This window comes from Streptomyces sp. WI03-4A, from assembly GCF_033792105.1.
In the GTDB taxonomy this organism is placed as follows: Bacteria; Actinomycetota; Actinomycetes; order Streptomycetales; family Streptomycetaceae; genus Streptomyces; species Streptomyces collinus_A.
In genome coordinates this window covers 1-115343 of the sequence record NZ_JARAUO010000003.1, presented here as the reverse complement: position 1 = coordinate 115343, position 115343 = coordinate 1, and the positions used below count along the sequence as shown (strand labels likewise).

At 72.2% G+C, this 115343-nt stretch carries 94 protein-coding genes, 1 tRNA gene and 1 pseudogene (1 of these 96 running past the window's edge); 53 read left to right on the top strand and 43 right to left on the bottom strand.

Annotated features, from left to right (window positions below; translation table 11 throughout):
- Together PV343_RS05435 and PV343_RS05430 are read right to left on the bottom strand one after the other, a co-directional pair.
- On the bottom strand, positions 1–192 hold the 5' end (the start) of the coding sequence (locus PV343_RS05435; protein ID WP_319145611.1) for a PaaX family transcriptional regulator C-terminal domain-containing protein. It extends 636 nt beyond the left edge of the window; only the first 192 of its 828 coding nucleotides appear in the window; the start codon lies at positions 190–192; its stop codon lies beyond the left edge, outside the window.
- A 15-nt stretch (positions 193–207) separates the two neighbouring features.
- Positions 208–1887 carry an AMP-binding protein gene (locus PV343_RS05430; RefSeq protein WP_319145795.1) on the bottom strand — a complete coding sequence of 560 codons (1680 nt, stop codon included), beginning with the start codon at positions 1885–1887 and terminating at the stop codon, positions 208–210.
- A 72-nt stretch (positions 1888–1959) separates the two neighbouring features.
- Between PV343_RS05430 and PV343_RS05425 the strand changes: the two genes are divergently transcribed.
- Positions 1960–3093: an acyl-CoA dehydrogenase family protein gene (locus PV343_RS05425; RefSeq protein ID WP_319145610.1), complete on the top strand. Its 1134-nt coding sequence runs from the start codon at positions 1960–1962 to the stop codon at positions 3091–3093.
- The gene (locus PV343_RS05420; protein ID WP_319145609.1) at positions 3090–3488 is read left to right on the top strand and encodes a RidA family protein; all 399 of its coding nucleotides are present in this window, start codon (positions 3090–3092) and stop codon (positions 3486–3488) included. Before PV343_RS05425 ends, PV343_RS05420 begins: the two co-directional genes overlap by 4 nt.
- Positions 3489–3492: 4 nt before the next feature.
- On the opposite strand, the gene PV343_RS05415 is transcribed toward PV343_RS05420, so the two are convergent.
- Positions 3493–3687, bottom strand: a complete 195-nt coding sequence (locus PV343_RS05415) for a DUF5999 family protein (protein ID WP_319145608.1) — start codon at positions 3685–3687, stop codon at positions 3493–3495.
- Between the two features lie 235 nt (positions 3688–3922).
- Between PV343_RS05415 and PV343_RS05410 the strand changes: the two genes are divergently transcribed.
- On the top strand, positions 3923–4348 hold the full coding sequence (locus PV343_RS05410; RefSeq protein WP_319145607.1) for a DUF6299 family protein: 426 nt from the start codon (positions 3923–3925) through the stop codon (positions 4346–4348).
- A 63-nt stretch (positions 4349–4411) separates the two neighbouring features.
- On the opposite strand, the gene PV343_RS05405 is transcribed toward PV343_RS05410, so the two are convergent.
- The 5 genes from PV343_RS05405 to PV343_RS05385 all read right to left on the bottom strand — a co-directional run bounded on the left by PV343_RS05405 (position 4412) and on the right by PV343_RS05385 (position 7921).
- A complete protein-coding gene (locus PV343_RS05405; protein WP_319145606.1) occupies positions 4412–4642 on the bottom strand; it encodes an acyl-CoA carboxylase subunit epsilon in 231 nt (76 codons plus the stop codon).
- An 11-nt stretch (positions 4643–4653) separates the two neighbouring features.
- The gene (locus tag PV343_RS05400) at positions 4654–6198 is read right to left on the bottom strand and encodes an acyl-CoA carboxylase subunit beta (protein WP_319145605.1); all 1545 of its coding nucleotides are present in this window, start codon (positions 6196–6198) and stop codon (positions 4654–4656) included.
- Between the two features lie 29 nt (positions 6199–6227).
- Positions 6228–6665: a hypothetical protein gene (locus PV343_RS05395; protein ID WP_319145604.1), complete on the bottom strand. Its 438-nt coding sequence runs from the start codon at positions 6663–6665 to the stop codon at positions 6228–6230.
- A 122-nt stretch (positions 6666–6787) separates the two neighbouring features.
- The gene (locus PV343_RS05390; protein WP_319145603.1) at positions 6788–7573 is read right to left on the bottom strand and encodes an AfsR/SARP family transcriptional regulator; all 786 of its coding nucleotides are present in this window, start codon (positions 7571–7573) and stop codon (positions 6788–6790) included.
- A gap of 251 nt (positions 7574–7824) precedes the next feature.
- Positions 7825–7921: transfer RNA gene (locus tag PV343_RS05385), tRNA-OTHER, on the bottom strand.
- Positions 7922–8095: 174 nt separating this feature from the next.
- Between PV343_RS05385 and PV343_RS05380 the strand changes: the two genes are divergently transcribed.
- From PV343_RS05380 to fabI, 6 genes are all read left to right on the top strand, one after another.
- The gene (locus tag PV343_RS05380) at positions 8096–9103 is read left to right on the top strand and encodes a DUF2156 domain-containing protein (protein ID WP_319145602.1); all 1008 of its coding nucleotides are present in this window, start codon (positions 8096–8098) and stop codon (positions 9101–9103) included.
- Between the two features lie 110 nt (positions 9104–9213).
- Positions 9214–9363 carry a hypothetical protein gene (locus tag PV343_RS05375; protein ID WP_319145601.1) on the top strand — a complete coding sequence of 50 codons (150 nt, stop codon included), beginning with the start codon at positions 9214–9216 and terminating at the stop codon, positions 9361–9363.
- 259 nt (positions 9364–9622) lie between these two features.
- The gene (locus PV343_RS05370) at positions 9623–10738 is read left to right on the top strand and encodes a fatty acid desaturase family protein (protein WP_319145600.1); all 1116 of its coding nucleotides are present in this window, start codon (positions 9623–9625) and stop codon (positions 10736–10738) included.
- A 212-nt stretch (positions 10739–10950) separates the two neighbouring features.
- Positions 10951–12321, top strand: a complete 1371-nt coding sequence (locus PV343_RS05365; RefSeq protein ID WP_319145599.1) for an MFS transporter — start codon at positions 10951–10953, stop codon at positions 12319–12321.
- 37 nt (positions 12322–12358) lie between these two features.
- Positions 12359–12688, top strand: coding sequence for a ferredoxin (fdxA, locus tag PV343_RS05360; protein ID WP_319145598.1), 330 nt, complete (start codon positions 12359–12361; stop codon positions 12686–12688).
- Positions 12685–13452 carry an enoyl-ACP reductase FabI gene (fabI, locus tag PV343_RS05355; RefSeq protein WP_319145597.1) on the top strand — a complete coding sequence of 256 codons (768 nt, stop codon included), beginning with the start codon at positions 12685–12687 and terminating at the stop codon, positions 13450–13452. Before fdxA ends, fabI begins: the two co-directional genes overlap by 4 nt.
- 74 nt (positions 13453–13526) lie before the next feature.
- Here the strand turns inward: fabI and serS are convergent, their stop codons facing one another.
- The 12 genes from serS to PV343_RS05295 form a co-directional block, all read right to left on the bottom strand.
- Positions 13527–14804, bottom strand: coding sequence for a serine--tRNA ligase (gene serS, locus PV343_RS05350; protein WP_319145596.1), 1278 nt, complete (start codon positions 14802–14804; stop codon positions 13527–13529).
- A complete protein-coding gene (locus tag PV343_RS05345) occupies positions 14797–16281 on the bottom strand; it encodes an APC family permease (RefSeq protein ID WP_319145595.1) in 1485 nt (494 codons plus the stop codon). Before PV343_RS05345 ends, serS begins: the two co-directional genes overlap by 8 nt.
- Positions 16282–16388: 107 nt before the next feature.
- On the bottom strand, positions 16389–17609 hold the full coding sequence (locus PV343_RS05340) for a beta-ketoacyl-[acyl-carrier-protein] synthase family protein (RefSeq protein WP_319145594.1): 1221 nt from the start codon (positions 17607–17609) through the stop codon (positions 16389–16391).
- Positions 17609–17839 (bottom strand): phosphopantetheine-binding protein, encoded by a 231-nt coding sequence (locus PV343_RS05335; protein ID WP_020942802.1) that lies wholly within the window; start codon positions 17837–17839, stop codon positions 17609–17611. Before PV343_RS05335 ends, PV343_RS05340 begins: the two co-directional genes overlap by 1 nt.
- Positions 17840–17906: 67 nt before the next feature.
- Complete coding sequence (locus tag PV343_RS05330; protein ID WP_020942803.1) at positions 17907–18914, bottom strand: beta-ketoacyl-ACP synthase III; 1008 nt, start codon at positions 18912–18914, stop codon at positions 17907–17909.
- A complete protein-coding gene (locus PV343_RS05325) occupies positions 18911–19891 on the bottom strand; it encodes a VlmB-like protein (RefSeq protein ID WP_319145592.1) in 981 nt (326 codons plus the stop codon). Before PV343_RS05325 ends, PV343_RS05330 begins: the two co-directional genes overlap by 4 nt.
- Complete coding sequence (locus PV343_RS05320; RefSeq protein WP_319145591.1) at positions 19888–20433, bottom strand: flavin reductase family protein; 546 nt, start codon at positions 20431–20433, stop codon at positions 19888–19890. Before PV343_RS05320 ends, PV343_RS05325 begins: the two co-directional genes overlap by 4 nt.
- Positions 20430–20963, bottom strand: a complete 534-nt coding sequence (locus PV343_RS05315) for a hypothetical protein (protein WP_319145590.1) — start codon at positions 20961–20963, stop codon at positions 20430–20432. The genes PV343_RS05320 and PV343_RS05315 overlap by 4 nt, the downstream gene beginning before the upstream one ends.
- A gap of 20 nt (positions 20964–20983) precedes the next feature.
- Positions 20984–21466, bottom strand: coding sequence for a type II toxin-antitoxin system RatA family toxin (locus PV343_RS05310; protein WP_020942807.1), 483 nt, complete (start codon positions 21464–21466; stop codon positions 20984–20986).
- Positions 21467–21468: 2 nt separating this feature from the next.
- Positions 21469–22767, bottom strand: a complete 1299-nt coding sequence (locus PV343_RS05305; protein WP_319145589.1) for an aspartate aminotransferase family protein — start codon at positions 22765–22767, stop codon at positions 21469–21471.
- Between the two features lie 116 nt (positions 22768–22883).
- A complete protein-coding gene (locus tag PV343_RS05300; protein ID WP_319145588.1) occupies positions 22884–24026 on the bottom strand; it encodes an acyl-CoA dehydrogenase family protein in 1143 nt (380 codons plus the stop codon).
- Between the two features lie 32 nt (positions 24027–24058).
- On the bottom strand, positions 24059–25690 hold the full coding sequence (locus PV343_RS05295; RefSeq protein WP_043476557.1) for an aldehyde dehydrogenase family protein: 1632 nt from the start codon (positions 25688–25690) through the stop codon (positions 24059–24061).
- 160 nt (positions 25691–25850) lie between these two features.
- Between PV343_RS05295 and PV343_RS05290 the strand changes: the two genes are divergently transcribed.
- The 13 genes from PV343_RS05290 to PV343_RS05230 all read left to right on the top strand — a co-directional run bounded on the left by PV343_RS05290 (position 25851) and on the right by PV343_RS05230 (position 46000).
- Positions 25851–26150, top strand: coding sequence for an acyl carrier protein (locus PV343_RS05290; RefSeq protein ID WP_319145587.1), 300 nt, complete (start codon positions 25851–25853; stop codon positions 26148–26150).
- A gap of 11 nt (positions 26151–26161) precedes the next feature.
- A complete protein-coding gene (locus tag PV343_RS05285; protein ID WP_319145586.1) occupies positions 26162–31870 on the top strand; it encodes an SDR family oxidoreductase in 5709 nt (1902 codons plus the stop codon).
- A gap of 41 nt (positions 31871–31911) precedes the next feature.
- Complete coding sequence (locus tag PV343_RS05280) at positions 31912–33513, top strand: fatty acid--CoA ligase (protein WP_319145585.1); 1602 nt, start codon at positions 31912–31914, stop codon at positions 33511–33513.
- Positions 33514–33550: 37 nt separating this feature from the next.
- Positions 33551–34549 (top strand): LLM class flavin-dependent oxidoreductase, encoded by a 999-nt coding sequence (locus PV343_RS05275; protein ID WP_319145584.1) that lies wholly within the window; start codon positions 33551–33553, stop codon positions 34547–34549.
- A 29-nt stretch (positions 34550–34578) separates the two neighbouring features.
- Positions 34579–35346, top strand: coding sequence for a thioesterase II family protein (locus PV343_RS05270; protein ID WP_319145794.1), 768 nt, complete (start codon positions 34579–34581; stop codon positions 35344–35346).
- Positions 35347–35494: 148 nt separating this feature from the next.
- Complete coding sequence (locus PV343_RS05265; protein ID WP_319145583.1) at positions 35495–36997, top strand: MFS transporter; 1503 nt, start codon at positions 35495–35497, stop codon at positions 36995–36997.
- A 297-nt stretch (positions 36998–37294) separates the two neighbouring features.
- Positions 37295–38488 (top strand): cytochrome P450, encoded by a 1194-nt coding sequence (locus PV343_RS05260; RefSeq protein WP_319145582.1) that lies wholly within the window; start codon positions 37295–37297, stop codon positions 38486–38488.
- Positions 38489–39129: 641 nt separating this feature from the next.
- Positions 39130–40338 (top strand): cytochrome P450, encoded by a 1209-nt coding sequence (locus tag PV343_RS05255; RefSeq protein ID WP_319145581.1) that lies wholly within the window; start codon positions 39130–39132, stop codon positions 40336–40338.
- A gap of 60 nt (positions 40339–40398) precedes the next feature.
- Complete coding sequence (locus PV343_RS05250; RefSeq protein WP_319145580.1) at positions 40399–41871, top strand: MFS transporter; 1473 nt, start codon at positions 40399–40401, stop codon at positions 41869–41871.
- Positions 41872–41910: 39 nt separating this feature from the next.
- Complete coding sequence (locus PV343_RS05245; RefSeq protein WP_319145579.1) at positions 41911–42744, top strand: alpha/beta fold hydrolase; 834 nt, start codon at positions 41911–41913, stop codon at positions 42742–42744.
- Between the two features lie 196 nt (positions 42745–42940).
- Entirely contained in the window at positions 42941–43891 is a 951-nt protein-coding gene (locus PV343_RS05240) for a diacylglycerol/lipid kinase family protein (RefSeq protein ID WP_319145578.1), read from the top strand.
- Between the two features lie 62 nt (positions 43892–43953).
- The gene (locus PV343_RS05235; protein WP_020942822.1) at positions 43954–44322 is read left to right on the top strand and encodes a nuclear transport factor 2 family protein; all 369 of its coding nucleotides are present in this window, start codon (positions 43954–43956) and stop codon (positions 44320–44322) included.
- A gap of 109 nt (positions 44323–44431) precedes the next feature.
- Complete coding sequence (locus PV343_RS05230; RefSeq protein ID WP_319145577.1) at positions 44432–46000, top strand: MmgE/PrpD family protein; 1569 nt, start codon at positions 44432–44434, stop codon at positions 45998–46000.
- 70 nt (positions 46001–46070) lie between these two features.
- Here the strand turns inward: PV343_RS05230 and PV343_RS05225 are convergent, their stop codons facing one another.
- The 3 genes from PV343_RS05225 to PV343_RS05215 form a co-directional block, all read right to left on the bottom strand.
- Positions 46071–46484, bottom strand: coding sequence for a DUF4279 domain-containing protein (locus tag PV343_RS05225; protein WP_319145576.1), 414 nt, complete (start codon positions 46482–46484; stop codon positions 46071–46073).
- 105 nt (positions 46485–46589) lie between these two features.
- Entirely contained in the window at positions 46590–47912 is a 1323-nt protein-coding gene (locus tag PV343_RS05220) for an NB-ARC domain-containing protein (protein WP_319145575.1), read from the bottom strand.
- Positions 47909–48706: a GntR family transcriptional regulator gene (locus PV343_RS05215; RefSeq protein ID WP_319145574.1), complete on the bottom strand. Its 798-nt coding sequence runs from the start codon at positions 48704–48706 to the stop codon at positions 47909–47911. The genes PV343_RS05220 and PV343_RS05215 overlap by 4 nt, the downstream gene beginning before the upstream one ends.
- Before the next feature lie 316 nt (positions 48707–49022).
- On the opposite strand from PV343_RS05215, the gene PV343_RS05210 reads away from it, so the two are divergent.
- The 12 genes from PV343_RS05210 (at position 49023) to PV343_RS05155 (ending at position 62061) form a co-directional block, all read left to right on the top strand.
- A complete protein-coding gene (locus PV343_RS05210; protein ID WP_319145573.1) occupies positions 49023–50303 on the top strand; it encodes an extracellular solute-binding protein in 1281 nt (426 codons plus the stop codon).
- A 103-nt stretch (positions 50304–50406) separates the two neighbouring features.
- Complete coding sequence (locus tag PV343_RS05205) at positions 50407–51405, top strand: carbohydrate ABC transporter permease (protein WP_319145572.1); 999 nt, start codon at positions 50407–50409, stop codon at positions 51403–51405.
- The gene (locus PV343_RS05200) at positions 51402–52232 is read left to right on the top strand and encodes a carbohydrate ABC transporter permease (RefSeq protein ID WP_319145571.1); all 831 of its coding nucleotides are present in this window, start codon (positions 51402–51404) and stop codon (positions 52230–52232) included. The genes PV343_RS05205 and PV343_RS05200 overlap by 4 nt, the downstream gene beginning before the upstream one ends.
- Positions 52233–52240: 8 nt before the next feature.
- Positions 52241–53752, top strand: a complete 1512-nt coding sequence (locus PV343_RS05195; protein WP_319145570.1) for a glycoside hydrolase family 3 protein — start codon at positions 52241–52243, stop codon at positions 53750–53752.
- A gap of 205 nt (positions 53753–53957) precedes the next feature.
- A complete protein-coding gene (locus PV343_RS05190; protein ID WP_319145569.1) occupies positions 53958–54989 on the top strand; it encodes a phytanoyl-CoA dioxygenase family protein in 1032 nt (343 codons plus the stop codon).
- Complete coding sequence (locus tag PV343_RS05185; protein WP_319145568.1) at positions 54986–56299, top strand: DUF6271 family protein; 1314 nt, start codon at positions 54986–54988, stop codon at positions 56297–56299. Before PV343_RS05190 ends, PV343_RS05185 begins: the two co-directional genes overlap by 4 nt.
- Positions 56296–57492 (top strand): type III PLP-dependent enzyme, encoded by a 1197-nt coding sequence (locus tag PV343_RS05180; RefSeq protein WP_319145567.1) that lies wholly within the window; start codon positions 56296–56298, stop codon positions 57490–57492. Before PV343_RS05185 ends, PV343_RS05180 begins: the two co-directional genes overlap by 4 nt.
- Before the next feature lies 1 nt (position 57493).
- Complete coding sequence (locus PV343_RS05175; RefSeq protein WP_319145566.1) at positions 57494–58000, top strand: GNAT family N-acetyltransferase; 507 nt, start codon at positions 57494–57496, stop codon at positions 57998–58000.
- Positions 58000–59256: an MFS transporter gene (locus PV343_RS05170; RefSeq protein ID WP_319145565.1), complete on the top strand. Its 1257-nt coding sequence runs from the start codon at positions 58000–58002 to the stop codon at positions 59254–59256. Before PV343_RS05175 ends, PV343_RS05170 begins: the two co-directional genes overlap by 1 nt.
- Positions 59257–59431: 175 nt before the next feature.
- Entirely contained in the window at positions 59432–60799 is a 1368-nt protein-coding gene (locus PV343_RS05165) for an MBL fold metallo-hydrolase (protein WP_319145564.1), read from the top strand.
- 81 nt (positions 60800–60880) lie between these two features.
- The gene (locus PV343_RS05160; protein WP_319145563.1) at positions 60881–61318 is read left to right on the top strand and encodes a rhodanese-like domain-containing protein; all 438 of its coding nucleotides are present in this window, start codon (positions 60881–60883) and stop codon (positions 61316–61318) included.
- Positions 61315–62061 (top strand): sulfite exporter TauE/SafE family protein, encoded by a 747-nt coding sequence (locus tag PV343_RS05155; protein WP_133919377.1) that lies wholly within the window; start codon positions 61315–61317, stop codon positions 62059–62061. Before PV343_RS05160 ends, PV343_RS05155 begins: the two co-directional genes overlap by 4 nt.
- 79 nt (positions 62062–62140) lie before the next feature.
- Here PV343_RS05155 and PV343_RS05150 read toward each other — a convergent pair whose 3' ends face one another.
- Positions 62141–62428 (bottom strand): metal-sensitive transcriptional regulator, encoded by a 288-nt coding sequence (locus PV343_RS05150; protein WP_319145793.1) that lies wholly within the window; start codon positions 62426–62428, stop codon positions 62141–62143.
- 79 nt (positions 62429–62507) lie between these two features.
- Here PV343_RS05150 and PV343_RS05145 point away from each other — a divergent pair, with 79 nt between their 5' ends.
- Positions 62508–63095 carry a rhodanese-like domain-containing protein gene (locus PV343_RS05145; protein WP_319145562.1) on the top strand — a complete coding sequence of 196 codons (588 nt, stop codon included), beginning with the start codon at positions 62508–62510 and terminating at the stop codon, positions 63093–63095.
- Between the two features lie 48 nt (positions 63096–63143).
- Here the strand turns inward: PV343_RS05145 and PV343_RS05140 are convergent, their stop codons facing one another.
- The 7 genes and pseudogenes from PV343_RS05140 to PV343_RS05110 all read right to left on the bottom strand — a co-directional run bounded on the left by PV343_RS05140 (position 63144) and on the right by PV343_RS05110 (position 69658).
- Positions 63144–64844, bottom strand: coding sequence for an aminotransferase class V-fold PLP-dependent enzyme (locus PV343_RS05140; RefSeq protein ID WP_319145561.1), 1701 nt, complete (start codon positions 64842–64844; stop codon positions 63144–63146).
- A 336-nt stretch (positions 64845–65180) separates the two neighbouring features.
- Positions 65181–65318: pseudogene (locus PV343_RS05135) on the bottom strand (restriction endonuclease); the annotation flags it as partial.
- Between the two features lie 145 nt (positions 65319–65463).
- Entirely contained in the window at positions 65464–65814 is a 351-nt protein-coding gene (locus tag PV343_RS05130; RefSeq protein ID WP_319145560.1) for a hypothetical protein, read from the bottom strand.
- A complete protein-coding gene (locus PV343_RS05125; protein ID WP_319145559.1) occupies positions 65811–67148 on the bottom strand; it encodes a hypothetical protein in 1338 nt (445 codons plus the stop codon). Before PV343_RS05125 ends, PV343_RS05130 begins: the two co-directional genes overlap by 4 nt.
- 6 nt (positions 67149–67154) lie before the next feature.
- Positions 67155–67469: a hypothetical protein gene (locus PV343_RS05120; protein WP_319145558.1), complete on the bottom strand. Its 315-nt coding sequence runs from the start codon at positions 67467–67469 to the stop codon at positions 67155–67157.
- Positions 67470–67866: 397 nt separating this feature from the next.
- Positions 67867–69396 (bottom strand): helix-turn-helix domain-containing protein, encoded by a 1530-nt coding sequence (locus tag PV343_RS05115; protein ID WP_319145557.1) that lies wholly within the window; start codon positions 69394–69396, stop codon positions 67867–67869.
- A 64-nt stretch (positions 69397–69460) separates the two neighbouring features.
- Positions 69461–69658, bottom strand: a complete 198-nt coding sequence (locus tag PV343_RS05110) for a DUF4236 domain-containing protein (protein WP_020942851.1) — start codon at positions 69656–69658, stop codon at positions 69461–69463.
- A 364-nt stretch (positions 69659–70022) separates the two neighbouring features.
- On the opposite strand from PV343_RS05110, the gene acnA reads away from it, so the two are divergent.
- Positions 70023–72740 carry an aconitate hydratase AcnA gene (gene acnA, locus PV343_RS05105; RefSeq protein WP_319145556.1) on the top strand — a complete coding sequence of 906 codons (2718 nt, stop codon included), beginning with the start codon at positions 70023–70025 and terminating at the stop codon, positions 72738–72740.
- Between the two features lie 110 nt (positions 72741–72850).
- Here the strand turns inward: acnA and PV343_RS05100 are convergent, their stop codons facing one another.
- Entirely contained in the window at positions 72851–75532 is a 2682-nt protein-coding gene (locus tag PV343_RS05100) for a SpoIIE family protein phosphatase (protein ID WP_319145792.1), read from the bottom strand.
- Positions 75533–76063: 531 nt separating this feature from the next.
- Between PV343_RS05100 and PV343_RS05095 the strand changes: the two genes are divergently transcribed.
- Positions 76064–79345 (top strand): GH92 family glycosyl hydrolase, encoded by a 3282-nt coding sequence (locus tag PV343_RS05095; protein WP_319145555.1) that lies wholly within the window; start codon positions 76064–76066, stop codon positions 79343–79345.
- 68 nt (positions 79346–79413) lie between these two features.
- On the opposite strand, the gene PV343_RS05090 is transcribed toward PV343_RS05095, so the two are convergent.
- On the bottom strand, positions 79414–83217 hold the full coding sequence (locus PV343_RS05090) for a GH92 family glycosyl hydrolase (protein WP_319145554.1): 3804 nt from the start codon (positions 83215–83217) through the stop codon (positions 79414–79416).
- A 342-nt stretch (positions 83218–83559) separates the two neighbouring features.
- On the opposite strand from PV343_RS05090, the gene ngcE reads away from it, so the two are divergent.
- From ngcE to PV343_RS05040, 10 genes are all read left to right on the top strand, one after another.
- Entirely contained in the window at positions 83560–85005 is a 1446-nt protein-coding gene (gene ngcE / locus PV343_RS05085; protein ID WP_319145553.1) for an N-acetylglucosamine/diacetylchitobiose ABC transporter substrate-binding protein, read from the top strand.
- Positions 85006–85033: 28 nt separating this feature from the next.
- Positions 85034–85960, top strand: a complete 927-nt coding sequence (locus tag PV343_RS05080) for a carbohydrate ABC transporter permease (RefSeq protein WP_319145791.1) — start codon at positions 85034–85036, stop codon at positions 85958–85960.
- A 4-nt stretch (positions 85961–85964) separates the two neighbouring features.
- A complete protein-coding gene (locus PV343_RS05075; RefSeq protein ID WP_319145552.1) occupies positions 85965–86891 on the top strand; it encodes a carbohydrate ABC transporter permease in 927 nt (308 codons plus the stop codon).
- A gap of 696 nt (positions 86892–87587) precedes the next feature.
- Positions 87588–88799: an ROK family transcriptional regulator gene (locus PV343_RS05070; protein ID WP_319145551.1), complete on the top strand. Its 1212-nt coding sequence runs from the start codon at positions 87588–87590 to the stop codon at positions 88797–88799.
- A 133-nt stretch (positions 88800–88932) separates the two neighbouring features.
- On the top strand, positions 88933–90036 hold the full coding sequence (locus tag PV343_RS05065) for a sugar ABC transporter substrate-binding protein (RefSeq protein WP_319145790.1): 1104 nt from the start codon (positions 88933–88935) through the stop codon (positions 90034–90036).
- Between the two features lie 199 nt (positions 90037–90235).
- Positions 90236–91027, top strand: a complete 792-nt coding sequence (locus tag PV343_RS05060) for an ATP-binding cassette domain-containing protein (RefSeq protein ID WP_166662671.1) — start codon at positions 90236–90238, stop codon at positions 91025–91027.
- Positions 91024–92325 (top strand): sugar ABC transporter permease, encoded by a 1302-nt coding sequence (locus PV343_RS05055; protein WP_319145550.1) that lies wholly within the window; start codon positions 91024–91026, stop codon positions 92323–92325. The genes PV343_RS05060 and PV343_RS05055 overlap by 4 nt, the downstream gene beginning before the upstream one ends.
- Positions 92326–92453: 128 nt before the next feature.
- The gene (gene dxs / locus PV343_RS05050; protein WP_319145549.1) at positions 92454–94382 is read left to right on the top strand and encodes a 1-deoxy-D-xylulose-5-phosphate synthase; all 1929 of its coding nucleotides are present in this window, start codon (positions 92454–92456) and stop codon (positions 94380–94382) included.
- A gap of 143 nt (positions 94383–94525) precedes the next feature.
- Complete coding sequence (locus PV343_RS05045; protein ID WP_319145548.1) at positions 94526–96046, top strand: amino acid permease; 1521 nt, start codon at positions 94526–94528, stop codon at positions 96044–96046.
- Between the two features lie 72 nt (positions 96047–96118).
- A complete protein-coding gene (locus PV343_RS05040) occupies positions 96119–97564 on the top strand; it encodes an ArnT family glycosyltransferase (RefSeq protein WP_319145547.1) in 1446 nt (481 codons plus the stop codon).
- Positions 97565–97826: 262 nt separating this feature from the next.
- Here PV343_RS05040 and PV343_RS05035 read toward each other — a convergent pair whose 3' ends face one another.
- Positions 97827–98219 (bottom strand): NTP pyrophosphohydrolase, encoded by a 393-nt coding sequence (locus PV343_RS05035; protein WP_319145546.1) that lies wholly within the window; start codon positions 98217–98219, stop codon positions 97827–97829.
- Between the two features lie 89 nt (positions 98220–98308).
- On the opposite strand from PV343_RS05035, the gene PV343_RS05030 reads away from it, so the two are divergent.
- Entirely contained in the window at positions 98309–99325 is a 1017-nt protein-coding gene (locus PV343_RS05030) for a hypothetical protein (protein ID WP_319145545.1), read from the top strand.
- Positions 99326–99343: 18 nt separating this feature from the next.
- Positions 99344–99727 (top strand): hypothetical protein, encoded by a 384-nt coding sequence (locus PV343_RS05025; protein WP_319145544.1) that lies wholly within the window; start codon positions 99344–99346, stop codon positions 99725–99727.
- A 59-nt stretch (positions 99728–99786) separates the two neighbouring features.
- On the opposite strand, the gene PV343_RS05020 is transcribed toward PV343_RS05025, so the two are convergent.
- From PV343_RS05020 to PV343_RS05000, 5 genes are all read right to left on the bottom strand, one after another.
- Positions 99787–101916 (bottom strand): 3-hydroxyacyl-CoA dehydrogenase NAD-binding domain-containing protein, encoded by a 2130-nt coding sequence (locus tag PV343_RS05020; protein ID WP_319145543.1) that lies wholly within the window; start codon positions 101914–101916, stop codon positions 99787–99789.
- On the bottom strand, positions 101913–103133 hold the full coding sequence (locus tag PV343_RS05015) for a thiolase family protein (protein WP_319145542.1): 1221 nt from the start codon (positions 103131–103133) through the stop codon (positions 101913–101915). The genes PV343_RS05020 and PV343_RS05015 overlap by 4 nt, the downstream gene beginning before the upstream one ends.
- A 221-nt stretch (positions 103134–103354) precedes the next feature.
- Entirely contained in the window at positions 103355–104635 is a 1281-nt protein-coding gene (locus PV343_RS05010) for a ribonuclease D (RefSeq protein WP_319145541.1), read from the bottom strand.
- Between the two features lie 239 nt (positions 104636–104874).
- On the bottom strand, positions 104875–105534 hold the full coding sequence (locus tag PV343_RS05005) for a helix-turn-helix transcriptional regulator (RefSeq protein WP_319145540.1): 660 nt from the start codon (positions 105532–105534) through the stop codon (positions 104875–104877).
- Between the two features lie 282 nt (positions 105535–105816).
- Positions 105817–106494, bottom strand: a complete 678-nt coding sequence (locus tag PV343_RS05000; protein WP_319145539.1) for a DUF3000 domain-containing protein — start codon at positions 106492–106494, stop codon at positions 105817–105819.
- 115 nt (positions 106495–106609) lie between these two features.
- Between PV343_RS05000 and hemE the strand changes: the two genes are divergently transcribed.
- Positions 106610–107677 (top strand): uroporphyrinogen decarboxylase, encoded by a 1068-nt coding sequence (gene hemE / locus PV343_RS04995; protein ID WP_319145538.1) that lies wholly within the window; start codon positions 106610–106612, stop codon positions 107675–107677.
- Positions 107678–107687: 10 nt separating this feature from the next.
- On the opposite strand, the gene PV343_RS04990 is transcribed toward hemE, so the two are convergent.
- The gene (locus PV343_RS04990) at positions 107688–108512 is read right to left on the bottom strand and encodes a rhomboid family intramembrane serine protease (protein WP_319145537.1); all 825 of its coding nucleotides are present in this window, start codon (positions 108510–108512) and stop codon (positions 107688–107690) included.
- A gap of 92 nt (positions 108513–108604) precedes the next feature.
- On the opposite strand from PV343_RS04990, the gene PV343_RS04985 reads away from it, so the two are divergent.
- A complete protein-coding gene (locus tag PV343_RS04985; protein WP_319145536.1) occupies positions 108605–108916 on the top strand; it encodes a hypothetical protein in 312 nt (103 codons plus the stop codon).
- Between the two features lie 63 nt (positions 108917–108979).
- Here PV343_RS04985 and PV343_RS04980 read toward each other — a convergent pair whose 3' ends face one another.
- Both PV343_RS04980 and PV343_RS04975 read right to left on the bottom strand, forming a co-directional pair.
- The gene (locus tag PV343_RS04980; RefSeq protein ID WP_319145535.1) at positions 108980–110380 is read right to left on the bottom strand and encodes an FAD-dependent oxidoreductase; all 1401 of its coding nucleotides are present in this window, start codon (positions 110378–110380) and stop codon (positions 108980–108982) included.
- A 27-nt stretch (positions 110381–110407) separates the two neighbouring features.
- The gene (locus PV343_RS04975) at positions 110408–111412 is read right to left on the bottom strand and encodes a DUF4349 domain-containing protein (protein WP_319145534.1); all 1005 of its coding nucleotides are present in this window, start codon (positions 111410–111412) and stop codon (positions 110408–110410) included.
- A gap of 160 nt (positions 111413–111572) precedes the next feature.
- Here PV343_RS04975 and hemG point away from each other — a divergent pair, with 160 nt between their 5' ends.
- Both hemG and hemQ read left to right on the top strand, forming a co-directional pair.
- Positions 111573–113027 (top strand): protoporphyrinogen oxidase, encoded by a 1455-nt coding sequence (hemG, locus tag PV343_RS04970; RefSeq protein WP_319145533.1) that lies wholly within the window; start codon positions 111573–111575, stop codon positions 113025–113027.
- 5 nt (positions 113028–113032) lie between these two features.
- A complete protein-coding gene (gene hemQ, locus PV343_RS04965) occupies positions 113033–113764 on the top strand; it encodes a hydrogen peroxide-dependent heme synthase (protein ID WP_319145532.1) in 732 nt (243 codons plus the stop codon).
- A gap of 46 nt (positions 113765–113810) precedes the next feature.
- Here hemQ and PV343_RS04960 read toward each other — a convergent pair.
- A partial coding sequence (locus PV343_RS04960) for an alpha/beta hydrolase (protein WP_319145531.1) occupies positions 113811–115343 on the bottom strand: 1533 nt, incomplete at its 5' end.

Here is a 115343-nt window from a genome sequence, read left to right as displayed (position 1 = left end):
CGCGGGCAGCAGCAGGCCGCGGCGTTTGAGCCGGGACACCGAGGAGCGGACGGACGGCGCGTCCACGCCGACCGCGGCCAGGAGCCGGATCAGCTCGGCGACGGGCACCGGACCGGGTGCGAAGCGGCCGTACGCGCCGTAGAGCGTGACGATGAGGGACCTGGGGGCGTGCTGCTCGGACACGTTGATCATTTTAGGTCGTCGATATCACTGCCGGTCACCTCCGGTCCGCAACCGGAACCTCTGGAGCTTGCCGGTGGCCGTGCGGGGCAGCGCGTCCAGGAAGACGAACTCACGCGGGCACTTGTACGGGGTCAGCTCGCGGGTGAGGAAGGCACGCAGCGCCTCCGTGTCACGTGGCGCGCCCTCCCGCAGGACGGTGTACGCCACCGCCACCTGGCCGCGGGCCTCGTCGGGCCGGCCGACGACGGCCGTCTCGACCACGTCGGGGTGGCGCAGCAGGGCGTCCTCCACCTCCGGTCCGGCGATGTTGTACCCGGCGGAGACGATCATGTCGTCGGCGCGGGCCACGTAGCGGAAGTAGCCGTCGCTCTCCCGGACGTAGGTGTCACCGGTGACGTTCCAGCCGCCGCGCACGTACTCCCGCTGCCGCGGGTCGGCCAGGTAGCGGCAGCCCACCGGGCCGCGGACCGCGAGCAGGCCGGGCTCGCCGTCGGGCACCGGGTCGCCGTGCGCGTCCTGCACGCGCGCCTGCCAGCCCGGCACCGGGACGCCCGTCGTGCCGGGCCTGATCCGCTCGTCGGCCGCCGAGATGAAGATGTGCAGCAGCTCGGTGGCGCCGATGCCGTTGATGACGCGCAGCCCGGTCTTCTCCCGCCAGGCCCGCCAGGTGGCCGCGGGCAGGTTCTCGCCCGCGGACACGCAGCGGCGCAGGGACGAGATGTCGTGGCCGTCCAGCTCGTCGAGCATCGCCCGGTAGGCGGTCGGCGCGGTGAACAGCACCGAGACCCGGTGCTCGGCGATCGCGGGCAGCAGCTGCCGGGGGCCGGCCTGTTCGAGGAGCAGGGCGCTGGCTCCGGCCCGCAGCGGGAAGACCACGAGGCCGCCGAGGCCGAAGGTGAAGCCGAGCGGTGGGCTGCCGGCGAACACGTCGTCCTGGTGGGGGCGCAGCACATGTCGGGAGAAGGTGTCGGCTATCGCCAGCACGTCCCGGTGGAAGTGCATGCACCCCTTGGGCCGGCCGGTGGTGCCGGAGGTGAAGGCGATGAGGGCCACGTCGTCGGCGGCCGTCTCCACCGCCGGGTACGGGGTGCCGGGCGCCGGGCGGCGCAGCAGGTCGTCGGGCGCGTCGCCGCCGTACGTCGTGATGCCGAGGCCCGGGATCTCGGCCTTCGCCAGGTCGTCCACGGCCCGCACGTCGCACAGGGCGTGCCGGACCCGGGCGATCTCGCACATCGTGGCCAGCTCGTGCGGACGCTGCTGGGCCAGCACGGTGACCGCGACCGCGCCCGCCTTCAGCACCGCAAGCCAGCAGGCGGCGAGCCAGGGTCCGGTGGGGCCGCGCAGCAGCACCCGGTTGCCGGGCACCACCCCCAGCTCGCCGGTGAGGACGTGCGCGATGCGGTCCACCCGGGCGCGCAGGTCGCCGTACGTCCAGGTGGGGCCGGCCGGGGTGTGGAAGGCCGGCCGGGCGGGGTCGGTGCCGCCGAGCAGCTCGACCGCGCAGTTGAGCCGCTCCGGGTAGTGCAGCTCCGGCAGGTCGAAGCACAGCTCGGGCCACTCGTCCGGCGGCGGGAGATGGTCGCGCGCGAAGGTGTCGACGTGGGCCGAGACGTGCATGGCGGTTCGCCCCCTATGCCGTGACAGGCGTCGAGACGGGCGTCCTGGTGCGCTCGCGGATCGAGCGTATCGTGTTGGTGACGGCAGTCAACTGTGCGCGATAACCTCGTTCGGAGACGGGGAGGGCCGACGGGACCCGTCCCGGAGGGAGGACCGGCAGTGCCCGCATTCTCACTCGAACCGGAACAGACCGCCTGGTGCGCCGAGCTGCGCGCCCTGGCGGCCGAACGGCTGCGCCCGCTCGCCGACAAGGGCGAACCGGGCCGGGTCAACCGGCCGCTCCTGACCGAACTGGGCCGGCTCGGGCTCCTCGCGCGGCTGTTCGCGTCCGGCGCGCTCGACCTGTGCCTGATGCGGGAGTCGCTGGCCCAGTCCTGCACGGAGGCCGAGACCGCGCTGGCCCTCCAGGGACTCGGCGCCCACCCGGTGCACGCCCACGGCAGCGCCGCCCAGCGCGAGCGCTGGCTGCCCCGGGTGACCGACGGCAGCGCGGTGGCCGCGTTCGCGCTCAGCGAGCCGGGCGCCGGCTCGGACGCGGCGGCCCTCGCCCTCGCGGCCGAGCCCGACGGCGCCTCCGGCTGGCGGCTCACCGGCGCCAAGTGCTGGATCTCCAACGCCCCCGAGGCCGACTTCTACACCGTCTTCGCCCGCACCACCCCCGGCGCCGGAGCCCGCGGGGTGACCGCCTTCCTGGTCCCCGCCGACCGGCCGGGCCTCACCGGCTCCGCACTGGAGATGATCTCACCGCACCCCATCGGAGCCCTCGACTTCGACGCCGTGCCCGTCACCGCCGAGGACGTGCTCGGCGAGCCCGGCCGCGGCTTCGCCGTCGCCATGGGCACCCTCAACCTGTTCCGGCCGAGCGTCGGCGCCTTCGCGGTCGGCATGGCCCAGGCCGCGCTCGAGGCCACCCTGCGCCACACCGCCGAACGGGAGGCGTTCGGCGGGCCGTTGATGCGCATGCAGGCCGTGTCCCACCAGGTCGCCGAGATGGCCCTGCGCACGGAGGCGGCCCGGCTGATGGTGTACGCGGCGGCGAGCGCCCACGACGCCGGCGCACCGGACGTCCCCGGGCGCGCCGCCATGGCGAAGCTGCTCGCCACCGAGACCGCGCAGTACGTCGTCGACACCGCTGTCCAGCTGCACGGCGCGCGGGCCCTGCGCCGCGGCCACCTCCTCGAACACCTCTACCGCGAGGTGCGCGCCCCGCGGATCTACGAGGGCGCGAGCGAGGTGCAGCGGGGCATCATCGCCAAGGAGCTCTACACCACACGGACCCGGGAGGCCCGGTGACGACCGAGCGCGTCAACCCGCCCGAACTGTCCCCGCCCGCGGGCTTCTCGCACGCCGTCGTCGCCACCGGCTCCCGCGTGGTGTTCCTCGCGGGCCAGACGGCCCTCGACGGCGACGGCGAGGTCACCGGCGCCACCCTGCCCGAGCAGTTCGAGAAGGCGCTCACCAACCTCCTCACCGCCCTGACCGCGGCCGGCGGCACCCCCGCCGACCTCGCCCGCGTCACCGTCTACGCCACCGACGTCGCCGACTACCGCACCCACGCCCGGCGACTGGGCCGCATCTGGCGGGAGCGGGCGGGCCGGGACTACCCGGCGATGGCGGTCGTGCAGGTCGTACGGCTGTGGGACGAGCGGGCGCTGGTGGAACTGGACGGGTTCGCGGTGCTGCCCTGAACCCTCAGGCCGCCACCGCGAGCCGCTCGGCCGGGACCCGGCGGGGCGGGACCACGCTGCCGTCCGGGTGCAGTTCGCCCGAGTCGTCGAAGACGATCGAACCGTCGCACAGCAGGGCCCAGCCCTGCTCCGGACGGGCGGCAACGAGGTGCGGGACATCGGCGCGGACGGCCGTGGACGAGATGGGGCAGGAGCACATGGCGCACCTCCACAGCAGGTGGAAAGGGGCCGGCGGGATCGGCCGCGGCCCGGCATGCACCGACCATGCCCCCGTCGTGGCCGCGGGGGAACCGTCCGCCGGGAAGCGTGACAACACGCGGACAACTTCCGGACGGTCCGAAGACGCGCCACCGATGGGGTGACGGTCACGGCGGGCGGCCCGGCCGACCGGTACCAGTGGGAACCCCCCACCCCACGGAACCGGGAGGCATCCCATGCCTGTACGCCACGCCCTCGCCACCACCCTGGGAGCAGCGGCGCTGCTGTGTGCCGCCGTAGGCCCGGCCGCCGCCGACACCGGCGAGCGCATCACCGTCGACCCCACCGGCACCGTCGCCGCCGACGGCACCGTCACCCTCTCCGGCACCTACCGCTGCACCGCCGGCACCGGACCGGTCCTCGTCGGCTCCTCGGTCGGCCAGTCGGACCCCCGGGTCCAGCAGGGCGTCGGCGGCGGCGTCGCGCTGTGCGACGGCGCCGAGCACCGCTGGGAGAACTCCGGCAAGGTCGTGCCCGGTTCGGTCGAGGCGGGGCCGGCCCATGTCCAGGCCGCCCTGGTCGAGCTGCGTCCGTCGGGCATCGTGCCGCTGCCCCACTTCCACGCGGTGGCGGAACGGGACATCACCCTCGTCAAGGACTGACGCGCCCGCCCGGCGGCCCCGCACCCCGAGGGGCGCGGGGCCGCCGGGCGCGGGCCGCGGTCGTCAGGAGCGCTGCCAGCTGTGCGGGGCGTGGAAGGCGTGGGGGCGCCAGGAGGTGGTGCCGGGCGAGGAGGGCTCGGCGCCCTGCCCGGCCAGCGCGCTCCGGCTGAGCAGCAGCACCGTCAGGGCGGCCAGCTCCTCGTCGGTGGCCTCGCCCCGTTCGACCCGGATCGGGGGAGTGGGGGACGTCGAGGACACGGGGGACGCGGGGGTTGTGGGGGACACCAGGGACATGCTGACCTCCGTCACTGAGGGGGATTGCCGTGCTTGCGCACGGGACGCTCGGCGTGCTTGGTGCGCAGCATCGCCAGCGCGCCGATGAGGACGCGGCGGGTCTCGGCGGGGTCGATGACGTCGTCCACGAGGCCGCGCTCGGCCGCGTAGTAGGGGTGCATCAGCTCGGCCTTGTACTCCTTGACCATCTTCTGCCGCATCGCCTCGGGGTCCTCGGCCTCGGCGATCTGACGGCGGAAGATGACGTTGGCCGCGCCCTCGGCGCCCATCACGGCGATCTCGTTGGTGGGCCAGGCGTAGGTGAGGTCGGCCCCGATCGACTGGGAGTCCATGACGATGTAGGCACCTCCGTACGCCTTGCGCAGGATCAGCGAGATCCTCGGCACGGTCGCGTCGCAGTAGGCGTAGAGGAGCTTGGCGCCGTGGCGGATGATGCCGCCGTGCTCCTGGCCCACGCCCGGCAGGAAGCCGGGCACGTCCAGCAGGGTGACGATCGGGATGCTGAACGCGTCGCACATCTGCACGAAGCGGGCCGCTTTCTCGGAGGCCTCGATGTCCAGCACGCCCGCCAGGGTCTGCGGCTGGTTGGCGACGATCCCGACGACCTGGCCGTCCAGCCGGGCCAGGGCGCAGATGACGTTGCGTGCCCAGCGCTGGTGGACCTCCAGGTACTCGCCGTCGTCGACGATCTCCTCGATCACCCGGGTCATGTCGTACGGCCGGTTCCCGTCGGCCGGCACCAGGTCGGCCAGCGTCTCGCAGCGCCGGTCCGCGGGGTCGTCGCAGGGCACCGAGGGCGGGTTCTCGCGGTTGTTGCGGGGCAGCAGCGACAGGAGGTACCGCACCTCCTCCAGGCAGGTCTCCTCGTCGTCGTAGGCGAAGTGGCACACGCCGGAGGTCTCGGCGTGGACGTCGGCGCCGCCCAGGCCGTTCTGGGTGATCTCCTCGCCGGTGACCGCCTTGACCACGTCCGGGCCCGTGATGAACATCTGCGACGTCTCGCGGACCATGAACACGAAGTCGGTGAGCGCCGGGCTGTAGGCGGCACCGCCGGCGCACGGACCCAGCATCACCGAGATCTGCGGGATGACACCGGAGGCCGCCGTGTTGCGCCGGAAGATGCCGCCGTACCCCGCGAGGGCGGTGACGCCCTCCTGGATCCGTGCGCCCGCGCCGTCGTTCAGGGAGACCAGGGGCGCCCCGGCCGCGATGGCCATGTCCATGATCTTGTGGATCTTGGCGGCATGGGCCTCGCCCAGCGCGCCGCCGAAGATCCGGAAGTCATGGGCGTACACGAAGACGGTGCGGCCCTCGACCGTGCCCCAGCCGGTGACCACACCGTCGGTGTACGGCTTCTTCGCCTCCAGGCCGAACCCGGTCGCCCGGTGCCGGCGCAGCGACTCGACCTCCTGGAAGGAGCCCTCGTCGAGGAGCAGGCCGATCCGTTCGCGCACGGTGAGCTTGCCCTTGGCCTTCTGGGCGGCGGTCGCCTTCTCGCTCGGGCCGGCGAGCACCCGCTCGCGTATGCCGGCCAGTTCCTCGACCTGGGACCTCATGTCTCCCCCTGCTTCCCTGAAGTGACGGATTACCGGTCGCCGAGCCGGCGCAGCGCGCTCGCCTGGAGTGCGGCGAACGCCGCCACGACGGCCGCCTGGAGCACGGTCCACACCGTGCCGACGGTGTTCGGGCCGAACCACCCGAAGACGGCGGTGGCGACCGAGGCGAGTGCCCACAGCGCGTTGGCCTCGATCACCGCCTTGGTCGCGGTCCTGCCCGGCACCGGCCGGCTCGCCAGCAGGGCCACGAGGGCGCCGTACACGGTGAGGAACGCCCCGATGCCGCGCAGGAGTCCGGAGCCGAGGCCGAGCAGGTCGCCCACCGGTCCGGCGGCGAGCAGGTAGATCAGGCCGTTGGCGGCGGTGACGGCCGCGTCCAGCGCGAGGAAAGTCCGTAACGGGCGGGCCGCGGCGGAGCGGGTGAGCGTATGCCGCGCCGCGTGCGCCGGGGTCTGGCTCGTGGTCATGGGGCCTCCGAAAGTAGGGAAGTCTGATTCCACTTGCCCGAAGAGCGTGCCAAGGCGGGCTGACCGGCGGCTGACGGAGCGCTTACGCGGACCGGCCGCTCAGACCGCCCGGACCCGGGCCGTCAGACCGGCTGCAGGCGCATGTCGCCGGTCAGGGCCGGATCGTGGGAGAGGATCGCGTGCTCGACCCGGCGCAGCGCGGGGGAGGGCTGTATTCCCAGCTCGTCGTCGAGGTGGCGGCGCATCCGGCGGAAGACGTCGAGGGCGTCGGCCTGCCGGCCCGAGCCGTACAGGGCGATCATCAACTGCTCGCAGAACCGTTCCCGCAACGGGTGGTTGGTGTGCGCCTCGGTCAGTTCGGCGAGCAGCGCGGCATGGCGGCCCAGCCGCAGTTCGGCGTCGAAGCGCAGCTCCATGGCGCGCATCCGGTACTCCTCGTAGCGGGCGGCCGCGAGCTGGCACAGCGTCCCGGCGGTGAACCCGCCGAAGACCGGACCGCGCCACATGCCCAGCGCGTCGCCCAGCAGCCGCGCGGTGCGGGCCGCGTCGTCCGGCGTCGCGGCCTCGGCCAGCCGCACCGCCCTGATGAACTCGGCCGCGTCCAGCTCGCCCTCGCCGACACCGAGCCGGTAGCCGGAGGGGTGCATGGTCACCCGGGAGGCCGGCCGGTCCGGCTCCAGGTCACGGAGCCTGCGGCGCAGCCGGCTGACATGGGCCTGGAGCGCGTTGGCCTGGTTGTCGGGGACGGAGTCCCCCCACATCTCCTCCGCCAGGCTCTCCCCGGACACCGGCTGCCCCTCGCTGACCAGCAGCGTCTGCACCAGAGTGCGCTGCAGGTCGCCGGAGACGTCCGCCGGGCCGTGGACGGTGAGTATCTGCAGCGCCCCGAGTACGGAGAACCTCAGCATGCCTTCTCCCCCTTGAACGACAATTCCTGGCGAAGATGTTTCTTTCCGTGCTCTTTCCGGGCCCGTGCCACGGTGAAATGCAGGGGCCGAACACGCCGCGCCCCGGCGGGCGCCTGATTTCTCATCGGCCCGCCGGGGCGGTTGCTCCGCCGGGACGGGGGCGGCCGGCGGCTCCTGGGGCATCCGGCCCCGCGGCGTCTTCGGCGCGGCACCGGACGGAAAGAATTCTTGCTCGACTGTACTTCCGACCGTGGCGGAGAGGGCAGGATTCGAACCTGCGCAGGCCGTCGCCGGCCCGACCTAGAGGCGTGCTCAAGGTCCCCGATCAGCCACTCCGGGCACCTCTCCTTGCTTCCGGCCCGGTTTCCCGCGCCGTTCACGGAAACAACAGTCGCAGCACCCGCTGACGGAATGCTGACACGCTTCTGACGCAGGCAATGAATTCCTTGTGGCCCTTTTCTCGGGCAACCTCTCGGTGTTGTACTCCCTTCGATGGAAAACGCTCCTGAAAGGGGTAAGGGAATGACCGCGACCACCACCGAAACCGTCACCGGCAACTTGGTTCTCGACGCCATACGCAGCCACACGGACGCCGAGAACCCGAGTTCTTTCCTGGCGCTCAACAGCGGAAACAGTACGTTCACCGTCCCGGGCGTGGACGGTGTCGTCGTCTACCGCCGCACCGGCCGCTGGGCCGTGCAGTTCGGCGGCCCCTTCGCCGCCGGACAGGACTACGCCACCCTCCTGGAGGGCTTCCGGCAGTACGTCCGCGACGAGGGCCTGAGCCTCGTCGGCGTCCAGCTCCAGCGCTCCGACGCCGAGCGCTACGCCGCGGCCGGCTTCACCGTCAACCAGGTCGGCGCCTCCTGGGCGGTGGGCCTGCCCGAGTTCACCCTGCGCGGCACCAAGTTCATGCAGCTGCGCAACAAGATCTCCCGCGCCCACCGCAACGGCCTCACGATCAAGGAGGTCGACGCGGCCGACGTCCAGGACGCCATCGCCACCATCGACCAGGCCTGGCTCGGCTCCAAGGGCGGCGCCCAGCAACTGGAGTTCCTGGTCGGCCAGATCGGCGGCCCGGTCCAGGAGCACCGCCGCCTGTTCGTCGGCACCATCGACGGCGCCCCGGTCGCGTACATCTCGTACTCGCCGGTCTACGGCAGCCGGGCCGGCTGGATGCACGACCTGAGCCGGCGCATCCCGGAGGGCTCCCCGGGCCTCATGGAGGCCATCAACGCGCACGCCATCGAGGTGTTCCGGGCCGAGGGCGTCCAGTGGCTGCACTTCGGGTTCACGCCCTTCACCGGGCTGGACGCGAGCCACGAACTCGACGGCCACAGCCCCGCGTTCCAGTGGCTCATGCACGCCCTGTGGGCCGAGGGCGCGGCGCTGTACCCGGCGCAGACGCAGCTGTCGTACAAGCAGAAGTGGGCTCCCGACGTGCTGATCCCGGAGTACGTCGCCGTCGACGGCCCGCAGGCCTCGCTGCCCGGCTTCGCGCACGTCTTCCGCGCCTGCAACGCCTTCTGACGGCACCGGCAACGGCAAGGCACCGGCCCCGCCCGGGGCCACCGCGCACGCACACTCCCGCACCACCCCATCACCGCACCGCACACACGCACCGGAAGGAGCGAGCAGACATGAGCCAGTCCACCGAGGAACTCCAGCACGCCATGGTCGAGCAGTTGATGGCGGTCATCGGCGCCCCCGACGACGAGGCGGTGGCCGAGGCCGCCGACTCGGCCGTCCGCGCCCTCGACGAGCGGCTGCGCGCCGGGGCGGCCGGCTGAGCCCCGCGCCGCACACCCGGTCAGACCGGTATCAGTGCCACATCAGCGCTCCACGGAACGCTGGACACACGTTCGCCCGGCGGTCCGGGCCCGGGAGCACCGCACTGTGCTCCCGTCGCCCGGGTCCGCCGGACGGACTCCAGGCCCTGTCCCGCGGCGGTGACCGCGCGGGAGCTGAAGTCGACTCGCGGCGCCCGCAGCTCCGTGGGGCAGCGGTGCCGCCGCCCGATCCGGGCACTTCTCCCAAGGAGAGCAACGCATGCAGCGTCCGCACACACAAGAGGCCGGGGCCGCAGTGGCCGCCGGTGGAGGCGCCGGCGCCGGGCAGCGCACCGGTGCCTCGGCGACCTTCTCCGAACTACTCAAACGGGTCAAGGCCGAGGGCCTGCTCGACCTCGACCCCCGGTACTACGTGGGCAAACTCGCCCTCAACACCGCCCTGCTGCTGATCGGGTTCGCCGCCTTCTTCGAGCTGGGCGACTCCTGGTGGCAGCTGCTGACGGCCCTGTGGATGGGGCTGTGCGGCGGCCAGTCGGCGTTCATGTGGCACGACGCCGGACACAAGGCGATGTTCCGCAGCAAGAAGGCCGCCTCGGCGGTCGGCTACGTCCACGCCAACCTGGTCAACGGGGTCAGCTACGGCTGGTGGGTCAACCACCACAACCGCCACCACAGCAACCCCAACCACCTGGACATGGACCCGGACATCGGCCGGCGCACCGCCATCTTCGACATCAAGCAGTACCCGACCCGCAAGGGCACCCAGAAGTTCGTCGTGCGCTACCAGAGCGTGCTGTTCTTCGTGCTGCTGGTGCTCGAGGGCTTCAAGATGCTGAAGACCGCGGTCCTGTCGATCGTCCAGGGCAAGACGAAGCGGCCCGTGCTGGAGACCTTCCTCATCGTGCTGCGTGCCGCCGTCTACCTCGGCCTGGTCTTCACCGTGCTCTCCCCGGTCCTGGCCGTCGCCTTCATCCTGGTCCAGCACGCCGCCCTGGGCGTGTACTTCGGGATGATCTTCGCCCCGAACCACAAGGGCATGGACGTCCGCGACGGTGACGAGGAGACCCTGGACTGGCTGGAGCGCCAGGTCCTCACCTCCCGCAACATCCGGCCCAGCCGGCTGATCGACTTCCTCTACGGCGGCCTCAACTACCAGGTGGAGCACCACCTGTTCCCGGCCATGCCGCAGAAGAGCCTGCCGCGCGCCCGGGAGCTGACCCGCGAGTACTGCGCCGAGCGCGGGGTGCCGTACCACGAGGTCGGGTTCTGGGCCTCGTACCGCGAGGTCGCCTCCTTCCTGCACGAGGTCAGCGCGCCGGTGCGGCGCGGCGACGTGGACGAGCAGATCCGGCGCCAGGCCATGGAAGCCGCCTGAGGCCGGGCCGCCGCCCCCGCACCACCCTCCCCACACCCCCCCCACAGCAGGCACCCGCCCCCCACACCCGACACCCCCACACCCGGCCCCCGGGCCGCACGCCCGGGCCACCGCGGGCCCGGGCCGCGCGCCCGGCCCCGCGGTGGCCCGGGCGGTTCCTTCCCGGGAGCGACGCAAGAGTTCGCAGGTAAGTCCCCAAAGGAGCCAGCCCCATGTCCCAGACCACCGCGGCGGCGGGCGGAGTCACCGCCCCCGCCTCGATCGGGGTCCGCCTGGACCGCATGCCGATCACCCCGCTGCACCGAAGACTCACCGCCGTCATCGGCGTCGGCCTGTTCTTCGACACCTTCGAGAACAACCTGTCGGGCACCATCGGCAAGGTGCTGCAGAGCGACTTCGGCTTCGGCGCCACCTCGCTCAAGCTCGTCCTGGCCTCCGTGTTCGTCGGCCAGTTCATCGGTTCCCTGACGCTCGGCCGGATCGCCGACCGGTTCGGCCGGCGCCGGGCCTTCCTGATCAACCTCGCCATCTACTCGGTGTTCTCGCTGCTCGGCGCGTTCTCCCCGAACGCCGGCTGGCTGATCGTCACCCGCTTCCTCGCCGGTGTCGGCATCGGCGCCGAACAGGCCCTGTCCGACTGCTACCTGGCCGACGTGCTGCCCGCCCGCAAGCGCGGCCGGTTCATCGCCTGGGCCTACACCCTCGCCTTCTGCGGGGTCCCCGCCGTCGGCTTCGCCGCCCTGTGGCTGGTGCCGCTGACCCCGCTCGGCGTGGCCGGCTGGCGCTGGCTGTTCGTGCTCGGCGCGCTCGGCTCGGCCGTGGTGTGGGTCCTGCGCCGGCAGCTCATCGAGTCCCCGCGCTGGCTGGCCGCCGCGGGCCGCACCGCGGAGGCCGAGCACCTGGTGGCCCGGATGGAGGCGGAGGCGGCGGGCCGCGGCCTGCCCCTGGAGACCCCCGCACCGGCCGCGCCCGAAGCGGCCGGCCCGCCGGCCCGGCTGCGGGACGTCCTGCGCCCCGGCATGCTCCGCCGCACGCTCGTCCTGTGGCTGTTCTGCGTGCTCTCCGTCGTCGGCTACTACGGCTTCGGCACCCTCGCCCCGCAGATCGTCGCCGCCAAGGGCTACGGCATCGTCGCCGGCCTCGGCTTCACCGCGCTGTCCTTCCTGGGCTACCCGGTGGGCTCCGCCCTCGCCCTGCCCGTCGTCGACCGCGTCGAACGGCGCACCCTGGTCGCCCTCTCGGCGGCCGCGATGATGCTCGCCGGACTCGGCTTCGGGTACGCGGACTCCGCCGCGACGATCGTCGTCTGCGGCTTCGCCTACACGCTGTTCAGCAACGTCTTCTCCAGCGTCTCGCACGTGTACCTGTCCGAGCAGTACCCGACCGCGATCCGCGCCACCGCCTCCGGCGCCGCCTACTCGCTGTCCAAACTCAGCGCCGCCGCACTGCCGTTCGTGCTGCTGCCCGTGCTGGACACGCACGGCACCGGCGCCCTGTTCGGTGTCATCGCCGCCGCCATGGCCGTCCTCGCCGTCACCGTGCTGACCCTGGGCGAGCGCACCACCGGCACCCCACTGAAGTGAAACCGGCCGTCACGACCGTCATAACGAGGAGTTGAGCATGGCCTACGTCATCGGACTGCCCTGCGTCGACGTCAAGGACCGCTCCTGCATCGAGGAGTGCCCCGTGGACTGCATCTACGAGGGCCGCCGCGCCCTCTACATCCATCCGGAGGAATGCGTGGACTGCGGCGCCTGCGAACCGGTGTGCCCGGTCGACGCCATCTACTTCGAGGACGACCTGCCCGAGGAGTGGGGCGCCGACCACGCGGCCTCCAACGCCGCCTTCTTCGACGGCCTGGGCTCGCCCGGCGGCGGCAGCGCCCTCGGCCCCCAGGACCACGACTCCCCGCTGGTGGGCGCCCTGCCCCAGGAGGTGACGGTGGCATGAGCGGCATCCTCGCCGGCAAGCGCATCCTGGTGACCGGGGTCGTCACGGACGCCTCCATCGCCTTCCACGTGGCCCGGATCGCCCAGGAGGAGGGCGCCGAGGTCCTGTTGACCGGCTTCGGCCGGCTCAGCCTCATCGAGCGCATCGCGGCCCGCCTGCCCAAGCCCGCCCCGGTGATCGAGCTGGACGTCACCGACAAGGACCAGCTCGCCTCCCTGGCCGGGCGGATCGGCGAGCACGTCGACTCCCTCGACGGCGTCGTGCACTCCATCGCCTACGGCCCCCAGGGCGCCTTCTCGTTCCTGGACGGCACCTGGGACGACGTCTCCACGGCCGTGCACGTCTCGGCGTACTCGCTGAAGTCCCTCACCACGGCCTGCCTGCCGCTGCTGGAGCGGCGCGGCGGCTCGGTCGTCGGCCTCACCTTCGACGCGGCCGTCGCCTGGCCGCACTACGACTGGATGGGCGTCGCCAAGGCCGCCCTGGAGGCCACCAGCCGCTACCTCGCCCGCGACCTCGGCGGCCGCGGCATCCGCTGCAACCTCGTCGCTGCCGGCCCGCTGCGCTCCATGGCCGCCAAGTCCATCCCGGGCTTCTCGCAGCTCGCCGACGTCTGGGAGACCGAGCGGGCCCCGGCCGGCTGGGACCTCGCCGACCCGGACCCGGCCGCCCGCGGGGTCGTCGCCCTGCTGTCGGACTTCTTCCCGCGCACCACCGGCGAGATCGTCCACGTGGACGGCGGGGTGCACATGATGGGCGCGTGAGGCACCGCGAAGGGGCGGGAGCCGAGGTCCGGACCTCGGCTCCCGCCCCTTTCGCGTCCCGGTCCCGGCCCCGGCTACTCGGTCCCACCGCCCGGCAGGATCCGCCGGAACCCGGTGTACGGCACCAGGGCGTCCGGCAGCACCACGGACCCGTCGTCCCGCACCCCCTGCTCCAGCAGCGCGGCCACCGTGCGGCCGATCGGCAGGGCCGAGCCGTTGAGCGTGGCCGCCGGCGTCTTGCGGCCGTCGGCCCGCTTGACCCGGATGTCGGCACGGCGGGCCTGGAAGGACCCGCAGTCGGACACCGAGGAGATCTCCCGGTAGGCGCCGCCGCCGGGCAGCCACACCTCGATGTCGTACGTCATCCGCGCCGAGAAGCCCATGTCGCCCGCGGGCAGCAGCACCGTGCGGAAGGACAGTTCGAGCCGGCGCAGGCACTCCTCGGCGTGCGCGACCATCAGCGCCAGCTGCTCCTGCGCCACCTCCGGCGCGCAGATCCGCACCAGCTCCACCTTCTCGAACTGGTGCAGCCGCAGCACGCCCCGGGTGTCCCGGCCGTACGCCCCCGCCTCCGCGCGGAAGCAGGGCGTACGGGCGGTGAACGCGTACGGCAGCTTCCGCGCGTCCAGGAGCTGCCCGGCCACCAGGTTGGTCAGCGGCACCTCGGCGGTCGGGATCAGGAACAGCTCCCGGTCGCCGACCTGGGTGCGGAACAGGTCCTCCTCGAACTTGGGCAGCTGCCCGGTCCCCGTCATCGTGTCGCGGCCCACCAGGAACGGCACCGACTGCTCGGTGTAGCCGTGCTCGCGGGTGTGCAGGTCGAGGAAGAAGTCGCCGAGGGCCCGCTCCAGCCGGGCCCCGGCCCCGTGCGACACGCTGAACCGGGCGCCGGACAGTTTGGCCGCCGCGGGGGAGTCGAGGATGCCGAGCGCCTCCCCGATCTCCGCGTGGTGACGGGCGCCGTCCGCCGCGCGCGGGGCGGGTCCGCCGCGCCTGACCTCCACCGCCTCCTTCTCCGAGTCGCCGTCCGGCACGGCGTCCAGCGGCAGGTTGGGGATGCCCAGCAGCAGCTCGGTCAGCGCGCCGGCCGCCGTGCGGGCGGCGCCCTCCGCCTGCTGCACCTCGGCGCGCAGCGCCCGGGCCGCCTCCTTCTCCGCCTCGGTCGGCGGCCCCGAGCGGCGGGCCTTGGCGGTGCGGTTCAGTTCGGTGCGCAGCCGGGTCACCTCGGCCTGCGAGGCCGAGCGGTCCCGCAGCGCGCCGCTCACGGCGTCCAGGTCGAGGTCGTAGCGGCGGCGGGCCAGGCGGCGGACCGCCTCGGGACCGGCCTCGATCAGCTCGTTCGGGTCATGCATGGCGGTCTCCTGACAGAGCGGGGGCGGCCGGGCCGGGGTCCGGCGCCGCGGGCGTGGTGTGCCGGGTGCCGAGCAGGGCGTAGCGGGCCGGCCGGGCGGCGCGCAGCCGGGCGGCGTACAGCAGGCCGCCCGCCGCGACCAGCGGCAGCAGCCAGGGCAGGGCGGCGATGACCTCGGACGGGGAGCCGGTCAGCATGTCGAAGTTGCCGACCACCAGCCACACCGAGGCGGCCAGGCCCAGGAAGCCCAGCAGCGGGGCGACGACCTCCCGCCACCAGTGGCCGCCGCCCTCGCGCCGCCGCAGCCGCAGCCCGAGCACCGACAGCGCGGCCAGCGCCTGGAGGGCGACGATGCCCAGGGTGCCCAGGCCCAGCATGCTGGTGGTCAGGTCGGCGTACGGGTCGAGACCGGCCACCGCGAAACCGCCCACGACCACCGCGGTCAGGGCGCTCTGCGCGAGGCTCGCCCGGTGCGGGGAGCGGTGCCTGGGGTGTTCGGCGGCCAGGCCGCCCGGCAGCAGGCCGTCCTCGGCGAGGACCTGGGCGTACCGGTTGGCCGCGCTGTGCAGGGCCAGCGTCGCCGCGAACAGGCTGGTGCAGAGGAGGATCTGCAGCCCGGTGCTGCCCGCCTTGCCCAGGAAGTCGTCGCCGAGGACGAAGAACAGGTCGCCCATCTGCTTGCCCGCGACCTCGCGCACCCGGTCGCTGCCGACCGCGCCGACCGCCAGCCAGCTCGTCAGGGCGTAGAAGCCGGCGATCAGGGTGACGGCCGCGTAGGTGGCGCGGGGCACGCTGCGCCGCGGGTCTTTGGCCTCCTTGCCGTACAGGGCGGCCGACTCGAAGCCGATGAAGGAGACGAAGGCGAACATCAGCGAGACGCCGGCCCCGTGCCCGGCCGCGGTGTGCGGGGAGAAGGACGTGGCGGGCAAGGCGTGCAGGCCGTGCCGGGCGAGGATCGCCACGTCCAGGGCGGCCAGGACGCCGATCTCGCCGAGCATCAGCAGGGCCAGCACCCGGGCGCTGAGCGCGATCTCCCGGTAGCCGAGCACGGCGGTCAGCAGCAGGCCGACGGCCGCGCACCACTCCCAGGACACCGTCAGGCCGTGCGCGGCCAGCACCAGGTGGGTGAAGTAGCCGAGCGCGCCCGCCAGGCCGATGGTCGCGCAGTTGTAGGAGAGCAGCGCGACGTAGCCGGCGGCCACCGCGGGCGGCCGGCCGAGGCCGTCGGCGACGGAGGCGTAGAACCCGCCGGAACCCCCGGTGCGGCGGGCGCTGACCGCGTAGCCGACCGAGAAGCACAGCAGGGTGACGCCGGCGAACAGGAAGGCCGCGGGGACGCCGGCGCCGTCGCCGAAGGCGAAGGCGAGGGGGACGGTGCCGACCATGGCGGAGAGCGGGGCCGCGGCCGCGACGATCAGGAACAGGATGTGCCCGGTACCGAGCCGTCCGGACTGAGGTGGGGGACCACTGGTGGACATGGGGAACTCCAGAGCGAGCAGGGCGGACAGGGGGAGCGGGACGGAGAACAGCCGCCCGCGGAGGTTCCTCAGCGGACGGCTGTCGAGGCGCCCCGCAGGGGCGCGGACTAGGCGGGCGCGATCGCGAGCGACGTGTTCTGCCCACCGAAACCCAGCGAGTTGCTCAGGGCCAGGTCGATCGGCATGTCGGTGGCGGTCTGGGCCAGCTTGACCTCGATCCGGGGATCGGGCATGACCAGGTTGGCGGTGGGCGGGATCAGTTCGTGCTCCACGCTGAGCACGGCGAACGCGGCCTCGACCGCGCCGGCGGCGCCCAGCAGATGACCGGTGACTCCCTTCGTGGAGGTGACCAGCGGGTCCCCGCGCAGGGTCCGCTGGATCATGCGGCCCTCCGACAGGTCGTTCAACGGGGTCGACGTCCCATGGGCGTTGACGTGCTGCACGTCGTCCGGATCGGCTCCCGCGTCGGCGAGGGCCGCCCGTACGGCGGCTTCGATGCCGGTACCGTCCGGGTGCGGCGACGTCATGTGGTGCGCGTCGGCGGTCGCCCCGTACCCGATGATCCGGCCGTGGACGTGCGCGCCCCGGGCGCGGGCGTCCGCGACGCGTTCCATCACGAGGATTCCGGCGCCCTCCCCGGCGACGAATCCGTCCCGGTCCACGTCGAACGGACGGGAGGCCGAGGCCGGGTCGTCGTGCCGTTTGGACAGGGCGCCCATCTGCGCGAACCCGGCCATCACCAGCGGAGTGATCATGGCCTCGCTGCCGCCCGCCAGGACGATGTCGCAACGACCGAGCACGAGCAGGTCACGGGCCGTGCCGATGGCGGTCGCGCCCGAGGCGCAGGCGGTGGCCACCACCAGGTTGGGCCCGGTCGCCCCGAACTCGATGGCCGTCTGACCGGCCAGCATGTTCGGCAGCTGCATGGGCAGCAGCAGCGGCGACACCCGGTCGGCGCCCTGCTCGCGCAGCACATGGTGCTGTTCCTCGACCGTGCCCGGCCCGCCGTCGGCGCAGCCCAGCACCACGCCCACCCGCGCGCCGTCCCAGGTCTGCGGGTCCAGGCCCGCGTCGGCCACCGCCTCGTGCGCGGCGACCAGCGCGAACTGGACGAACCGGTCCAGGCGGTGCGCGCGTCGCGCGCTCAGCAGACTCTCGGGGTCGAAGCCGGGCACCCGGCAGGAGATCTGTACAGGGTTGTCCGCCAGTACCGGATCCAGGGCGGCGGCCGGCCTGCCGTCGCAGACCGCCGCCCAGCTCGGCCCGACCCCGATACCGCCCGGGGTGACCAGGCCGAGCCCGGTGACGGCGATGTCCATCCCGGCCATCAGACCTTCGCGCTCCGCTCCTCCATCAGCCGGACCATGTCGCCCACGGTCTCGGCCTCCAGGAGATCGTCGTCGCTGATGTCGAGGTCCAGTTCGGACTTCAGCAGCAGCGACAGTTCCACCACGGCCAGCGAGTCGAGCTCGATGTCCTCCCTGGTGGCCTCCGGAGTGATGGACTCGGGCGACACCTTGAGCTTGTTGGACAGGATTTCCTTGAGCTGCTCCAGCATGTCGGTTCCTTTCGAGGGTGTACGCGCCGCGCGCACCGCTGAATCGATATGAGTGACTGACGGTCGGTCAGGTTGTCTGCAGCTCCGGCCAGACGACGGTCGTGGCGCCCCAGGACAGGCCGCCGCCGAACGCGGTCAGCAGCACCCGGTGGCCCGCCGCGAGCCGGCCCTCGGCGGTGGCCTCGGCGAGCAGCAGCGGGATCGAGGCGGCGCCGGTGTTGCCGACCCGCGCGATGTTGCTCAACTGCCGCTCGGCGGGGATGCCGAGCCGGTCCGAGACGGCCTCCAGAATCCGGGCGTTGGCCTGGTGGGCGACGAACCGGTCGACGTCGTCGAGACGCCATCCGGCCCGCTCGGCGGCCTCGGTGGACGCGGCGGTCATGCGCTCCACCGCGTGCCGGTAGGTGTCCCGGCCGAGCATCCGGAAGTAGTGGTCCTCCGGGTCGACCGGGCGGTCGCTCGACCGCTGCCGGGAGCCGCCGGCCGGCACCTCGATCAGGTGGCTCAGCTCGCCGTCGCTGCCGAGCACCAGCGGGCCGATCGCCCCGGGCTCATCGGCGTCGCCGGCCCGCAGCACCACCGCGCCCGCGCCGTCCGCGAAGATCACCGCGGTGGTGCGGTCCGCGGGGTTGATGATCGTGGTGAAGGCGTCCGCGGCGATCAGCAGCACCCGGTCGGTGATGCCGGCCGCGATGAGCCCCGCGGCCGACGCCAGGCCGTAGGGGAACCCGGAGCAGACGGCCGCCACGTCGAAGGCGGGCACCTGCCCGAGCCCCAGCCGCGCGGCCACCTGCGGCGCGGTCGCCGGGCAGGGCTGGTCGGGGGTGGTGGTGGCCAGCACCACCGCCCCGACCCGCTCGTCGCCCGCCGACTTCAGCGCCCTCAGGCCGGCCTCCACCGCGAGGTCGCCGGTGGAGGTGCCCGGGGTGATGAAGTTGCGCTCGGCGATCCCGGTGCGCGACCTGATCCAGGCGTCGGAGGTGTCGAGCCGTTCGGCCAGGTCGTCGTTGGTCACCACGTTGGGCGGGACGTACGACCCGATGCCGGTGACGACCGCGGCCCGGCCGGTGCTCATGCGCCGGCCTCCGAGGAGAGCACCTCGACCGGCAGGCCCATGTACTCCATGCGGACCTCGGCCATCTCGTCGGTCCACCGCTCGGCCATGTCGTAGCGCTGCTCGGGGGTGGTGTCCAGGAGCCGCACGCCCGGCCAGACCTCGTAGTCGCCGATCTTGTCGGCGTGCTCGGCCATGCCCTGCTGGAACAGCTCCTCGCGGTGGATGACGAACTCCCGGTCCGGGATCTCGTCCCACAGCTTCACGCCCGAGCGCAGGATCTCCAGCAGCCGCGGCGTGTACTCGGGGTGCCGGGCCACGTGGTCGCGCAGGATGGTGCTGGCCACGGTGAGGTGGCGGATCTCGTCGATCGCGGTGCCCCGCGAGATCTCGCCGGTCGCCGGGGACAGCGGGGTCCACTTGCGTTCGCTCAGCTCGGCCGCCGGGGCGAGCACGCCCTCGATGATGATGGCGAACACGGCGACCCCGCCGGGGAAGTCGGCCCGGTCGCGGACGATGTCGAGGGTGAAGTCCACCACCGGGTCCAGGACCCGCTTGCGGTAGTCCCGCGCCATGTCCTCGATGTCCCTGAGCAGGGTGCTCGCCGGGATGCCCAGCTCCACCAGGTGCTGGCGGAACACCCGGGCGTGCCGGGCCTCGTCGATGAGCTGGGTGGCGTAGAACTCCATCTCGGGGATGCCGGGCGCGATCGACACGTAGTGGCCGAGCAGCCGGGTGGCCAGCTCCTCCGCCAGCGCCCGGAAGCCGAACTCCAGCACCAGCGCCTCGCGCAGCGGGCCGGGCGCCTTCAGGAAGCCGGGCGTGACCGCGTTCTCGTGGTGGCCGGTGACCCCGCGGTCGCGCAGCGTGCCCTGGGCCACCGAGGTGATCCAGTACGCGAGGTCGCACTCCTCGGGGCCGAGGGTGAGTTCCTTGGCGCCGTCCAGCAGACCGGGCGCCTTGTCCCAGTCCGCCTCCGGAGCTACGGGTGCGGTCATGATGCGGCGGCCTCCTTAGCCGGACGCAGGGAGCCGGCGTACAGCCCGCCGGCGTAACTGAACAGGGGGAGCCCGTCGTCCGCGGTGGCCCGCACCACGTGCCCGAGCAGCAGTTCGCTGTCCCCGGCCGCGTGCGCGGAGTGGAACCGGCAGACGTAGTGGGCGAGCGCGCCCGCGATCAGCGGGGCGTGCGCGTACCGGTCCGCCGTCCAGGCCAGGCCCGCGAAGGCCTCGTCGCCGTCCGGCCGGCCGCTGTCGGCGAACCGCCGGGCCACGTCGGCCTGGTCGCCGCCGAGCACGTTGATCGCGAACCGGCCCTCGGCGGCGGCCAGCCGGGCGAAGGACGACCCCGCCCGCAGGACGACCCCGACCAGCAGGGGCGAGCGCGAGACCAGGGTCACCGTGCTCGCGGTGGTGCCGTGCGTCCGGTCCTCGGGGCCGGTGGTGAGCACCGACACCGGCGACGCCAGGTGGTACAGCGCCCGGCGGCGTTCGGCCGGGTCCTGCCGGACCGGACGGCGTACGTCCGTGGCGGTGGTCATCGCACGGCCTCCTTCTCCCGTACGACCGTCCGCGCCGGGACGTGCCCGACCGGCACCGGGTCCATCGCGTGGCCCACCGGCTTGGGGTGGGGCAGACCCAGGTCGTCCAGCAGCCGCAGGTAGCCCTCCTGGCGCACCGGCTCGAAGGGCAGTGCGAAGGACTTCATGAAGTTGCCGAACAGGCCGCGGTCGCCGAACAGGTGGAACGGCAGCACCAGCAGCGCCCACTCCGGCTTGACCAGCCAGCACCACAGCGCGGCCACCGCGCCTTGCGTGATGAGGCTGTGCATGACGTTGTACAGGACGTAGTACGCCTTGTGGATCGGCCGGCCGCCGCTCTTCTTGAACGCGATGGCACCGGGGATGTAGCCGATCAGGTCGATGTAGAGGAACAGTCCGAGCGCCGGCAGCCAGCGGATGTCGCCGAAGTGGTAGACGATCATGCCGGTGGTGACGGCGAGGCCCACCAGGTACTCGGCGCGGTGCAGCGAGTACGTGCGGGGTGTCTCGAAGGGGTTCGCCTGGTCCATGGTCAGCTCCTCGGCGATCCCTAGGCGCCGACGGCGGCGGGCTCGGTGAGTTCGATCCCGCCCTGGATGCGCACGGCCGGGTACAGGCCGGTCAGCGCCCAGGCGACCGTCTCCTTGATGACCCGCTCGGCGATCGGGTCGAGGATCCCCTCCAGGCTCGGGATCCCGAAGTCGAAGTCGGCGTCGAAGCGGACGGCGACGTCCTGTCCGGACTGCCGGAAGGTCCAGGTCCCGGTGAAGGAGTCGAAGTCGCCGTCGGACTGCTCGAAGCGGATCTCCCCGCTCTCCGGCAGCACGGTGTCGTCCTCGGTCCAGCGCAGCAGGCCGCTGCGGAAGTGCAGCTCCCAGCTGGAGGAGGGGTTCGGGTCGGGGTAGGAGGAGTGCACGGTGGTCGCGTTGACGTGGGGTGCGAGGTCTGGGTACCTCTCCCAGCGCCGTACGGCGTGCAGGACCGTTTCAGCCTGCTCCGCGGGTATCAGGGCATCGAGTTCGACGTGCCGCACGATCAGTTACCGCCTTCCGGCATCTTGGCCGCGCCCTTGATGAGGTCGCGAGTGGCCAGGTCGAAGGAGTTGACGAGGAAGTCCACGTCGGTGTCGTCCAGCACGGCGGGCGGCGTGAACCGCACCACCGAGCTGCCGTTCATGGAGTGGTTGGCGACCACGCCGTGGTTGAACAGTTCGATCAGCAGCTCGCCGGCGAGGCCCGCCTCGACCAGCTCCACGCCGATGAGCAGCCCCTGGCCGCGCACGTCCACCACCAGCTCGGGGATGTTGCGGTGGGCGACCTCCGCGATCCGCGGCAGCAGCCGGGCGCCGAGGTCCATGGCCCGGGTCACCAGGCGCTCCTCCTTGACGGCCCGGATCGCGCCCTGCACCGCCGCCATCAGCACCGGCTGACCGGAGAAGGTGGCGGTGTGGACGTAGGGGTCCTTGTCGAAGGGGCGGAACGCCTTGCGGGTGGCGACGGCCGCCGACACCGGCATGACACCGCCGCCGAGCGCCTTGCCGGTGAGCAGGACGTCCGGGACGACGCCCTCGACGTCGGCGCCCCACCACTCGCCGAGCCGTCCGAAGCCGGACTGCACCTCGTCGAGGATCAGGAAGCCCTCGTACTCGCGGACCAGCTCCTCGACCCGCTTGAGGTAGCCGCGGGGCGGGATGATCACGCCGCCCTCGCCCTGGACCGGCTCCAGGATCACGCACAGCTCGCCCGGGTGGGCGCGCAGTTCGGCCTCCAGGGCGTCGGCGTCACCGAACGGCAGGTGCTGGAAGTCGGGGATGAGCGGGCGGAACGGCGCCTGGTAGACGTCCTTCGCGGTCGCCGACAGCGCGCCCAGGGTCTTGCCGTGGTAACCGCCCCGCATCGAGACGGTCCGCTTGAAGCCGCCCGCGCGGGCCAGCTTCAGACCGGTCTCCACCGCCTCGGCGCCGGACAACGCGAAGTGCACACGGTCCAGGCCGGCCGGCAGCACGGACACCAGCGCCTCGGCGGCGCGCGCCACCGTCGGCTCCAGCAGGATGCGGGTCGCGGTGGGGTGGGTGCGCAGCTGGCGCTCCACCTCCTCCATCACGATCGGGTGGCGGGCACCCATGATGAAGACGCCGTAGCCGCCCGCGTTCAGGAAGCGCTCACCGTCGCTGGTGGTGAGCCAGGCGCCCTCGGACGCCACCTCCATGTGGCTGCCGAACAGCTCGGCGAGCGTGGCCCGGCCCTTGCTCAGGTGGGCCCGGTACAGGTTGAGGATCTCCGCCTCGTCGACGACGGCGGTCGCCGGCGCCGGCGAATCCTGAATGACGGTCACGTGTCGCTCACTCCAAAGGTTCGGGTGGGGGGAAGCGCCCCGGAGGGGGGCGCGGGGAACCGCGCGATCAACCAGAACGGACCCGCAGTCGCCCACTCAGCTCTGCTTGCCGAGCTCTAAGCCAGGACCAGTGGCCCCCCGCCGAAGTAGGCGAGCAACGGCTCCGAGGCGGCGATACGGGACGGCGGGTGGAAGGCCAGGGCACGCGTCGCGGCAGCGACCTGCGCACTGGCCGGGTTGTTGATGAACTCCAGCCCGCCCAGCAGCTCCAGCGCCCGTCCGACGATGTCCGGCAGCGCGTTCTGCACCGCGTACCGGGCGACCAGCACCCGGGCCACCGACTCCTCGTCGCCGGGCTCGGCACCGGTGCCGCGGGCCACGCCCTCCAGCAGGGCGAGCGCGGCCTCCATGTCGACGGCGAGCGCGGCCCGCTCCTCGACACTGCCGCGCTTGCGCTCCACCACCTGCTCCACGAGAGCGGCGGCGCTGCCCGCGTAGCCGGCCGAGATCAGCATCTCGAACCAGACGAACCCGGCCGACTGGAGGTCGTCGAGGCGCGTCGGGTCGTCGGCACCGGCCCGGACGACCATGTCGGCGGGGACGAACACGTCCTCCAGGCGCACCTCTTCGCTCTCGGCGCCGGCCAGCAGGTCGTTGCCCCAGAAGTCGTGCACCGACATGCCCGGCGCGTCGGCGGGCACCAGCGCGAGCGCCAGCTCGGGCTCGCCGCCCTCCTCGCCGTGGATGGCGATCGACGCCGTCAGCAGGCTCATGGAACGGGACAGGCTGCAGGGCTTCTTCGAACCGGACAGCAGGAACCCGCCCTCGACCGGACGCGCGGTCACGGCCGGCTTCAGGATGTTCTGCGCGGTCCGGCCCTCGGCCCAGCCGGAGGCCATCACCTGCTGCTCCGGCACGATCCGGTGCAGCAGCTCGGTCTGCGCGCCGGTGAGCCGGCCCGACTTGACCGCCAGCGAGTACAGCATGGCGGCGGTGAAGTGGTGCATGGACACGGCCGCGACCAGCGACGGCGACACGGCACCCAGGGCCAGCTGGACCCGCAGCGCCTCGAGGGGGGCGGCGCCGTGGCCGCCGTAGGCCTCGGGTATGAGCAGACCGACCCCGCCGTGGATGCGGAACAGGTCGATCACCGGGCTGCCGGGCCGCTCCCGCTCGGTGTAGGGGATCTGCTCCAGCTCCTTGAGCAGTCCGGGGTGGAACCGCTCGCAGACGGTCCGGGCAGCATCGAGGGAACGCACGGGAAACCTCCGGGAGACTTCGGGACGGGCGGTCAGGCGCCGAAGACCGCGTCGTACGGGCTCACGTCGCGGGCGATGCTGACTCCCTGGACGTGGGAGGTCTTGAGCATCGGGTAGTTGGCCTCGCCGAACGCGCCGCCGGTGCGGCCGGTGCCGCCGTGGCTCGGCAGGTACGGCAGGAAGCCGATGTGGGAGTCGTTGACCTTCAGCAGGCCGCCGTTGACGACCCGGCGCACGAACGTCTCGATGACGTGGTCCGAGCGCGACCACAGCGAGTTGCGCAGCCCGTAGTCGTTGCTGTTGACGAACTGGAGGAACGCCTCCAGGAGCGCGTCGTCGTTGTCGCGGTCGGGGACCACGATCGGGATCAGCGGGAAGAAGGTCTCCTCCCGGACCACGTCGTAGGTCCGCGCCCGGTCCAGGCCGTCCACCCGCACCACCGTCGGCTGCAGGAAGACACCGGTCTCGGACACCGTGCCGTCGACCTCGGTGCGGTTGCCGCCGGTGACCAGCTCGGCGCCGTTGTCCAGCGCCTGGCGCAGCAGCCGGAAGAACCGCTCGCTGCGCCTGACCGGCGACAGCAGCACGTCCTCCTCCTCGGGCAGGCCCGGCCTGATGCCCTTGACCTGCTCCTTCACCTCGGCGATCAGCGCCTCGGCGACCTCCGGGTGCACCAGCACGTAGTTGGGCACCATGCAGATCTGCCCCGAGCCGTAGAACGACTCCGTGATGGCCTCGGCCGCCCACTTCACGTCGGCGTCCTTCCAGACCACGATGCCGTCGTTGCCGGCGAGTTCGAGGATCGGCTTCTTGCCGTGCGCCACGCACTGCTGCTCGAAGCGCAGGCCCTCCTGGCTGCCGCCGATGTAGAAGATGTCGTTGATCAGCGGGTCCGCGATCCAGCGGTCCATGGTCTGCTTCGGGTTGGAGCACACCGCGTTGAGCACGCCGGCCGGCGCGTCGATCTCCTCCAGCAGCGGGGCGACGATGTCGCGCAGCAGCCACATGGTGGACAGCGCGATGCTGCGGGGCGCCCGCACGACGACGGCGTTGCCGGCCATCAGCGCCAGCACGCACAGGGCGGCGCTCGGCAGCGGGGCGTTCTGCGGCGGGTTGAAGGCGACCACACCGTCCGGCTGGCGGTGCAGGATCAGCTTGCGGCCGTTGTACTCCTTCTCGACCCGCATCTGCTTCATGTACCAGCGCAGGGAGCCCGGGGCGTAGATCTGCAGCAGGCAGCTCAGCTCCCAGCGGGCCAGCTTCACGGGGTGGGACTCGGCGACCAGCATGCGCAGGAACTCGTCCTGGTGCTTGATCAGTTCCTCGCGGAACCGGGTGCCCAGCCGCATCCGCCGCTCCAGCGGCACGGCGCGCCAGTCGGGGGCGGCCGCGGCGGCCGCCTGGGTGGCCAGGTCGATGGCGGAGTCGTCGGCGATCGCGCACCGCCCGACGACGTAGGGGTGCTGGGCCGCCTCGGACTCGGGGTCCTGTTCGAGGGTGCGCTTCAGGCTGACGCTCGTGAAAACGTCTTCCAGCAGGGAACGTCCGCTGACGGTGTAGACCCACCCGTCTCCGGCGACGTCCTTGCCCGCGATGTAGAGGTCGTAACTCTTCAATCCGGAAGGTGCCTCAGCACTCTCCTCCTGCGCGGCTTCGCGAAGCATCTTCAGCCTTTCGGATATGGCGTGTGGATTTCTTGAAGCAATGCGAGCCTGACAGCGGAATCTGACCCCGCGCTGACACGTGACTGACCGGGCCGATCCGGCCACGGGAGCGCTCTCGGGCTGTCAGTGGGGCGTCAGGCGGCGCTGCTTGCATGGCCGCATGCCACCTGTCGACAGCACGATCGAGCGGTTGCGCGACCTGCCGCGCAGTGAACTCGCCGAAGAGATCGAGTCAATCGTCCTGGAGAAGTTCCGGGCCGTCCTGCTCATGGACGACGCCGAGGACCTTCCCCTCGACGTCAGCTATTTCGATCTCGGCCTCACCTCGCTGCGGCTGACCGAGATACGGCAGAGCCTGGAACAGCTCCTGGATCTGTCGATCAACGTCAACGTGCTCTTCAACGAGCCGACGATCGCCCATCTCGTGGACCACCTGACCCAGGCCATTCAGGAAGCTTGAGGAGTCGTTCCATGCCGCGTAAGGAATCAGAGCAGGCGCCCGAGCCGGTCGCGATCGTCGGAATCGGTCTGCGGTTCCCCGGCGGCAGCGGCTCGCCCGACGAGTTCGACGCCTTCCTGAAGGAGGGCCGCAGCGGGATCCGGCCGATCCCCCGGGACCGCTGGGACGTCGACGCGTTCACCCCCGAGGGCCCCGACGACAAGGGCAAGATCCGCGCCTCGGCCGGCGGGTTCCTGGACCGCATCGACACGTTCGACGCCGCCTTCTTCAACATCTCCCCGAAGGAGGCCCGCTACATGGACCCCCAGCAGCGGCTGCTGCTGGAGACCGCCTGGCAGGCGCTGGAGCACGCCGGCATCGACCCCGCGCCGCTGCGCCGCGGCAACGGCGGCGTGTACATCGGCGCCAGCTCCATCGACTACGCGCTCGAACTGGACTCACTGCCGTACGAGGAACTCGACGGCCACCTCGCCTCCGGCATCACCATGTTCCCGCTGTCCGGGCGCCTGTCCTACTTCCTCGGCTGGCGCGGTCCCAGCATGAGCGTCGACACCGCCTGCTCGTCCTCCCTGGTCGCGCTGCACCTGGCGGCCAACGCCCTGCGCGCCGGCGAGACCGACATCGCGCTGTGCGGCGGCGTCAACGCCCTGCACCACCCCCGCATCCCTGTGATGTTCTCCAACGCCCAGATGCTGTCCCCGGACGGGCAGTGCAAGACCTTCGACGAGGCCGCCGACGGCTACGCACGCGCCGAGGGCTGCGGCATCGTCGTTCTCAAGCGGCTCTCCGACGCCGAGCGCGACGGCGACCGCATCCTCGCCCTGGTGCGCGGCACCGCCGTCGGCCAGGACGGCGACAGCGCCGGTCTGACCGTGCCCAACGGCCCCGCCCAGGAGAAGGTCATCCGCAGCGCCCTGGCCGCCGCCCACCTCGCGCCCGAGGACATCCAGTACGTCGAGGCGCACGGCACCGGCACCCCGCTCGGCGACCCCATCGAGTTCGGCGCCATCGGCGACGTGTTCGTCGACTCCCACACCAAGGACCGGCCGGTGCTGGTCGGTTCGGTGAAGACCAACCTCGGCCACATGGAGCCCGCCTCCGGCATCGTCGGCGTCATCAAGACCGTGCTCCAGCTGCGCGCCGGCACCATCTACCCGCACATCAACCTCAACACCCCCTCCGGCCGCATCCCCTGGGACCTGTACCCGGTGCGGATCCCCACCGCCTGCGAGCCCTGGGACGCCGAGGTCAGGCGCGCGGTCGTCAACAGCTTCGGGTTCGCCGGGACCATCGGCGCCGTGGTGCTGGAGCAGGCCCCCGAGCCGGCCGCCCGCCCGGCCGACGAGGACGGCGCCGCACCGCTGTTCACCCTGTCCGCGAAGAACGCCACCGCGCTGCGCGAACTCGCCGCCGACTACCGGCGGCTGCTGGACGAGCGGCCGGACCTTCCGGTGCCCGCGCTGTGCCACAGCGCCAACACCACCCGTACCCACCACCCCTACCGCGTCGCCGCCCCCGTCGCCGACCGCGCGGCCCTCGTCCGGCTGCTGGACAAGGCCGCCGAGACCGAGCACGAGGGCCCCACCGGCATCCGCAAGACCGCGTTCATGTTCACCGGCCAGGGCTCCCAGTACGCCGGCATGGGCGCCGCCCTCTACGCGGCCCTGCCCGTCTTCCGCGCCCAGGTGGACGCCTGCGACGAACTGTTCGCCCAGCACCTCGACGGCTCGGTGCGCGACCTGCTGCTCGGCACCGCCGACGACCCCGAGGCGATCGACCGCACCGAGTACACCCAGCCCGCGCTGTTCACCCTGGAGTACGCGCTCGCCCTGCAGTGGATGGCCTGGGGCGTGCGCCCCAACGTGCTCATCGGGCACAGCATCGGCGAGGTCGTCGCCGCCGCCGTGGCCGGCCTGTTCAGCCTCCCCGACGCGGTCCGGCTGGTCGCCGCCCGCGGCCGGCTGATGCAGGCGGTGCGCGCCGAGGGCGGCATGGCCGCCGTCGCCGCGCCCGTCGAGGAGGTCGCCCCGCTGCTGGAGGGCCGGCCCGACCTGGCCCTGGCCGGGATCAACGCCCCCGACCAGACGGTCGTCTCCGGTGCCACGGCCGCCCTCGACGAGGTCGTCGCCGTCCTGGAGGGCCGGGGCGTGCGCGTCGACCGCCTCAAGGTCTCGCACGCCTTCCACTCCCCGCTGATGGCCGAGGTCTACGACGACTTCCGGGCCGCCCTCGACGGCATCACCTTCCACGAGCCGAAGATCAGCATCATCTCCAACGTCACCGGACGCCTGGCCCGCTTCCGCGAGATCGGCGACCCCGACTACTGGGTGCGGCACATCGGCGAACCGGTGCGCTTCCTCGACGGCATCCGCGCCGTCGCCAAGCGCGGCCGGCACGCCCTGGTCGAGATCGGCCCGCAGGCCGGGCTCACCGCCCTCGCCCGGCGCTCCGTCACGGTCGAGGACCACCTGTGGCTGGCCAGCCTGCGCCGCCGGGACACCACCACCGCGACCACCCTCACCGCGCTCGCCGACTACTACGCGGCCGGACTGGGCGTCTCCTGGGCCGACTACCACGCCGGCCGCCCCGCGCCCGCCCGTGTGGACCTGCCCACCTACGCCTTCCAGCGCAAGCGCTACTGGCTGCCCTCCGTCACCCCCCGCAAGTCCGCCGCGAACGGCACCGCACGGCACCTGCTGCTCGGCGTCGAGGAGCGGTTCGCCAGCGGAGTGCGCGAGTTCAACGCCGAGTTCACCACCGAGGAACTGGGCGCGCTCGCCGACCTCGCCGACGGCGGCCGCACCGTGCTGCCCGCCGGCGCCTACGTCGACCTGCTGCTCGCCGCGCAGGACGCGGTCCAGGGCCACGCCCGCTCCGCCGTCCGCGACCTCAGGCTGCTCGCCCCGCTGGAGCTGCCCGCCGAGACCGTGACCGCGCTCACCACCCGCTGGCGGCCGCGGCCCGGCGGCGGCGCCGAGGTGGAGGTGTTCACGGTCGTCGGCGGCGAGGAGAACCTGCACGCCACCGCCGTGGTCTGCGCCGACCCCGAACCCATGGTGCCGGTCTCCGAACTGGCCGAGCTGGACGCCGGCCTCGCCCCGGGCGGCCAGCTCATCGACGACGAGGACATCTACACCGACCTCGCCTCCGTCGGCCGCCCCCAGGGCCCCCGCATGCGGCTGCTGCTGGGCGCCGCCCGGCACGGGGACGGCCTGGTCACCGGCGAGCTCACCGGCCGCGACGCCACCGCCGTCGAGCACGTCCCGGCCGAACTGCTGGAGGCCGCCGTCCAGGCGCTGGTCGTCCTCGACCCCGAGGGCCCGGTCTTCGTGCCCCGCGAGATCGCCTCCGTACGGCACTTCCGTAAGCCGCGCGGCGAGAACCTGCGCGTCCTCGCCCGCGTCCGCGGCGAGCAGGACCGGCGACTGGCCGACGTGCTGCTGCTGGAGAACGGCGAACCGGTCGCCGAACTGCTCGGCGTGCGCATGGCCCGGCCCGAGGGCCGGGGCGGCCGCCGCCAGTTCCTGCACCGCCCCGACTGGGTGCGCCGCGCGCTGCCCGACGCGGAGCACGCGCCCGCCCGGCACGTGGTCCTGCTCGACCCGTCCGCGGTCCGGGCCGCCGAACTCGCCGCCGAGCCCGGCCTGAAGGTCACCTGGCTGCCCGACCTCACCGACCTCAAGGCGGCCCTTGAGGACCCCACGGTCACCGACGTCTGCCGGGTCTGGCGGCAGCTGCCGTCCCCGATGTCCGACGGCCGGCTGCGTGCCGAGTGCGAGGACAACTACCGCGAACTCCTCGCGCTCGTCGGCGCGCTGGACGCCTCCGGCGCGGCCCGGCCGCCCCGGCTCTGGCTGGTCACCGAGGGCGCCCAGTGGCTGCCCGGCGACCCGGCAGGCGACGGCGGCCACCTCGGCGCGGCCACCCTGTGGGGCTTCGGCCGGGTGCTGCTCACCGAGTACCCGCAGTACCGGGCCACCCTCGTGGACCTCGCCCCGGGCAGCGGCCTCGCCCCGCTCGCCGAGGAGTGGCGCTCCGAGCCGGCCGGCGAGTACCAGGTCGCCCACCGCCCCGGCCGCCGCTACGTGCGCCGGCTGCTCGCCGGTGACTCCACCCTCACCTGGACCGGCGGCTTCGAACTGCGCGCCCCGGACTCCGGCGACCTGTCCGACCTGGCGCTCGCCGCGGCCGCCGACCGTGCGCCCGGGGACGAGGAGGTCCAGGTCAAGGTGCGCGCCGTCGGCCTGACCGCCGAGGACGCCCGCACCGCCCTGGACACCGGGCGCGCCGAACGCGCGGAGGAGGAGGGCACCGAGGCGACCGAGGAGGAGCCCCCGCCGCTGCTCGGCCGGCTGGCCCGCGGCACGGTCCTCGCCGCCCCCGGCGGCACCGGATTCGCGGCCGGCGACGAGGTCCTCGTCCGCCACGACGGCACGTTCCGCTCCACCCTCACCGTCCCCGCCGTGGCCGTCGTGCACGCCACCGGCTCCGACGACACCGCGCCCGCCTTCCGGCTGGACGAGACCGGCGAGGCCCTGCGCACCGCCCTGGCCGACCCCGCCGGACGCGCCTGGGTGACGCTCCCGGAGGACCCGGCCGAGGAGCGCACCGACCCCGCCGACGAGGGCCCCACCGGCCTGCGGTCCGACCGCACCTACCTGGTCACCGGCGGGCTCGGCGGGCTCGGCCTGGTCACCGCCCGCAAGCTGGTCGCCCTCGGCGCCCGGCACCTGACCCTGGTCAGCCGCAGCGGCCGGGCCACCGAGGAGGCCTCCGAGGTCCTCGCCGACCTCGCCGCCGACGCCGAGATCGACGTCGTACGCGCCGACATCTCGCGCTCCCAGGACGTCCAGCGCCTGGTCCGGCACGTCACGGCCGGCCCGTACCCGCTCGGCGGGATCGTGCACGCCGCCGGTTCCTACGACAAGAAGCTGGTCTCCGAGCTGACCTGGGAGTCGATCGACGCCCAGCTCGCGGCGAAGGCGTACGGCGGCTGGCTGCTGCACGAGGCCGCCGAGGAGTCCTTCCCCGACCTGGAGTTCTTCGTCACCTACTCCTCCATCGCCTCCGTCCTCGGCGGCGCAACCCAGGGCCACTACGCCGCCGCGAGCGCCGGTCTCGACGCCCTCGCCGAGTGGCGCAGCCGGCGCGGGGTGCCGGGCCTCTCGGTGAACTGGGGCGCCTGGGCCCGGGTCGGCATGTCGGCCCGCCTGGAGGAGCACCTCAGCCAGGAGATCGAACGCAGCGGCGTCCGCTTCTTCTCCCCGACCCGGGCCCTGGACACCCTCGCCCGGCTGTGGGGACGGCCGCGCACCCAGCGGATCGTCGGCGAGTTCGACTGGGACCGCTACGTCTCCGGCAGCGTCACCGGCGACCTGTTCTTCGACCGGCTGGCCCGGCAGGCACCCGACGACGACGGCACCGGCCTCGACCTGAAGGCGCTGGCCGCGCTGCCCGCCGCCGAACGCCTGGCCGCCGTCACCGGCGTGGTCCGCGAGAAGGTCGCCGCCGTCCTGCACCTGGAGGAGGGCGACGAGCTGGACGTCTCCACCGAGTTCGTGTCGCTGGGCCTGGACTCCCTGATGGCCCAGCAGGTCAAGGCCGCCCTGGAGCAGACCTTCCGGCTGCCCCTGCCGGCCTCCCTCACCCACGACCACCCCACGGTCCGCGCGCTGGCCCAGTTCGTCGACGGGCAGCTCGGCCCGGTGCCGGCGGCCTGACAGCCCCAAGGCCCGACAGCCCCAAGGGACGGGAAACCACGATGACTGAGACACCGAGGGAGCGCTGGACGCTCCACCACGCCGCCCGCGCCCACGCCGGGAGCCGCCCCGACCACCCCGCGATCGTCTGCGAGGGCCGGGTCACCACCTACGAGAAGCTGCACCGCGACAGCAACCGGGCCGCGCACGCCCTGCGCACCAGCGGGGTCGGGCGCGGCGACCGGGTCGCGTACCTGGGCCGCGAGTCGGCGAACTACTACCTGGTGATGATCGCCTGCGCCAAGGCGGGTGCCGTCCTGGTGCCGGTCAACTGGCGGCTCACGCCGAGCGAGGTCGACCACATCCTGCGCGACTCCGGCGCCGCGCTGATCTTCGTCGACGACGAGTTCTGGGACACCGTCGCCACCGTCCGGCACCAGCTGCGCGGGCTGCGCCGGGTGATCCGGGTCGACGGGACCGACGCGGACGGCGAACCCGCCCGCGGCGCGGGCCTGCTGGCCTGGGCCGCCGACCAGCCCGACACCGACCCGGCGCCGGGCACCGGACCGGACGACGCGGTCATCCAGATCTACACCAGCGGCACCACCGGCCTGCCCAAGGGCGCGGTCCTCGCCCACCGCAGCTTCTTCACGCTGCCGCACGCCAGCCGCGAGCGGGGCGTGGACTGGATCGACTGGCTGCCCGAGGACGTGGCGCTGATCTCCCTGCCGGGCTTCGGCGTGGCCGGCATCGGCTGGTTCCTGCACACCTTCAACGCCGGCGGCACCAACGTGATCATGCCGCAGTTCGACCCGCAGGAGGCCGTGCGCCTCATCCGCGCCCACGGCGTCACCACCACCTTCGCCGCGCCGGCCATGCTCCAGGCGATGGCGGCCGAACGCGGCGCGGGACCCGAGGCGTTCGCCTCCCTGCGCAAGATCGCCTACGGCGCGGCACCCATGTCCGAGACGCTGCTCAAGCAGTGCCTGGAGACCTACCGCTGCGAGTTCGCGCAGATCTACGCGAGCACCGAGACCGGCAGCGTGGCGGTGTGCCTGCCGCCCGAGGCGCACCACCCGGGCAGCACGGTGCTCACCTCCGTCGGCAAGCCCTGCCCCGGCAACGAGGTGAAGGTGGTCGGCCCCGACGGCGAGACGCTGCCGCCCGGCGCCATCGGTCAGATCTGCGTCCGCGCCCCCTCCCGGATGCTCGGCTACTGGAACCTGCCCGAGGCCACCGCCCGCACGCTGGTGGGGGAGTGGCTGCACATGGGCGACGCCGGCTACCTCGACGAGGACGGCTACCTCCACCTGTGCGACCGCATCAACGACACGATCATCGTCGCGGGCCAGAACATCTACCCGGCCGAGGTGGAGAAGGCGCTGGCGGCCCACCCGGCCGTCGCGGACGCCGCCGTCGTCGGGCTCCCCGACGACCGCTGGGGCGAGAGCGTGCACGCCGTGGTGGTGCTCAGGCCCGGCGCGAGCGCCACCCCGCGCGAGCTGCTGCTGTCCCTGCGGGGCCGGATAGCCGACTACAAGATCCCCGGCACCTACCACTTCGCCGAGTCGCTGCCCCGCAACCCCTCGGGCAAGATCCTGCGCCGCGCGGTGCGGGAGCGGCTGACGGCGCCGGCCCGGGACCCGCTGGCGAGCACCGTATGACGTCACCCTCCAAGCCCCTCGTCGAGAAGGACTGTCCATGAGCACCGAGCCCCTGCGGATCGGCATCCTGCTGCCCACCCGGGAGCAGGCCATCAACGGCAGCTACGCGGCGGCCCCCCTGCTGGACTTCGCCCGCCGGGCCGAGGACCTCGGGTTCGACTCCCTGTGGGCCGGTGACTCGCTCACCGCGCGCCCCCGCCTCGATCCCCTCGTCGTCCTCTCGGCCGCCGCGGCGGCGACCCGGCGGATCACCGTCGGCACCGCCGCCCTCACCCCGGCCCTGCGCCACCCGCTCATCGGCGCCAACATGATCGCGAGCCTCAGCCACGTCGCCGCCGACCGGCTGATCCTGGGCCTCGGTTCGGGCTTCCCGATGGCCGAGACGGAGGAGGAGTTCGCCTCCGTCGGCGCCTCCTTCCAGGGCCGGGTCGGCCGCCTGGACGAGATCACCGCGCTGTGGCGCACGGCGTGGCGCTCCGGTGAGGAGGGCGAACCCGCCGATTTCCAGGGCAAGTACTGGCAGTCGGAGCACCTGGACCGGCTCCCGTCGCCCGCGGTCGCCGGCGGCCCGCCGCTGTGGCTGGCCGGCAGCGACACCCCCAAGGTGCTCGCCCGCGCGGCCACCCGCTACGACGGCTGGCTGCCCTTCCTGCCCGACGTCGACGCCTACGGCCGGGCCAGCCGCCGTATCGCCGAGCTCGCCGAGGAGGCGGGCCGCACGGTCACCCCGGCGCTGTACGCCACGGTGACGGTGAACAGCGACGAGCGCGCGGCCCGGGCCGAACTGGAGCACTACATCAGCCACTACTACGGCCGCTCGCTGGAGCAGATGAGCAGCATCCAGGCGTACGCCTGGGGCAGCGCCGAGAAGTGCGCCGAATGGCTCGGGGAGTACGTCCGCGCCGGTGCCCGGCACCTGGTCGTGCGGATCGGTTCCCTCGATCCCGAGCCGCAGTTGAAGGAGATCGCCGAGGTGCTGCTGCCCGCGGTACGCGCCCTCGGTTCGTCCATTACCGTTGGGAGTACGCAGTCGTGACCTCCGCCATCGGCACCATCGGCAGTCAGATGTCCAGCGAGGGGAACTGGTTCCACCCCGTGGAGCCCTCGCCCGACGCCTCGATCCGGCTGTTCCTGCTGCCCCACGCGGGCAGTGGCGCCATCATCTACCGCGACTGGGAGCGGCTGCTGCCGCCGGACATCTCCCCGCAGGCCGTCACCCTGCCCGGCCGCCACAACCGCCGGGAGGAGCCGACCTACGAGGAGTTCTGGCCGCTGCTCGAAGCCCTGCACGAGGCGGTCCTCAACGACCTCGACGAGCGTCCGTTCGCGTTCTTCGGCCACTGCCTCGGCGCCCAGCTGGCGTTCCGGCTGGCGATCCGGATGCAGGAGGAGGGCGGCCGGACCCCGGTGATGGTCGGGATGTCCGGCTGGTCGCCGGTGGGCTTCTTCAAGCCGACCGAGGAGCAGAGCCGGATGCCGGAACCCGAGCTGGTCGAGTGGATCAAGAAGCTGGGCTCCTTCCCGGCCGAGGTCTACGACAACCCCGAGATGCTCGCGCTCGTCGTGCCCGCACTCCGCTCCGACCTCAGGGTCGCCGGGGACTACGACGACGACGGTGCCGGCGTCACCTGCCCGCTCGCCTCGTACGGCGGCCGCAGCGACCCGCTCCAGGAGGCCCCGGACGCCATGACCCACTGGGCCGGCCGCACCCCCGCCTACCTGGGCCACAACGAGTACGAGGGCGGCCACTTCTACATCGACACCCACGCGCAGGCCGTCACCGCGCACTTCGCGCACCGCCTGCAGCGAGCCGTGGCCACCAGCGTGAGCTGAGCCGAAGAGGCCGTGTCAGCGCCGTGTCAGCAGGGCGCGGGACAGTGACCCGATGACCGTAACGGGTGCCGTCCCGTGCCCTGCCGTGCGTCACGGACACCTTCGGCCGTCCATCCCACCAGCACGAAACGACCTAGGAGGGTCGTCCATGACCACCGAAGCGGAACTGACCGGCAGCGCGGCCTCGGCCGCACCGCCACCGGACATCGAGGAGGCGGCCGGCGCACCCGCCTGGGGCGCGCTCCTGGTCGTGCTGGCCGGCCTGTTCATCACCAACCTCGACTTCTTCATCGTCAACGTGGCCATCCCCTCGCTGCAGCGCGGGATGCACGCCACCAGCGCCGAGATCCAGCTCGTCGCCGCGACCTTCAACATCGGCCTGTCCGCCATGCTGATCACCGGCGGCCGGCTCGGCGACCTCTACGGCCGGCGGCGGGTCTTCTCCATCGGCCTCGCGCTGTTCACGCTCGCCTCGCTGGCGTGCGGCATCGCGCCGAACATGGGCGAGCTGATCGCGGCGCGCGCGGTGCAGGGCGCCGCGGCCGCCCTGGTCATCCCGCAGGTCCTCGGCATCCTGACCACGACCTACGCGGGCAAGGCCCGGGTCGCGGCGTTCAACGCCTACGGCCTGACCCTGGGCGCCTCGGCCGTCTTCGGCCAGCTCATCGGCGGTCTGCTGATCAAGGCGGACGTGTTCGGCTGGGACTGGCGGACGATCTTCCTGATCAACGTGCCGATCGGCGCCGTCGTCCTGCTGCTGACCCCGAAGCTGGTGCCCGAGTCCCGCGCCGACGGGCACACCGGACTCGACCTGACCGGTGTCGTCCTGGTGACCGCCGGGCTCACCGCCGTGGTGCTGCCGCTGGTCGAGGGCCGCGAGCAGGGCTGGCCCACCTGGACCTGGGAGTGCCTGGCCGCCGCCGTGCCGCTGCTCGGAGCGTTCTGGTACACCCAGCGCCGCAAGGCCGCCCGCGGCCGGTCGCCGCTGGTCAACCCGAGCCTGTTCGAGGACCGCGCGTTCGGCGTGGGCGTGGTCTCCCTGCTGGTCTTCTTCGCCGCGATGGCCTCCTTCTTCCTGGTCCTCGCGCTGTACCTGCAGGAGGGCCGCGGCCAGTCCGCGCTGCGCTCCGGGCTGCTGTTCATCCCGCTCGGCCTCGGCTTCTTCATCGGCTCGGTGCAGGCGCCCAAGGTCGCGGCCAAGCTGGGCAAGCAGGTCCTGGCCCTGGGCGCGCTGCTGCTCGCGGCGGGCGACGTGGCGCTGGCCGAGACCGTGTGGCACCTGGACACCAGCGGCTCCGTCGGCTGGTGCATCCCGGCCATGGTGCTCGGCGGGGTCGGCATGGGCTTCGTCGTCGCCCCGCTCACCTCCCTGGTCCTGGAGGGCGTCGCCCCGCACCACGCGGCCGCCGCGTCCGGTGTCTTCTCCACCGCCCAGGAGATGGGCAACGCCATCGGCATCGCGGTGATCGGCGTCGTCTTCTTCAGCGTCGCCGGGCACGGGACGGGCGCCCACTCCTACGCCCACGCGTTCGGCACCAGCCTGTTCGTCCAGGCCGCGATCTGCGTCCTCGTGGCCGCTCTGGTGCAACTGCTGCCGCGGGCGAAGGCGTCCGGGCCGGCCGGCGCCGCGGCCGCGCCCGAGGCCGTCTGACGGACGTCCGGTACGAGGGCCCGACGGGGGCCGGCGGAACACGCCGGCCCCCGTTCCGTTGTCCGCGCACGCCTTCTCGGCACATGCCCGAAGCCCGAACGGGCTCGAAGTCCCGAACGCGCGACGGGGTTCCGGTCGCGGCGAAGAAAGTCGGTCGACCGCCTTTACCAAGGGAAAACCAGCCATTTACTGGCTGAAAACCTGTCAGTCATCCATCAGAAACCCGTCAGCGGCGCTCATCAGGATGTCTCCAACGCTGGGAACCGGCCAAGGCGACCAGCCAACGGAGGGAACACCATGTCCGAATGCGAGCAGCAGCTGCCCGAGTGGCCGATGCCACGTTCCTGCCCCTACGCGCCTCCGGACGCGTACGAGGGCCTGCGCAAGGAGGCCCCGCTGAAGGTGCGGATACGCGGCGGCGAGGCCTGGCTGGTCACCCGGCACGCCGACGTCCGCCAGGTGCTCAACGACAACCGCTTCAGCGCCGACGACCAGAAGCCCGGTTTCCCGATCCGGATCCAGCTCCCGCCCGAGCCCGGCGTGATGTCGTTCAACCGCATGGACGGCTCCGAACACGGCCGGCTGCGCCGCATGGCCATGACCGAGTTCACCGCCCGCCGCACCCGCGCCCTGCGACCCGAGGTCGAACTCCTCGTCGAACGGCTGCTGGACGAGCTGGCACGGGGCCCCCGCCCGGTCGACCTGGTGGAGCACTTCGCGGTCCGGCTGCCCTCCCTGGTCATCGCCCGGATGCTCGGCGTCCCGGAGGAGGACGAGGCGACCTTCACCGAGCAGAGCCGGGTCATCCTCTCCCAGGACGCGACCCCCGAGGAGACGTACGGCGCGTTCGTCGAGATGACCGGGTATCTCGACCGGCTCGCCGCCCGGCGCACCGCCGAGCCCCAGGACGACCTGATCAGCCGGCTGGTCACCCGCTACGTGGCGAGCGGCGAGCTGACCCACCAGGAACTCGTCGCCATGACCCGGTTCTTCCTCGTCGCCGGGCACGAGACCTCCGCCCACCAGATCAGCCTCAGCGTGCTCAGCCTGCTGCGCGACCCCGCCCTGCTCGCCGAACTGCGCGCCGATCCGGGCCTGTACAAGCCGGCCGTCGAGGAACTCCTGCGCTACTGGTCCATCTCGCAGGACAACCAGGTGCGGGCCGCGGTCGCCGACGTGGAACTGGGCGGGGCGCGCATCCGCGCGGGCGAGGGCGTGATCGTGGCGATCCCCGGCGCCAACCACGACGAGTCGGTCTACCCCGACGCGGGCCGCCTGGACATCCACCGCAACGCCTCAGGCCACCTCGCCTTCGGCTTCGGCGCGCACCTGTGCCCCGGCGCCTCGCTGGCCCGCATGGAGCTGGAGGTGTGCCTGAGCATGCTCTTCACCCGCTTCCCCACGCTCCGCCTCGCCGTGCCGGCCGAGGACGTGCGCTTCCGTGAGAACACCCTCGTCTACGGCCTCGAGGAGCTGCCCGTCACCTGGTGACAGCCGGTCCCCCTCCGGGTGTCAGGAGGGCCGTGCCCCACCACGGCCCCGCCCCCGAACCGCACCGCCCCAGCACCCCCCATCACCGCGCGGCTGGAACACACCGTTCCCGCGCGGCTTTCCCACGTCAGCCCCTGGTCAGCCCCGGGTCAGTTCTTCTTGGCAAAGTCATTACCACCACACGCGCCCGCCGTCGCACCGGTTCGCCGCCGGTGCGACCGACGTGAGGAGAACGCCCGTCATGGCCCCCACCCCCGCATCGGGCCCGCACCACGGCCTACCCGGCCGCAGAACCGCGCAGCTCCCCCCTCGTGAACCGGGTCGGGGAACCGCGTCAGCACAGCCGCGCCACTCCCGCTCGCCCCGGCGGGCCCCGGCCACCGCCCACCGGCGGACCGCCGCCCCCGCCACGCGCTAGCAGCCTCCCCCCACCGACTCGCACGGGCCCGCCAGGGACCCGTGTCAGCGCTGCGTCAGCGCGGTGTCAGGGAGGTGCGCGACAGTGGCGTCCGACGTCCGCGCGTGCCCCGGAGGGAGTCATTCCTCTTCGTGGCCCGCCCGGACCCCCTTCACCGTGCCCCCACGCAGAAAGAGAGTCGGTGCCGAGGACCACCTTTGCCCCCCGAACATGGAGGACGAACATGTCACTCGCGGACCACACCGACATCCTGGACTGGCCCTTCGCCCGGACCGAGGACGGCGCCCCACCGCCCCTCCTTGCCGAGCTGCGCAAGGCGCCCCCGTGCGTGGTACGGATTCCCGCGGGCGCCGCGGAATCCCGCCTGGCCTGGCTGGTCACCCGCTACGCCGACGTACGGCAGGCGCTGGCGGACCCCCGCCTGAGCGCCGACGAGACCTTACCCGGCGCTCCCGTGCGCATCCAGGTGCCGCCCGGGGGCAACCCCAGTTCGTTCCTCCGCCTGGACGACCCCGAGCACGCGCGACTGCGCGGCATGATCCAGACCGAGTTCACCGCCCGCCGCGTCAAGCGGCTGCGCGAGCCGGTCCAGCGGCTGGTCGACGAGCTGCTGGACGAACTGGCCGCCCAGCCCCAGCCCGCCGACCTGCACGCCGTCTTCTCCCGGGCGCTGCCCACCCTCGTCATCGCGCGATTACTGGGCGTCCCCGAGGAGGACTCGCCCTTCTTCATCGAGAAGACCCGCGTCACCATCTCCCAGGAGGACCCGGCCGTCTCCCAGGCCGCCTTCGTCGAGATGTCGGAGTACCTGGCCAAGCTGGCGCTGCGCAAGCTCGCCGACCCCGGCGACGACCTGATCAGCCGGCTCGCCGTCAACCACCACGCCACCGGCGCCCTCAGCCTCGACGAACTCGTCGGCATCGCCCGCCTGGTGCTGGTCGCCGGCCACGAGACCACCACCAACCAGATCGCCCTCAACGTCCTCGCCCTGCTGCGCGACGACGAACTGCGCGACCGGGTCGCCGCCGACGACGGCGCGCTGATCCCCGCGTTCATCGAGGAGTCCATGCGCTACTGGTCGATCTCGCAGGACGCCATGGTCCGCCTCGCCGTCGAGGACGTCGAAGTGGGCGGCGTGACCTTCGAGAAGGGCGACGCCGTCGTCATCTCGGTCCCGGCCGGCAACCACGACGAGTCCGTCTTCGCCTGCCCCCACCGCATCGACCCCGACCGCGACACCAGCGGCCACCTGCAGTGGGGCTTCGGCCCGCACTACTGCCAGGGCGCACCCCTGGCACGGCTGGAGATGGAGCTGGCCCTGCGCTCCCTCCTGCGCCGCTTCCCGAACCTCCGCCTCGCGGCAGACCCCCGCACGCTCTTCCGGCGCGGGACCGTCTTCCACGGGGTGACCGGCCTTCCCGTGACCTGGTGACCGGAGGAATCCGATGCACCGGACAACCGACAGCGAAAGAAACAAGGAAACGGAGTCGTCATGACTTCTGAAGCAAGCCCGGACGTCGCGGTGGAGGGGCGCGAGCGGACCGCAACGGCCGGCGCCCCGGCCGCCGCCCCCTCGGCCGGAGCCCTGCTGGTGGTGCTCGTCGGGACGTTCATCACGGTGCTGGACTTCTTCATCGCCAACGTGGCCGTCCCCGCCATCAAGGCGGACCTGCACGCCACCGCCGCGCAGGCCCAGATGATCGTCGTCGGCTACGGCGTCGCCTTCACCTCCGGCCTGATCACCGGCGGCCGGCTCGGCGACCTCTACGGGCGCCGGCGGATGTTCGCCCTCGGCATGGCGCTGTTCATGGTGGCCTCGGCCGCGTGCAGCTTCGCGCCCACGGTGACCGTCCTCGTCGTGGCCCGCATCGCCCAGGGCGCCTCGGCGGCGCTGATGGTGCCCCAGGTGCTGGGCATCATCGGCACCGTCTACACCGGCGAGGCCCGCGACCGCGCCTTCAACGTCTACGGCCTGGTCATCGGACTCGCGGGCGTCTTCGGCCAGTTCATCGGTGGCGCGCTGATCTCCGTCGACGTGGCCGGCCTGAGCTGGCGCACGATCTTCCTGATCAACGTCCCGTTGTGCCTGCTGTCCCTCGCCTACACCCGCCGCACCATCCCGGAGTCCCGCGGCCAGGGCGGCACCCGGCTCGACCTGGCCGGTGCCCTCCTGATCACGGTGACCCTGGGCCTGGTGGTCTTCGCGCTGCTCGAAGGCCAGGAGAGGGACTGGCCGGTGTGGGTGTGGGAGTCGCTGGCCGGCGCGGTCGTCCTGCTGGCGGTGACCGTGTGGCACCTGCGCCGCAAGGCGGCCGCCGGCCGTGGCCCGTTGATCGAGCCGGGCATGTTCCGCTCCCGGATGTTCTCGGTGGGCCTCGTCGCCACGGTCGTCTACTTCCTCGCCATGGGCTCGTTCTTCTTCACCCTCGCCCTCTACCTCCAGCTCGGCCGGGGCCTGAGCCCGCTGGAGTCCGGACTGGTCTTCCTGGCGCTCGGCGCGGGCTACTTCGGTGCCTCCGTCGTCTCCGCCCGGTTCGCCGCCTCCGTCAACGCCCGCCGGGTGGCCGCCGGTCCGCTCATCCTCGCCGTCGGCTACACCGCGATCGCCCTGACCGCGCAGGACCTCGGCATGAGCGGCCATGTGCTGTGGCTGCTGCCGGCCCTGCTGGTCGCCGGGCTCGGCATGGGCCTGACCACGGGTCCGCTGACCAACCTGGTGCTGGGCGGCGCGGTCCCCGAGCACGCGGCGGCCGCCTCCGGGCTGCTGAACACCGCGCAGGAGGGCGGGGCCGCCGTCGGCGTCGCCGTCGCCGGCACGGTCTTCTTCCCCGTGCTCGCGGACCACGGCGGCCGGGCCGGCGCCTACCCGCACGCGTTCGCCGTCACCCTGATCCCGCTCATCTGCCTGGGCGTCCTCGCCTCCCTGCTGGTGCTGGCCGCCCCCGGCCGTACCGCCCGGAAGTGAGCCCCGGCACCCCGACCCTCGCGAAGGAGGAGAGCAGGCATGCCCCACCTCACCACCCGGGACGGGACCCGGCTGCACTACAGCGACTGGGGCGACGGACGGCCCGTGGTGCTCCTCGGCGCGGCCATGGCCGACTCACGCATGTGGGAGTTCCAGGCACCGTTCCTCGCCGGCCACGGTCTGCGCTGCGTCACCTACGACCGGCGCGGCAGCGGCCGCTCGGACGTCCCCTGGAACGGCTACGACTACGACACCCTCGCCGGTGACCTCGCCGACCTGCTCGACCACCTCGACCTCAGGGACGCGGTACTGGTCGGCTACGCGGTGGGCGGCGGCGAGTGCGTCCGCTACCTGTCCCGGTACGGCACCGGCCGGGTGGCGAAGCTGGCCCTGGTCGCCTCGACCACCCCGTTCCTGATGCGCGCCCCGGACCACCCCGACGGACTGGAGCCCGAGCTGTTCGACCAGGTCGAGGAGGCGATCCGCACCGACCGGGCCGCCTGGCTCGCCGCCCTCACCTGGCCGTTCTTCACCGGCCGCCCGGACCCCGACCCGGACGACCTGCCGATCTCACGCGAGCTCGCCGACTGGCTCATCGGCATGTGCCGCAACACCTCGCCCCGAGCCGGAACGGAGATCTACCGCACCCTGTTCAGCACCGACCAGCGCGCCGAGACGGCCGCGGTCACGGTGCCCACCCTGGTGATCCACGGAACCGCCGACCTCGCGGCGCCGTACCCGCTGTGCGGACCGCGGACCGCGGAACTCATACCCGACAGCACCTTCCTCACCTACGAAGGAGCCGCCCACGGGCTGTTCGCCACCCACGCGGAGCGGCTCAACGCCGACCTGCTGGCGTTCGTCAAGGAGTGACGTACACCCACCGGCCCACGGACGTCCGGCCCCCTTCCCCGGGGGCCGGACGTCCGCGCGTGCGCCCCCGCCGGCCGCGTCAGCCGCACGTCAGCCCCGTGACAGCGCCCCCCGGCACAGTGGAGACCGCCGCGACGCCGGGGCGCTGAACGCCGCCCGGTCCACCGGTGCCGTCCGACGAAGGAGTACGCCCGACATGGCAGACACCGCAGCCCCGGCTCCCACCCGGGCACTCGTCCTCGGAAACCCCGCATCCGGCAGCCACTCGCCCGAACTGGTCGAAGAGGTACGCCAGCTGTGCGCCTCCTACCTGGAGCGCGCCGAGGTGCACCTCACCACCGGCCCGGGCGACGCCACCGTCGCCGTACGCCGGGCCCTGCAGCGGCCGGCCGGGGCACCCGACCTGGTCGTCGTCATCGGCGGCGACGGGACCGTCCGGGAAGCCGTCCAGGGCCTCGTGCCCGTCACCGGCAACGCCACCCTCGCGGTGGTGCCCGGCGGCACCGGCAACTCGGGCTACAAGATGCTGTGGGGCGAACGCCCCTGGAGCGAGTCCCTGAAGGCGATCCTCACCGACAGCGGCATCGGCGGCAGCGCCCGGCTGCGCCGCCTCGACCTGGCCCGCCTCACGGAGACCCGCAACTACGTCTACCTGGGCGCCTGTTCGGGTGTGATCGCCGACGCGCTGATCACCGCCCGCGACCTGCCGCTGTCCGGACGCGAGCGCTACGCCCGCGCCTTCGCCGACACCGCCGCCGGCTACGCGCCCTACCCGGGCCGGGTCACGGTGGACGGCAGGGTCGTGCACGAGGGCCCCACGGTCCTCGCCAACGTCGGCGGCGGCCGCTACCGCGGCGGCCGGTTCCAGGTGCTGCCGGACTCGCTGCTCGACGACGGACTGCTCGACGTCTGCGTCATCGGCGACGGCATCGCCGCGGCCGACGTCCCCGGACTCACCCTGAACGCCGCGCACATGGACCACCGGGCGACCGTGTACGCGCGCGGCCGGAGCATCACCGTCGAGCGGACCGACGGCCGGCGGCTGCCGCTGGAGCACGACGGCGAGTACCAGCACGGCATCGGCGCGACGGCCACCTTCGAGGTGCTGCCCGGCGCCCTGCCGGTCTGGGCGCCGGCCACCCCCTGAAAGCCCGGTCCGAGCCACCTGTCCGAAGAACCAGCAAGCACGTCACAGAGGAGAACGCCCGCATGAGCGACCTGACCACCACCGTCTCCCGCTACCTCGACATCTGGAACGAGGCGGACGCCGACAAGCGCGCCGCGGCCATCGCCGAGCTGTTCACCGCCGACGCCCCGTACATCGACCCGCTCGCCGCGGTCGAGGGCCACGAGGGCTTCGGGGCCGTGGTGGCCGGTGCCCGCGACCAGTTCAAGGGCCTCGCCTTCGAGCTGCACGGCACCGTCGACGCCCACCACGACCAGGCCCGCTTCCAGTGGGGCCTGGTGACCGAGCCGGGCGCCGAGCCGATCGCCATCGGCTTCGACGTCCTCGTCACCGACGCCGAGGGCAAGATCAAGGCCGTCTACGGCTTCCTGGACAAGGTCCCGGCCGCCTGAACACGCACCTGACCGCGGGAGCACCGGCTCGCCGGTGCTCCCGCCGTCGTGTTCCCCGCAGCCGTACCCCCGACCCCGACGCACGCACGGCAAGGAAGGTACCCGCCTCATGACCGCTGTCCTCGGGGAGAGCGTCGCCCGGGCCCTGTGCGACGACTGGGCCGGGCAGGCACCCGCCCTGTCCCGGGCCGGCCGCGGCCGCACCCCCGCCGACACCCCGCTGCGCGAGCTCTCGCACTGGGCGGCAACCCTGCGCCCCCAGCACATCCCGTGCCGGGTGCTGAAGCTCGCGGCCAGCCAGGTGCTGTCGCAGATCGCCTCCATCCGGGCCGGTCTCCAGCACCCGCTGGGCCGCAAGCTGGTGGCCGCCTTTGGACACCCCATGCAGCGCGACCCACGGCAGGCCGCGGGCGTCTTCGCCGCCCTCGGCTCCTGGCTCAACCTGGACGACACCGCGTACGCCGGGCACCTGTCCAACTCCACGGTCGCCGTCCCGCTCGCGTTCGCCTACGCCCGGCAGCTCGACGGGCTCTCGCTGCTCACCGCCGTGGTCGCGGCCAACGAGTGCGCGGCCCGCATCACCGCCTCGGCGACCCTGGGGCCGCTGCGCGGACAGAGCGCCGTGCACACCCACCTGGCCGGCGCCGTCGCGGGCCGCCTGCACTGCGACCGGGCCTCCGCCGGCCTCTTCGAGAACGCCTTCGGGCTGGCCTTCGCCATGCCCAACTGGCCGCTCATGCGCGCCTTCCTGGCCAGCGACGCCCGGCTGTTCAACACCTTCACCCCGGTGCGCACCGCGATGGACGCCTGCGACGCGGCCCACGCCGGGCTGCGCGGAGCGCCGGACATCATGGAGCACAGCGACGGCTTCCTGGCCCGGTTCGCGACCGTGCCGCTGCCGCAGGCGGTGGCGAAGGGGCTGGGCCGCCGCTGGCACACCGACACCCTGTCATTCAAGATGCACCCCGGCGGCCCCGGCATCGACGCCGCCGTGGACTGCGCCGCCGAGATCCACCGCGAACTCGGCGCCGTACGGCCCAGGGACGTGGCCGAGGTGGTCGTCGAGGCGTCCCTGTACACGCTGTTCGCGGGGGAGCGGGCCGCCCAGTACGTCACCGGTCCCGGCTCGCCGCTGGGCGCGCTGGTGCTCGACGTGCCCTACCCGGTCGCCACCACCCTGCTCACCGGCGAGTTCTCGGTGGACGACTTCTCCTCGCCGCACCTGGACGACCCCGACCGCTGGGCGCTGGCCAAGCGGATCCGCCTGGAGCACGACACCGACATGACCCGCGAACTCTTCCTGTCCGACGCGCCGTTCGGCGAGGCGGTGCGCGAGGCGGGGGACCTGGCCGTGCCCTGGCTGCGCGGCTTCGGCGGGGACGAACTGGTGGACCTGGTCGGCGCCGCGCGGGCCGACGAGCGGGACTTCTCCCGGTCCACCAAGGCCACCGGCGCCCGGGTCACCGTACGGCTGACGGACGGCCGTACGGTCTCCCGCACCCGGTTGATCCCGGTGGGCGCCGCCGGCCCGGAGACCCGGGCGGGCCACGCCGACCTGGTGCGGGAGAAGTTCCTGTCGGTCGGCGGCTCGCAGCAGGTGGCCGACACCGTCGGCCGGCTGCACCGGATGCGCCCGCGCGCGGTCCGCCGCTGGATCGAGACGGCCTTCCTGGACTAGGGCCTGCCGGCAGGCCGTCAGGGGCGACCGGGCGTGGAGGATCAGCCGAGCCAGGCGAGCGGGGCGTTGCTCAGCGCTCGTTCATATTCGCCGCGACCCGGAGCGGGAAACCCAGAAGCGCGATACGCCTGAGTTCCTCCGGGTGGAGGGTCAGGCCGCAGACGTTCCCGGCAAACCCGTAGACGTCGAGGATCACGGCGTAGCCCCGCTCGGCCAGGTGCGCGAGCTCGGCCCGCTTGCTCTCCGCCGTGGAGAGGATGGTGTCCAGCCGCTCGTGGAAGTCCCGGCTGACGTGGGAGTCGCAGTCGATGCCCCACTCCCCGTCGGTCTCGTCCGGGCGACCCCACTGGCCGGGTCCTGGCTCGCGCACACCGGTGGGCTCGATACCGAGGAAGGACGTGATCTCCGCGGGCCGGAGATCGGCTCCCTTGACGACGAGCGACACGTCCGTCAGCACCCAGTCGCGCTTCTCTGCCACAGTCATGCACGGCTCCCAGTAGTGCGGGGTTCCTGTACTTCCTTGCCGACGATCGAGGCATTCTCACGCTCGCCCTCGTCGCACCGGCGCGTCGGCACGGACAACGCCGTTCTACGAGGCCTCGGTTACCCGTCCGCGCCCGCCCGCGTCCCGGGCCCGGCGTCCGGGCCGGCAGGGACCGGCCGGGACGGTGCCGTGCGCCACGTACAGACGGACGGCGTCGTACAGCCGGTAGCGGACCCGCCCGGCCCGGTCCGGCTCGCCCGCCCGGACCAGCTGCCGGTGCAGCAGGTCCTCCAGCAGGTCCATGGCCTGCCGCCGGGACGGGGACAGCCGGCAGACCACGTCCTCGAACCCGAACTCCGCCCCCAACGAGCTCAATTCATGGAGGGCGGCGCGTGACGCCGGGGGCAGCGGGCGGTAGTAGGCGGCCACGCTCGCGTCCAGGGCCAGGTCGCCGACCCGCAGCGCACCCAGCCGCTCGCCCTCCTCGGCCAGCCGGTCCGCGAGGTCGGCGAGGCCGCGGTGCGGGCGCGCGGTGAGCCACAGGCCGGCGATGTGCAGCGCCAGCGGCAGCCCGGCGCAGGACCGCACGATGCGCAGCGCCGCCGGCCGCTGCGCCGCGGTGCGCCGGGCGCCGGCCAGGTCGGCCAGCATGCGATAGGCGTCGCCGGACTCCAGCGGGCCGACGGGGACGCGGAACTGCTCGGGCAGCGCCGACAGTTCGCGGCGGGCGGCCACCAGCACGGCGCTGCGCCCGCCGTCCACGAGCAGGGGTCTGACCTGCGCCTCGGAGACGGCGTTGTCCAGGACCACGAGCACCCGGCGGCCGCTGAGCGCGTCCCGCAGCCGGGCGCGTGCCTCCTCCGGGTCGCGCGCGGCGACGGCGTCGCCCAGCGAGCGCAGGATGCGGCGGACCAGCAGGTCCGGGGTGAAGGGCCGGCAGGACGCGGGGTGCAGGTCGACGTAGACCTGGCCGCCCGGGAAGCGGTCGCGCACCGCGTGGGCGGTGTGCAGCACCAGCCCGGTCTTCCCGGCGCCCGGTGGCCCGACGACCACGGCGGGTCCGCCGGGCCCGGGGAGGCGGGCCGCCAGCGCCTCGACCAGCCGCTCCCGGCCCACGAGACGACGGCGGGGCGCCGCGGGCAGTTCGGCAGGGCCGGCCCCGGGCGCCCGCGCGGGCGGCTGCTCACCCCGGGGCAGCCGTAACAGCCGCCGGGTCTCGCCGGGCGCCAGTTCCAAAGCCTCGGCCAGCAGGACGAGGGACTGTCTGCGGGGCCGGGCGGTGTGCCCGGTCTCCAGGTTGCGTATGGCCCGCACGCTCAGTCCCGACCGCACCGCGAGCTCGTCCTGGGTGAGGCAGGCCGCCTCCCGGGCCCGCACCAGCGCGACGGCGAGCGTCGGCTCGGGCCCGGTGGGGTGCGGGTCGCTCACCCGTTCTCCCGGGCGCGGCGGGCGGACGGTCCGGCCACGGGGCGGCGCAGCGCGGCGACGAACTTGTAGCGGGAGCCCCGGTACACCGAGCGCACCCACTCCACCGGTGTGCCGTCGGCGTCCCGCGAGTGCCGTGACAGCAGCAGCATCGGCAGGCCCACGTCGGTGGCGAGCAGATGGGCCTCGCGCGGGGTGGACAGCGAGGTCTCGATCGTCTCGTCCGCCTCCACGAGATGGACGCCGTACACCTCGGCCAGGGCCGTGTACAGCGACGGGTAGGTGGTCAGCCACTGCCGCAGCCCGGGGAAGCGGCGCCCGGACAGGTGGGTGGTCTCGATCGCCATGGGGTCGCCGCTGGCCAGCCGCAGCCGCTCGATACGCAGGACGCGGTCGCCGACCTCGATGCCGAGCAGGTCCGCGAGCCCCGCGTCCGCCGCGATCTCGCCGATGTCCAGCACCTGGGAGGCCGGCTCCAGGCCCTGGGCGCGCATGTCCTCGGTGTGCGAGGTGAGTTGCAGGGTCCGGTACAGCTTGGGCTGGGCCACGAAGGTGCCCTTGCCCTGGATGCGGTCGAGCCGGCCCTCGCCGACCAGTTCCTGCAGCGCCTGCCGGATGGTGGTGCGGGAGGTGCCGAACCGGACGGCCAGCAGCCGCTCCGCCGGCATCGCCGAGCCCGGCTGGAGTGCCTGGGTGATCTCCAGGACCTGCTGTTTGATCCGGTAGTACTTCGGCACGCGCGCGGCGCGGCGGGGCGCCCCCCTGGGGTGCTGGGCGCTGCTGACGTCGGTGGCCATGCCTGCCTTCCCGGCCGAGTGTGTGGGGGCTCCCGTTATAGCGACCAACTGCCCTATGGTCTAGTCCAACTTGGTGGACAGGTCTAGTCCAGTAGGCGCGCCGGGCAGAAGGGGACGGACGCGCTCCGGTGACTTTCTCGTAACGGCCCGGATCGTCTTCCGAACCACCCTTGACACCTCAAAAGGTCTAGGCCAAGCTCCAGCGTACTGGTCTACACCATTAGTGGCCAGGTCCCGAGCCCTACGTGCAACAGCGTCGTACGCAGGTCACCGCCGAGGGCGTGGGGGGATAAGTGACATCCCTGAGGAGGGTGGCGTGAAGCGCAAGCTTGCTGCCGCGATCGTGATCGCGGGCATGATGGTCTCCGTCTCGGCGTGCGGCGGCGACGACGGTGACGACACGGGCAAGAACGCGGGACCGGACAGCTTCAAGGGCCAGACCCTGACGGTCTGGACGATGGACGGCTCGGCGCCGCCCGCCTGGTCCAAGGACGTGCAGGCCGCCTTCGAGAAGAAGACCGGCGCGAAGCTGAAGTTCGAGATCCAGAAGTGGGACGGGATCCAGCAGAAGATCACCACCGCCCTCTCGGAGTCCAACCCGCCGGACGTCCTCGAGGTCGGCAACACCCAGACCCCCGCGTACGCGGCAACCGGCGGTCTCGCCGAGCTGGGCGACCTCAAGCAGCAGATCGGCTCGGACTGGACCCCGTCGGTCTCCCAGTCCTCCGTGTACGAGGGCAAGCAGTACGCCGCCCCGTGGTACTTCGCCAACCGCGTCGTGATCTACAACAAGAAGATCTGGGCCAAGGCCGGCATCAAGGACACCCCGAAGACCCGCGCGGACTTCTACAAGGACCTGGACACGATCGGCAAGAAGACCGACGCCGAGCCGCTCTACCTGCCGGGCCAGAACTGGTACTTCTTCGACGGCCTGACCATCGGCCAGGGTGCCGACCTGGTGAAGAAGGAGGGCGACAAGTACGTCTCCAACCTCGGGGACCCCAAGGTCACCGCGGCCATGGAGATCTACAAGAAGTACGCCTCCTACTCCAAGGCTCCCAAGGACAAGGACGAGGCCACCCCGCAGCAGGCCACGATCTTCGCCAAGGGCAAGACCGGTGCCTTCATCGGCATGGGCTGGGAGGCCGGCACGGCGATCCAGGCCAACAAGGCCATCGAGAAGGACCTCGGCTACTTCACCATCCCGGGCGAGACGGCCGACAAGCCCGAGGGCGTCTTCCTCGGCGGCTCCAACCTGGCGGTCGCCCAGGGCAGCAAGAAGCAGGCCCTGGCCAAGGAGTTCCTGAAGATCGCCCTGTCCGACCAGTTCGAGGGCCAGCTGGCCAAGCTCAACGGCGTCATCCCGAACAAGGAGTCCCTGGAGAGCAACCTCAAGGGAAACGGCGCCGCCGAGGCCGCCGCTCCCGGCGCGGCCGCCGGTGGCACGACCCCGCTGATCCCCGCGTGGGCCGCGGTGGAGAACACCCCCAACCCGATCAAGTCCTACATGACCGCGGTGCTGAACGGTAAGGCCCCGGCGGACGCGGCCAAGCAGGTCGAGGGCGAGATCAACAAGCGCCTGGCCCAGCAGAACTGATGACCCGCGCCGGGGGGCGTCGGCGGACGCCCCCCGGCTCAGTCGTTCGTCACGGCCGGTACGACGGGTACGGCCGGTACCGCCACGGAAGAGATGGCAACTCATGTCAGTGCAGACCGAAGGCACGGACACGGCCGGGGGGCCCGCTGTCCACAAGGCCCGGACACCGGGGCCGCCGAGGGACGCCGACCACGGCTCAGGGTCCCCGTCCCGCCGCGGTGGCGCCGCCCCCTACCTGCTCCTGCTGCCCGCGCTGCTGGCCACGCTGGTCCTGCTGGGCTGGCCCCTGGTCAAGAACGGCATGCTGTCGTTCCAGAACCTCAATCCGCGGCAGCTCATCCAGCACCTCACCGAGTGGAACGGCTTCGACAACTACAAGGAAGTCCTGACCGGTTCGGACTTCTGGCACGTCGTCGAGCGCTCCCTCGTCTTCACCGCCGTCAACGTCGTCCTGATCATGGTCATCGGCACCCTGGTCGGACTGCTCCTGGCCCGCCTCGGCAGAAGGATGCGACTGCTGCTCATGGTCGGGCTCGTCCTCGCCTGGGCCATGCCGATCCTCGCGTCCACCACGGTCTACCAGTGGCTGTTCGCCCAGCGCTTCGGCGTCGTCAACTGGGTCCTGGACAAGCTGGGCTGGCACTCCATGGCCGACTACAACTGGACCGGCGGCCAGGTCTCCACGTTCACGGTGATCATCCTGCTGCTCGTCTGGCAGTCGGTCCCGTTCGTGGCGATCAACCTCTACGCCGCCACCACCACGATCCCCAGGGAGCTGTACGAGGCCGCCTCGCTGGACGGCGCCGGCGCCTGGCAGAGCTTCACCTCGGTGACCTTCCCCTTCCTGCGGCCCTTCCTGTACGCCACGACCTTCCTCGAGGTCATCTGGATCTTCAAGGCGTTCCCGCAGATCTTCGCGATCAACGAGGGCGGCCCCGACCACCTCACCGAGACGCTGCCGATCTACGCCTTCGTCCAGGGCGTCGGCAACCAGCACTTCGGCGTCGGCGCGGCCATCTCGTTCCTGACCATTCTGGTGCTGCTCGTCATGACCTCGTACTACCTGCGCATGGTGCTCAAGCAAGAGGAGGACGAGCTGTGAAGCGCTCGCTCGCCGGCCGGGTGTGGCCCAACGCGACCGCCGCCGTCCTCTTCGTCGGCTTCGTGTTCCCCGTCTACTGGATGTTCGCGACGGCCTTCAAGCCGACCGGCGACATCATCTCCGAGAACCCGGTGTGGTTCCCGACGAACGTCACCCTCGGCCACTTCAAGAAGGCCGTCGACGCGGACAACTTCTGGACGCTGGTCGGCAACTCCGTGACCGTGACGCTCTGTTCGGTGGTGTTCTCCCTCGTCGTCGCCCTGTTCGCCGCCTTCGCGCTCGCGCGGATGCGGTTCCGGGGCCGGCGCGGGCTCATCGTGACGTTCATGCTGGCGCAGATGGCCCCCTGGGAGGTCATGATCATCGCCATGTACATGATCGTCCGGGACAACGACATGCTCGACAGCCTGGTCCCGCTCACCGTCTTCTACACGATGATGGTGCTGCCGCTGACGATCCTGACTCTGCGCGGCTACGTCGCCGCCGTGCCCAAGGAGCTGGAGGAGTCCGCGATGGTCGACGGCTGCACCCGCATCCAGGCCTTCCGCAGGGTGATCTTCCCGCTGCTCGCGCCCGGCCTCATGGCCACCTCGCTGTTCGGCTTCATCACGGCCTGGAACGAGTTCCCGCTGGTCCTGATCCTCAACAAGGACAACGAGAAGCAGACCCTGCCGCTGTGGCTGTCGCAGTTCCAGACCGCCTTCGGTGACGACTGGGGCGCCACCATGGCAGCCTCGTCCCTGTTCGCGCTGCCCATCCTGATCCTCTTCATATTCCTGCAACGCAAGGCTGTCAGCGGTCTCACCGACGGCGCCGTGAAGGGATGACCCGGCCGATGACCACACTCGCCACCACTGGGTCCGGCAGCGGCCCCGCCGCGGGCGACACCCTGAGCCGCGACGCCCTCGCCGTGCTCCAGCCGGGCTTCGACGGCACCACCGCCCCGGACTGGGTGCGCCGCCGCATCGGCGAGGGCCTCGCCTCCGTCGCCCTGTTCGGCCGCAACGTCGTCAGCGAGGAGCAGATCACCGCGCTCACCGCCGAACTGCGCGCCGAGCGGGACGACCTGCTGGTCGCCATCGACGAGGAGAGCGGCGACGTCACCCGCCTGGACGTGCGCACCGGCTCCTCCTTCCCCGGCAACCACGCCCTCGGCGCCGTCGACGACCCCGCCCTCACCCGGGGCGTGGCCCGCGAGCTGGGCCGCCGCCTGGCCGCGTGCGGCGTCACCTTCGACTGGGCGCCGTCCGCCGACGTCAACGCCAACCCCGACAACCCGGTCATCGGTGTGCGCTCCTTCGGCGCGGACACGGACCTGGTGGCCCGGCACACCGCCGCCTGGGTCGAGGGCCTGCAATCCACCGGCGTCGCCGCCTGCACCAAGCACTTCCCCGGGCACGGCGACACCAACGTCGACTCCCACCACGCGGTCCCGCGCATCGACGTGGACGTGAAGACGCTGTACGAGCGCGAACTGCCGCCCTTCCGCGCCGCCATCGAGGCCGGCACCCGGGCCGTCATGAGCGCGCACATCCTGGTCCCCGCCCTCGACCCGGACCGCCCCGGCACCCTGTCCCGGCGGATCCTGACCGACCTGCTGCGCGGCGAACTCGGCTACCAGGGCCTGATCGTCACGGACGGCATGGAGATGCGGGCCATCGCCGGCACGTACGGCCTGGAGCAGGGCGTGGTCCTCGCGATCGCGGCGGGCGCGGACGCGATCTGCGTCGGCGGCGGCCTGAACGACGAGGGCACCGTGCTGGGACTGCGGGACGCCCTGGTGTCCGCCGTCCGCTCCGGCGAGCTGGCCGAGGAGCGGCTGGCCGACGCGGCGGCCCGGGTGCGGGAGCTGGCGCGGTGGACCGCCGGGGCGCGTGACGGCGCCGGAGCCGTCGCGCCGGAGCCGGAGATCGGCCTGGTGGCGGCCCGCCGCGCGCTGACCCTGACCCGGTCCGGCGCGCTCGCGCCGGTCACCGAACCGGTCCATGTCGCCCGGTTCAACCCTGCCCCGAACATCGCCGTCGGCGACGAGACCCCCTGGGGCGTCGCCGCCGAGCTGGAGCGGCTGCTGCCGGGCAGCACGGCCGGCACCTACGGCGGACCGGACGCGGGCCGTGCGGCCCTCGCGGCGGCGGCCGGCCGGCGGGTCGTCGCCGTGGTCCGCGACGAGCACCGGCACGACTGGATGGGCTCCGCCCTGGACGTGCTGATCGCCGCCCGCCCGGACACCGTGGTGGTCGAGATGGGCGTACCGCAGGCCCCGCCGCGCGGCGCCCTGCACATCGCCACCCACGGCGCCGCCCGCGTCTGCGGGGTGGCGGCGGCGGAAGCCGTCGTGGCGGGCTGAACCACTCACGCCGCCGGACCCACGGCCGGTACCGGAGCCTCACCGAGGCTCCGGTACCGGCCGCTTCGTGTTTCCCGACCGGCGGCATCACGGCGGCAGTTGGGCGGCAGTTTGGCGGGGGTACCGGCTGGTAATCGTTGACACCCCCAATTGGTCTAGTCCAGCTTGAGAGGGCGCTACAGTTCGATCACCTCGGAGCGACGGCATGCACCAGCCCTCCCCTTTCCTCCATCGAGCGGCGTCCGGCCGCCCCTACTTCAGCGCGGACGGCGAGACCTACCTCGCCCCGACACCCCTGCGCCACCTGGAGAAGTCCCGCCCCCTGCGGGTGCTCTCCGAAGCGGACTTCGCCTTCTGGCAGACGTACGGCTACGTCGTCGTCCGCGAGGCCATCACCCCCGGCGAGGCCAAGAGCCTGCTGGAGTTCGCCTGGGACTTCCAGGGCCTCGACCCCGACCGCCCCGACACCTGGTACGAGGAACCGGAGTTCCGCTCCGAACTCGACCAGCACCTGTTCATCTACGGCTTCGTGGAGGCGTACCACCACCAGCTGCTGTGGGACAGCCGTCAGGCACAGCGGGTCCACGACGCCTTCGTGGACGTGTGGGACTGCGAGGAGCTGTGGGTCACCCTCGACCGGCTGAACCTCAACCCGCCCAACGTCCGCACCCGTTCACGCTCCCTGATCGAGCCCACCGACGAGGGCTTCGACATCGAGCTGCACTGGGACGTCGACACCACCCTCGCCGTCCTGCCGCAGCGGGTCCAGGGCATCATCGCCCTCAACGACACCCGGCCCGAACTCGGCGGCTTCCAGTGCGCCCCGGAGCTGTTCCGCCGCTTCGAGGAGTGGCGCGTCGCCCAGCCGGCGGGGCGCGACCCGATCCGGCCCGCGGTCGACCGCGCCGAGTTCCCCGTGGTCCGGCCCGACCTCCAGGCCGGCGACCTGCTGATCTTCAACGGGCTGCTGGCGCACGGCGTCGCACCCAACCGCTCCGACGAAGCCGTCAGGGCCGTGCAGTACCTGTCGATGATGCCCGCCCTGGAGGAGCACACCCGGCTGCGGACCTCGCGCGTCGAGTCCTGGCGCACCCTCGCCACCCCCGACTGGAACGGCACCCTGCTCGGCGACGCCCGCCGGCCGGAGGCCCTGCGGTACGGACCCGCCGAACTGACCGGCCTCGGCCGCCGACTGCTCGGCCTCGACTCCTGGACCGGCGGGGAAGGCGCACAGTGAACCGGATCTGCCTGACCCTTCCCACCAACCGGGCCTGCTCAGCCACCATCACCGCGATCCACCGCGAGGCCGTCCACGCCGCCACCCGCTTCGGCGCCGACGTCCAGCTGCTGATCCTCGACTCCTGCGACGACCGCACCCGCGCCGGGCACGCCGGTGTCGTGGCCGCGCTGCCGCGCACCGCGGGCGTCACCGTGCACCACCTCGGCGAGGAACCCCAACGGGCCTTCCTGCGCCGGGTGATCGAGCGGTCCGGGCTGCCCGAGCCGGACCGGCTGCTGCGCCTGCTGCTCCCGGCCGGCGTCTCCTACGGCTCCTGCACCGACCGCGCCTTCCTGCTGGCCGCCGCGCTCGGCTGCGACTCCGTGCACCGCCGGGACTCCGACAGCACCTACCAACTCCGGGCGGGCGAACCGGTCTTCCCCGTCCACCACGAACTGCCCTGGCTGGGCAGGACCGCCGCCGAGGCGTCGGCCGCCGGCCTGCGCACCGACCTCGACCCGGCCCACGCCCACCGCCCGGTGTCCCTGGTCGGCGCCTCCTTCATCGGTGAACTCTCCGTCGACATCGGAGAGATACGCCGCCGCGACGAGGGCGTCTACCACGAGGTCGTCGGCCTGTGGGCACCCGCCGACCGCTCACCCGAGGACAGAAGGCGGCTGGTCGAGGAGTCCTTCACCGGAGCGGGCACCGCCCCCTTCACCGAGGACCGCTCCACGCTGACCCTGGTGGACCCCATGCGGGTCGACATGTGCAACATCGCCCTCCACCGCGAGGTGTACGAACGCGTCCCGCTGCCCCCGGCCACCGACACCATCGGCAGCGACTACTTCCTCATCCACCTGGTCCACGACGCCCGGCTCCCCGGCATCCTGCACAACCGGCACATCGAGAACTTCTACACCCCCGAACGCCGTACCGACGCGGGCTTCGCCGCCTACCAGACCCGCTACGTGAAGTTCCTGCTCTCGATGCTCCACCTGCACCACGTCTACGACCGGATGGCCGCCGAGGGCGACCGTCTGCTGGACGGCCGGCAGCACGTCCGCACCGGGCGGATCGCGGAGCTGCTGCGCGAGAGCACCGGCCTGGACCACGCCGAGAACGAATGGCGCCTGGACCGGCTCGACACCGCCTACCGCAAACTGGGCGGACGGCACGAGAAGTTCGCCGAGCGGCTGACCGGGCAGCGGGCCCGGCTGCTGGCCGAGGCACCCCGGGACATGGCGGACTTCGCCCTGCTGACCGAGGCCTGGCCCGCCCTGGTCGACGCCGCGCGGCACACCGCGCCCGGGCCCGGGGAACGGTGACCGTGGAGATCAGCACGCCGCTGGCCGCCGCACTGGCCGCCGCCCCGGCCGACCGCATCGTCTACGACCTCGACGGTGTCGCCGCCCAGTACGACCGGCTGGTGTCGGAACTGCCCGGCGTCCAGGTCCGCTTCGCCCTGAAGGCCTGCCCCGTGGACGAGGTGCTGGCCCGGCTCGCCGACCGGGGCGCCGGCTTCGACGCGGCGAGCCCCGCGGAGATCGTCCAGGCCCTGCGCACCGGCGTGCCCGCGGACCGGATCCACTACGGCAACACGGTCAAGTCCGACGCGGACATCGCCGAGGCCCACCGGCTCGGCGTGCGCACCTTCGCCACCGACAGCGTGCAGGACGTGACGGCCGTCGCCGAACACGCCCCCGGCGCCCGGGTCTTCTGCCGCCTCGCCACCAGCGGGGACGGCGCCCTGTGGGGCCTGAGCCGCAAGTTCGGCTGCTCGCCCGGGCACGCCGTCCGGGTCCTGACCACGGCCGCCGCCCGCGGGCTCGTCCCGGCCGGTCTGTCCGTGCACGTCGGATCCCAGCAGATGACGTACGAGGCATGGCAGCAGGCCCTGGACGCCCTCGCCGAGGTGGTCGAGGACCTGACCGCGCGAGGAGTCGTGCCCGACCACGTCAACCTCGGCGGAGGCCTGCCCGCGCTCGGCTGCCTCGACCGCCGCGGCGAGCCCCTCGACCCGCCCCTGGACAAGATCTTCGCCGTGCTCCGCGAGGGCATGGAACGCCTGGCCGGCCTCACCCCGGCCCCGCTCCGCTTCGTCGTGGAACCGGGCCGCCACCTGGTCGCCGACCACGGCGCCGTCCGCGCCCACGTGTACCGGCTCACCGAGCGGGCGCAGCCGGACGGCACGCCCACCCGCTGGCTGTACCTGAGCGTGGGCAGGTTCAACGGCCTGTACGAGGCGGACCAGCTCACCTACCGGCTGGTCTTCCCCGCCCAGGCGGGGCGCGCGGGCGAGGAGTACGTCCCCGCCGTCGTCGCGGGCCCCACCTGCGACAGCGACGACGCCCACGGCGGCGGCCGGTACCCGGTGCGCGTCCCCGCGTCCGTCGCCTCCGGAGACCCGGTCTGGATCCTGTCCGCCGGCGCCTACGCCACCAGCTACGCGACCCAGGGCTTCAACGGCATCCAGCCCCTGCCGTGCGTGTGCGCACGCGGCCCGGAAGGACAACGCTGACATGACCGACGTCATACGCGGCCTCACCGAGGCCGACTGGCCCCAGGTCGCGGCCCTGGAGGCCGGGGCGTACGCGGACACCGCCCTGACCGAGGGCGAGGACGCGCTGCGCTCCCGGGCCCGGGAGGGCACCTGTTTCGTCCTGGACCGCGACGGCCGCATCGCCGGCTACGTACTGGCCCTGCCGTACCCGATGTTCCGCTACCCGGACCTGACCCGCCCGGAGGCGGCGGCCCACCGCTCCGCCAACCTCCATCTGCACGACCTCGTCGTCGGCGCGCCGCTGCGGCGCAGGGGACTGGGCAGCGCGCTGGTGCGCCACCTGACGCACGCGGCCGGCGCGCACGGCTTCCGGACGATCTCGCTGATCGCCGTCGGCGGCAAGGAGCCCTTCTGGCGGGCCAACGGCTACCGCGCCCACGCCGGGGTCCGACTCCCCGCCGGCTACGGCGCCGACGCGGTGTACATGTCGGCCCGGGTGGCCACGGCCCTGCGGGAGGCGAGCTGATGACCACGGCTCCGGACCTCGCGGGCTTCCGCCGCGCGAAGTGGGCGATCGCCTGCCTGTTCTGCTTCCTGGGCCTGCAGTACGCCACCTGGGCCGCCCGGCTGCCCGCGCTCAAGGCCAGGCTGGACCTGGGCGCCGGCGAACTCGGGCTGCTGCTGATGGCCTGCGGGGCGGGCGCCGCGGCCTCCTTCCCGCTCGTCGCCCACCTGATGCGCAGGCTCGGCTCCCGCCGTCTGTCCCTCGTCTCCGCCCTGTGCCTCACCGCGCTCCTGATGGCCCTCTCCGCGGTGCCGGACTACCCGCTCGCGCTGCTGGTCCTCTGCGCCGACGGGGTCGCCGTGGGCTGCCTGAACGTCGCCATGAACGCCCAGGGCGCCGCGCTGGAGAAGGCGTACGGCCGCACCGCCATGTCCCAGCTCCACGCGACGTTCAGCGCGGGCCTGCTCGCCGCCGCCCTGCTGGCCTCCGGCAGCACCGCCCTCACCGCCTCCGTCCCGGCCCACTTCGCGGTGGCCGCCGCGCTGTTGCTGCTGCTCCTCGCCCGCGCCCGCACCGGTCTGCTGCCCCACGACGAGCCCCGGCCCGCGCAAGCCCCGCCCGGGCAGGCCCGGTCCGAGGAAGCCGGGCCGGCGGAAGCACGCGCGGACGGAGCCCGGTCAGCGGAGCCCCGGTCCCGGAAGAGGTGGGCGCGGACCGCCCTGCCGTCCGGCCGGACCCTGCTGATGGGCTGTGCCATGGCGTTCGGCACCATCACCGAGGGCGCCATGAACGACTGGTCCACGCTGTACATGAAGGACGTCGTCAAGGCCCCCGCGTCGGTGGCACCGCTGGGCATCGCGGTCGTCTCCGTCATGATGCTGCTGGCCCGGGTGCGCGCGGACCACTGGCGCGGCCGCTGGGGCGACGGACGCGTCGTGCGCACCGGCAGCGCCGTGGCCGGGACCGGCCTGGCCCTCGCCCTCGCGGCCGGCGGGGTGCTGCCCACCCTGCTCGGGTTCGCCTGCGTCGGGCTGGGGGCGGCCGCCGTCACTCCGTGCGTCTACGTGGCCGCCGCGGAACGCGGTTCGGACGCGCTGTCCCTGGTCGCCGCGATGGGGACGACGGGACTGCTGGCCGGACCGGCCCTCATCGGCTTCGTGGCGGGCGCCGGCGGTCTGACCCTGGGCATGGCCACGGTCGCCGCCTCGGCCCTGATCGTCACCCTGACCGCCACCCGCATCCCCTGGCGGCCCCGCGTCCCGGCCCCCGCCGGGTAGAAGCCCCGCCGGGCCGACCCCGTCGGGCCGTGATCGCGCCGGGCAGGGCTCCTCTGCCCGCTGCCCATACCGCCGAGTACCCCCGGGATACCCCCGGGGGTACTCGTGCTACCGTCGAAGACATACCCCCGGGGGTAATTTTCCCGGGCGTCCAGCGACGGAAGGGAGCCACCCCGTGTTCTTCGTCGACACGATCGAGGTGTCGGGACTCGGCAACCGCGGCTATCTGGCGGGCGGCGAACGGACGGCGGTGGCCGTCGACCCGCCTCGCGACATCGACCGGATGATCGAGGCGGCGGCACGGCGCGGGGTGCGCATCGCGCACGTCGTCGAGACCCACCTGCACAACGACTACGTCACCGGCGGCCTCGAGCTCGCCCGCGTCACCGGCGCCGCCTACATCGTGCCCGCCGCCGCCCGCGTCGCCTTCGCGCGCACCCCGGTCCACGACGGCGACCGCACGGTGGTCGACACCGCCGCCGGGCTCACCCTGCGCGCCGTGGCGACCCCCGGGCACACGCCCCACCACACCTCCTACGTGCTGGAGGAGGGCGGCACCCCGGTCTCGGTGTTCACCGGCGGCTCCCTGCTGATCGGCACCGTCGGCCGCCCCGACCTGGTGGAGCCCCGCCTGACCGAGCGCCTCGCCCGTGCCCAGCACGCCTCCGCGCACCGGCTGGCCACCGAGCTGCCCGACGACACCGCAGTGCTGCCCACGCACGGGTTCGGCAGCTTCTGCTCGTCCGGCCAGGCGCACGGGGAGTCCACCACGATCGGCAAGGAGAAGGCCTCCAACGAGGCCCTCACCCGGGACGTGGACACCTTCGTCGACGACCTGCTGGCCGGCCTGGACGACGTCCCCGCCTACTACACGCACATGGCCCCGGCCAACGCGGCGGGACCCGCCCCGGTCGACCTCACCCCACCGGCCCCGGCCGACGCGGCCGAGATCGCCGCCCGGCTGGCCGCTGGGGAGTGGGTGGTGGACCTGCGCAACCGGGTCGCGTTCGCCGCCGGGCACGTCTCCGGCTCGTTCAACTTCGAGGCCGAGGGGCAGCTTGCCACCTACCTGGCCTGGCTGATCCCCTGGGGCCGGCCGGTCACCCTGCTCGCCGAGTCCGCCGAGCAGCTCGCCGCCGCCCAGCGCGAACTGGTCCGCGTGGGCATCGACCGGCCCGCCGCCGCGGCCACCGGGGACCCGCGCGACTGGGTCCGCCCCGGCGACACCCCGGCCTCCTTCCCGCGGGCCACCTTCGCCGACCTCGCCGCCCGGTACCCGGGCCAGGACGTCGTCGTCCTCGACGTCCGGCGGGACCTGGAGCGCGCGGGCGGGTTCGTCGAGGGCTCGGTCCACGTCCCGCTGCACACCCTGCACCGCCGGCTCGACGAGATACCCGGCGGACAGGTGTGGGTGCACTGCGCGGGCGGCATGCGCGCCGCCGTCGCCGCCTCCCTGCTGGACGCGGCCGGCCGGGAGGTCGTCGCCGTGGACGACGCCTTCGGCGCGGCAGCGGACGCCGGGCTCCCGCTCCGCCTCGGCTGACCGCGCCACATGCCGGCGACGTCCGTGCCGACCACACGTACCGACCGAGGGACACCGAGGGAACAGGAGCGCAGAGCCCCGATGAGCATCTTCCGACGAGACGCGCGCGCCCCCGGCCGGGTGACCGTCCAGGAGGCCGCCGCCCGCACCGGCCACGGCGCCGCCGAGCGCGCCGACGCCGTCCTGCTGGACGTCCGCGAACCCGACGAATGGCGGGCCGGACACGCCCCGCGCGCCGTGCACCTGCCGCTGTCGGAGCTGGCGGGGCCGCCCGGGCCGGCAGATCCGGCAGGGCCGCCGGTGTCGTCGGGGCCTTCCGCCGCCGCCGGGCTGCCCGCCGCGCTGCGGGCCCGGCGGCTCGTGGTGATCTGCCGCTCCGGCAACCGCTCCCGGCGGGCGGCCGAGCTGCTGGCCGCCCGGGGCGCCGACGCCGTGGACGTGATCGGCGGCATGCGCGACTGGGCCGCGGCGGGACTGCCCGTCGTGGACGCGCGGGGCGGGAACGGGACCGTCGCGTGAGTGCTCTGCTGCTCGCCCTGGCCGCCGGGGCCGTCATCGGCCTGGCGCTCGGCGCGCTCGGGGGCGGTGGCAGCGTCCTCGCCGTCCCCGCCCTGATCTACCTGCTCGGCTTCACCCCGGTCGCGGCCACCACCGCCAGCCTGATCGTCGTCGGTGTCACCTCGGCCACCGCGCAGTCCGCGCACGCCCGGGACGGCCATGTCCGGTGGCGCACCGGGCTGCTGTTCGCCGCCGCCGGCATCGGGCCCGCCGTCCTGGGCGGCGCGCTCGCCGCACGGCTGCCCGGGGCCGCCCTCACCGCCGGGTTCGCCGTGGTGGCGGCGGTGGCCGCGCTACGCATGCTGCGCCCCAGGCCCGCGGCCGACGGCGCCGAGCGGGTACGGCCCGGCCGGGCGGCCGCGGCGGGCGCCGGACTCGGCGCGGTCACCGGTGTCCTCGGCGTCGGCGGCGGCTTCCTCGCCGTGCCCGCGCTGGTGAGCGTGGTCGGCCTGCGGATGCGCGACGCGGTGGGCACCAGCCTGCTGGTCATCACCGTCAACTCGCTGGCCGCGCTGGCGATGCGGGCCGGCACGGCCGACGGGCTGGACTGGGCCGTCGTCGCGCCCTTCGCCGGGGCGGCGATCCTCGGCGCCTGGGACGGCAGGCGGCTGGCCTCGAAGGTGTCCGGGAGCGCGCTTCAGCGCGTCTTCGCGGTGGTGCTCCTCGCCGTCGCCGCGTTCATGCTGATCGACGCGGTGGTGTGATGGACCGCCGCCCACCCGCCGCGGCGCACGGCCGCCCACTCGCCGCGGCGCGGAGCCGTCCGCCGCCCCGCGCGGGCCCTCACGCCAGCGACAGGAAGAGCCGCTCCAGGCGGGCCCGCATCTGCTCGGGGTTCTCGCCGTTCGCGCGGCCGGACTCCACGTCGGTCATGCACTGCTGCAGACCCGTCGCGATGAGCGCGAAACCGGCGCGGTCCAGCGCCCGGGACGCGGCGGCGAGCTGCGTGATCACGTCCTCGCAGTCACGGCCCTCCTCGATCATCCGGATCACGCCGGAAATCTGGCCCTGCGCGCGGCGCAGACGGTTCAGGACGGACTTCAGCTCCGCACCCGCGAGTTCCAGTTCCACCATCGCTCCTCGACCGATACCCCTAGGGGTACTGTACGTCCCGGTTCGGGACGGCGTCGACCAAGAAGGATCCCCCGCCATGAACGTCCCCCACACCCCCCTCACCCTGCGCGTCGACGAGATCGGCGAGCGACTGCGCGAGCCGGCCGTCATCGACGTGCGCACGCCCGGCGAGTACGCCTCGGGCCATCTGCCCGGCGCGCTGAACATCCCCCTGGACCGGATCGGGCGCGCCCTGCCCGAGATCCGGGGCGCCGCCGAGCGCGGTGACGTCCTGCTGGTGTGCGCCTCCGGGGCCCGCTCCGAGCGCGCCGGCCGGCTGCTGGCCGAGCAGGGCGTCCGCACCGCCACCCTGGCCGGCGGCACCACCGCCTGGGCCGCCGCGGGCCACGACCTGGAGCGGCCCGCCGCCTGCGACACCCGGTCCGGGTGGAGCATGGAACGCCAGGTACGCCTGACCGCCGGGACGCTGGTCCTGGCCGGCATCGTGCTCGGCCTGCTGATCCATCCGGCGTTCCAGCTTCTGTCGGCCGGCATCGCGGCCGGCCTGGTCTTCTCCGCACTCACCGACACCTGCGGCATGGCGGCCGTCCTGGGCAGACTGCCCCACAACCGTCCTCGCCCGGCCGACCTCGACGCGACCCTCACCGCACTGCGCGCCCGCTGAGTCACCCCGGGGGGCGTGGGCCCCCGGGCGCCCCGCAGGGACGCCGCCTCAGCTCGCGGCGAGTCGGTGAGGGTCCTCCAGGCAGACCGGCGGCAGCGGGAACCAGCGCATGCGTTCAAAAGCGGGGGGCAGGCCGGTGGGGCCCTCGTCCAGGTGACCGGGGCGGGAGGTGAGCAGGTCGCGGGCCTGTTCGAGCTGGGCGGCCAGCGCCTCCTCGCCGAGCCGGCGCCGGTGGAAGGGCGGGGCGGCGATCCGGCCGTCGGCGGTGAAGCCGACATCCGTCAGCCGCAGCAGCGGCTCGCCGGCGCCGCCGTGATGGTGCCACTGGCCGCTGCCCGGGTCGAAGCGGTAGTCGGGCAGCAGCCGGTGGCCGTGCGTGGCGATCAGGTCGACGGCGTCCACCAGGTAGTCCCGGACGGTGTCGCTGATGAAGTAGTTGAAGTTCAGGCGGATCCAGCCGAGTTTGATGCCGTCGCAGCCGCGCGCGACCTCGTCGAGCAGCGCGTGCGAGGTGGCGGAGTCGATCGCCAGCAGCCGGTGCCCGTACGGCCCCGCGCAGGAGCAGCCGCCGCGGGCCTGGATGCCGAACAGGTCGTTGAGCAGCGCGACCACGAAGTTGTGGTGCAGGTGGGAGCCGTCGCCGTGACGGACCCGGAAGGAGACGATGGACAGCCGCCGGGCGTGCCGGTTGCCCAGGATCTCCAGCCTCGGGTTCGCGTCCCAGCGGGCCAGCGCATGCCGCCAGTGGCGTTCCTCGGCCCTCTGGATGGTGTCGGTCCCGACCGCCTGCTTGAGGGTGAACACCAGCCCCGCGCGCACGGATTCGACGATCGCCGGGGTGCCGCCCTCCTCCCGGGCGACCGGGTCGTCCAGGTAGCGGTGGCCCAGCGGGTCGACGAAGACGACCGTGCCGCCGCCGGGCACGGTGGGCACCCGGTTGCGGACCAGGTCCCGGCGCACGACCAGCACTCCCGGCGTCTGCGGGCCGCCGACGAACTTGTGCGGCGACAGGACGACCGCGTCCTTGTGGTCGCCCGCGCCCGGCGCGCTCGCCGCGACCCGGATCGGCACGTAGGGAGCGGCGGCCGCGTAGTCCCAGAACGACAGGGCGCCGTACGCGTGCAGCAGCCGGGCGACGCGATCGGTGTCGGTCAGGATGCCGGTGACGTTGGAGGCGGCCGAGAAACTGCCGATGCGCAGCGGCCGGTCCGCGTGCCGGCGCAGCTCCGCCTCCAGCGCCCCGAGGTCGATGTGACCGTCCGCGTCCTCGTCGATCACCACCACGTCGGCGACGGACTCCCGCCAGGGCAGCTCGTTGGAGTGGTGCTCGTACGGCCCCACGAACACCACGGGCCGCTCGGCCGGGGGCGGCGGCGGTCCCGGCCGGCGCAACTCCAGGATGCCGACCAGCTTGTTGACCGCGGCCGTGGCCCCCGAGCCGCAGAAGATCACGACGTCGTCCTCGGTCCCGCCGACCGCGTCCCGCACGATCCGGCGGGCGTCCTCCCGCAGCCGGGTCGTCTGCAGTCCGGTACGGGAACTCTCGGTGTGGGTGTTGCCGTAGCCGGGCAGCACGCGTTCACGGACGAAGTCCTCGACGAAGTCGAGCGCGCGGCCGGAGGCGGTGTAGTCGGCGTAGACGATCCGCTTGGGCCCGTACGGCCCGTCCAGCACCTCGTCGTCGCCGATCAGCCCGTGCCGTATCCGCTCCAGCAGCGGCGACGCGGCCGCTAACCGCGAGGCGCTCACGACCGCGCCCCGAGGGTGCGCGCGGACGGTCGCCGTCGTGCGTCCGGATCGTGGGGCCCCGCTGCGGTGCCGGTCATGACCGCGCCTTTCGCGTCGTCGCCGACCGTGGCCGACGTCCGGCCGGCCACGGACAGCGCGGTGGATCGAGAGGTCGACGACCTGCGCCGGGCGCCGTCGGGCCGCCGCGCGAGCCGTCGCGACGCATACCCTACCGGGTATTTTTCCAGGGGCGGCGGCGGAGCACCGTCGCTCCACGAAATGACCGAGAGTCGACGTGAACACGGCGCTCACGCGGCGCTGTTGCGTGCCGCGACTGCGAGGTGCCGGCGCGGGTGCTCAGGCGGTACCGGTAACCGGGTCGTCGCGGAAGACCTGGCCGGCGTGCCAGGCGCGGTGGACCTCCGCGACGGGCCGGACGCCCGGCCGGGGGCCGATCAGCGGACGGTTCGCGAGCGCCGTGACATGGTCGCGGCTGCGGCGCTGCGCCCGGCGCCTCCGTCGATGACCGGGCCGCCTTCCGCATACACTCGCGGAACTATTCACTCAACGTTTCCTGAACCCCGCCGGGGAATCCAGCCACTTGTCCCTGTCGCGCCTTCCGATACACCCTTGATCGCCCTCAAAGACCCGGCGCAAGCAGGGTCAGCCGCAGCAACGCGGCGACTGCCAGCGCCGCAGGAAGGGCGTACCACCACCGGCGCAGCCACTCGGCCTTGACGAAGACCCACGTCAGCAGCGCCAGCACGCAACAGAAACCCAGGCCGACCCCGGCCGCGACACGAGAACCGGTGACGGCCTGCCGGTCCCAGGACCCGTCCGGCTCGACCATGTAGGCCGTGAGCACGACGTACCCGGTGACGAGGGCCGCCAGAGCGAGCACGACGGCACACACACCCGTGCCGATCCGGCTGGAGATCCCCGGTCGTCGATCTCCACGCTCGACGGTGGTCGAACCTGCGCCTGAGCTCACCGCAGCGCCTCCTTCGCGTCGTCCAGTTTCCGGTCGAAGCCCCGACCGTATCCCTGGGCGTTCGGGTCCTCGTAGTACGGTCCGCCGTTGTAGCGGGCGGCCAGTTCCTGCATCTGGGCTCGGGTCATCTGTTCCGGCGGCACGTCGGCGAAACCACTCTCCGCCTTGAGTTGGGCCAGGTACTCCGAGGCGATGAATATGTTCTTCGACGGGTCCTTGACGGCGCCTACGACGACGTCCCGCTGCATGTCGGTGAGGTGGTGCGGGTCGTAGCCGAGCACCTCGGCGGCGCGGCGCACCTGAATGGACAGCGGCCCCATCGACGTGTCGTCCGGGTCCTCTTGACCAGGAAGGATCTTCCGGCCTTCGAAGGCCGCGTCGTCGAGCCAGCCGGGGTCGCCCTCCACTTCCTGCCAGGCGATGCCGGCGACCATCTCGGGTGGCAGGCCGGAATCGTGCGCGGCGGCCCGGATGAGGTCACTGTTGGCGGAGATGTACTCGCGACGCTTGTCGTCGTCGTTGGACCACATCCAGTAGTTGTTGCCCTGGGCCTTCGGCAGTCCGTCGATGCGGGTCTCGATCCGCGACAGGATCTCGTTCGCCACGACGTCGTCGCCCATGGTCGGGATCGCGTCCACTTTCGGTCCCGCCCCCGGCAGTTGCGCGTAGGGGTTGTCGCTTGCCTGGTGTGCCTCGGTGAGCAGCGGCCCCAGGCTTTTCAGGAACTGCCCCGAGTCCCCGACGGGACTCTGGAAGTCAGGAAGAGAGCGGTAGGCGGCCTTGATGTCGGCAATGCACTGCTCGCGTGCTTCGGATTCCACGCGCAGGGCGTCGCCGTAGTGGTCACCGGTCTGGTGGTAGTACCGCTCGGCGTCCTCGCGTATCGCGTCGACGTCAACGGTCACCTCCGCGAGCCAGTCCAGCACCCCGGTACTGGCCCGCAGGTCCTCCCACTGCCGCATGGGCTCGGCAGCCCGCGCAGTCGGCGTGACCGCGCTGGCCTCACGAGACATCACTTCGGACAACTGCTTCTCGGTCACCTTGCCGCTCTTGTAGTGACTCTTGGCGGTGGAGACCGCGTCCGAGTACGTGGTGAGAGCGGTGCTCACCGTCCGGAAGGCTTCCGACAGAGTGTCGGTGAGCTCCTTGGCCTCCTTCAGCCGTTTGGCGTACAGGTCGCGGGCTTCGCTCTGCCAGTCCACTTTCACGGCCTTGCGGAAGGCCTCATCGGTGGTGTGGATGAGTTTCTGCAAACGAGTGAACTCCGCAGCACTGCGCTCTATGAGGGCCGGGTTCGCGTCCTCCAGGAACGCGACGTCCTCGCGATGGGTCACTGCGGATCACCGGTTCCCAGGTTCGGTGTAACGCCCGGACGTCAGGACGGAGTTCAGCTTGGCGTGCACCCCGTCGTCGTACTTCGTGTACGTGTTGTCGGCCGACCTGAGCTTGCCGGCCAGTGCCGCCAGCAGCACCACCGCGTCGTCGTACTGGTCCTGGGCGAACCGTGCGAAGGTCTCGGCGTTCGAGGCTACGTCTGGATGGGCTCGGGGAGCACGGCACATCGTCGCGTTCTCTCCGTCCATGCGCCCCTCGTACAGGACTCCCGCGATCTCGAGCAGGACATGAGAACTGCCGTTGATGGAGGCAGCGTTCACGGCGAACCCGTCCCCGTGTCCGGACGGCCCAGCGGCTGATCCGCCACCGCCCATGTCGGCGGGCAGCTGGTTCAACTGCGTGTGTGCCGAATGTGGTTGCCTGGCAAGGGCATCTGCTTTGAGCTGTGCCCATTCCTCGTCCCACGACATGATGTCAGCCCCCCGTCGTCCAGCCGTCGCACTGTCGCATCACATGTACATGCGTTCGCCAAGTTTGCCATGAAAGTGCAAACAGATGATCAAAGTCGATCGGTCGGCGGATGTGCCGGAGTTGAGGAATCTTCCCCTACGACGTGCGCCCTGCGGCCGGACGTGCGCGAGCAAGCGCCCGCGGACACCGCCGCACCCCCTCCAGGCCCACGTCGGTGAAGCCCGGTCAGGGTGCGGCAGCCGTTGCTCAGATGTCCCGGAAGATCTCGATCTGCGCCCCGATCGAGTTCAGCCGCTCCGCGAGGTCCTCGTAACCGCGGTTGATGACGTAGACGTTGCGCAGCACGGACGTGCCCTCCGCGGCCATCATCGCCAGGAGGACGACCACGGCGGGGCGCAGGGCCGGCGGGCACATCATCTCGGCGGCGCGCCAGCGGGTGGGGCCCTCGACCAGGACGCGGTGCGGGTCGAGGAGCTGGAGGCGGCCGCCCAGGCGGTTGAGGTCCGTCAGGTAGATGGCGCGGTTGTCGTAGACCCAGTCGTGGATGAGGGTCTGGCCCTGTGCCACGGCCGCGATGGCGGCGAAGAAGGGGACGTTGTCGATGTTCAGGCCCGGGAAGGGCATGGGGTGGATCTTGTCGATCGGGGCCTCGAGCTTGGAGGGGCGGACCGTGAGGTCGACCAGCCGGGTGCGGCCGTTGTCCGCGAAGTACTCGGGGCTGCGGTCGTGGTCGAGGCCCATCTCCTCCAGGACGGCCAGCTCGATCTCCAGGAACTCGATCGGGACCCGGCGCACCGTCAGCTCCGACTCGGTGACCACGGCGGCGGCCAGCAGGCTCATCGCCTCGACCGGGTCCTCGGAGGGGGAGTAGTCCACGTCGACGTCGATGTTCGGCACGCCGTGCACGGTCAGGGTGGTGGTGCCGATCCCCTCGACCCTGACGCCGAGCGCCTCCAGGAAGAAGCACAGGTCCTGGACCATGTAGTTGGAGGAGGCGTTGCGGATGACCGTCACGCCGTCGTGGCGGGCGGCCGCGAGCAGCGCGTTCTCGGTCACGGTGTCGCCGCGCTCGGTCAGGACGATCGGGCGGTCGGGGCGGACGGTGCGGTCGACCCGGGCGTGGTACTGGCCCTCGGTGGCCGCGATGTCCAGGCCGAACCGGCGCAGCGCGATCATGTGCGGCTCGATGGTCCGGGTGCCGAGGTCGCAGCCGCCGGCGTAGGGCAGCTTGAAGTGGTCCACGCGGTGCAGCAGCGGACCGAGGAACATGATGATCGAGCGGGTGCGGACGGCCGCCTCCGCGTCGATGGCCGCCATCTCCAGCTCGGCGGGCGGCACCAGTTCCAGGTCGACGCCGTCGTTGATCCAGCGGGTGCGCACCCCGATGGAGTTGAGCACCTCCAGCAGCCGGTACACCTCCTCGATCCGGGCCACCCGGCGCAGCACCGTGCGCCCCTTGTTCAGCAGCGAGGCGCACAGCAGGGCGACGCAGGCGTTCTTGCTCGTCTTGACGTCGATGGCACCGGACAGCCGGCGGCCGCCGACCACCCGCAGATGCATCGGGCCGGCGTAGCCGAGCGACACGATCTCGCTGTCCAGGGCCTCGCCGATGCGAGCGATCATCTCAAGGCTGATGTTCTGGTTCCCGCGCTCGATGCGGTTGACGGCACTCTGGCTGGTGCCCAGCGCCTCCGCGAGCTGCGTCTGTGTCCAGCCCCGGTGTTGCCGGGCGTCACGGATGAGCTTGCCGATGCGTACGAGGTAGTCGTCTGCCATGAGGTCGAGGTTATCTCAGATATGAGATGACGCCTGTCGGGGGGGCCATTCGGGTGATGCCCCGTCAACGCTCCCTGGCCGTACGGGTGCGACGCCATCCGAAAGGTCCGGGCAAATCGACCGATGTCGTACGACGTCCGGTGCTGCTGTGGGTGTGTCGCGGCCCATGCTTGCCGCCGGTGGTGAGGGACCAGGAGTGCCGGTTGATGTTCAGCCGTACCCCGGGCAGGATCCGGAAGCTCTTGCGGAAAGTGAGCGGCATGGACGCCTCCTTCGGTGGTGTTCGGGTCGAGCACTGCTCAACTCGGATACCCCGTACCGGCGTGGAGATGGCAGGCGGTCGCGGACGGCCGCCGGCCGGTGTCCGGTGTGCGCCGGTCCACCTCGCGCGGGATGCTCGACTGTGGCCGACGCCACCGGAAAACGGCGGGGCCCGGGCCCGGCCGGGCATGACCTGCCGGTGCCCATGTACTAGAGTTATCTCGACATCGAGATATCTGCCGAGGCGCACCGCGGTCGCCACACTGGTAAGGCTCACCTAACTTAGCCTGACCTTACTGGATTGCCCGAGCCGGGGTGGCGGCACGATTGACGGTGGTACGCGCACATCAATGAAGGAGACTGTCGTGTCGGCGAACAGCTTCGACGCCCGCAGCACGCTGCAGGTGGGCGACGAGTCGTACGAGATCTTCCGGCTGGACAAGGTGGAGGGCTCCGCTCGCCTGCCGTACAGCCTCAAGGTCCTGCTGGAGAACCTGCTCCGCACGGAGGACGGCGCGAACATCACCGCCGATCACATCCGCGCCCTCGGCGGCTGGGACTCCCAGGCCCAGCCCTCGCAGGAGATCCAGTTCACGCCGGCCCGCGTGATCATGCAGGACTTCACCGGCGTTCCCTGCGTCGTGGACCTCGCGACCATGCGTGAGGCCGTGAAGGAGCTGGGCGGCGACCCGGCGAAGATCAACCCGCTGGCGCCGGCCGAGCTGGTCATCGACCACTCCGTCATCGCCGACAAGTTCGGCACCAACGACGCCTTCAAGCAGAACGTCGAGCTGGAGTACGGCCGCAACAAGGAGCGCTACCAGTTCCTGCGCTGGGGCCAGACCGCCTTCGACGAGTTCAAGGTCGTCCCGCCGGGCACCGGCATCGTCCACCAGGTGAACATCGAGCACCTGGCCCGCGTCGTCATGGTCCGCGACGGCAAGGCCTACCCCGACACCCTGGTCGGCACCGACTCGCACACCACCATGGTCAACGGCCTCGGCGTCCTCGGCTGGGGCGTCGGCGGCATCGAGGCCGAGGCCGCGATGCTCGGCCAGCCGGTCTCCATGCTCATTCCGCGCGTCGTCGGCTTCAAGCTGACCGGTGAGCTGCCCGCCGGCACCACCGCCACCGACCTCGTGCTCACCATCACCGAGATGCTCCGCAAGCACGGTGTGGTCGGCAAGTTCGTCGAGTTCTACGGCGAGGGCGTGGCCGCCACCTCCCTGGCCAACCGCGCCACCATCGGCAACATGTCGCCGGAGTTCGGCTCCACCGCCGCGATCTTCCCGATCGACGGTGAGACCCTGAACTACCTGCGCCTGACCGGCCGCTCCGAGCAGCAGGTCGCGCTCGTCGAGGCGTACGCCAAGGAGCAGGGCCTCTGGCTGGACCCGAAGGCCGAGCCGGACTTCTCCGAGAAGCTCGAGCTGGACCTCTCCACGGTCGTCCCGTCCATCGCCGGCCCGAAGCGCCCGCAGGACCGCATCGTCCTCGCGAACGCCGCCGAGCAGTTCAAGCTGGACGTGCGCAACTACGTCGACGACCTCGACGAGGCGGGCAAGGAGTCCTTCCCGGCCTCCGACGCCCCGGCCGTCCGCCCCAACGGCTTCCCGTCCAACCCGTGCCCGGTCACCGCGCCCGACGGCACGACCTACGAGCTGGACCACGGCGCGGTGACGGTCGCGGCCATCACCTCCTGCACCAACACGTCCAACCCGTACGTCATGATCGGCGCCGCCCTGGTCGCCAAGAAGGCGGTCGAGAAGGGCCTGACCCGCAAGCCGTGGGTCAAGTCCACCCTCGCCCCGGGTTCGAAGGTCGTCACCGACTACTTCGAGCGGGCCGGCCTCACCCCGTACCTGGACAAGCTGGGCTTCAACCTCGTCGGCTACGGCTGCACCACCTGCATCGGCAACTCCGGCCCGCTGCCGGAGGAGGTCTCCAAGGCCGTCAACGACCACGACCTCGCCGTCACCTCGGTCCTCTCCGGCAACCGGAACTTCGAGGGCCGCATCAACCCCGACGTCAAGATGAACTACCTGGCGTCCCCGCCGCTGGTCGTCGCGTACGCCATCGCCGGCTCCATGAAGGTGGACATCACCCGTGACGCCCTGGGCACCGACCAGGACGGCAACCCGGTCTTCCTGAAGGACATCTGGCCCTCCGAGGCCGAGGTCAACGAGGTGGTCGCCGCCGCCATCGGCGAGGACATGTTCGCCAAGTCCTACAGCGACGTCTTCGCCGGCGACGCCCAGTGGCAGGCGCTGCCGGTCCCGACCGGCAACACCTTCGAGTGGGACGCCGAGTCGACCTACGTCCGCAAGCCCCCGTACTTCGAGGGCATGGGCATGGAACCGGAGGCGGTCTCCGACATCACCGGCGCCCGCGTCCTGGCCAAGCTGGGCGACTCGGTCACCACCGACCACATCTCCCCGGCCGGTGCCATCAAGGCCGACACCCCGGCGGGCAAGTACCTCACCGAGCACGGTGTGGAGCGTCGTGACTTCAACTCCTACGGCTCGCGCCGGGGCAACCACGAGGTCATGATCCGCGGCACGTTCGCCAACATCCGCCTGCGCAACCAGATCGCGCCGGGCACCGAGGGCGGCTACACCCGCGACTTCACCCAGGCGGACGCGCCGGTGTCGTTCATCTACGACGCCTCGCGCAACTACATCGAGCAGGGCATCCCGCTGGTCGTCCTGGCCGGCAAGGAGTACGGCTCCGGCTCGTCCCGCGACTGGGCGGCCAAGGGCACCGCGCTGCTCGGCGTCAAGGCCGTCATCGCCGAGTCCTACGAGCGCATCCACCGCTCGAACCTCATCGGCATGGGCGTCCTGCCGCTGCAGTTCCCGGAGGGCGCCACCGCCCAGTCCCTCGGTCTGACCGGCGAGGAGACCTTCTCCTTCACCGGCGTCGAGGAGCTGAACAACGGCACCACGCCGCGCACGGTCAAGGTCACCACCGACACCGGTGTCGAGTTCGACGCGGTCGTCCGCATCGACACCCCCGGTGAGGCCGACTACTACCGCAACGGCGGCATCATGCAGTACGTGCTGCGCAGCCTGATCCGCAAGTAGCACGCACGAGCGGTACGACGACCGAGGGCCGCACCCCGCAGCGGGGGTGCGGCCCTCGGCGTGTGCCCGCGCACCGGAGACGCGGCCCTCGGCCGCGCCCTCACATGCGCTCACTCCAGGGGAATGTCCGGGATCTCGAAGCCCGGCACCCCCGGCAGCTTCGCGCCCTTCGGCAGCGCCACCTCGGCCCAGATCACCTTGCCCTGGGGCGTGTACCGAGTGCCCCAGCGCTCCGTCATCTGCGACACCAGGAACAGGCCCCGGCCGCCCTCGTCGGTCGTCGCCGCGTACCGCAGGTGCGGCGAGGTGCTGCTGCCGTCGGCGACCTCGCAGATCAGCGTGCGGTCCCGGATCAGCCGGACGTGGATCGGCTCGGAGCCGTAGCGGATGGCGTTGGTGATCAGCTCGCTCAGCACCAGCTCCATGCCGAAGCCCAGCTCGGCCAGACCCCACTCCTCCAGCTTCGCGGACACGGCGCCGCGCATCCCGGACACGGCGGCCGGGTCGCCCGGCACGTCCCAGTCGGCGACGTTCTCCGGCGGCAGCGCCCGGGTGCGCGCGATCAGCAGCGCCACGTCGTCGCCGGGCCGCTCGGGCAGCAGCTCGTCCAGGACGGCCTGGCAGCTCTCCTCCGGCGCCCGGTCGGGGTGCCCCTCCAGCGCCCGGCGCAGCAGCTCCATGCCCACGTCCAGGTCGCGTCTGCGGTCCTCGATGAGCCCGTCGGTGTACAGCACGAGCTGGCTGCCCTCGGGCACGTCCAGCTCGGCCGTCCGGAACGGCATGCCGCCCAGGCCCAGCGGCGGACCGGCCGGCACGTCGGGGAAGGTGGCGCTGCCGTCGGGGTACACCAGGGCCGGCGTCAGGTGCCCGGCGCGCGCCATGACGCAGCGGCGCGACACGGGGTCGTAGATGGCGTACAGACAGGTGGCGCCCACGATCTCACCGGAGGTGTCCGCGCACGCCTCGTCCTGGTCGATACGGCCGACCAGGTCGTCCAGGTGGCTGAGCAGCTCGTCCGGCGGCAGGTCCAGGGTGGAGAAGTTGTGCACGGCGGTGCGCAGCCGGCCCATCGTCGCGGCGGCGTGCAGGCCGTGCCCGACCACGTCCCCGACGGCCAGCGCCACCCGGCCGCCCGGCAGCGGGATCACGTCGAACCAGTCGCCGCTCACGCCCGACTGGGCGGGCAGGTAGCGGTAGCCGACGTCGAGGGCGCTCTGCTCGGGCAGCGCCCGCGGCAGCAGGCTGCGCTGGAGGGTCACGGCCAGCGCGTGCTCGCGGGCGTACCGGCGGGCGTTGTCGATGCTGACCGCCGCCCGCGCCACCAGCTCCTCCGCCAGCGACAGCTCCTCCTCGTCGAACGCGTCCCGTTTGGAGCGCCAGAAGTTGACCATGCCCAGCACCACGCCGCGGGCCTGGACCGGGGCGCTGATCAGCGAGTGGATGCCGAAGTCGACGATCTGCCGGGCGCGCTCCGGGTCCTGCGCCTGCCAGCCGGACGCGGAGGACAGGTCGGTCACCAGCTGGGTGTGGCCGGCGTCGTAGCCGAGGGCCTGCGGGGTGGAGGGCAGGAAGTCGATCAGCCGGCCCCGCTCGTAGAGCGGGTGGTCGTCCCGGATGCCGCTCACGGCGACGCGCCGCATGTCCGTCGCGGTGGGGCCGGGCTCCTCGCCGTGCAGGACGGCGTCGGCCACGTCCACGGTGACGAAGTCGGCGAACCGGCCCACGGCGAGCTGGGCCAGCTCGTCGGCCGTGCGGACCACGTCGAGACTGGTGCCGATGCCGAGGCCGGCGTCGTAGAGCAGTTCAAGGCGCTCCCTGGTGACCTCGGCCCGGCCCGAGACGGCCTGCAGCTCGGTGGAGTCCCGCAGCGTCACCACGGTGCCCCGGGGGCCGCCCTCGGGGTGTGTGGGCCGCTGGTTGACGGCGAGCAGCCGGCCGCCGGCGAAGTGCACCTCGTCGGTCGCCTCACGGCCGGAGGAGAGCAGCTCCACCATGTCGGCGTCGAGGCACGTCAGCTCGCCCACGGAGTGCCCCTCGGCCTCCACGGGCAGTTCCAGCAGCCGCCGGGCCTCGTCGTTGGCCAGCAGCAGCCGCCCGTTGTCCTGGACGATGAGGACGCCCTCGCGCACCGAGTGCAGCACCGTGTCGTGGTGCTCGTACATCCGGGACATCTCGTCCGGGGCCAGGCTGTGGGTCTGCCGCCGCAGCCGTCGGCCCACGAGCGCCGTGCCGCCGGTCGACACCACGAGGGCCGCCGCGCCCGCGCCGAGGATGATCGGCAGCTGCCGGTCCACGGCGTTCGTCACGTTCTTCACCTTGAGCCCGGCCGAGACCAGCGCCGTCACCTTGCCCCGGTCGTCCCGGATCGGCACCGTCGCCTGCACCTCGTGGCCGAGCGGGCCGTGGACGCTCTCGGTGTAGACCTGGCCGGCCAGCGACGGGGCGATCTTGCCGACGAAACGTTTCCCGATCTTGCTCGGGATGGGGTGCGTGTAGCGGATGCCCTTCTTGTCCATGACGACGATGAAGTCGACGCCCGCGCTCTTGCGTCCCGCCTCGGTGAGCGGCTGGAGCACCGCCGACGGGTGGGGCGAACGCAGCGCCTCCACGACGCCGGGGGAGTGCGCGAAGGTCTGGGCGACGGCGATGGACCGGCGCCTCGCCTCCGTGTTGGTGTCACGTTCCGACTGCAGGACGAGGGCGAAGACGGCGCAGACCACGAGGACCACGACCAGCGCCACCTGCAGCACGAAAACCTGCCCGGCGACGCTGCGGGGACTCTTGCCGATCATCGAGCGCCACGAGATGCGCCTGAATCGGCCGATTCGGTCCGACATGCGACATTTCTAACACTGGCGTTTCCCGGTGACTATGGCTGGTCCAAGCGATGGACATCACGCGGGCCCGGGAATGAGCCTCGGGAGCGCTCCCAAAAGTCGCTGCGAAAAACGCATCACCACTCTCTCGCGGGGTGGTTGGAGGTGCTCGGGGCGGACCCGGTGGCTGTGCGCACCGGGTCCGCGAGCCGGGCAGTGAGGGGGGTGGTGTCCCTGCCCGGGTGGTGCCGGCTTGTGGAGGAGCGTGAGGTCCCCGGTGGACCCCGACCGGTGGTGCGACAACGTTGTCGTGTGGTCTGTACATGACTTTACCGCCTCAACCGACAACGATGTCAACCCACTTGAGTGTCACCCGCCCGGGTGATCCGCAGGCGTGCCAGGGCCGCCGTACGCGGTCTTCCGTGTGACCGGTGGCGCACGCTACTGTCCCTGCGGCTTGTGCGACCGGTGGTGCGCGACCCGTCCGTCAGGAGGAAGGGCCGCGCCATGCGTTTCCGTCCCATGTCCCTGCTGCTGGCCGCGGTGCTCGCGATGAGCGGTGCCCCCACGGCCCTCGCGGCGACCGCAGCTCCCCCCGGGCTCGTCAAGGACCCGACCCCGTACGTCGACCCACTGATCGGCACCAGGAACGGCGGCAACGTCTTCCCCGGCGCCGTCGTGCCCTTCGGCATGCTCTCCTGGAGCCCGGAGAACACGCGGGGCGACGCCACCCGCACCGCGGCCCCCGGCGGCTACCAGTACGACGCCACCCGGATACGCGGCTTCAGCCTCACCCACATGTCCGGCACGGGCTGCGCGGGCGGCAGCGGCGACATCCCGTTCTTCCCGTACGCCGGCGAGGTCACCTCGTCCCCGGCGAGCGACACCGAGGACGCCGTCTACGCCTCCGGCTTCAGCCACACCGACGAGACCGCGGAACCCGGCCACTACCGGGTCGGCCTCGCCTCCGGCGTCACCGCCGACCTCACCGCGACCGCCCGCACCGGCTCCGCCCGCTTCACCTTCCCGGCCGACAAGCCCGCCTCGCTGCTGGTGCGCACCGCCAACTCGGAGGTCGGGTCCACCGACTCGTCGGTCACCATCGACCCCACCGGCCGCACCGTCTCCGGCTCCGTCACCTCCGGCGACTTCTGCGGCTACCTCGACCCCGAGGGCCGGCGCGCCTACTACACGCTCTACTTCACCGCCCGCTTCGACCGCCCCTTCAAGGCCCACGGCACCTGGCGGGACGGCACGCTGACCCCCGGGTCCACCACCGCCACCGGCGGGACCGGCGGCTTCACCGAGGGCGGGCGGCCGGTCGCGGGCAAGGGCGCCGGCGGGTACGTCGAGTTCGCCCCCGGCACCGGCCCGGTGAACGTCAAGGTCGGCATCTCCTACGTCAGCCGGGCGGCGGCCGCGGCGAACCTCGCGGCCGAGAACCCGCCGAAGCGCTCCTTCGGCGCGGTGCGGGACGCCGCCCGGGCCACCTGGCGCGACCGCCTGGGCGCCGTCCGGGTCGGCGGCGGCACCGGCACCGACCGCACCACCTTCTACACCGCCCTCTACCACTCCCTCCTGCACCCGAACGTGATCAGCGACGCCGACGGCCGCTACCGGGGCAGCGACGACAAGGTGCACCGGGTGGCCCGCGGCCACCGGGCCCAGTACGGCACCTTCTCCGGCTGGGACGTCTACCGCGACCAGGTCCAGCTGCTCACCCTGCTCGACCCGCGCACCGGCTCCGACGTCGCCCAGTCGCTGTACGAGCTGGCCCGGCAGAACGGCGGGGTCTGGGACCGCTGGCTGCACGGCGCGAGCGGCACCCACGTCATGAACGGCGACCCCGCGCCCACCGCGCTCGCCGGGATCAGGGCCTTCGGCGGCACGGACTTCGACCTGCGCGGCGCGCTCGACTCACTGGTCCGGGCGGCCACCGTGCCCACCGAGCAGGACCTGTCGGCGGCCGGCAAGCCGGTCCTGTCGGTCGGCCAGCGCCCCTCCCTCGACAAGTACCTCGACCGGCACTACATGCCGTCCGTCTCCAACGCCTGGGGCGGCGCCGCCGAGACCCTGGAGATGTCCACCGCGGACTTCTCGCTTGCCCAGCTCGCCACGGCGGCGGGCCGCAAGGGCACGGCGGCCGCCTTCGCCCGGCGCGCCCAGTGGTGGCAGAACAACTTCGACATCGCGGCCGTCCCCTCCGGCGCCGACGGCAGCGGCGGCTACATCGCCAACCGCAAGGCCGACGGCAGCTGGGTCACCGGCTTCACCCCCGACACCGGCAACGGGTTCGTCGAGGGCACGGCGGCCCAGTACACCTGGATGGTCCAGCACGACCCGGCCGGGCTGTTCGCCGCCATGGGCGGCACCGGCAAGGCCCTGGCCCGGCTCGACGACTTCTTCCACGACGCCGACGGCGGCTGGGCCTTCACCGGCAGCGGCGGCACCAAGTCCGAACTGGACAACGAGCCCTCGCTCAACGTCCCCTACCTGTACGACTACGCCGGCGCCCCGTACAAGACCCAGGAGACCGTCCGGGCGGCCATGCGGCAGCTCTGGTCGACGAAGCCCGAGGGCATCCCCGGCAACGACGACCTCGGCGCCATGTCCGCCTGGTACGTCTTCTCCGCGCTCGGCATGTACCCGCAGGTCCCCTCCCGCGCGGAACTGATCCTCGCGTCGCCGCTGTTCGAGCGCGCCGAGATCCACCGCCCGCACGGCAACGACATCTCCGTCCGCGCGCCGGGAGCGGCCTGGGACGCGCCGTACGTCCGGTCCCTGAAGGTCGACGGCCGCGGCAGCGACCGGCCGTGGCTCCCGGCCTCGTTCGTGCGGGACGGCGGACGGCTCGACTACACGCTCTCCGCGACCCCGGACCGTGCCTGGGGCGCGACCGCGCCGCCGCCGTCCTTCCGCGAGGGCGAGCAGCCGTACCAGATCGGCGTCGGCCCGACCGCCGCGACGCTCGCGCCCGGCGCCTCCACGAAGGTCGCCATCCGCGCGCTGTCGCTGAACGGCGGCACCGGACCCGACGTGCGCTTCCGCGTCGAGACCCCGGACGGCGTCACCGCCACACCTGCCGAGGGCACGGTCACCGACGGCGCGCAGCAGATCACGCTCACCGCGGCCGACGGCGTCCGCCAGGGCTTCTACGACGTCAAGGTCACGGTCGCCTCCGACGGCACCTCGTACGAACAGCCGGTCGCCCTGACCGTCGCCGCCCCCGGCACCCTGCTGGCGGCCTACGACAGCACCGGAGTCTCGGACGACTCCGGCGACCACGACGAGGCCGACTACGACGGCGGCGGCTGGAGCTACTCCCGCCAGGCCCTCGCGGCGGCCGGCCTCACCCCCGGCGGGCACGGCACCGTCGACGGCCTCGGCTTCACCTGGCCCGACTCGCCGGCCGGCCGCCCCGACAACGCCTCGGCGGCCGGCCAGAGCGTCGACCTCGCCACCCCGGCGGCGAAGCTGTCCTTCGTCGGCAGCGCGGTCAACGGCAACCAGAAGACCACGGCCACGGTGACCTACACCGACGGCAGCACCGGCACGATCGACCTCGCCTTCACCGACTGGACCGTCGGCGGGGGCGGCGGCACCGTCCAGTACGGCAACCGCGTCGTCGCCAAGACCGCGTACCGCAACGTCGCGGGCGCGGACAAGGACCCGGTGGCGACCTACGTCTTCGCGACCGAGCCGTTCCAGGCGCCCCCGGGCAAGACCATCAGGAGCGTGACGCTGCCCGACGACACCGACCTGCACGTGTTCACCCTCGCGGTGGGCTGACCCGCACCGCACGAAGGCCGCTCCCCGGGTCCTCCCGGGGGGCGGCCTCGTGCCGTACGGCGGGAGCGTCAGCCGAGCAGCTCCACCTCCGCCAGCGTCGACTCGGAGTCGAGGACCAACCGGTACGTCGCGTACGAGCCCGGCTCGGCGATCGTGAACGCCCGGGTCTGCCGGTCCCAGGCGAACGACTCCCCGGAACGGTGGTCCAGGGTCCGCCAGGTCGTGCCGTCCGCCGAGCCCTGCAGCGTCCAGCCGGCCGGCGCCTTCGTATGATCGGCGGCCGAGGTCAGCGTGTACTGGACGGGCTTGCCGGCACCGGCGACCGGAAGGTCCACCGAGGTGACCGTCGCGCTCGTCGCCGAGGTGTCGTCGAACAGGGCCCCGTCACCCTTGAGCAGGTCGGCGCGCGGTGCGGGCACCTTGTCGTCCTGGGTGATGGAGACGGGCGCCGCGTTGCGGCCGCTGCCCCAGGTGGACGGCTTCGCCCCCATGAAGAACTGCAGCACCCCGCCCTTGGCCAGCAGCGAGTGGGGGAGCGAGGTCGACGTCCAGGGGCGGCCGTTGACGGTCACGCCCTGCACGTAGATGTTCTTCGCGCTGTTGCGCGGGGCCTTGATCACCAGGTCCCGTCCGTTCTCCAGGTGCACGGTCGCCTTCTTGAACAGCGGGGAGCCGATCGCGTACTCGCCGCTGCCCATCACCAGCGGGTAGAAGCCGAGCGAGGAGAAGAGGTACCAGGCCGACTGCTCGCCGTTGTCCTCGTCGCCGTGGTAGCCCTGGCCGATCTCGCTGCCGGTGTACAGGCGGGAGAGCGCCTCGCGGACGTACTGCTGCGCCTTCCAGGGCTGGGCGGCCGCGTCGTACATGTAGATCACGTGGTGCGCGACCTGGTTGGAGTGGCCGTACATGCCCATCCGCACGTCCCGGGCCTCGGTCATCTCGTGGATGACACCGCCGTAGGAGCCGACGTAGTCCGGGGAGGCCGTCTCCGGCGTGGCGAAGTACGTGTCGAGCTTGTCCGCGAGGCCCTGCCGGCCGCCGTACAGGTTGGCCAGGCCCCGGCTGTCCTGCGGGGCGGTGAAGGCGTAGCCCCAGCCGTTGGTCTCCGTGTAGTCGTAGCCCCACACGCGCGGGTCGTACTTCGCGGAGTCCAGGCGCCAGCCGCCCTTGGCGTCACGGCCCTGGAAGAAGCCCGCCTTGGCGTCGAAGAGGTTCACGTAGTCCCGGGCGCGGTTGAGGAAGTACTTCGACTCCTCCTGGTAGCGCTTCTCGCCCGTCTTCTCGTAGAGCGCCTGGCCCATCCTGGCGATGCCGTAGTCGTTGACGTAGCCCTCCATCGCCCACGACAGCCCCTCGTGCGTGTCGGTGCTGGTGTAGCCGAGGAACGGCGAGGTGCTCATGCCCTTGCGGCCCACACCCGACGCCGGGGGGACGACCGTGGCGTTCTTGACCGCCGCCTCGTACGCCGCCTTCGCGTCGAACTTCACGCCCTTGACGTACGCGTCGGCGAACGCCACGTCCGAGGAGGTGCCGGTCATCAGGTCGGCGTAGCCGGGGGAGGACCAGCGGGAGGTCCAGCCGCCGTCCTTGTACTGCTGCACGAAGCCGTCGACCATCTCGCCGGCCTGACGGGGCGTCAGGAACGAGTAGGCGGGCCAGGTGGTGCGGTAGGTGTCCCAGAAGCCGTTGTTGACGTACACCTTGCCGTCGACGATCTTCGCGCCGGTGTGCGTCGGGGTGTCCGGGCCCGGCATCGCGGAGAACGGCGAGGCGTACTGGTCCTTGCCGCCGACCTTCTCGAAGCCGGAGTTCGGGTACAGGTACAGCCGGTACATGCTGGAGTACAGCGTGGTGAGCTGGTCCGGGGTCGCGCCCTCCACCTCGACCTTGCCGAGCAGCCGGTCCCAGGTGCGCTGGGCCGTGTTCCTGACCGTGTCGAAGGAGGTGCCGTCCGGGATCTCCTGGGCCAGGTTGTCCTTCGCCTGGTCGACGCTGATCAGCGAGGTCGCCAGGCGCAGCCCGACGGTGTGGTCCGCGCCCGCGTCGAACCGCAGCCAGCCCTTGACCCCGCCGGCGCCGCCGTCGGTCACCGGCTTGTCGAAGACGCCGTAGACGAACAGCCGGGTGGCGCCCGTCGACAGGCCCGACTTCACGTCCGAGTAGCCGGTGACGACACCGTGCTCCTTGTCCAGGGTCAGCCCTGCCTGCTCGGTGACGTTGTCGAACACGACGCTCGCGTTGTCGCCCGGGTAGGTGAAGCGCAGCGCCGCCGCGTGGTCGGTCGGGGCTATCTCGGCCTTCAGGCCGTTCTCGAACCGGACGCCGTAGTAGTACGGGCGCGCGGTCTCGTTCTCGTGCCGGAAGGCGAGCTCGCGCGCCTCACGCCCGGTGTCCGGGGTGCCGGACGCGGCGGAGGGCATGAGCTGGAAGGTCTGCCGGTCGCCCATCCAGGGGCTGGGCTCGTGGCTCGCGCTGAACGCCTGGATCGTGGGGAGGTTGTCGTCGTTGTTCGCACGTGCGTACTCGTACAGCCAGCTCAGCGAGGACGCGTTGGTCACCGGCGTCCAGAAGTTGAAGCCGTGCGGGAGGGCCGCCGCCGGGAAGTTGTTGCCGCGTGAGAAGCTGCCGCTGGAGTTGGTGCCGCGGGTGGTCAGCGCGTAGTCCGACAGGTGCGCCTTCGGCTTCTGAGGGGCCACCTGGCGCAGCGCGACGTCGTCTATCCAGCCCCGGAACTTCGCCGGGCCGTCGGAGGAGTCGTAGGCCACCAGGATCCGGTCGACGGTCTTGCCCGCCGCCACCGAGCCGATCCGCGAGGCCACGTCGTTCCACTGGTTGACGTACAGCGCCTTGGACGCGCCCTGGCCGCGCGGCGACAGCGGGAAGCCGTGCTGGTCGATCGCGCCCAGGTCGCTCAGGTAGGTGCCGTCGGTGAAGGCCAGGTCCACGGAGACGTTGGTGGCGTCGTAGTCGCGGTCGCCGTCGGCCATCGACGGGAAGACGCGGTACGACAACCGGGTGTCGCCGGCGACCTTCACGTTCACGTCGAAGACCTTGTTGGACGAGTACGCCCGGCCGGCCGCGGTGTGCCGTCCGGCGTAGCGCAGTGCGCGCTTTCCGGTGAATCCGGCCCGCGCCTTGGCCGTCGGTGAACCGCTCGGTCCCTTGTCGACCAGCGACAGCATGTCCTGCGGCACCGGGCCGCCTGTGCCGCCGGTGGAGAACTGCACGTCGGCGAGTTGCAGGATGCCCGAGGCGCCGTTGTTCCCCGTCACGTCCAGCCGGAAGTGCTGGTACTCGGCCGGCTCGGCGAGGTCGTAGGACTTGGTCTGGAACCGCTCCGGGAAGGACTCGCCCGAGCGGCTGTCGAGGGTCTTCCAGTCCTTGCCGTCCGTGGATCCCTGGAGCGTCCAGTCCCGGGGGTCGCGCTCGTCGTAGTCGTTGGCCGAGGTGAGCGCGTACGTCACCAGTTTGACGGGCTTGTCCAGGTCGAACTCGACCCAGCCGGTGGGCTGGAAGGTCAGCCACTTGGTGCCGGGCTCGCCGTCGGCGAGGTTCTCCTTCACCTCGCCCGCGCCGCTGTTCTCGCCGCTCGCCCGGACCTCGGTGACGTGGTCGGTGACGTTGCCCGGGATACCCGTGCTGTAGCCGCCGTCCACGCCCGAGGCGCGCTTGCCGCCGTCCGCTCCGGTGTCGACGGTGTTCAGCCAGTCGGGTGCCGGATCCCCCGCCTCGAACGAGGATGCGAACTCGTGGGCGGCGGCGGCCGCCCGCGCGGGCAGCGCGACCGCCGCCCCCTGTGCTCCGGCCGCCATGACAAAGGCGGCCGTGAGGACGACCGCCGGACCGTATCTGTGCCGAGTTCTCCGCTGCATGTACGGATTCCCTCCCTGCGCCAGGCTCTGGACAACGTTGTCAACTTCGGGGCGCAGGTATCAGTAGGGCGTCAAGTGGCCTGTGATGTCAAGGGTGTTGGGTGTGGCATTCAGGGGTCTATGTCGGGAATTTTTCCGTCGGGACGCGCACAGGGGGCTCATATTTCCGTGAGGTCTCAACTCGGAAAAGACCCATGGCCAACCTTGCATTCGATCTTGCTCCGTCGGCCGGAAGTGGACTATACCTGTCGGCGTTTCCCGCATGACCCTGCACTACCCGACAGCGGTGCCGGGGAGGATCCGGTTCACCGCCTGAGTCCTGGAGAAGGCGAGGACTTGAGCATGGGATCCACTGCGCACCACGGTGGCGAGGGCGTCGGCCGCCGCGATCTGATCAAGCGTTCGGCCGCACTCGGCCTGGTGGCCGCCCCCGGAATGGGCCTGCTGTCCGCCTGCGCGAGCAGCGGCGGCGACGGGCAGGACAAGGCGAAGGCGGCCAAGAAGACCGCCAAGAACCCGCTCGGCGTCAACGAGAGCGCCAAGATGGAGTTCGTCCTCTTCGACGGCGGCTTCGGCAAGGAGTACGCCCAGGACGCGGTGAAGATCTACGAGAAGGACTTCCCCAAGGCCACGGTGAAGTTCTCCGCCACCCAGAAGATCCAGTCCACCCTGCAGCCCCGTTTCAACCAGGGCAACCCGCCGGACCTCATCGACAACTCCGGCGCCGAGCAGATGGACATGGGTGTCCTCGTCGGCAAGAACCAGCTCGCCGACCTCACCCCGCTGCTCGACGCGCCGTCGTACGACGACCCGTCCAAGAAGGTCCGCGACACGCTGCGCCCCGGCATCGTGGAGATGGGCCAGTTCGACGGCAAGCCGGTCTGGATCCTGTACTACGCCTACACGGTCTACGGCGTCTGGTACTCGCAGAAGGCCCTCGACTCCCTGGACGCGACGTATCCGGAGACCTGGGACGACATGCTCGCGGTCTGCGCCAAGGCCAAGAAGAAGGGCATGGCGGGCTGGACCTACGCGGGCAAGTACCCGTACTACATCCCCTTCTCGCTGTACCCGATGATCGGCAAGGTCGGCGGCCGCGAGGTGCTCGACGCCATCGACAACCTGGAGCCGAACGCCTGGAAGCACCCGGCGGTCAAGGCCTGTTTCGAGGCCTACTACGAGCTCTACAAGAAGGGCTACATCCTCAAGGGCACCCCGGGCCTGGACCACATCCAGTCGCAGACCGCCTGGGCGAAGGGCAAGGCGCTGTTCATCCCGAACGGCTCCTGGGTGGAGAACGAGTCGGCCAACGTCATCCCGTCCGACTTCGACCTCGCCGTCTCCGCGCCCACCGGCATCGACAGCTCCGACAAGATGCCGTTCGGCACCATCTGGGCCTCCGGCGGTGAGCCCTTCATCGTCCCGGCCAAGGCGGCGAACACCGAGGGCGGCATGGCGCAGCTGCGCATCATGCTCTCCGAGGCGTCCTCGAAGAACTTCACCGCCAAGGTGAAGTCGCTGACCGCTTTCAACGGCGGCACCTCCGGCATCACCCTCACCCCGGGTCTGAAGTCGGGCGTGGCGGCGCTGGACAAGGCCGGATCCAACGTGGTGAATCCGCGTCTCCAGGACTGGTACGTGCAGTTGCAGAAGGAGAAGATCGGTGTGGCCGGTCTCGGCGAGATGATGGCCGGCCGGCTGACCCCGGCGGAGGCCATCAAGAAGATCCAGGGCTTCGCCGACGAGGCCGCGAAGGACTCGTCCATCAAGCACTACAAGCACCAGTAACCAGCACCTCTACCGCACCGGAGTGGCGATGCAGCACGGCAAGTACCGGTTCATCGTGGGGTTTCTGGCACTGCCCCTGGGACTGTACGCGCTCTTCGTGGTGTGGCCGTTCATCCAGTCCATCTACTACTCGTTCACGGACTGGACCGGCCTGAGCCCCGAATTCAAGATGGTCGGCTTCGACAACTACCGGAGGATGTTGCACGACGACATCTTCTGGAAGTCGCTGCAGCACAGTCTGCTGTTCGCCCTGGTGCTTCCGCTGGTGACGATCAGTCTGGCCCTGTTCTTCGCCTTCATGATCAATGTGGGCGGCCGGCACAGAAGGGGTGGCCCCGTGGTCTCCGGGGTCCGGGGCTCCTCCTTCTACAAGATCGTCTATTTCTTCCCGCAGGTCCTCTCCATCGCGATCGTGGCGCTGCTGTTCGCCTTCGCGTACAACCCGGACAGCGGCGCGATCAACTCACTGCTGCGCGGGATCGGCCTCGACAGCGTCCAGCCGCTGTGGCTGGGCGACCCGGACCTCGCGCTGTGGTGCGTGATGGCGGTGCTCGTGTGGTCCACGGTCGGCTTCTTCGTGGTCCTGTTCTCCGCGGGCATGGCGTCGATCCCGGCCGAGATGTACGAGGCGGCGCTGCTGGACGGCGCGAGCCGCTTCACCACGTTCTACCGCATCACCCTGCCGCTGCTCTGGGACACCGTGCAGTCCGGCTGGGTCTACATGGGCATCCTCGCGCTCGGCGCCGAGTCGTTCGCGGTCGTGCAGATCATGACGACCGGGCCGGGCGGTCCCGACTACTCGACCACCGTGATGGTCCTGTACGTGTACCAGAAGGCGTTCCGGGACGGTCAGGCCGCCTACGCCACCACCATCGGCGTCGCCTTGCTCGTGGTCACGCTCGCCTTCGCGGCGATCGTGATGCGGCTGGGCCGTCGCGAGCGGCTGGAGTACTGAAGCGATGAAGACGACCGAGACCCCCGCACCGCTGCCGGCCGAGTCCGGGGCGAGCGTCTCCAAGATCGACGTGGCGCCTTCCGCGCGGCCCTCCGGGCGGAAGAAGGAGGGCGGCGTCCTCAACGTCTTCTCCCACGGCGTGCTGATCATCTGGGCGATCATGGTGGTCATGCCGCTGCTGTGGGCGGTCATGACGTCCTTCAAGGACGACAGCTCGATCTTCGGCTCGCCCTGGTCGCTGCCGGACAAGCTGCACTTCGACAACTGGTCGCGTGCCTGGACCCAGGCCAACATGAGCGACTACTTCCTGAACACCATCCTGGTGGTCGGCGGGTCGCTCCTCGGCACCCTGGTCCTCGGCTCCATGGCCGCCTACGTCCTGGCGCGCTTCGACTTCCCCGGCAACCGCTTCATCTACTTCCTGTTCGTCGGCGGCATGAGCTTCCCGATCATGCTGGCGCTGGTCCCGCTGTTCTACGTCGTGAACAACATGGGCCTGCTCAACACGATCCACGGTCTGATCCTGGTCTACATCGCGTACTCGCTGCCGTTCACGGTCTTCTTCCTGACCGCGTTCTTCCGGACCCTGCCGACCTCGGTGGCGGAAGCCGCCTTCGTGGACGGCGCCTCGCACACCCGTACGTTCTTCCAGATCATGCTGCCCATGGCCAAGCCCGGCCTGATCAGCGTGGGCATCTTCAACTTCCTGGGCCAGTGGAACCAGTACATGCTGCCCACGGTCCTCAACACCGACCCCGACAAGCGCGTCCTCACCCAGGGCCTGGTCCAGCTCGCGGTCAGCCAGGGCTACAAGGGCGACTGGTCCGGCCTCTTTGCCGGCCTGGTGATGGCGATGCTGCCGGTCCTGGCGGCCTACATCATCTTCCAGCGCCAGGTGGTCGCCGGCCTCACGGCAGGCGCCTTGAAGTAACCGAACGCCCCGAACAGAGGCACCCGGGGACCACCGGTCCCCGGGTGCCTCTGCGTATCCCCTCCCGAGCCCCGGATGGCCTCCGGGCCGCCCTGAGCCCGCGCCGACCCCTCGGCCGGCCCTCCGGAGCCTCGCGCACCCCGGCGAGCTTCCGCGGCCCGCTGCGCGCCCCCCTGGGGCCGTACGTCCCGCCGTCGGGCGGCCGCTCCCCACGGGGCCGGCCCCGTGGGGCCGGGGCTGCTGGGACGCGCCCGGCGGTGCCTCGTGGCCACCCCACCCCCGCAGGGGCCCTCTTCGCGATCGCGATTTGCAGGGGGCTCCGTTCGGCCCCCTCTCCCGTCATCGTCGTGCATCCTTCCGCACCCGAATCCCCGCTTCCGGGTCGAAGCACCGCCGGGTTCCGGGGCTGAACGAAGTGGGGAAAGGGGTTCCGGGCTGTGGGGCGCGCCACGTGGGGGGCTTCGGGGAGGCCGTCCGGACGGGCTTCCGCCCAGCTCGGGGGTGGCGTGGACGTGTCCTCGGGGTGTCCGGCGCGGAACCGGTGAAGTGACAGCGATTTCCGTCAAGGACTTGACTGCGGTAACCCGTACAGCCGAGCTTGGAGTTCATAACTTGTAAGTGGCCCGGTTCCGCAGATGTGACCTGGGCCACGGGCGGCACCGAGGCCGCCCACCGATGTCGGGAGTGGATGGGTCGATGGAGACTCCGGGGTCGCAGTCGTCGCTGCACCGAGCCAACCTGGAACGAGTCGTACGAGCCGTGCGGCTGGCCGGGTCGCTCACGCAGGCGGAGATCGCGCGGACGACCGGCCTGTCCGCGGCTACGGTCTCCAACATCGTGCGGGAGCTGAAGGACGGCGGAACCGTCGAGGTCACGCCCACCTCGGCCGGTGGCCGGCGGGCCCGCAGCGTCTCGCTCAGCGGGGACGCGGGCATCGTGATCGGAGTCGACTTCGGGCACACCCACCTGCGCGTCGCGATCGGGAACCTCGCGCACCAGGTGCTGGCCGAGGAGTCCGAGCCGCTGGACGTCGACGCCTCCTCCACCCAGGGCTTCGACCGGGCCGAGGAACTGGTCAACCGCCTGATCGCGGCCACCGGCGTGGACCGGTCCAAGGTGGCCGGCGTCGGTCTCGGCGTGCCCGGGCCGATCGACGTGGAATCGGGCACCCTGGGCTCCACGTCGATCCTGCCGGGTTGGAGCGGCACCAAGCCCGCCGAGGAGCTGCGTGAGCGCCTCGGCGTTCCCGTGCACGTGGACAACGACGCCAACCTCGGCGCGCTCGGTGAGCTCGTCTGGGGCAGCGGCCGGGGCGTCCGTGATCTTGCTTACATCAAGGTCGCGAGCGGCGTCGGCGCCGGTCTGGTGATCAACGGGAAGATCTATCGCGGCCCTGGTGGCACCGCTGGAGAAATCGGACATATTACACTCGATGAATCCGGCCCGGTCTGCCGCTGTGGAAACCGTGGCTGCCTGGAGACCTTCACGGCCGCGCGCTACGTGCTGCCGCTGCTCCAGTCCAGTCACGGCACCGACCTGACGATGGAAGGCGTCGTACGGCTGGCCAGGGACGGAGACCCGGGCTGTCGTCGGGTGATCGCCGACGTCGGCCGCCACATCGGCAGTGGAGTGGCCAATCTCTGCAACCTTCTGAACCCGAGCCGGGTGGTCCTCGGTGGTGATCTCGCCGAGGCCGGAGAGCTCGTTCTCGGGCCCATCAGGGAGTCCGTCGGCCGCTACGCCATCCCCAGTGCGGCGCGCCAACTGTCCGTTCTCCCGGGGGCACTTGGCGGCCGTGCGGAGGTGCTCGGAGCGCTCGCTCTCGCACTCAGCGAGATGGGTGATTCGACCCTGTTGGACGGATCTGTCGCGGGCGGGTTGTCCGTGGCCACGCCTGCCTTCACTTAGAGAACGGATGGCACCGTTGCCATCTCGTTAAGGATTTACTTCTTGACGTCGCACGCGTGGCCGAGTTGACTTCCAGCCACCTCGGCCGCAACGACGCGGCCTCGTCAGGGAGGTTTACAGAGTGAACACGCGTATGCGTCGTGCCGCCGTTGCCGTTGCCGCTGGGGCCATGGCCGTCGCACTTGCTGCCTGTGGCAGCGCCAAGGAGTCCAAGGGCAGCGACGACTCTTCTTCGGCTTCCGCCAAGAAGGGCGACAACATCAAGGTCGGGCTTCTCCTTCCGGAGAACAAGACCGCCCGCTACGAGAAGTTCGACAAGCCGCTGATCGAGAAGAAGATCAAGGAGCTGACGAACGGCAAGGCGGAGTTCCAGTACAACAACGCCCGCCAGGACGCGAACCTGCAGGCGCAGCAGGTCGACACCATGATCACCAACAAGGTGGACGTCCTGATCCTGGACGCGGTGGACGCCAAGGCCATCCAGAACTCGGTCCAGAAGGCCAAGGACGCCGGCATCAAGGTCGTCGCCTACGACCGCCTCGCCGAGGGCCCCATCAGCGCCTACACCTCGTTCGACAACGAGGAGGTCGGCAAGACCCAGGGCACCGCCCTGCTGAAGGCGCTGGGCTCCAAGGCGACCAAGTCCTCCAAGATCGTCATGGTCAACGGTTCGGTCACCGACCCGAACGCCGCCCAGTTCAAGAAGGGCGCGCACTCCGTCCTCGACGGCAAGGTCACCATCGCCAAGGAGTTCGACACCAAGGAGTGGTCGCCGGACAACGCGAACTCCGAGATGGAGTCGGCGATCTCCGCGGTCGGCAAGGGCAAGATCGCCGGTGTCTACTCGGCCAACGACGGCATGGCCGGCGGTATCATCACCGCCCTGAAGGCCGCGGGCCTGAACGTCCCGGTCACCGGCCAGGACGCCGAGCTCGCGGGTGTGCAGCGCATCGTCGCCGGTGAGCAGTACATGAGCGTCTACAAGCCGTACGCCCCCGAGGCCGACGCCGCCGCCGAGATGGCCGTCGCGCTCGCCCAGGGCAAGTCGCTCGACTCGGTCGCCAAGGACAAGGTCTCCTCGGGTTCCGCCCAGGACGTCCCGTCGGTCCTCGTCCCGGTCACCGCGCTGACCAAGGACAACATCAACGACACCGTCATCAAGGACGGCGTCTACACGGTCGCCGACATCTGCACGGGCAAGTACAAGTCCGCCTGCGACAAGCTCGGCATCAAGTAAGCAGCCAAGTCCCATCCTGAGTAAGGGCGTTCGCCGCATTCGACCCCGAATGGAACGCCCGTACCGGAACGGACGCACTGCCCAAAGGCTCCTCCGGTGCCCCGCGCATCACACAGCCCCGCAAGCTCGGCGCGGGGCGCCGGACGGAAACTCCCCCAAACTTCTGCACAACCTCCCGCCGGGTCAGGCGGCGAAGGAGATGGTTCACGTGTCCGCTACGCCCGTGCTGGCGTTGCGCGGGGTCTCCAAGCGATTCGGTGCCGTCCAGGCGCTCACCGACGTAGAGCTTGAGGTCCACGCCGGTGAGGTGGTCGCCCTGGTGGGCGACAACGGCGCCGGAAAGTCCACGCTGGTCAAGACGATCGCCGGCGTGCACCCCATCGATGAGGGCGCCATCGAATGGGACGGCAAGGCGGTGTCGATCAGCCGGCCGCACGACGCCCAGTCCCTGGGCATCGCGACGGTCTACCAGGACCTCGCGCTGTGCGACAACATCGACGTCGTCGGCAACCTGTTCCTCGGCCGTGAGCTGAGGAAGTGGGGCGTCCTGGACGAGGTCGAGATGGAGCGCCGCGCCCGCGAGCTGCTCACCACGCTGTCGATCCGCATCCCCAGCGTCCGCATCCCGATCGCCTCGCTCTCCGGCGGTCAGCGGCAGACCGTGGCCATCGCCCGCTCGATGCTCGGCGACCCCAAGCTGGTCATCCTCGACGAGCCCACCGCCGCCCTCGGCGTCGAGCAGACCGCCCAGGTCCTCGACCTCGTGGAGCGACTGCGCGAGCGCGGTCACGCCGTCATCCTCATCAGTCACAACATGGCGGACGTGAAGGCGGTGGCCGACAAGGTCGCCGTGCTGCGCCTCGGCCGCAACAACGGCGTCTTCGAGGTCAAGACGACCTCGCAGGAGGAGATCATCTCCGCCATCACGGGCGCCACCGACAACGCCGTGACCCGCCGTGCGGCGCGCACGAACGGGGAGGTTTCCAAGTGAGCATCGACAAGACCTCCGCGAACGTGGGCGAGACCCCGGACGCGCCCGTCGTGAACCCGGAGGCCGCGGCCGCCGCGGTCACCGCCGTGGACCCGCGCCTGCTGGTCCGCGAGCAGGGCCTGATGGGCTACTGGACCGAGTTCAAGCGCAAGATGAAGGCCGGTGAGCTGGGCTCCCTGCCGGTCATCCTCGGCCTGGCGATCATCTGCGTGATCTTCCAGGTGCTGAACTCCGAGTTCCTCTCGGCGCAGAACATCAGCAACATCACGGTCACGATGGTCGGCACGGGAATGATCTCCGTCGGCATCGTCTTCGTGCTGCTGCTCGGTGAGATCGACCTGTCGGTCGGCTCGGTCAGCGGCGCGGCCAGCGCCCTCGCGGCCGTCCTCACCGTGAACCAGGGCTGGCCCGAGTGGCTGGCCGTGCTCGTGGCGATCGCCGTCGGTGCCGCCATCGGCGCCCTGCACGGCTTCTTCTTCGCGGTGCTCGGCGCCCCCGCCTTCGCCGTGACTCTGGCCGGCCTGCTGTTCTGGCTCGGCTTCATGCTGAAGGTGCTGGGCGAGGACGGCACGATCAACCTCGACAGCGACGGTCTGATCGGCAAGCTGACCACCTACACCTTCACGGACGTCGGCGCCGCCTACGGCCTGGCCGTCGTCGTGGTCGCCGCGTTCTTCGCCAGCTCCTTCCTGGGCAACCGCCGCCGCGAGGCCGCGGGTGTCCCGTCCCGGCCGCTGAGCGACACGATCCTGCGCACCGTGCTGCTCGCCGTGATCTCCTTCGCGGGCGCCTACATGTACAACCAGTACAAGGGCCTGCCGCTGGCCACGGTGATCTTCCTCGCCTTCCTGGTCGCCACCGACTTCGTGCTGCGCCGCACTCCGTACGGCCGCAAGATCTTCGCGCTCGGCGGCAGCGTCGAGGCGTCCCGCCGCGCGGGCATCAACGTCACCGCGGTGCGCATCTCCGTGTTCGCCATCTCCGGTGGCTTCGCGGCGATCGGCGGTCTGTTCCTGGCCTCGAAGATCGCCTCCGCCAACCAGAGCGCCGGTACCGGTGACCTGCTGATGAACGCGATCGCCGCGGCCGTCATCGGTGGTACGTCGCTCTTCGGCGGCCGCGGCCGCACCTGGAACGCCCTGCTCGGCGTGCTGGTCATCGTGTCGATCCAGTACGGCCTGCAGCTCGAGTCCATCGCCGAGCCGGTGAAGTACATGATCACCGCGGCGGTGCTGCTGACCACCGTGGTCATCGACTCCATCACCCGCAAGACCCAGAAGACCGCAGGTCGCGCGTAGCGATCCCGCGGCAGGAACAGTGCCCGGCGCCCGAAAGGTGCCGGGCACTGTCGTGTCCCGCAAACACGGAACATTAGACTCGACAAGCCCGGCAACAGCTCGATCAGCTCTACTGCAAGGAGGCACGGGTGCCGCTGCTGACCCGCATCAGGGGACCGCGCGATCTGGACCGGCTCAGCCTGGAGGAGCTGGACCAGCTGGCAGGGGAGATCCGGACCTTCCTCGTCGACGCCGTCTCCAAGACCGGCGGCCACCTCGGGCCCAACCTGGGCGTGGTCGAGCTCACCATCGCCCTGCACCGCGTCTTCGAGTCCCCCAGGGACAAGGTGCTCTTCGACACCGGTCACCAGTCCTACGTGCACAAGCTGCTCACCGGCCGCCAGGACTTCTCCCGCCTGAAGATGAAGGGCGGCCTGTCCGGCTACCCCTCGCAGGCCGAGTCCGAGCACGACGTCATCGAGAACAGCCACGCCTCCACGGTCCTCGGCTGGGCCGACGGCATCGCCAAGGCCAACCAGCTCAAGGAGCGGGACAGCCACGTCGTCGCCGTCATCGGTGACGGCGCGCTGACCGGCGGCATGGCCTGGGAGGCGCTGAACAACATCGCCGAGGCCAAGGACCGTCCGCTCGTCATCGTCGTCAACGACAACGAGCGCTCCTACGCCCCGACCATCGGTGGCCTGGCCAACCACCTGGCCACCCTGCGCACGACCGACGGCTACGAGCGCTTCCTGACCCGGACCAAGGAGATCCTCGACCGCACCCCGGTCGTGGGTAAGCCGCTGTACGAGACCCTGCACGGCGCCAAGAAGGGGCTCAAGGACTTCATCGCCCCGCAGGGCATGTTCGAGGACCTCGGCCTGAAGTACGTCGGCCCGATCGACGGGCACGACATCGAGGCGCTGGAGTCGGCGCTGGCCCGGGCCAAACGGTTCGGCGGCCCGGTCATCGTGCACTGCCTGACCGAGAAGGGCCGCGGCTACCAGCCCGCCCTGCAGGACGAGGCCGACCGCTTCCACGCCGTCGGCAAGATCCACCCCGACACCGGCCTGCCGATCGCCTCCTCCGGCGCCGACTGGACCTCCGTCTTCGGCGACGAGATGGTCAAGCTGGGCGAGGAGCGCGACGACGTCGTCGCCATCACCGCGGCCATGCTCCAGCCGGTCGGCCTCGACCGGTTCGCCAAGCGCTTCCCCGACCGGGTCTACGACGTCGGCATCGCCGAGCAGCACGGCGCGGTCTCCGCGGCGGGCCTCGCCCACGCCGGCGTCCACCCCGTCTTCGCCGTGTACGCCACCTTCCTCAACCGCGCCTTCGACCAGGTGCTGATGGACGTGGCCCTGCACAAGTGCGGGGTGACCTTCGTGCTGGACCGGGCCGGTGTCACCGGCACCGACGGCGCCTCCCACAACGGCATGTGGGACATGTCGATCCTCCAGGTCGTGCCGGGACTGCGGCTCGCCGCGCCGCGCGACGCCGACCAGGTGAGGGCGCAGCTGCGCGAGGCCGTCGCCGTCGAGGACGCGCCGACCGTGGTCCGGTTCTCCAAGGGCGCCGTGGGCCCCGCCGTCCCGGCCGTGGGCCGCGTCGGCGGCATGGACGTGCTGCGCGAGCCCGGCACCGACAGGCCGGACGTGCTGCTGGTCTCCGTGGGCGCCCTCGCCCCGATGTGCCTGGAGATCGCCGGCCTGCTCGACCGGCAGGGCATCTCCACCACCGTCGTCGACCCGCGCTGGGTCAAGCCCGTCGACGAGGCGATGGCCCCGCTGGCCGAGCGGCACCGGGTCGTCGTCACGGTCGAGGACAACAGCCGCGTCGGCGGTGTCGGCTCCGCGATCGCCCAGGCCCTGCGGGACGCGGGCGTGGACGTGCCGCTGCGCGACTTCGGCATCCCGCCGCGCTTCCTCGACCACGCCTCGCGTGCCGAGGTCATGGCCGAGATCGGGCTGACCGCCCCCGACATCGCCCGCCAGGTCACCGGGCTCGTCTCCAGGCTGGACGGCCGGTTCGACCGTACGGCCGACACGGTCGACTCCGTGGAGCCCGCCCGCGACTAGCCGAAACACGGTCCCACGGGCCGGTTCCGCCCCGTTCTGCGGTGGCGGAACCGGCCCGCCTGCGTGAACCTGCCATTGCCGGGGCATACGCAACCCCGGCCCTCTCGATCATGTCGAGGACGACAAGCGTGGGAGGTAGGCACGTGAGCACGCTCTTCAGGACGAAGAACGTCGAGCAGTCCATCCGGGACACCGAGGAACCCGAGCACTCGCTCAAGAAGTCCCTCTCCGCCCTCGACCTGACCGTCTTCGGCGTCGGCGTCATCATCGGCACCGGCATCTTCGTCCTCACCGGACAGGTGGCCAAGAACAACGCCGGCCCGGCGGTGTCCCTGGCCTTCGTCGCGGCCGGCGTGGTCTGCGCGCTCGCCGCCCTGTGCTACGCCGAGTTCGCCTCCACGGTCCCCGTGGCCGGCTCGGCGTACACCTTCTCCTACGCCTCGCTCGGCGAGATGCCCGCCTGGATCATCGGCTGGGACCTGGTCCTGGAGTTCGCGCTGGGCACGGCGGTGGTCGCGGTCGGCTGGTCCGGCTACATCCGCTCCCTGCTGGACAACGCCGGCTGGCACCTGCCCGACTACCTCGCGGGCCGGGACGGGGCGCACGGCTTCGGCTTCGACATCCTCGCCGCCGCCCTGGTGCTGGTGCTCACCGTGATCCTCGTCCTCGGCATGAAGCTGTCCGCCCGGATCACCTCGATCGTCGTCGCCATCAAGGTGGCCGTCGTCCTCATCGTGATCATCGCGGGCGCCTTCTTCGTCCGCGGCGAGAACTACAGGCCGTTCGTCCCGCACCCGCAGCCGGTGCCGGCGGGCGGCAGCCTCAAGGCACCGCTCGTCCAGCTCATGTTCGGCTGGGCACCGGCCAACTTCGGTGTCATGGGCATCTTCACCGCCGCCTCGGTGGTGTTCTTCGCGTTCATCGGCTTCGACATCGTCGCCACGGCCGCCGAGGAGACCCGCAACCCGCAGCGGGACATGCCCCGCGGCATCCTCGGCTCGCTGCTCATCTGCACCGTGCTCTACGTCGCCGTCTCCATCGTCGTCACCGGCATGGAGAAGTACACCCGGCTGTCGGTGGAGGCGCCGCTGGCCGACGCCTTCAAGGCCATCGGGCACCCCTGGTACGCCGGCGTCATCAGTTTCGGCGCCGCCGTCGGCCTGATCACGGTGTGCCTGATCCTGCTGCTGGGCCAGACCCGGGTCTTCTTCGCGATGAGCCGCGACGGACTGCTGCCGCGCTTCTTCTCCCGGGTCCACCCCCGGTTCAAGACCCCGCACCGGCCGACCATCCTGCTGGGTGTGATCATCGCGGTCGTCGCCGGCTTCACCAGCCTGAGCGAACTGGCCGAGCTGGTGAACATCGGCACCCTGTTCGCGTTCGTCGTGGTCGCGATCAGCGTGATCATCCTGCGCAGGACGCGACCCGACCTGCCCCGCGCCTTCCGCACCCCGTGGGTGCCCTTCCTGCCCATCGTGTCCGTGTGCGCCACCCTGTGGCTGATGCTGAACCTGCCCGCCGAGACCTGGATCCGGTTCGCCGTCTGGATGCTGATCGGCCTCGTCGTCTACTTCTCCTACGGCCGCACGCACAGCCGCCTCGCCCGGCGGGACGAGGCGCCGGCGGGCGAGGTGCCCGGCCCGCCGCCCGGAAACACGCGCTGACCCTCCGTTCACCGCTCCGGCCCCGTATGTCCTGCCCCGGGCGGGAACGCGGGGCCGGATAGCGTGCAGACCATGCTCGCCGTCCCGCTCGCCCCCGTACCGGCCCAGGTCACCCGGACGGCGTACTGGGCGCGGCTGCTGCCCGCCCTGGCGGCCCTGGCCTGCGTCACCCGGATCCCGTCCTTCGTCCGGCCGCTGTGGAACCCCGACGAGGGCTACCTCGCCGTGCAGGCGCGGCTGCTCGCCCAGGGCGGGCACCTGTACGAGACCGTCGTGGACCGCAAGCCCCCGCTGGTGCCCTGGCTGTACGAGGCCGTGTTCGCGCTCTGCGGCTCCGGCTCGCTCGCCCCCGTCCGGGTGCTGGCGGTGCTGGCGCAGGCGCTGACGGCCGTGCTGCTGGCCTCGCTGGCCCGGCGCCGCTGGGGCGACACCGCGGGCCGCACCGCCGGGGTGCTGTACCTGCTGGTCTCGGTCGGGCTCAACCCGGAGGACGCGCAGGCCGCCACGTTCGAGGTGTTCATACTGCCGTGCACGGCCGCCGCCCTGTGGTGCGCGGACCGCGGCCGCTGGGCGGCCGCGGGGGCGGCCGTCGCCTGCGCCTTCCTCGCCAAGCAGACCGGCGGCGCGGTGCTGCTGCCGGTGGCGTGGCTGCTGCACCGCGCCGGCACCCCGCGCGCGGGCGCGGTGGGGCTCGCGGCCGGGTTCGCCCTGCCGGTCGGCTGCGCGGCCCTGGCCACGGACCCGGCCGGCTTCCTGTTCTGGACGGTCACCGGCTCCGCCGCCTACGCCTCCTTCACCGGCTCCGAACTCCACGTCCTCGGCCGGTGCCTGGGCAACACCGCCATCCTCGCCGTGGCCTGCGCGGGGCTGCTCCCGCCGGTGCTGCGGACACTGCGCACCGCCCGGGCGGCGGCCGACCTGTGGCTGTGGCTCGCCGCCTCGGCCGTCGCCGTCGCCGCCGGCTTCCACTTCTTCGGCCACTACTACCTGCAACTCACCCCGCCCGCCGCCCTGCTGGCCACGGCCGCGCTGCGGCTCCTGCCCCGGGAACGGCTGACGGCCGCCGTCCTCACCTCGGCCGGCTGCTGCGCCCTGTTCCTGACCTGGGGCCTGTTCGCGCCGCGCCCCGAACTCGCCCACGCCCAGCGCCTCGCCGCCGCGCTGGCCCAGCGCACCGCGCCCACCGACCGGGTCCTGGTGTGGGGCATGCACCCCGAGACGTACTGGCTGGCCGGCCGCACCCCCGCCACCCGCTACCTCACCGCGGGCCTGCTGACCAACTACAGCGGCGGCCGCGACGGTCCCCAGGTCGGTGAGGCGTACGCGGTCCGGGGCGCCTGGCCGGTCTTCCGCGCGGAGATGGCCGCCCACGCCCCCACCCTGGTCGTCGACGACTCCCGGGGCAGGCCGTACGCCCCCGACCGCGTGCCGAGCCTGCGCCGGCTGCTGGACACGCGGTACGAGGAGGTGGGGACCGTGGACGGGGCAGTGCTCTACGCCCGGACTCCGCACGGCTGAGCCGGAGTCGGCCGTGGCGCCGGGTGGCGCCACTGTTGGGCTCGCGACAGCGATTCGAGCGCGTTCCATGCAGGGGGATCCCATGGCCGCACCGACCGCGCCCGGCCGCCCTCACCTTCGGCCTCGCCGGCATCCACTACGCCCGCCAGGGCACCGGCCGCATGGGGAGCGCGGTCGCCGGAACCGCTCTCGGGGCCGTCGCAGTGGCCGGCGTCCTCACCCTGATCGTGGCGCCGGCCACGTGGCAGGGCGGTCCGCACGCTCAGCCGAGGACCGCGCGCGGCCCGGTCACGTCCGCGCCCAGGTCGGTCACCCGGCGCCGCAGTTCGCGGTCGGCCGTGACCACGAGACGGGCCCGGTGGGTGTTCCCGGCGGCCAGCTCCACGATCCGGTCGTCTCCGCTGCCGGGCGCCTCCTCCACCCGTACCCCCGGCACGGACGGGACCCCGCGTGCCGCTCCCTCGAGGACGAGCACGATCTCCACGGGCCCGGCCCGGCCCGGCAGCCCCTCGGCGGCCAGCCGGTCCCGCAGTCGCCCCGCCGCGCCCCTGCGGTCCCGCCACCAGCCGTCGGGCCGGGACCCGACCACGTTGGCGCCGTCGACGATCACGAGCAGCGGGCCGTCCGTTTCCGGGGGGCCGTAGGGGGCGTCCATGGGCCCAAGGATCCCACGGCTGCGGCCCCGGGACGGCGGCCCGGAGGCCCGGAGGCAGCGGTCATCTGACGGCGGCTTAGAGTGAACCGGTGAACGGCGACTGGCTCCTGCGCGGCCGTGACGGCCGGCTCAGTGTCTACCGGCTCTCCGGCGACGCCGTCCTGTGCCGGTCGGAGCGCGGCCCGGGCGGCCCCTGGACGGACCCGCGCACGGTGGGCGGCGACCAGCGGCTCCACCCCGTGGGCGGCATCGGCCGGGGCGCCGACGGCTACGCCCACCTGGTCGCCTGGCGGCCCACCAAGAAGGGCGAGTCGGGCCTGGTGCACTCCACCCACTTCCGCCCGCACCTCGCCGCGCTGGACTGGAACCCGATCGGCCACCCGGACAAGAGCGGCGAGCGCACCGGCACCCCCGCCGTGGCCGTGGACGCGCAGGGCCGCGCCCACGTCTTCGTCCGCGCGGGCGGCGGCGGGGTGAGCCTGCTCGCGCAGAAGGAGAAGGGCGGCTGGGAGCCCTGGCGGGACCTGAAGGGCGGGGAGCTCCGGGACGGTCTCGCGGCGGTGACGGGGGAGTCCGGCCGGGTCGAGCTGTACGCGGCCGCCCGGGGGACCGTCCTGCACTGGCGTCAGGAGGAGCCCGGCGCCCTGCCGGTCCTCCAGGAGGTTCTGGGGACCGGGGCCCGTCCCGGCACCCTGCACGCGCTGGCCACCTCCCCGGACAGCACCACGGTCTTCTACACCGACGACACGGGCGACCTGTGCGCCTGGCGGCCGGGCGGCAAGCCCGCCACCCTGCTCCCGGCGGCCGGCCCCGGCCCGGTCGCGGCGGTCCGCTGCGAGCTGGACGGCCACGACTGCACGCTGCTGGCCCAGCGTTCGGAGAGCGGCCGGGTCGCCTTCGCCGCCTACCCCACCGAGCAGGAGTCGGCGGGCGCCTGGTGGGCCGAGTCCGGCCCGCGCCTGCCGGTGGACGCCTCGGTGTGCCTGACCACGGACGAGGACGACCGGGTGGTCGCGGCAACGATGTCACCCTCGACCGGACAACTCCTGCTCACTCGCCGCAAGTCGGAGCCGGGTCTGGCCCTGGAGGCGTGGCGGGAGATCTGAGTGCGCGATGATGCCGCCGTGGACATCGAGACACTCATCGGCGCCTGGCGGCGCCTCCTCAGCGGATCCGGGAAGTCCTGGGTGCTCTTCGAGCACGGCACCTGTGTGGTGCTGGAGGAGGGCGAGGGGGACCTCGCGGACCGGGCCACCGGCATCCTGCGCGAGTACGGCCCCGTGAGCGTGGGCGGCCCGGCGGGCGACTTCCGGGTGCTCGAACTCAAGGGCGACGAGGGCTGGCTGGTGACGGGCCATCACCCGGACGTCGTCACCTACGTCGCCTCCGACGAGCCCGAGGAGCCCTCGCACCTGGCCGTCGGCATCCACGGACGGTCCAAGCGCGACCGGGACGGCAGCGAACTGCACGTCGTCCACGTCGAGGACGCCCACCGGGCCGCCCCCTGACACGCCGGTGCCCGGCACACCAGGGGTGTGCCGGGCACCGTTCGACCGTACGGAACGGGTTACGCCGGGACGCTCGCCACGCCCGGGGCCAGGAACTTCTTGCCGTTCACGCGCTCCGAGACGCCCTCGCGGTCCAGGTACGGCGTGATGCCGCCCAGGTGGAAGGGCCAGCCGGCGCCCGTGATCAGGCAGAGGTCGATGTCCTGCGCCTCGGCGACGACACCCTCGTCGAGCATGAGCCCGATCTCCTGGGCGACGGCGTCGAGGACACGGTCGCGGACCTGCTCCTCGGTCAGGACGGTGTCGCCCTGCTTCAGCAGCGCGGCGACCTCCGGGTCCAGCTCCGGCTTGCCGCTGTCGTAGACGTAGAAGCCGCGCTTGCCGGCCTTGACGACGGCCGCCAGGTTCGGGGAGACCGTGAAGCGGTCCGGGAAGGCCCGGTTGAGGGTCTCCGAGACGTGCAGGCCGATCGCCGGGCCGACCAGCTCCAGCAGGACCAGCGGGGACATCGGCAGGCCGAGCGGCTCGATCGCCTTCTCGGCGACCTCGACCGGGGTGCCCTCGTCGATCACGTTCTGGATCTCGCCCATGAAGCGGGTCAGGATGCGGTTCACGACGAACGCCGGAGCGTCCTTGGTGAGGACCGCGGTCTTCTTCAGCTTCTTGGCGACGGCGAAGGCCGTGGCCAGCGAGGCGTCGTCGGTCTTCTCGCCGCGGACGATCTCCAGCAGCGGCAGGATCGCGACGGGGTTGAAGAAGTGGAAGCCGACGACCCGCTCGGGGTTCTTCAGCTTCGACGCCATCTCCGTCACCGACAGCGAGGAGGTGTTGGTGGCGAAGATCGCGTGCGCCGGGGCGACCGCCTCGACCTCCGCGAACACCTGCTGCTTGACGCCGATCTCCTCGAAGACCGCCTCGATCACGAAGTCGGCGTCCGAGAAGCCCTCGGCCTTGTCCAGGACACCGGTCACCAGCGCCTTGAGGCGGTTGGCCTTGTCCTGGTTGATCCGGCCCTTGCCGAGCAGCTTGTCGATCTCGGCGTGGACGTAGCCCACACCCTTGTCGACGCGCTCATGGTCGATGTCGGTCAGGACGACCGGCACCTCGAGGCGGCGCAGGAAGAGCAGCGCGAGCTGGGAGGCCATCAGACCGGCGCCGACGACACCGACCTTGGTGACCGGGCGGGCCAGGTTCTTGTCCGGGGCGCCCGCGGGACGCTTGCCGCGCTTCTGCACCAGGTTGAACGCGTAGATACCGGAGCGCAGTTCGCCGCCCATGATCAGGTCGGCGAGCGCCTGGTCCTCGGCGTCGAAACCCTGCTGCAGGTCGCCGTTCTTGGCGGCCGCGATGATGTCCAGGGCGCGGTAGGCGGCCGGGGCGGCACCGTGCACCTTGGAGTCGGCGACGAAGCGGCCCTTGGCGACGGCCTGGTCCCAGCCCTCGCCGCGGTCGATGGCCGGACGCTCGACCTTGACGTCGCCGTTGAGGACCTGGGCGGTCCAGATCAGCGACTGCTCGAGGAAGTCGGCGCCCTCGAAGAGCGCGTCGGCGATGCCCAGGTCGAAGACCTGCTGCCCCTTGAGCTGCTTGTTCTGGTTCAGGCTGTTCTCGATGATGACCGAGACGGCCTTCTCGGCGCCGATCAGGTTCGGCAGGATCGTGCAGCCGCCCCAGCCCGGGACCAGACCGAGGAAGACCTCGGGCAGGGAGAACGCCGGGATCGCCTTGGAGACGGTCCGGTAGGTGCAGTGCAGGCCGACCTCGACGCCGCCGCCCATGGCCGCGCCGTTGTAGTACGCGAAGGTCGGGACCGCGAGGCCCGCGAGGCGCTTGAAGACCTCGTGGCCGCCCTTGCCGATGGCCAGCGCGTCCTCGTGCTTCTTCAGCAGCTCGACGCCCTTGAGGTCGGCGCCCACCGCGAAGATGAACGGCTTGCCGGTGACACCGGCGCCGACGACGGTGCCCTCGGCCGCCTCCTTCTCGACCTGGTCGACGGCGGCGTTGAGGTTCGCCAGCGACTGCGGGCCGAAGGTGGTCGGCTTGGTGTGGTCCAGGCCGTTGTCCAGCGTGATCAGGGCGAACCGCCCGGCACCGAACGGCAGGTCGAGGTGGCGCACGTGCGCCTGCGTGACGACCTCGTCCGGGAACAGCTCGGCCGCGCCCTTCAGGAGTTCAGCGGTGGTGCTCACTTGTCGCCTCCGTCGAAGTGCGGGTTCTCCCAGATGACCGTCGCGCCCATGCCGAAGCCGACGCACATGGTGGTCAGGCCGTAGCGGACCTGCGGCTGCTCCTCGAACTGGCGGGCCAGCTGCGTCATCAGCCGGACGCCGGAGGAGGCCAGCGGGTGACCGAAGGCGATCGCGCCGCCGTACTGGTTGACGCGCGCGTCGTCGTCCGCGATGCCGTAGTGGTCGAGGAACGCGAGGACCTGGATGGCGAAGGCCTCGTTGACCTCGAACAGGCCGATGTCGGAGATGGACAGGCCCGCCTTGGCGAGGGCCTTCTCCGTGGCCGGGATCGGGCCGTAGCCCATGACCTCGGGCTCCACGCCGGCGAAGGCGTAGGAGACCAGGCGCATCTTGACCGGCAGGTCGTTCTCGCGGGCGAAGTCCTCGGACGCGATGATCGAGGCGGTGGCGCCGTCGTTCAGGCCGGCCGCGTTGCCGGCGGTGACCCGGCCGTGCACACGGAACGGGGTCTTCAGGCCCGAGAGGTTCTCCAGGGTGGTGCCCGGGCGCATCGGCTCGTCGGCCGTGACCAGGCCCCAGCCGGTCTCGCCGGCCTCGGGGTTGGTGCGGCGCACCGAGATCGGCACCAGGTCCTGCTGGATCTTGCCGTTGGCGTACGCCTTGGCGGCCTTCTCCTGCGAGCGCACCGCGTACTCGTCGGCGCGCAGCTTGGTGATGTGCGGGTAGCGGTCGTGCAGGTTCTCCGCCGTCATGCCCATGAACAGGGCGGACTCGTCGACCAGCTTCTCGCTCACGAACCGCGGGTTGGGGTCCACGCCCTCGCCCATCGGGTGGCGGCCCATGTGCTCGACGCCACCGGCGATGACGGCGTCGTAGGCGCCGAAGGCGATCGAACCGGCGGTGGTGGTCACGGCGGTCAGGGCGCCGGCGCACATGCGGTCGATCGAGTAGCCCGGGACGGACTGCGGGAGGCCCGCGAGGATGCCGGCCGTGCGGCCGAGGGTCAGGCCCTGGTCACCGATCTGGGTGGTCGCGGCGATGGCGACCTCGTCGATCTTCTTCGGGTCCAGACCGGGGTTGCGGCGCAGCAGCTCCCGGATCGCCTTCACGACGAGGTCGTCGGCGCGGGTCTCGTGGTAGATGCCCTTCGGGCCCGCCTTGCCGAACGGGGTGCGGACGCCGTCGACGAAGACGACGTCCCTGACGGTACGAGGCACGATGGCTCTCCTCCAGGGTGCGGGATGGCACTGCCGCGCAACGCTGAGCGCGCGCTCAGGCCCCATGCTACTTATGAGTAACGTAGCTGCACAGTCCTGCCGGGGGGAGCGGCGAAGGTCACATCCGCGGGGCACCTCGGCACCCGCCGACGGGACCCCAGGATCTTGGCGCGATCTCGACGCTCCCGTTCCGCTTCCGCGGACCGCCTCGGGCGCTCCGCTCAGGCGCTCTTCGCGGACAGCGCCGCCGCCAGCACGGGCGTCACCAGGTCGATCTGCCACGGCCGGGCGCCGTAGCCCGCCAGCGCGGCGGCCACGTCGGTGGCCGCGGGCGGCTCCCAGCAGACCCGGCGCACGGTGTCGGGGGAGATCAGATTCTCCTGCGGCATGCTCAGCCGCTCGGCCAGCGCCGAGACCCCGGCCCGCGCGGCCGACAGCCGGGCCGCCGCCGCGGGGTCCTTGTCCGCCCACGCGCGGGGCGGCGGCGGGCCGGTGACGGGCTGCCCGGGCATGGGCAGCGAGGTGTCGGGCAGGGCCCTCGCCCGGTCGACCGCCGACTGCCACTGCTCGAGCTGCCGCCGCCCGGTCCGGTGCCCGAAACCGTTCAGCGCCGACAGCGCGTGCACGCTGGACGGCAGCGCGAGCGCCGCCTCCACGATCGCCGCGTCGCTCAGCACCTTGCCCGGCGACACGTCGCGTCGCTGCGCGATGCGGTCCCGGGTCTCCCACAGCTCCCGCACGACGGCGAGCTGCCGGCGCCGGCGCACCTTGTGCATGCCGGATGTGCGGCGCCACGGGTCCTTGCGGGGCTCGGCGGGCGGCGCGGACGCGATCGCGTCGAACTCCTGGTGCGCCCACTCCAGCTTGCCCTGCCGGTCCAGCTCCTTCTCCAGGGCGTCCCGCAGGTCGACCAGCAGCTCGACGTCGAGGGCCGCGTACCGCAGCCACGGCTCGGGCAGCGGCCGGGTGGACCAGTCGACGGCGGAGTGCCCCTTCTCCAGCACGAAGCCGAGGACGCTCTCGACCATGGCGCCGAGACCGACGCGCGGGAAGCCGGCGAGCCGGCCGGCCAGCTCGGTGTCGAACAGGACGTCCGGCACCATGCCTATCTCGCGCAGGCACGGCAGGTCCTGGGTCGCGGCGTGCAGGTCCCACTCGACGCCGGACAGCGCCGCGCCGAGGCCCGACAGGTCGGGGCAGGCGACCGGGTCGATCAGCGCGGTGCCGGCGCCCTCGCGGCGCAGCTGCACCAGATAGGCGCGCTGGCCGTAGCGGTAGCCGGAGGCGCGCTCGGCGTCCACGGCGACGGGGCCGCTGCCGGCGGCGAAGGCGGAGACCACCTCGGCGAGGGCGGTGGCGTCGGCGATCACCGGCGGAACGCCCTCGCGGGGTTCGAGCAGGGGAGTCGGCGCCCCGGTCACAGAAGACCCGGCGTCGTCCGGAGGGGTGCCTCCGGGAGTGCGCAGGGAACTGTCTGCTGCGGTGTCTTGGGCGTCGGTCACCTGTCAAGGGTATCCGTGAGTGGACAGCGCCCGTCGACGGAACGTTCCGTCGACGGGCACCGGGGGGTCGTAAACCAGTCAAGGCGGTGAAACCACGGGTTCACATGAGTGAACCGTTCCTTCCGCCGGCGGCCCGGCCGGTGCGGCCGCGCGGGGGCTCGGTGAGGTCAGGGATCGCGGGAGGGCAAGGGTCGCAGGGGGCGGTCAAAAAGAGGGAAGGCGCAGTTCGGTCGGGGCGGTCAGTGGATGATTCCGGTGCGCAGGGCCACGGCGACCATGCCGGCCCGGTCGCCCGTGCCGAGCTTGCGCGCGATGCGGGCGAGGTGGCTCTTGACGGTCAGGGCCGACAGGCCCATCGAGACGCCGATCGCCTTGTTCGACTGGCCTTCCGCGACCAGTCGCAGCACCTCGACCTCGCGGCCGGACAGCTCCCGGTAGCCGCCCGGGTGGCTCGGGGCACCCGGGGGGCGGCGGTGCATCCGCGAGGCGGCGCCGAGGGGGGAGGCGCCCGGCCGGGCGGGGAGCCCGATGTTGGTCCGGGTGCCGGTGACGACGTAGCCCTTGACGCCGCCCGCGAGGGCGTTGCGCACGGCGCCGATGTCGTCGGCGGCGGAGAGGGCCAGCCCGTTGGGCCAGCCCGCGGCGCGGGTCTCGGACAGCAGGGTCAGTCCGGAACCGTCGGGCAGGTGGACGTCGGCGACGCAGATGTCACGGGGGTTGCCGATGCGGGGACGAGCCTCCGCGACGGACGAGGCCTCGATGACGTCGCGCACACCGAGCGCCCACAGATGGCGGGTGACGGTGGAGCGGACGCGCGGGTCGGCCACGACCACCATGGCGGTGGGCTTGTTCGGGCGGTAGGCGACCAGGCTTGCGGGCTGCTCGAGGAGAACGGACACCAGGCCTCCTGGGGTGGGGGGACGGGGCCGGCTTGTGGGGATGAAGCCGGGACGAACCGTGCTTTGAAGGTCACAGTCGTCTTCGGCAGCAAACCCGTCCTCCTTTAGGGAATGATCACGATCTAGTGAGTAACAATCCGTGCAATTCGGACACGCGATCGATCATCCGAAGATCGAGTCGGTTCGGGCTGATGTCATTCGGGTTCGGAAAGTGGCCGTATCGACAAAGAGATGGTCAACAGGGCATCCGGGAGGGTTACCGAGGAACGATCCGGGACCGCGTCACCGGGACTGCGGACCCCTGCGCTGCGGCAGGGTGACCACCGATGCCTCGCCCGGGCCCGCCGGCGGCAGCCCGCCGACCTGCGCCAGCAGATCGCACCAGGACGCCAGGTGGGCCGCGGTGTCGGGGACCCCGCCCAGACCCTCGCGGGGCGTCCAGGAGGCGCGGATCTCGATCTGCGAGGCGGGCGGCCGCTCCGACAGACCGCCGAAGTAGTGCGAACTCGCCCGCGTGACCGTCCCGCTCGGCTCGCCGTACGTCAGCCCGCGCGACTGGAGCGCGCCGGTCAGCCACGACCAGCACACCTCGGGCAGCAGCGGATCGGCCGCCATCTCCGGCTCCAGCTCCGCGCGTACCAGCGTCACCAGCCGGAAGGTCCCGTGCCAGGCGTCGTGCCCCGCCGGGTCGTGCAGCAGCACCAGCCGGCCGTCGGCCAGATCCTGGTCGCCGTCGACCACCACGGCCTCCAGCGCGTAAGCGAACGGAGCGAGCCGCTGCGGGGCGGGCGTCGGCTCCACCTCGATCTGCGGCCGCAGCCGGCAGCCGCGCAGGGCCTCGACCGCGGCCCGGAAAGCCGGCGGACCCGAGGTACTGGAGTGGCGGTCCTCCTCCCCGCTGTCCTTCGCGTCGTCCGTTCCGTCAGCGCTGTCCGACATTCGTCCCTGAGCCGCAGCCATGCGGGAAGGGTAAGGGGAAGCGGTGCCCGGTGCTGAGCTAGACACCCCGCGCCGTTTCCCGCCCCGCCCGGGCCGGGCCGAAAGGCGCGCCCCGGCGTCGTGCGAGACTGGCCCCGTGACCGCGAACGACACCCCTACGGGCAAGCAGCCGACAGCGACGTACGACAGCGCCTTCCTCAAGGCGTGCAGGCGCGAGCCCGTGCCGCACACGCCCGTGTGGTTCATGCGCCAGGCCGGCCGTTCGCTTCCGGAGTACCGCAAGGTGCGCGAGGGCATCCCCATGCTGGAATCCTGCATGCGGCCCGAACTGGTCACCGAGATCACGCTGCAGCCGGTGCGGCGCCACGACGTGGACGCGGCGATCTACTTCAGCGACATCGTCGTCCCGCTCAAGGCCATCGGCCTCGACCTCGACATCAAGCCCGGCGTCGGCCCGGTCGTCGAACAGCCGATCCGCACCCGCGCCGACCTCGCCCGGCTGCGCGACCTCACCCCCGAGGACGTCACCTACGTCACCGAGGCCATCGGCATGCTCACCCGCGAGCTGGGCGCCACCCCGCTGATCGGCTTCGCCGGCGCGCCCTTCACCCTCGCGAGCTACCTCGTCGAGGGCGGCCCGTCCCGCACGTACGAGAACGCCAAGGCGATGATGTACGGCGACCCCGAGCTGTGGGCCGACCTGCTGGACCGCCTCGCCGACATCACGGCCGCCTTCCTCAAGGTGCAGATCGAGGCGGGCGCCTCCGCCGTCCAGCTCTTCGACTCCTGGGTCGGCGCGCTGGCCCCGGCCGACTACCGCCGCTCCGTGATGGCCGCCTCGGCGAAGGTCTTCGACGCCGTCGCCGGCTACGGCGTGCCGCGCATCCACTTCGGCGTGGGCACCGGAGAACTGCTCGGGCTCATGGGCGAGGCCGGCGCGGACGTCGTCGGCGTCGACTGGCGCGTCCCGCTGGACGAGGCGGTGCGCCGCGTCGGCCCCGGCAAGGCGCTCCAGGGCAACCTCGACCCGACCGTCCTGTTCACCGACAAGGACACCGTCGAGGCCCGGGCCCGCGAGGTGCTGGACGCGGCCGCCGGTCTCGAGGGCCACGTCTTCAACCTCGGCCACGGCGTCATGCCGAACACCGACCCCGACGCGCTCACCCGCCTCGTGGACTACGTCCACACGCACAGCGCCCGCTGAGCGCGCCCGCTCACCACACCTGACGGGGCCGGGCCTGCCTGCCGAACAGCAGGCGGCGCGGCTCCGGCGGGGGCGGGGTGCCGGGCTTGAGCGGCCAGGCCAGCAGCATGCCCGCCACGAAGCCCACCACATGGGCCGCGTAGGCCACCGTCCCGGTGCCGGAGACACCGTGCCCGGAGGAGTACACCGCCTGGAGCCCGAACCAGAAGCCCAGCACCAGCCAGGCGGGCAGCCGCAGCGGCAGGAACACCAGGAACGGGACGAGCACCCAGACCCTGGCCCTCGGATACAGCACCAGATAGGCGCCGAGGACGCCGGCGATCGCCCCGGACGCGCCGATCAGCGGGTCGCCGGAGCCGTCGTTGAGCAGCGCGAAGCCGTAGCCGGCCGCGTAGCCGCAGACGACGTAGAAGAGGAAGTAGCGGATGTGGCCCATCCGGTCCTCGACGTTGTTGCCGAAGATCAGCAGGAAGAGCATGTTCCCCAGCAGGTGCAGCCAGCCCCCGTGCAGGAACATCGCCGTGAAGACGGACAGCACCGGGCTCTTGTGGTAGCCCGGCGGTGCCACCACACAGCCCGGGCCGTGCGCCCCGACGCCGACGGCGCCGGTCGGCACCAGCCGGGGCATCTCCTGGTGGATCAGCTCCCTGGGGACCGCCGCGTACCGGTCCATGAAGGCCTGCAGATGGCACAGTTGCGCCAGGTCGCCGCCGCCGGACACGGAACCGGCTATGCCGGGTGTGGTGAGGAAGACGAGGACGTTGACCGCGATCAGCGCGTACGTCACATAGGGCGTGCGGCGCACCGGGTTCACGTCATGGACGGGGATGACCACACAGGAGTACTGCCCCCGATACGGCGGGCGAATCGGTGAACGCGTCCGGTCAGGTGTGCGTATTTCACGTCAACCGACGTGAGGATCAGGCGATGACCGAACGAGTTACTCCTCCGATGCACGCCCTGCCCGACGGCGAGGCGGAGATCTCCCTGGTGGTACGGCTCCCCTGGGAGGACGTCGCCCGGCTCGGCCAGGAGGCGGGCCGGCTGGCCGCCCAGATGCAGCGCCCCGTGACCCTGGACGAGGCGGTGAGCCACCGGCTGCGCTCCGTCCGGCCCGGTGCGGCGTCGCACGCCAGGCCGGCCGGGGAGCAGCCCGCCGCCGTCGCCTCCGGCGCCTCCGGCTCGGGCTCCGGCACCGGCTCCGTGGCCTCCCTGCCCAGGCTCAGCGGCACCGCCTGACCGGCACTCCGCGGGTGTGGCTCCGGCCGGCCGCCCCGGCGCGGCCGGCCGGCGGGCGCCCCGCTAGCGCGACCCCGCGCGCACCTTCGCCGTCGCCTTCCGCGCCGCCACCAGGACCGGGTCCCACACGGGCGAGAAGGGCGGGGCGTAGCCCAGGTCGAGCGCCGTCATCTGTTCGACCGTCATGCCCGCCGTGAGGGCCACCGCGGCGATGTCGACGCGCTTGCCCGCCCCCTCCCTGCCGACGATCTGCACGCCCAGCAGACGTCCCGTACGGCGTTCGGCGAGCATCTTGACCGTCATGGGGGAGGCGCCCGGGTAGTAACCGGCGCGGCTGGTCGACTCGATGGTGACCGTCTCGTACTGCAGGCCCACGCGGTCCGCGTCCTTCTCGCGCAGCCCCGTGCGGGCGATCTCCAGGTCGCACACCTTGCTCACCGCCGTGCCGACCACGCCCGGGAAGGTGGCGTAACCGCCGCCCACGTTGGTGCCGATGACCTGCCCGTGCTTGTTGGCGTGGGTGCCCAGCGGCACGTACTGCTCCTGGCCCGAGACCAGGTTCAGCACCTCGACGCAGTCGCCGCCCGCCCACACGTTCTCCTGCCCCCGCACCCGCATCGCCAGGTCGGTGAGCAGCCCGCCGCGGGCGCCGAGGGGCAGGCCGGCCGCCCGCGCGAGCCCGGTCGCCGGGCGCACCCCGATGCCGAGGACGACGACGTCCGCGGGGTACTCGGCGTCCTCCGTGGCCACCGCGCGGACCCGCCCGTCGCCGCCGGTGAGCAGCTTGGTGACCTCGGTGTCGTTCACCATGGTGATGCCCAGGCCCTCCACGGCCCGGTGCACCAGGCGCCCCATGTCCGGGTCGAGGGTCGACATGGGCTCCTTGCCGCGGTTGACGACCGTCACCTCGAAGCCGCGGTTGATCAGCGCCTCCGCCATCTCGACCCCGATGTAGCCCGCCCCGACCACCACCGCCCGGCGGCCGCGCGTGGCGGACAGCGTGTCGAGCAGCGCCTGCCCGTCGTCCAGGGTCTGCACCCCGTGCACGCCGGGGGCGTCCACCCCCGGCATGTCGGGACGGACCGGGGCGGCGCCGGTGGCGATCACGAGCTTGTCGTACGACGTCCAGGACTCCTCCCCGGAATCGACGTCACGCGCGCGTACCCGGCCGCCCGACAGGTCGATCTCCGTGACCTCGGTCCGCATCCGCAGGCCGATGTCCCGCGCGCGGTGCTCCTCGGGCGTGCGGGCCACCAGGTGGTCCCGCTCGGGCACGTCACCGCCGACCCAGTACGGGATCCCGCACGCCGAGTAGGAGGTGAAGTGCCCGCGCTCGAACGCCACGATCTCCAGCTCGTCCGGCCCCCGCATCCGGCGCGCCTGCGACGCCGCGGACATCCCCGCCGCGTCGCCGCCGATCACGACCAGCCGTTCCCTGCCGCCCCGCCCACCATGGATGCTCATACGAACACGCTACGGGCCGGGCCCCGTTCAGCCCCGTCCGGGCTCGCCGGAGGAGTCCGCCACGGGAGGGGCGGACGGCAGCGGGCCGGGGGCCGCGGGTGCGGGCGCGGACACCGGGCGGCGTGGCAGCCGCGGTCGTACGACCCGCAGCCACAGCGCGGCCAGGAGCGCGGCGAGCGCGCCGAACGGCAGGGCGGCGCCCAGCGCCAGGGCGATCCAGCGCAGCAGCGTGACGAGGACGTGCCAGCCGCCCGACAGCGCGTCCACGAAACCGGGCGTGCCGTCCTTCGCGGCCTTCTTCGCCGGGGTCCCGGACAGCGACAGGGTGATCGTCGCCAGGGCGGTCCGGTCCTTCAGGGACGCCTGCCGGGCGAGCAGCGCCTCCAGGTCCGCCTGCCGGCTGCTCAGTTCCCCCTCCAGGGTGACGACGTCGCTCAGCTTGTCCGCGCGGTCCATCAGCGTCCGGATGCGGGCCACGCTCGCCCGCTGCGACCTGATCCGGCTGTCCACGTCCACCACCCGGTCGGTGACGTCCAGCGCCTTCGCCGTCCGCTCGACGAGCCTGCCGGTGCCCTGGAGGGCGGTGAGGGCCTCGTCGTAGCGCGCGGTCGGCACCCGGAGCACCACCCGGGTCCGCTCGCGGCCGCCGGAGTCCCGGGTGGTGCTTTCCTGTCCGACGTAGCCGCCCGCGCCCTCGGCGGTCGCACGTGCCTTGTCCAGGGCCTCGGGCACGTCCTTGACCTCGACGGTCAGGGAGGCGGTGCGGATGACGGCGCTCGCAACGGGCTTCGGCGCCCGGGCGGGCCCGGCCTCGCCGGGCCGGCCGTTCCCGGCCGTGCCCGCCGGGCGCCCGGCGCCCTCCACGGCCGACCTCGCGGCGCCGTCCGCAGCGGACTTCGCGGAGTCGCCGCCCGCGTCGTCCGTGCCGCCGCACCCGGCGAGCGCGAGGGAGGCGGCGAGCAGGACCCCGGCGAGGGGCCGCCCGGCGGGTGCGCGACGTGCGGGACGTGTGGTGCGTCGTGGTGTGCTCATGGGCGGTGCCCCCCTGGTGCCGGTGACCGATGACGCTCCTTCGACGCCGGGCCGGCCCGGGACGTTTGGCCGGCACCGGTCCCGATGCGGTCACGGTCCGGACTCGGCGCGGACACCGGGTCCCCGCGGTGGTGGCGGTGGGGTCTGAGAGAGTGGGGGGATGAGCACGAGGGGTACGGGCAGCAGGCATGTCGTCGTGGTCGGAGCGGGTGTCGCCGGTCTTGCGGCCGCTCACCGGCTGCTCGCAAGCGGTGCGCGGGTGACCGTGCTGGAGGCCTCCGGACGGGTCGGCGGCAAGCTGCTGCCGGGCGAGATCGCGGGCGTACGGGTCGACCTGGGCGCCGAGTCGATGCTCGCCCGCCGCCCCGAGGCCGTGGCCCTCGCCCGCGAGGTGGGCCTGGCGGACCGGCTCCAGCCGCCGGCCACCGCGAGCGCCTCGATCTGGACCCGCGGCGCTTTGCGCCCGATGCCCAAGGGCCATGTGATGGGCGTGCCCGGCACCGCCGCCGCCCTGGCCGGCGTCCTGTCCGACGAGGGCCTGGCCCGTATCGAGCGCGACACCGACCTGCCCCGCACCGAGGTCGGCGACGACGTGGCGGTCGGCGCGTACGTGGCGGCGCGGCTCGGCCGCGAGGTCGTCGACCGCCTGGTGGAGCCCCTGCTCGGCGGCGTCTACGCGGGCGACGCCTACCGCATCTCGCTGCGCTCCGCCGTCCCGCAGCTCTACCAGGCGGCGCGGACGCACGACTCGCTCACCGAGGCGGTCCGCGAGATCCAGGCACGCGCCGCCACGGCCGGGCAGACCGGCCCGGTGTTCATGGGCGTCGAGGGCGGCGTCGGCAGCCTGCCGCTCGCCGTGGCCGAGTCGGTCAGGGTCCGGGGCGGCGAGATCGTCACCGGGGCACCGGTGACGGAGCTGCGCCGCGCGGACGGCGGCACCTGGCGCGTCGTCGCCCAGGACCGCGTGCTGGAGGCGGACGCCGTGATCGTCGCCGTCCCCGCCCCGGCCGCCGCCGCGCTGCTGCGCGCCGAGTCCCCCGCCGCCGCGGCCGAGCTCGCCGCCGTGGAGTACGCCTCCATGGCCCTGGTCACCCTCGCCTACCGCCGCGCGGAGACGGCCCTGCCCGAGGGCAGCGGCTTTCTCGTGCCGCCCGTCGACGGGCACACCATCAAGGCGTCGACCTTCGCCTCGCACAAGTGGGGCTGGATCGCCGACGACGACCCCGGTCTGCTCGTCCTGCGCACCTCGGTCGGCCGGTACGGCGAGACGGAGATCCTCCGGCGCGACGACGCCGACCTGGTGGACCTCTCCCGCCACGACCTGCGCGAGGCCACCGGCCTGGCCGCCGAACCCGTCGCGACCCGCGTCACCCGCTGGACCGACGGCCTGCCCCAGTACCCCGTCGGCCACCACGCGCGCGTGGCCCGCGTCCGCGCGCACGTCGCCGCTCTGCCGGGCCTCGCCCTGTGCGGCGCGCACCTCGACGGCGTCGGCATCCCCGCCTGCATCGCGAGCGCGTACGCGGCGGTCGACCAGGTCCACGGGGACCTCAGGGGTGCGCAGGAGCTCACCGCCCACCCGGTGCAGAGTCTGCACGGCGGAGCGGGAGAATAGGGGACATGAGCGACGACGCCCCCACCACCGAGCCCGGCAGGATCCCGAACAAGGGCAAGCTGGCCAAGGACCTCAACGAGGTCATCCGCTACACGCTGTGGTCCGTCTTCAAGCTGAAGGACGTGCTGCCCGAGGACCGCGCGGGCTACGCCGACGAGGTCCAGGAGCTGTTCGACCAGCTCGCCGCCAAGGACGTGACGATCCGCGGGACCTACGACGTCTCCGGTCTGCGCGCCGACGCCGACCTCATGATCTGGTGGCACGCGGAGACCGCCGACCAGCTCCAGGAGGCGTACAACCTCTTCCGCCGCACCCGGCTCGGCCGCGCGCTGGAGCCGGTCTGGTCGAACATGGCGCTGCACCGTCCGGCCGAGTTCAACCGCTCGCACATCCCGGCGTTCCTCGCCGACGAGACGCCCCGCAACTACGTGAGCGTCTACCCCTTCGTGCGCTCCTACGACTGGTACCTGCTGCCCGACGAGGACCGCCGCCGCATGCTCGCCGACCACGGCAAGATGGCCCGCGGCTACCCGGACGTGCGCGCCAACACGGTCGCCTCGTTCTCGCTCGGCGACTACGAGTGGGTCCTGGCCTTCGAGGCCGACGAGCTGTACCGCATCGTCGACCTCATGCGCCACCTGCGCGGCTCCGAGGCCCGCCGGCACGTCCGCGAGGAGATCCCGTTCTACACCGGCCGCCGCAAGTCGGTCGCCGACCTGGTCGCCGGCCTGGCCTAGCCGGACGGGACCCGCCACTCGGGACCTGCCCTTCGGGGCCTGTCCCTCAGGACTTGCCCTTCAGGGAGTCTCGTGAGGGGTGTCCCGCGGTGTGGCCGGCCGGGGTCTCGGGCCTCGGCTCCGGGTGCGGTGCGCAGGCCGCGCGCCGCCCCGGGACCCGGCCCTCCAGCAGGTAGGCCGCCATGTGGGCGTTGACGCACGCGTTGGGGCCGCCCCCGAGTCCGTGCGCGCCCGCGTCCCGCTCGGTCACCAGCACCGAGCCGGCCAGCCGCCGGTTCATCTCCAGCGCGCCCGCGTACGGCGTGGCCGCGTCCCGCTCGGCCGCCAGGATCAGCACCGGGGGCAGCTCGCCGGGCCCTGTCCGCACGTCCAGCGGCCGCTGCCGGGGGGCGGGCCAGTAGGCGCACGGCAGATTCATCCAGACGTTGTCCCAGGTCTCGAAGGGCGCCACGCGTGCCAGCCGGGTGTTGTCGCGGTCCCACACCTTCCAGTCCGTGGGCCAGGCCGCGTCGTTGCACTCGACGGCCGTGTAGACCGCGCTGCCGTTCTCGGCCGCCGCGGCCGTCTCCGGGCCCGGCACGGCCAGCCGCACCAGCGGGTTCACGTCGCCCTTCAGATAGGCCGCCAGCGCCGCGGCCCGGCTCGGCCAGTGGTCGTCGTAGTACCCGGCGGTGAGGAACACGCCCTGCAGCTGGCCCGGTCCGACCTTCCCGCCCGCCGCTGTGCGGGCCAGCCGGTCGCGCGCGGTGTCGTAACTGCGCTGCACCTGGGCCGCGGTGCGGCCGAGCCGGTAGACGTCGTCGTGCCGGGCGATCCACTCCCGGAAGTCCGCCCAGCGGTCCTCGAACGCGGCCGACTGGTCGAGGTTGTCGCGGTACCAGACCTTCTCCGGGTCCGGGTCCACCGCCGAGTCCAGCACCATCCGCCGTACGTGCGAGGGGAACAGCGTCGCGTAGAGCGCGCCGAAGTAGGTGCCGTACGAGGCGCCGACGAAGGTCAGCCGGTCCTCGCCCAGCGCGGCCCGCAGGACGTCCAGGTCGCGGGCGTTGTTGAGCGAGTTGTAGAACCGCAGCCCGGCGCCCGAGCGGTGGGCGCAGCCGCGCGCGTACGCCTTCGCCTCGGCGACGCGCCGCTTCTTGTACTCCTCCGAGGGGTGCGTCGGGGACTGGGTGGGAGCCCGGTAGAAGCGCTTGGGGTCCACGCAGGACAGCGGCGCCGAGTGCTCCACACCGCGCGGGGCGTAGCCGATCAGGTCGTAGGCGGCGGCGATCCGCTGCCACCCGGGCAGCGCGCCGATCAGCGGGAAGGCCATGCCGGAGGCGCCGGGGCCGCCCGGGTTGTAGACGAGGGCGCCCTGCCGCGGCACCTTGCGCTTGCTGTTGTGCGGGTCCCGGTGGGTGGCCGGGATCCGGCTGACGGTCAGTCTGATCTGCCTGCCGTCGGGGTGGGCGTAGTCCAGGGGCACGCTCACCGTGCCGCACGTCAGGGTGCCGGGCGCGCCCAGGTCGGCGGGGCACGCGCCGAAGTCCACGCCCGCGGCGCGGGCCCGGGCGGCGGCCACCGCGGCCCCGCGCGGCTC

Excerpts from the sequence above, each read along its gene's own strand:
- PV343_RS05415 (WP_319145608.1), bottom strand. The coding sequence starts at position 3,687 with ATGTGCTCCTGCCCCATCTCGTCCACGGCCGTCCGCGCCGATGTCCCG.
- PV343_RS05410 (WP_319145607.1), top strand. The coding sequence starts at position 3,923 with ATGCCTGTACGCCACGCCCTCGCCACCACCCTGGGAGCAGCGGCGCTG.
- PV343_RS05405 (WP_319145606.1), bottom strand. The coding sequence starts at position 4,642 with ATGTCCCTGGTGTCCCCCACAACCCCCGCGTCCCCCGTGTCCTCGACG.
- PV343_RS05400 (WP_319145605.1), bottom strand. The coding sequence starts at position 6,198 with ATGAGGTCCCAGGTCGAGGAACTGGCCGGCATACGCGAGCGGGTGCTC.
- PV343_RS05395 (WP_319145604.1), bottom strand. The coding sequence starts at position 6,665 with ATGACCACGAGCCAGACCCCGGCGCACGCGGCGCGGCATACGCTCACC.
- PV343_RS05390 (WP_319145603.1), bottom strand. The coding sequence starts at position 7,573 with ATGCTGAGGTTCTCCGTACTCGGGGCGCTGCAGATACTCACCGTCCAC.
- PV343_RS05380 (WP_319145602.1), top strand. The coding sequence starts at position 8,096 with ATGACCGCGACCACCACCGAAACCGTCACCGGCAACTTGGTTCTCGAC.
- PV343_RS05375 (WP_319145601.1), top strand. The coding sequence starts at position 9,214 with ATGAGCCAGTCCACCGAGGAACTCCAGCACGCCATGGTCGAGCAGTTG.
- PV343_RS05370 (WP_319145600.1), top strand. The coding sequence starts at position 9,623 with ATGCAGCGTCCGCACACACAAGAGGCCGGGGCCGCAGTGGCCGCCGGT.
- PV343_RS05365 (WP_319145599.1), top strand. The coding sequence starts at position 10,951 with ATGTCCCAGACCACCGCGGCGGCGGGCGGAGTCACCGCCCCCGCCTCG.
- fdxA (WP_319145598.1), top strand. The coding sequence starts at position 12,359 with ATGGCCTACGTCATCGGACTGCCCTGCGTCGACGTCAAGGACCGCTCC.
- fabI (WP_319145597.1), top strand. The coding sequence starts at position 12,685 with ATGAGCGGCATCCTCGCCGGCAAGCGCATCCTGGTGACCGGGGTCGTC.
- serS (WP_319145596.1), bottom strand. The coding sequence starts at position 14,804 with ATGCATGACCCGAACGAGCTGATCGAGGCCGGTCCCGAGGCGGTCCGC.
- PV343_RS05345 (WP_319145595.1), bottom strand. The coding sequence starts at position 16,281 with ATGTCCACCAGTGGTCCCCCACCTCAGTCCGGACGGCTCGGTACCGGG.
- PV343_RS05340 (WP_319145594.1), bottom strand. The coding sequence starts at position 17,609 with ATGGCCGGGATGGACATCGCCGTCACCGGGCTCGGCCTGGTCACCCCG.
- PV343_RS05335 (WP_020942802.1), bottom strand. The coding sequence starts at position 17,839 with ATGCTGGAGCAGCTCAAGGAAATCCTGTCCAACAAGCTCAAGGTGTCG.
- PV343_RS05330 (WP_020942803.1), bottom strand. The coding sequence starts at position 18,914 with ATGAGCACCGGCCGGGCCGCGGTCGTCACCGGCATCGGGTCGTACGTC.
- PV343_RS05325 (WP_319145592.1), bottom strand. The coding sequence starts at position 19,891 with ATGACCGCACCCGTAGCTCCGGAGGCGGACTGGGACAAGGCGCCCGGT.
- PV343_RS05320 (WP_319145591.1), bottom strand. The coding sequence starts at position 20,433 with ATGACCACCGCCACGGACGTACGCCGTCCGGTCCGGCAGGACCCGGCC.
- PV343_RS05315 (WP_319145590.1), bottom strand. The coding sequence starts at position 20,963 with ATGGACCAGGCGAACCCCTTCGAGACACCCCGCACGTACTCGCTGCAC.
- PV343_RS05295 (WP_043476557.1), bottom strand. The coding sequence starts at position 25,690 with ATGCTTCGCGAAGCCGCGCAGGAGGAGAGTGCTGAGGCACCTTCCGGA.
- PV343_RS05290 (WP_319145587.1), top strand. The coding sequence starts at position 25,851 with ATGCCACCTGTCGACAGCACGATCGAGCGGTTGCGCGACCTGCCGCGC.
- PV343_RS05285 (WP_319145586.1), top strand. The coding sequence starts at position 26,162 with ATGCCGCGTAAGGAATCAGAGCAGGCGCCCGAGCCGGTCGCGATCGTC.
- PV343_RS05280 (WP_319145585.1), top strand. The coding sequence starts at position 31,912 with ATGACTGAGACACCGAGGGAGCGCTGGACGCTCCACCACGCCGCCCGC.
- PV343_RS05275 (WP_319145584.1), top strand. The coding sequence starts at position 33,551 with ATGAGCACCGAGCCCCTGCGGATCGGCATCCTGCTGCCCACCCGGGAG.
- PV343_RS05270 (WP_319145794.1), top strand. The coding sequence starts at position 34,579 with ATGTCCAGCGAGGGGAACTGGTTCCACCCCGTGGAGCCCTCGCCCGAC.
- PV343_RS05265 (WP_319145583.1), top strand. The coding sequence starts at position 35,495 with ATGACCACCGAAGCGGAACTGACCGGCAGCGCGGCCTCGGCCGCACCG.
- PV343_RS05260 (WP_319145582.1), top strand. The coding sequence starts at position 37,295 with ATGTCCGAATGCGAGCAGCAGCTGCCCGAGTGGCCGATGCCACGTTCC.
- PV343_RS05255 (WP_319145581.1), top strand. The coding sequence starts at position 39,130 with ATGTCACTCGCGGACCACACCGACATCCTGGACTGGCCCTTCGCCCGG.
- PV343_RS05250 (WP_319145580.1), top strand. The coding sequence starts at position 40,399 with ATGACTTCTGAAGCAAGCCCGGACGTCGCGGTGGAGGGGCGCGAGCGG.
- PV343_RS05245 (WP_319145579.1), top strand. The coding sequence starts at position 41,911 with ATGCCCCACCTCACCACCCGGGACGGGACCCGGCTGCACTACAGCGAC.
- PV343_RS05240 (WP_319145578.1), top strand. The coding sequence starts at position 42,941 with ATGGCAGACACCGCAGCCCCGGCTCCCACCCGGGCACTCGTCCTCGGA.
- PV343_RS05235 (WP_020942822.1), top strand. The coding sequence starts at position 43,954 with ATGAGCGACCTGACCACCACCGTCTCCCGCTACCTCGACATCTGGAAC.
- PV343_RS05230 (WP_319145577.1), top strand. The coding sequence starts at position 44,432 with ATGACCGCTGTCCTCGGGGAGAGCGTCGCCCGGGCCCTGTGCGACGAC.
- PV343_RS05225 (WP_319145576.1), bottom strand. The coding sequence starts at position 46,484 with ATGACTGTGGCAGAGAAGCGCGACTGGGTGCTGACGGACGTGTCGCTC.
- PV343_RS05215 (WP_319145574.1), bottom strand. The coding sequence starts at position 48,706 with ATGGCCACCGACGTCAGCAGCGCCCAGCACCCCAGGGGGGCGCCCCGC.
- PV343_RS05205 (WP_319145572.1), top strand. The coding sequence starts at position 50,407 with ATGTCAGTGCAGACCGAAGGCACGGACACGGCCGGGGGGCCCGCTGTC.
- PV343_RS05195 (WP_319145570.1), top strand. The coding sequence starts at position 52,241 with ATGACCACACTCGCCACCACTGGGTCCGGCAGCGGCCCCGCCGCGGGC.
- PV343_RS05190 (WP_319145569.1), top strand. The coding sequence starts at position 53,958 with ATGCACCAGCCCTCCCCTTTCCTCCATCGAGCGGCGTCCGGCCGCCCC.
- PV343_RS05175 (WP_319145566.1), top strand. The coding sequence starts at position 57,494 with ATGACCGACGTCATACGCGGCCTCACCGAGGCCGACTGGCCCCAGGTC.
- PV343_RS05170 (WP_319145565.1), top strand. The coding sequence starts at position 58,000 with ATGACCACGGCTCCGGACCTCGCGGGCTTCCGCCGCGCGAAGTGGGCG.
- PV343_RS05160 (WP_319145563.1), top strand. The coding sequence starts at position 60,881 with ATGAGCATCTTCCGACGAGACGCGCGCGCCCCCGGCCGGGTGACCGTC.
- PV343_RS05145 (WP_319145562.1), top strand. The coding sequence starts at position 62,508 with ATGAACGTCCCCCACACCCCCCTCACCCTGCGCGTCGACGAGATCGGC.
- PV343_RS05115 (WP_319145557.1), bottom strand. The coding sequence starts at position 69,396 with ATGGCAGACGACTACCTCGTACGCATCGGCAAGCTCATCCGTGACGCC.
- PV343_RS05110 (WP_020942851.1), bottom strand. The coding sequence starts at position 69,658 with ATGCCGCTCACTTTCCGCAAGAGCTTCCGGATCCTGCCCGGGGTACGG.
- PV343_RS05100 (WP_319145792.1), bottom strand. The coding sequence starts at position 75,532 with ATGATCGGCAAGAGTCCCCGCAGCGTCGCCGGGCAGGTTTTCGTGCTG.
- PV343_RS05095 (WP_319145555.1), top strand. The coding sequence starts at position 76,064 with ATGCGTTTCCGTCCCATGTCCCTGCTGCTGGCCGCGGTGCTCGCGATG.
- PV343_RS05090 (WP_319145554.1), bottom strand. The coding sequence starts at position 83,217 with ATGCAGCGGAGAACTCGGCACAGATACGGTCCGGCGGTCGTCCTCACG.
- ngcE (WP_319145553.1), top strand. The coding sequence starts at position 83,560 with ATGGGATCCACTGCGCACCACGGTGGCGAGGGCGTCGGCCGCCGCGAT.
- PV343_RS05080 (WP_319145791.1), top strand. The coding sequence starts at position 85,034 with ATGCAGCACGGCAAGTACCGGTTCATCGTGGGGTTTCTGGCACTGCCC.
- PV343_RS05075 (WP_319145552.1), top strand. The coding sequence starts at position 85,965 with ATGAAGACGACCGAGACCCCCGCACCGCTGCCGGCCGAGTCCGGGGCG.
- PV343_RS05070 (WP_319145551.1), top strand. The coding sequence starts at position 87,588 with ATGGAGACTCCGGGGTCGCAGTCGTCGCTGCACCGAGCCAACCTGGAA.
- PV343_RS05065 (WP_319145790.1), top strand. The coding sequence starts at position 88,933 with ATGCGTCGTGCCGCCGTTGCCGTTGCCGCTGGGGCCATGGCCGTCGCA.
- PV343_RS05060 (WP_166662671.1), top strand. The coding sequence starts at position 90,236 with ATGGTTCACGTGTCCGCTACGCCCGTGCTGGCGTTGCGCGGGGTCTCC.
- PV343_RS05040 (WP_319145547.1), top strand. The coding sequence starts at position 96,119 with ATGCTCGCCGTCCCGCTCGCCCCCGTACCGGCCCAGGTCACCCGGACG.
- PV343_RS05035 (WP_319145546.1), bottom strand. The coding sequence starts at position 98,219 with ATGGACGCCCCCTACGGCCCCCCGGAAACGGACGGCCCGCTGCTCGTG.
- PV343_RS05000 (WP_319145539.1), bottom strand. The coding sequence starts at position 106,494 with ATGGCTGCGGCTCAGGGACGAATGTCGGACAGCGCTGACGGAACGGAC.
- PV343_RS04985 (WP_319145536.1), top strand. The coding sequence starts at position 108,605 with ATGACCGAACGAGTTACTCCTCCGATGCACGCCCTGCCCGACGGCGAG.
- PV343_RS04980 (WP_319145535.1), bottom strand. The coding sequence starts at position 110,380 with ATGAGCATCCATGGTGGGCGGGGCGGCAGGGAACGGCTGGTCGTGATC.
- PV343_RS04975 (WP_319145534.1), bottom strand. The coding sequence starts at position 111,412 with ATGAGCACACCACGACGCACCACACGTCCCGCACGTCGCGCACCCGCC.
- hemG (WP_319145533.1), top strand. The coding sequence starts at position 111,573 with ATGAGCACGAGGGGTACGGGCAGCAGGCATGTCGTCGTGGTCGGAGCG.
- hemQ (WP_319145532.1), top strand. The coding sequence starts at position 113,033 with ATGAGCGACGACGCCCCCACCACCGAGCCCGGCAGGATCCCGAACAAG.